Annotated in this window: 108 protein-coding genes and 3 other annotated features (1 of these 111 running past the window's edge); of the genes, 24 read left to right on the forward strand and 84 right to left on the reverse strand. The window is 40.5% G+C overall.

Going from position 1 to position 115343, the window contains the following annotated elements; translation table 11 throughout:
• Positions 1 to 163: 163 nt before the first annotated feature.
• From IEW76_RS12515 to IEW76_RS12645, 27 genes are all read right to left on the reverse strand, one after another.
• Complete coding sequence (locus tag IEW76_RS12515; RefSeq protein ID WP_188654320.1) at positions 164 to 736, reverse strand: TVP38/TMEM64 family protein; 573 nt, start codon at positions 734 to 736, stop codon at positions 164 to 166.
• Between the two features lie 91 nt (positions 737 to 827).
• A complete protein-coding gene (locus tag IEW76_RS12520; protein WP_188654322.1) occupies positions 828 to 1097 on the reverse strand; it encodes a DUF1294 domain-containing protein in 270 nt (89 codons plus the stop codon).
• A 100-nt stretch (positions 1098 to 1197) separates the two neighbouring features.
• Positions 1198 to 1554 (reverse strand): 50S ribosomal protein L20, encoded by a 357-nt coding sequence (gene rplT / locus IEW76_RS12525; RefSeq protein ID WP_036784486.1) that lies wholly within the window; start codon positions 1552 to 1554, stop codon positions 1198 to 1200.
• A 41-nt stretch (positions 1555 to 1595) separates the two neighbouring features.
• Complete coding sequence (gene rpmI, locus IEW76_RS12530) at positions 1596 to 1793, reverse strand: 50S ribosomal protein L35 (RefSeq protein ID WP_188654324.1); 198 nt, start codon at positions 1791 to 1793, stop codon at positions 1596 to 1598.
• Positions 1794 to 1831: 38 nt separating this feature from the next.
• Entirely contained in the window at positions 1832 to 2338 is a 507-nt protein-coding gene (infC, locus tag IEW76_RS12535; protein WP_036784481.1) for a translation initiation factor IF-3, read from the reverse strand.
• Between the two features lie 98 nt (positions 2339 to 2436).
• Positions 2437 to 2563: a sequence feature (ribosomal protein L20 leader region), on the reverse strand.
• 242 nt (positions 2564 to 2805) lie between these two features.
• The gene (locus tag IEW76_RS12540; protein WP_188654326.1) at positions 2806 to 3321 is read right to left on the reverse strand and encodes a hypothetical protein; all 516 of its coding nucleotides are present in this window, start codon (positions 3319 to 3321) and stop codon (positions 2806 to 2808) included.
• Positions 3322 to 3496: 175 nt separating this feature from the next.
• Positions 3497 to 5434 carry a threonine--tRNA ligase gene (thrS, locus tag IEW76_RS12545; RefSeq protein ID WP_188654328.1) on the reverse strand — a complete coding sequence of 646 codons (1938 nt, stop codon included), beginning with the start codon at positions 5432 to 5434 and terminating at the stop codon, positions 3497 to 3499.
• 94 nt (positions 5435 to 5528) lie between these two features.
• Positions 5529 to 5755, reverse strand: a binding site (T-box leader).
• A gap of 64 nt (positions 5756 to 5819) precedes the next feature.
• On the reverse strand, positions 5820 to 6668 hold the full coding sequence (gene ytxC / locus IEW76_RS12550) for a sporulation protein YtxC (RefSeq protein WP_188654329.1): 849 nt from the start codon (positions 6666 to 6668) through the stop codon (positions 5820 to 5822).
• A 694-nt stretch (positions 6669 to 7362) separates the two neighbouring features.
• Positions 7363 to 8289 (reverse strand): primosomal protein DnaI, encoded by a 927-nt coding sequence (gene dnaI / locus IEW76_RS12555; RefSeq protein ID WP_188654330.1) that lies wholly within the window; start codon positions 8287 to 8289, stop codon positions 7363 to 7365.
• A gap of 34 nt (positions 8290 to 8323) precedes the next feature.
• A complete protein-coding gene (locus IEW76_RS12560) occupies positions 8324 to 9751 on the reverse strand; it encodes a replication initiation and membrane attachment family protein (RefSeq protein WP_188654331.1) in 1428 nt (475 codons plus the stop codon).
• 148 nt (positions 9752 to 9899) lie between these two features.
• A complete protein-coding gene (nrdR, locus tag IEW76_RS12565; RefSeq protein ID WP_036784465.1) occupies positions 9900 to 10364 on the reverse strand; it encodes a transcriptional regulator NrdR in 465 nt (154 codons plus the stop codon).
• 23 nt (positions 10365 to 10387) lie between these two features.
• On the reverse strand, positions 10388 to 10789 hold the full coding sequence (locus IEW76_RS12570) for a cytosolic protein (protein WP_188654332.1): 402 nt from the start codon (positions 10787 to 10789) through the stop codon (positions 10388 to 10390).
• A gap of 271 nt (positions 10790 to 11060) precedes the next feature.
• The gene (gene speD / locus IEW76_RS12575) at positions 11061 to 11438 is read right to left on the reverse strand and encodes an adenosylmethionine decarboxylase (RefSeq protein ID WP_036784461.1); all 378 of its coding nucleotides are present in this window, start codon (positions 11436 to 11438) and stop codon (positions 11061 to 11063) included.
• A 269-nt stretch (positions 11439 to 11707) separates the two neighbouring features.
• A complete protein-coding gene (locus IEW76_RS12580; RefSeq protein ID WP_188654333.1) occupies positions 11708 to 12739 on the reverse strand; it encodes a glyceraldehyde-3-phosphate dehydrogenase in 1032 nt (343 codons plus the stop codon).
• Between the two features lie 716 nt (positions 12740 to 13455).
• Complete coding sequence (coaE, locus tag IEW76_RS12585) at positions 13456 to 14058, reverse strand: dephospho-CoA kinase (protein ID WP_036784458.1); 603 nt, start codon at positions 14056 to 14058, stop codon at positions 13456 to 13458.
• Between the two features lie 13 nt (positions 14059 to 14071).
• Positions 14072 to 14767 (reverse strand): sporulation membrane protein YtaF, encoded by a 696-nt coding sequence (gene ytaF / locus IEW76_RS12590; protein ID WP_268235065.1) that lies wholly within the window; start codon positions 14765 to 14767, stop codon positions 14072 to 14074.
• Between the two features lie 21 nt (positions 14768 to 14788).
• Positions 14789 to 15616, reverse strand: coding sequence for a DNA-formamidopyrimidine glycosylase (gene mutM / locus IEW76_RS12595; protein ID WP_188654337.1), 828 nt, complete (start codon positions 15614 to 15616; stop codon positions 14789 to 14791).
• A gap of 14 nt (positions 15617 to 15630) precedes the next feature.
• Positions 15631 to 18267: a DNA polymerase I gene (gene polA / locus IEW76_RS12600; RefSeq protein ID WP_188654339.1), complete on the reverse strand. Its 2637-nt coding sequence runs from the start codon at positions 18265 to 18267 to the stop codon at positions 15631 to 15633.
• A 105-nt stretch (positions 18268 to 18372) separates the two neighbouring features.
• On the reverse strand, positions 18373 to 19305 hold the full coding sequence (hflC, locus tag IEW76_RS12605; protein ID WP_188654341.1) for a protease modulator HflC: 933 nt from the start codon (positions 19303 to 19305) through the stop codon (positions 18373 to 18375).
• Positions 19298 to 20251 carry an FtsH protease activity modulator HflK gene (gene hflK, locus IEW76_RS12610; protein ID WP_188654343.1) on the reverse strand — a complete coding sequence of 318 codons (954 nt, stop codon included), beginning with the start codon at positions 20249 to 20251 and terminating at the stop codon, positions 19298 to 19300. The genes hflC and hflK overlap by 8 nt, the downstream gene beginning before the upstream one ends.
• 216 nt (positions 20252 to 20467) lie before the next feature.
• Positions 20468 to 22219, reverse strand: coding sequence for a two-component system histidine kinase PnpS (pnpS, locus tag IEW76_RS12615; protein WP_188654345.1), 1752 nt, complete (start codon positions 22217 to 22219; stop codon positions 20468 to 20470).
• Positions 22212 to 22919 (reverse strand): response regulator transcription factor, encoded by a 708-nt coding sequence (locus IEW76_RS12620; RefSeq protein WP_036784441.1) that lies wholly within the window; start codon positions 22917 to 22919, stop codon positions 22212 to 22214. Before IEW76_RS12620 ends, pnpS begins: the two co-directional genes overlap by 8 nt.
• Positions 22920 to 23482: 563 nt before the next feature.
• Positions 23483 to 23968 (reverse strand): MaoC/PaaZ C-terminal domain-containing protein, encoded by a 486-nt coding sequence (locus IEW76_RS12625; protein ID WP_308422073.1) that lies wholly within the window; start codon positions 23966 to 23968, stop codon positions 23483 to 23485.
• A gap of 78 nt (positions 23969 to 24046) precedes the next feature.
• Positions 24047 to 24985: a malate dehydrogenase gene (gene mdh / locus IEW76_RS12630; RefSeq protein ID WP_188654349.1), complete on the reverse strand. Its 939-nt coding sequence runs from the start codon at positions 24983 to 24985 to the stop codon at positions 24047 to 24049.
• A gap of 24 nt (positions 24986 to 25009) precedes the next feature.
• Entirely contained in the window at positions 25010 to 26281 is a 1272-nt protein-coding gene (gene icd, locus IEW76_RS12635) for an NADP-dependent isocitrate dehydrogenase (RefSeq protein ID WP_188654351.1), read from the reverse strand.
• Positions 26282 to 26424: 143 nt separating this feature from the next.
• The gene (gene citZ / locus IEW76_RS12640) at positions 26425 to 27540 is read right to left on the reverse strand and encodes a citrate synthase (RefSeq protein ID WP_188654353.1); all 1116 of its coding nucleotides are present in this window, start codon (positions 27538 to 27540) and stop codon (positions 26425 to 26427) included.
• A 344-nt stretch (positions 27541 to 27884) separates the two neighbouring features.
• The gene (locus IEW76_RS12645; RefSeq protein ID WP_188654355.1) at positions 27885 to 28358 is read right to left on the reverse strand and encodes a DUF441 domain-containing protein; all 474 of its coding nucleotides are present in this window, start codon (positions 28356 to 28358) and stop codon (positions 27885 to 27887) included.
• A gap of 134 nt (positions 28359 to 28492) precedes the next feature.
• Between IEW76_RS12645 and ytvI the strand changes: the two genes are divergently transcribed.
• Positions 28493 to 29626 carry a sporulation integral membrane protein YtvI gene (ytvI, locus tag IEW76_RS12650; protein ID WP_188654357.1) on the forward strand — a complete coding sequence of 378 codons (1134 nt, stop codon included), beginning with the start codon at positions 28493 to 28495 and terminating at the stop codon, positions 29624 to 29626.
• An 80-nt stretch (positions 29627 to 29706) separates the two neighbouring features.
• Here ytvI and IEW76_RS12655 read toward each other — a convergent pair whose 3' ends face one another.
• The 8 genes from IEW76_RS12655 to dnaE all read right to left on the reverse strand — a co-directional run bounded on the left by IEW76_RS12655 (position 29707) and on the right by dnaE (position 41417).
• Positions 29707 to 30099: an FxsA family protein gene (locus IEW76_RS12655; protein ID WP_188654359.1), complete on the reverse strand. Its 393-nt coding sequence runs from the start codon at positions 30097 to 30099 to the stop codon at positions 29707 to 29709.
• A 173-nt stretch (positions 30100 to 30272) separates the two neighbouring features.
• Positions 30273 to 32039, reverse strand: coding sequence for a pyruvate kinase (gene pyk, locus IEW76_RS12660; protein WP_188654361.1), 1767 nt, complete (start codon positions 32037 to 32039; stop codon positions 30273 to 30275).
• Between the two features lie 74 nt (positions 32040 to 32113).
• Positions 32114 to 33073 (reverse strand): 6-phosphofructokinase, encoded by a 960-nt coding sequence (gene pfkA, locus IEW76_RS12665; protein ID WP_188654363.1) that lies wholly within the window; start codon positions 33071 to 33073, stop codon positions 32114 to 32116.
• A 470-nt stretch (positions 33074 to 33543) separates the two neighbouring features.
• Entirely contained in the window at positions 33544 to 34500 is a 957-nt protein-coding gene (accA, locus tag IEW76_RS12670) for an acetyl-CoA carboxylase carboxyl transferase subunit alpha (RefSeq protein ID WP_188654365.1), read from the reverse strand.
• A complete protein-coding gene (gene accD, locus IEW76_RS12675) occupies positions 34497 to 35357 on the reverse strand; it encodes an acetyl-CoA carboxylase, carboxyltransferase subunit beta (RefSeq protein ID WP_188654368.1) in 861 nt (286 codons plus the stop codon). Before accD ends, accA begins: the two co-directional genes overlap by 4 nt.
• Before the next feature lie 88 nt (positions 35358 to 35445).
• Positions 35446 to 36075, reverse strand: a complete 630-nt coding sequence (locus IEW76_RS12680; RefSeq protein ID WP_188654370.1) for a FadR/GntR family transcriptional regulator — start codon at positions 36073 to 36075, stop codon at positions 35446 to 35448.
• A gap of 55 nt (positions 36076 to 36130) precedes the next feature.
• Positions 36131 to 37375, reverse strand: a complete 1245-nt coding sequence (gene ystJ / locus IEW76_RS12685; protein ID WP_188654373.1) for an NADP-dependent malic enzyme — start codon at positions 37373 to 37375, stop codon at positions 36131 to 36133.
• A 709-nt stretch (positions 37376 to 38084) separates the two neighbouring features.
• A complete protein-coding gene (gene dnaE / locus IEW76_RS12690; RefSeq protein ID WP_188654375.1) occupies positions 38085 to 41417 on the reverse strand; it encodes a DNA polymerase III subunit alpha in 3333 nt (1110 codons plus the stop codon).
• A gap of 140 nt (positions 41418 to 41557) precedes the next feature.
• Between dnaE and ytrH the strand changes: the two genes are divergently transcribed.
• The 3 genes from ytrH to IEW76_RS12705 all read left to right on the forward strand — a co-directional run bounded on the left by ytrH (position 41558) and on the right by IEW76_RS12705 (position 42730).
• Entirely contained in the window at positions 41558 to 41890 is a 333-nt protein-coding gene (gene ytrH / locus IEW76_RS12695) for a sporulation membrane protein YtrH (protein WP_188654377.1), read from the forward strand.
• Positions 41890 to 42408, forward strand: coding sequence for a sporulation membrane protein YtrI (ytrI, locus tag IEW76_RS12700; RefSeq protein WP_188654379.1), 519 nt, complete (start codon positions 41890 to 41892; stop codon positions 42406 to 42408). The genes ytrH and ytrI overlap by 1 nt, the downstream gene beginning before the upstream one ends.
• Before the next feature lie 100 nt (positions 42409 to 42508).
• Positions 42509 to 42730 (forward strand): YtzJ family protein, encoded by a 222-nt coding sequence (locus IEW76_RS12705; protein WP_188654381.1) that lies wholly within the window; start codon positions 42509 to 42511, stop codon positions 42728 to 42730.
• A gap of 205 nt (positions 42731 to 42935) precedes the next feature.
• Here IEW76_RS12705 and IEW76_RS12710 read toward each other — a convergent pair whose 3' ends face one another.
• The gene (locus IEW76_RS12710; protein ID WP_188654383.1) at positions 42936 to 43889 is read right to left on the reverse strand and encodes a DHH family phosphoesterase; all 954 of its coding nucleotides are present in this window, start codon (positions 43887 to 43889) and stop codon (positions 42936 to 42938) included.
• Positions 43890 to 44017: 128 nt separating this feature from the next.
• On the opposite strand from IEW76_RS12710, the gene IEW76_RS12715 reads away from it, so the two are divergent.
• Positions 44018 to 44311, forward strand: coding sequence for a YtpI family protein (locus IEW76_RS12715; RefSeq protein WP_188654385.1), 294 nt, complete (start codon positions 44018 to 44020; stop codon positions 44309 to 44311).
• A 50-nt stretch (positions 44312 to 44361) separates the two neighbouring features.
• Here IEW76_RS12715 and IEW76_RS12720 read toward each other — a convergent pair whose 3' ends face one another.
• The 10 genes from IEW76_RS12720 to IEW76_RS12765 form a co-directional block, all read right to left on the reverse strand.
• On the reverse strand, positions 44362 to 45675 hold the full coding sequence (locus tag IEW76_RS12720; protein WP_188654387.1) for a DRTGG domain-containing protein: 1314 nt from the start codon (positions 45673 to 45675) through the stop codon (positions 44362 to 44364).
• An 86-nt stretch (positions 45676 to 45761) separates the two neighbouring features.
• On the reverse strand, positions 45762 to 45998 hold the full coding sequence (locus tag IEW76_RS12725; protein ID WP_188654389.1) for a hypothetical protein: 237 nt from the start codon (positions 45996 to 45998) through the stop codon (positions 45762 to 45764).
• Positions 45999 to 46136: 138 nt separating this feature from the next.
• Positions 46137 to 46817, reverse strand: a complete 681-nt coding sequence (locus IEW76_RS12730; protein ID WP_188654391.1) for a metal-dependent hydrolase — start codon at positions 46815 to 46817, stop codon at positions 46137 to 46139.
• Between the two features lie 55 nt (positions 46818 to 46872).
• Positions 46873 to 48408 carry a polyamine aminopropyltransferase gene (locus IEW76_RS12735; RefSeq protein WP_188654393.1) on the reverse strand — a complete coding sequence of 512 codons (1536 nt, stop codon included), beginning with the start codon at positions 48406 to 48408 and terminating at the stop codon, positions 46873 to 46875.
• A gap of 525 nt (positions 48409 to 48933) precedes the next feature.
• On the reverse strand, positions 48934 to 49329 hold the full coding sequence (locus IEW76_RS12740; RefSeq protein ID WP_188654395.1) for a DUF350 domain-containing protein: 396 nt from the start codon (positions 49327 to 49329) through the stop codon (positions 48934 to 48936).
• 19 nt (positions 49330 to 49348) lie between these two features.
• Positions 49349 to 50023, reverse strand: coding sequence for a DUF4247 domain-containing protein (locus tag IEW76_RS12745; protein ID WP_188654397.1), 675 nt, complete (start codon positions 50021 to 50023; stop codon positions 49349 to 49351).
• An 81-nt stretch (positions 50024 to 50104) separates the two neighbouring features.
• Positions 50105 to 50773, reverse strand: coding sequence for a PspA/IM30 family protein (locus tag IEW76_RS12750; RefSeq protein ID WP_188654399.1), 669 nt, complete (start codon positions 50771 to 50773; stop codon positions 50105 to 50107).
• Between the two features lie 19 nt (positions 50774 to 50792).
• The gene (locus tag IEW76_RS12755; RefSeq protein WP_188654401.1) at positions 50793 to 51302 is read right to left on the reverse strand and encodes a DUF4178 domain-containing protein; all 510 of its coding nucleotides are present in this window, start codon (positions 51300 to 51302) and stop codon (positions 50793 to 50795) included.
• Positions 51303 to 51464: 162 nt separating this feature from the next.
• Positions 51465 to 52583, reverse strand: coding sequence for an alanine dehydrogenase (gene ald, locus IEW76_RS12760; protein ID WP_188654403.1), 1119 nt, complete (start codon positions 52581 to 52583; stop codon positions 51465 to 51467).
• A gap of 160 nt (positions 52584 to 52743) precedes the next feature.
• Entirely contained in the window at positions 52744 to 53511 is a 768-nt protein-coding gene (locus IEW76_RS12765; protein ID WP_188654405.1) for an SDR family oxidoreductase, read from the reverse strand.
• A gap of 77 nt (positions 53512 to 53588) precedes the next feature.
• Here IEW76_RS12765 and IEW76_RS12770 point away from each other — a divergent pair, with 77 nt between their 5' ends.
• Positions 53589 to 54923 (forward strand): purine-cytosine permease family protein, encoded by a 1335-nt coding sequence (locus IEW76_RS12770; protein ID WP_188654407.1) that lies wholly within the window; start codon positions 53589 to 53591, stop codon positions 54921 to 54923.
• 20 nt (positions 54924 to 54943) lie between these two features.
• On the opposite strand, the gene IEW76_RS12775 is transcribed toward IEW76_RS12770, so the two are convergent.
• A complete protein-coding gene (locus IEW76_RS12775) occupies positions 54944 to 55102 on the reverse strand; it encodes a hypothetical protein (protein ID WP_188654415.1) in 159 nt (52 codons plus the stop codon).
• 115 nt (positions 55103 to 55217) lie between these two features.
• Between IEW76_RS12775 and IEW76_RS12780 the strand changes: the two genes are divergently transcribed.
• Complete coding sequence (locus IEW76_RS12780) at positions 55218 to 55664, forward strand: universal stress protein (protein WP_188654416.1); 447 nt, start codon at positions 55218 to 55220, stop codon at positions 55662 to 55664.
• Between the two features lie 62 nt (positions 55665 to 55726).
• Here the strand turns inward: IEW76_RS12780 and IEW76_RS12785 are convergent, their stop codons facing one another.
• The 6 genes from IEW76_RS12785 to IEW76_RS12810 form a co-directional block, all read right to left on the reverse strand.
• A complete protein-coding gene (locus tag IEW76_RS12785) occupies positions 55727 to 56557 on the reverse strand; it encodes an EcsC family protein (protein ID WP_188654417.1) in 831 nt (276 codons plus the stop codon).
• Between the two features lie 224 nt (positions 56558 to 56781).
• The gene (locus IEW76_RS12790; protein ID WP_188654419.1) at positions 56782 to 57972 is read right to left on the reverse strand and encodes an acetate kinase; all 1191 of its coding nucleotides are present in this window, start codon (positions 57970 to 57972) and stop codon (positions 56782 to 56784) included.
• 127 nt (positions 57973 to 58099) lie between these two features.
• Positions 58100 to 59086: a class I SAM-dependent methyltransferase gene (locus IEW76_RS12795; RefSeq protein ID WP_188654421.1), complete on the reverse strand. Its 987-nt coding sequence runs from the start codon at positions 59084 to 59086 to the stop codon at positions 58100 to 58102.
• A 230-nt stretch (positions 59087 to 59316) separates the two neighbouring features.
• Positions 59317 to 59814, reverse strand: coding sequence for a thiol peroxidase (gene tpx, locus IEW76_RS12800; protein ID WP_188654423.1), 498 nt, complete (start codon positions 59812 to 59814; stop codon positions 59317 to 59319).
• A 122-nt stretch (positions 59815 to 59936) separates the two neighbouring features.
• Positions 59937 to 60488 (reverse strand): GerW family sporulation protein, encoded by a 552-nt coding sequence (ytfJ, locus tag IEW76_RS12805; protein WP_188654431.1) that lies wholly within the window; start codon positions 60486 to 60488, stop codon positions 59937 to 59939.
• Between the two features lie 21 nt (positions 60489 to 60509).
• Entirely contained in the window at positions 60510 to 61163 is a 654-nt protein-coding gene (locus IEW76_RS12810; protein WP_188654433.1) for a DUF2953 domain-containing protein, read from the reverse strand.
• A 160-nt stretch (positions 61164 to 61323) separates the two neighbouring features.
• On the opposite strand from IEW76_RS12810, the gene IEW76_RS12815 reads away from it, so the two are divergent.
• A complete protein-coding gene (locus tag IEW76_RS12815) occupies positions 61324 to 62127 on the forward strand; it encodes an NAD kinase (RefSeq protein WP_188654557.1) in 804 nt (267 codons plus the stop codon).
• Positions 62128 to 62185: 58 nt separating this feature from the next.
• Here the strand turns inward: IEW76_RS12815 and IEW76_RS12820 are convergent, their stop codons facing one another.
• The 6 genes from IEW76_RS12820 to ezrA form a co-directional block, all read right to left on the reverse strand.
• Positions 62186 to 63772, reverse strand: a complete 1587-nt coding sequence (locus IEW76_RS12820) for an amidohydrolase (protein WP_188654435.1) — start codon at positions 63770 to 63772, stop codon at positions 62186 to 62188.
• Positions 63773 to 64624: 852 nt separating this feature from the next.
• Complete coding sequence (locus tag IEW76_RS12825; RefSeq protein ID WP_036786461.1) at positions 64625 to 64828, reverse strand: alpha/beta-type small acid-soluble spore protein; 204 nt, start codon at positions 64826 to 64828, stop codon at positions 64625 to 64627.
• An 88-nt stretch (positions 64829 to 64916) separates the two neighbouring features.
• Positions 64917 to 66122 (reverse strand): tRNA uracil 4-sulfurtransferase ThiI, encoded by a 1206-nt coding sequence (gene thiI / locus IEW76_RS12830; protein WP_188654437.1) that lies wholly within the window; start codon positions 66120 to 66122, stop codon positions 64917 to 64919.
• Between the two features lie 5 nt (positions 66123 to 66127).
• A complete protein-coding gene (locus IEW76_RS12835) occupies positions 66128 to 67261 on the reverse strand; it encodes a cysteine desulfurase family protein (protein WP_188654439.1) in 1134 nt (377 codons plus the stop codon).
• Between the two features lie 742 nt (positions 67262 to 68003).
• Positions 68004 to 68324, reverse strand: coding sequence for a hypothetical protein (locus tag IEW76_RS12840; RefSeq protein ID WP_188654440.1), 321 nt, complete (start codon positions 68322 to 68324; stop codon positions 68004 to 68006).
• Positions 68325 to 68333: 9 nt separating this feature from the next.
• Positions 68334 to 70031, reverse strand: coding sequence for a septation ring formation regulator EzrA (gene ezrA, locus IEW76_RS12845; RefSeq protein WP_188654443.1), 1698 nt, complete (start codon positions 70029 to 70031; stop codon positions 68334 to 68336).
• A 166-nt stretch (positions 70032 to 70197) separates the two neighbouring features.
• Here ezrA and hisJ point away from each other — a divergent pair, with 166 nt between their 5' ends.
• Complete coding sequence (hisJ, locus tag IEW76_RS12850) at positions 70198 to 71007, forward strand: histidinol-phosphatase HisJ (RefSeq protein ID WP_188654445.1); 810 nt, start codon at positions 70198 to 70200, stop codon at positions 71005 to 71007.
• Between the two features lie 134 nt (positions 71008 to 71141).
• Here hisJ and refZ read toward each other — a convergent pair whose 3' ends face one another.
• Positions 71142 to 71780, reverse strand: a complete 639-nt coding sequence (refZ, locus tag IEW76_RS12855) for a forespore capture DNA-binding protein RefZ (protein ID WP_188654447.1) — start codon at positions 71778 to 71780, stop codon at positions 71142 to 71144.
• Between the two features lie 118 nt (positions 71781 to 71898).
• On the opposite strand from refZ, the gene msrC reads away from it, so the two are divergent.
• The gene (gene msrC, locus IEW76_RS12860; RefSeq protein WP_188654449.1) at positions 71899 to 72378 is read left to right on the forward strand and encodes a free L-methionine (R)-S-oxide reductase MsrC; all 480 of its coding nucleotides are present in this window, start codon (positions 71899 to 71901) and stop codon (positions 72376 to 72378) included.
• A gap of 153 nt (positions 72379 to 72531) precedes the next feature.
• Here msrC and IEW76_RS12865 read toward each other — a convergent pair whose 3' ends face one another.
• Positions 72532 to 74418: a sensor domain-containing diguanylate cyclase gene (locus IEW76_RS12865; RefSeq protein WP_188654456.1), complete on the reverse strand. Its 1887-nt coding sequence runs from the start codon at positions 74416 to 74418 to the stop codon at positions 72532 to 72534.
• 99 nt (positions 74419 to 74517) lie between these two features.
• The gene (locus IEW76_RS12870) at positions 74518 to 75132 is read right to left on the reverse strand and encodes a hypothetical protein (protein WP_188654458.1); all 615 of its coding nucleotides are present in this window, start codon (positions 75130 to 75132) and stop codon (positions 74518 to 74520) included.
• Between the two features lie 315 nt (positions 75133 to 75447).
• Here IEW76_RS12870 and rpsD point away from each other — a divergent pair, with 315 nt between their 5' ends.
• From rpsD to IEW76_RS12885, 3 genes are all read left to right on the forward strand, one after another.
• The gene (rpsD, locus tag IEW76_RS12875; protein ID WP_188654460.1) at positions 75448 to 76050 is read left to right on the forward strand and encodes a 30S ribosomal protein S4; all 603 of its coding nucleotides are present in this window, start codon (positions 75448 to 75450) and stop codon (positions 76048 to 76050) included.
• A 110-nt stretch (positions 76051 to 76160) separates the two neighbouring features.
• On the forward strand, positions 76161 to 76403 hold the full coding sequence (locus IEW76_RS12880; RefSeq protein WP_188654462.1) for a hypothetical protein: 243 nt from the start codon (positions 76161 to 76163) through the stop codon (positions 76401 to 76403).
• A gap of 120 nt (positions 76404 to 76523) precedes the next feature.
• Positions 76524 to 78878: an ATP-dependent DNA helicase gene (locus IEW76_RS12885; RefSeq protein ID WP_373285989.1), complete on the forward strand. Its 2355-nt coding sequence runs from the start codon at positions 76524 to 76526 to the stop codon at positions 78876 to 78878.
• A 123-nt stretch (positions 78879 to 79001) separates the two neighbouring features.
• Here the strand turns inward: IEW76_RS12885 and tyrS are convergent, their stop codons facing one another.
• On the reverse strand, positions 79002 to 80273 hold the full coding sequence (gene tyrS / locus IEW76_RS12890) for a tyrosine--tRNA ligase (protein WP_188654466.1): 1272 nt from the start codon (positions 80271 to 80273) through the stop codon (positions 79002 to 79004).
• A gap of 128 nt (positions 80274 to 80401) precedes the next feature.
• Positions 80402 to 80614 (reverse strand) — a binding site (T-box leader).
• Between the two features lie 136 nt (positions 80615 to 80750).
• Between tyrS and IEW76_RS12895 the strand changes: the two genes are divergently transcribed.
• From IEW76_RS12895 to IEW76_RS12910, 4 genes are all read left to right on the forward strand, one after another.
• Entirely contained in the window at positions 80751 to 83873 is a 3123-nt protein-coding gene (locus IEW76_RS12895) for a transglycosylase domain-containing protein (RefSeq protein ID WP_188654468.1), read from the forward strand.
• 565 nt (positions 83874 to 84438) lie between these two features.
• Positions 84439 to 85092 (forward strand): GNAT family N-acetyltransferase, encoded by a 654-nt coding sequence (locus tag IEW76_RS12900; protein ID WP_188654470.1) that lies wholly within the window; start codon positions 84439 to 84441, stop codon positions 85090 to 85092.
• Complete coding sequence (locus IEW76_RS12905; protein WP_188654472.1) at positions 85093 to 85740, forward strand: acetoin utilization AcuB family protein; 648 nt, start codon at positions 85093 to 85095, stop codon at positions 85738 to 85740. It abuts the gene before it with no gap.
• Positions 85737 to 86906: an acetoin utilization protein AcuC gene (locus IEW76_RS12910; protein WP_188654559.1), complete on the forward strand. Its 1170-nt coding sequence runs from the start codon at positions 85737 to 85739 to the stop codon at positions 86904 to 86906. The genes IEW76_RS12905 and IEW76_RS12910 overlap by 4 nt, the downstream gene beginning before the upstream one ends.
• A 94-nt stretch (positions 86907 to 87000) precedes the next feature.
• Here IEW76_RS12910 and motS read toward each other — a convergent pair whose 3' ends face one another.
• The 4 genes from motS to IEW76_RS12930 all read right to left on the reverse strand — a co-directional run bounded on the left by motS (position 87001) and on the right by IEW76_RS12930 (position 91005).
• Positions 87001 to 87798: a flagellar motor protein MotS gene (gene motS / locus IEW76_RS12915; RefSeq protein WP_188654475.1), complete on the reverse strand. Its 798-nt coding sequence runs from the start codon at positions 87796 to 87798 to the stop codon at positions 87001 to 87003.
• The gene (motP, locus tag IEW76_RS12920; protein WP_188654477.1) at positions 87788 to 88615 is read right to left on the reverse strand and encodes a flagellar motor protein MotP; all 828 of its coding nucleotides are present in this window, start codon (positions 88613 to 88615) and stop codon (positions 87788 to 87790) included. Before motP ends, motS begins: the two co-directional genes overlap by 11 nt.
• Before the next feature lie 52 nt (positions 88616 to 88667).
• The gene (gene ccpA, locus IEW76_RS12925) at positions 88668 to 89666 is read right to left on the reverse strand and encodes a catabolite control protein A (protein WP_188654479.1); all 999 of its coding nucleotides are present in this window, start codon (positions 89664 to 89666) and stop codon (positions 88668 to 88670) included.
• Positions 89667 to 89949: 283 nt separating this feature from the next.
• The gene (locus IEW76_RS12930) at positions 89950 to 91005 is read right to left on the reverse strand and encodes a bifunctional 3-deoxy-7-phosphoheptulonate synthase/chorismate mutase (RefSeq protein WP_188654482.1); all 1056 of its coding nucleotides are present in this window, start codon (positions 91003 to 91005) and stop codon (positions 89950 to 89952) included.
• A 143-nt stretch (positions 91006 to 91148) separates the two neighbouring features.
• Between IEW76_RS12930 and IEW76_RS12935 the strand changes: the two genes are divergently transcribed.
• A complete protein-coding gene (locus IEW76_RS12935) occupies positions 91149 to 93293 on the forward strand; it encodes a cell division protein FtsA (RefSeq protein ID WP_188654484.1) in 2145 nt (714 codons plus the stop codon).
• Between the two features lie 82 nt (positions 93294 to 93375).
• Here the strand turns inward: IEW76_RS12935 and ytxJ are convergent, their stop codons facing one another.
• The 3 genes from ytxJ to IEW76_RS12950 all read right to left on the reverse strand — a co-directional run bounded on the left by ytxJ (position 93376) and on the right by IEW76_RS12950 (position 94726).
• Complete coding sequence (gene ytxJ / locus IEW76_RS12940) at positions 93376 to 93699, reverse strand: bacillithiol system redox-active protein YtxJ (protein ID WP_188654486.1); 324 nt, start codon at positions 93697 to 93699, stop codon at positions 93376 to 93378.
• Between the two features lie 125 nt (positions 93700 to 93824).
• On the reverse strand, positions 93825 to 94265 hold the full coding sequence (locus tag IEW76_RS12945) for a YtxH domain-containing protein (protein WP_036786509.1): 441 nt from the start codon (positions 94263 to 94265) through the stop codon (positions 93825 to 93827).
• A 26-nt stretch (positions 94266 to 94291) separates the two neighbouring features.
• A complete protein-coding gene (locus tag IEW76_RS12950) occupies positions 94292 to 94726 on the reverse strand; it encodes a DUF948 domain-containing protein (protein WP_036786511.1) in 435 nt (144 codons plus the stop codon).
• A 193-nt stretch (positions 94727 to 94919) separates the two neighbouring features.
• Between IEW76_RS12950 and IEW76_RS12955 the strand changes: the two genes are divergently transcribed.
• The gene (locus tag IEW76_RS12955; protein ID WP_188654488.1) at positions 94920 to 96038 is read left to right on the forward strand and encodes an aminopeptidase; all 1119 of its coding nucleotides are present in this window, start codon (positions 94920 to 94922) and stop codon (positions 96036 to 96038) included.
• Between the two features lie 165 nt (positions 96039 to 96203).
• Here IEW76_RS12955 and murC read toward each other — a convergent pair whose 3' ends face one another.
• The 8 genes from murC to IEW76_RS12995 all read right to left on the reverse strand — a co-directional run bounded on the left by murC (position 96204) and on the right by IEW76_RS12995 (position 107077).
• On the reverse strand, positions 96204 to 97493 hold the full coding sequence (gene murC / locus IEW76_RS12960) for a UDP-N-acetylmuramate--L-alanine ligase (RefSeq protein ID WP_188654491.1): 1290 nt from the start codon (positions 97491 to 97493) through the stop codon (positions 96204 to 96206).
• A 629-nt stretch (positions 97494 to 98122) separates the two neighbouring features.
• On the reverse strand, positions 98123 to 99238 hold the full coding sequence (locus tag IEW76_RS12965) for a nicotinate phosphoribosyltransferase (protein WP_188654493.1): 1116 nt from the start codon (positions 99236 to 99238) through the stop codon (positions 98123 to 98125).
• Positions 99239 to 99340: 102 nt separating this feature from the next.
• The gene (locus tag IEW76_RS12970) at positions 99341 to 102430 is read right to left on the reverse strand and encodes a DNA translocase FtsK (RefSeq protein ID WP_229721229.1); all 3090 of its coding nucleotides are present in this window, start codon (positions 102428 to 102430) and stop codon (positions 99341 to 99343) included.
• 303 nt (positions 102431 to 102733) lie between these two features.
• Complete coding sequence (gene ytpR / locus IEW76_RS12975; RefSeq protein ID WP_188654495.1) at positions 102734 to 103342, reverse strand: YtpR family tRNA-binding protein; 609 nt, start codon at positions 103340 to 103342, stop codon at positions 102734 to 102736.
• Between the two features lie 25 nt (positions 103343 to 103367).
• Positions 103368 to 104174: a DUF1444 domain-containing protein gene (locus tag IEW76_RS12980; protein ID WP_188654497.1), complete on the reverse strand. Its 807-nt coding sequence runs from the start codon at positions 104172 to 104174 to the stop codon at positions 103368 to 103370.
• A gap of 159 nt (positions 104175 to 104333) precedes the next feature.
• Positions 104334 to 104651 (reverse strand): thioredoxin family protein, encoded by a 318-nt coding sequence (locus IEW76_RS12985; protein WP_188654498.1) that lies wholly within the window; start codon positions 104649 to 104651, stop codon positions 104334 to 104336.
• Between the two features lie 13 nt (positions 104652 to 104664).
• On the reverse strand, positions 104665 to 105699 hold the full coding sequence (locus IEW76_RS12990; protein ID WP_229721230.1) for a PTS sugar transporter subunit IIC: 1035 nt from the start codon (positions 105697 to 105699) through the stop codon (positions 104665 to 104667).
• A gap of 838 nt (positions 105700 to 106537) precedes the next feature.
• Positions 106538 to 107077 carry a hypothetical protein gene (locus tag IEW76_RS12995; protein ID WP_188654500.1) on the reverse strand — a complete coding sequence of 180 codons (540 nt, stop codon included), beginning with the start codon at positions 107075 to 107077 and terminating at the stop codon, positions 106538 to 106540.
• Positions 107078 to 107264: 187 nt separating this feature from the next.
• On the opposite strand from IEW76_RS12995, the gene IEW76_RS13000 reads away from it, so the two are divergent.
• A complete protein-coding gene (locus IEW76_RS13000; protein WP_188654502.1) occupies positions 107265 to 107705 on the forward strand; it encodes a YtoQ family protein in 441 nt (146 codons plus the stop codon).
• Between the two features lie 308 nt (positions 107706 to 108013).
• On the opposite strand, the gene IEW76_RS13005 is transcribed toward IEW76_RS13000, so the two are convergent.
• Together IEW76_RS13005 and IEW76_RS13010 are read right to left on the reverse strand one after the other, a co-directional pair.
• A complete protein-coding gene (locus tag IEW76_RS13005) occupies positions 108014 to 108532 on the reverse strand; it encodes a DUF84 family protein (RefSeq protein WP_188654504.1) in 519 nt (172 codons plus the stop codon).
• An 87-nt stretch (positions 108533 to 108619) separates the two neighbouring features.
• Positions 108620 to 109687 carry a M42 family metallopeptidase gene (locus IEW76_RS13010; protein ID WP_188654506.1) on the reverse strand — a complete coding sequence of 356 codons (1068 nt, stop codon included), beginning with the start codon at positions 109685 to 109687 and terminating at the stop codon, positions 108620 to 108622.
• 152 nt (positions 109688 to 109839) lie between these two features.
• Here IEW76_RS13010 and IEW76_RS13015 point away from each other — a divergent pair, with 152 nt between their 5' ends.
• Positions 109840 to 110154 carry a PepSY domain-containing protein gene (locus IEW76_RS13015; RefSeq protein WP_036786534.1) on the forward strand — a complete coding sequence of 105 codons (315 nt, stop codon included), beginning with the start codon at positions 109840 to 109842 and terminating at the stop codon, positions 110152 to 110154.
• Between the two features lie 48 nt (positions 110155 to 110202).
• On the opposite strand, the gene IEW76_RS13020 is transcribed toward IEW76_RS13015, so the two are convergent.
• Positions 110203 to 111045: a YtnP family quorum-quenching lactonase gene (locus tag IEW76_RS13020; protein WP_188654508.1), complete on the reverse strand. Its 843-nt coding sequence runs from the start codon at positions 111043 to 111045 to the stop codon at positions 110203 to 110205.
• 58 nt (positions 111046 to 111103) lie between these two features.
• Complete coding sequence (gene trmB, locus IEW76_RS13025; protein WP_188654511.1) at positions 111104 to 111757, reverse strand: tRNA (guanosine(46)-N7)-methyltransferase TrmB; 654 nt, start codon at positions 111755 to 111757, stop codon at positions 111104 to 111106.
• A 256-nt stretch (positions 111758 to 112013) separates the two neighbouring features.
• Here trmB and IEW76_RS13030 point away from each other — a divergent pair, with 256 nt between their 5' ends.
• Positions 112014 to 112175: a hypothetical protein gene (locus tag IEW76_RS13030; RefSeq protein WP_188654513.1), complete on the forward strand. Its 162-nt coding sequence runs from the start codon at positions 112014 to 112016 to the stop codon at positions 112173 to 112175.
• Between the two features lie 186 nt (positions 112176 to 112361).
• A complete protein-coding gene (locus IEW76_RS13035) occupies positions 112362 to 112646 on the forward strand; it encodes a YtzH-like family protein (protein WP_188654515.1) in 285 nt (94 codons plus the stop codon).
• On the opposite strand, the gene IEW76_RS13040 is transcribed toward IEW76_RS13035, so the two are convergent.
• A complete protein-coding gene (locus tag IEW76_RS13040; RefSeq protein WP_188654565.1) occupies positions 112636 to 113439 on the reverse strand; it encodes a phosphotransferase family protein in 804 nt (267 codons plus the stop codon). The genes IEW76_RS13035 and IEW76_RS13040 overlap by 11 nt on opposite strands.
• A 191-nt stretch (positions 113440 to 113630) precedes the next feature.
• Positions 113631 to 114569: a diacylglycerol/lipid kinase family protein gene (locus IEW76_RS13045; RefSeq protein WP_188654517.1), complete on the reverse strand. Its 939-nt coding sequence runs from the start codon at positions 114567 to 114569 to the stop codon at positions 113631 to 113633.
• A gap of 77 nt (positions 114570 to 114646) precedes the next feature.
• On the opposite strand from IEW76_RS13045, the gene IEW76_RS13050 reads away from it, so the two are divergent.
• Positions 114647 to 115343: the 5' portion of an EAL domain-containing protein gene (locus IEW76_RS13050; protein ID WP_229721231.1), read on the forward strand. 332 nt of this gene lie beyond the right edge of the window; only the first 697 of its 1029 coding nucleotides appear in the window; it begins with the start codon at positions 114647 to 114649; its stop codon lies beyond the right edge, outside the window.

Raw genomic sequence — 115343 nt, forward strand, 5'->3', positions numbered from 1 at the left:
GAAATTTGCCTCCGGCTTCCTTCAGATTCCGGGTCACCCCGGACACCCTTGCCCTTGGCTAACGGCTACAACGACCTTCACCGTTCGGGACTCTAACCCTAAAGCTTGCGCCCATGTCGGGCACACACCACAAAGGCCCGCTCGAATATTCGAGCGGGCCTTTTTATGCACCTGCTTGGAAAAAGTCATCCCATTTGATTACGATTTCCTTTCTCCTTAATAAATAAATGAAGGTTAAAAGCATTAGTAAAAAGCCTGCCATGACAAAGGGTGATAACTTCGATATCCACTGTCCAACAGAGGTATACACGACTGCTAAAGGGATATTTGAATAAAAGGATGTTTTCATGTAATCTTTAAAACCTTGTGACATTTCTATAATGCAAAGAGATATTAAATGAAAATGAATAAAGGGCACTAACCGAAGTAATGCAATTTGAGAGGTGGAAAAGCTAGAGTGCTTCCCAAATAACTTATGCTTTAATTTCACAAGCTTTTGAAGTGTCTTTGGCATCCATTGACTCATTTTATAAAATAATAAGCTAGATAAAGTCACACCAATCACACTATAAATAGAACCTGTAATAGCGCCAAACAAAATCCCGCCGGAAATACAAATAAATGCAACAGGCAAAAATAAAAGTGGACGTAGCAGGTGAAAACTTATGAAGAGTAGCGGTGCAAAAAAGCCACTTGCCTCCAAGACGGTCATAGCGACTGTCCCAAACTGATTCATGATGAACACACCCCTTCCGCCCAAGCGGTATAGTACATACTTATGACAGAAGACGAGCGGTTATGACAATAAGTCTATAACAGTTATGTCGCTATGATCTCATCGTTAGGAACACTACCATAATACAATGAGCAATCAACGCACATGGTACCCCTATTACAAAAGCAGTGTGCTTGGTTTTGTGACGAAACCACTTCATACCTAAATAGGTGCCGAGCGACCCTCCTATAAGGGTAACAATCCACAACTGTTTTTCAGAAATTCTCCACTCTTCTTTAACGGCTCTTGATTTATCCTGTTGCATTTGAATCAACGCAACGACGTTCACAGCAACAAAATACCAAATGAGTATGACTCCCATCTATAGCTCTCCTCTTCCTTCCGTTAGTTTATAACCACTATATTTAAGAAAAAAAGCCATTTTCCTATACGGTAGGAAAATGGCTTTCGTCTGATTCTGCTTATTTAAGAGCGGCTTTAGCTTGTTCAGCTAGTGCAGCGAACCCTTTTTCGTCAGTAACAGCAAGATCAGCTAGCATTTTGCGGTTAACTTCAACGCCAGCTAATTTAAGTCCGTGCATTAGACGGCTGTAAGAAATGTCGTTCATACGTGCCGCAGCATTAATACGTGCGATCCATAGTTTACGGAAATCACGTTTTTTCTGACGACGGTCACGGTATGCATACTGACCTGATTTCATTACCTGTTGTTTTGCTGTTTTGAAAAGAGCATGTTTTGAACCATAATAACCTTTAGCAAGCTTTAAGACGCGCTTACGACGTTGGCGAGTGACTGTTCCACCTTTAACACGTGCCATAATAGTTCCCTCCTGTATTTCAACTTAATAGTTAAATTCGATTATTTCTTAGGAAGCATAGCTTCGATACGCTTTAAGTCGCCACTAGATACTAGTGTGTCTTTACGTAGTTTACGCTTTTGCTTTTGAGATTTGTTAGCGAACAAGTGACTAGTGAATGCGTGAGAACGTTTAACTTTGCCACTACCTGTACGACGAAAGCGTTTCTGAGAACCTTTGTGAGTCTTCATTTTTGACATGAGTAATTCCTCCCTTTAGAAATATGTTAGAATCACGTTTATTGCTTCTCGTTTACTGGAGCGAGCATCATAAACATGTTACGACCTTCCATTTTCGGTTTTGTTTCAACCGTAGAAAGATCTTTACATTCTTCAGCCAAGCGATCAAGCACTTTTTGGCCTAATTCTTTGTGAGTGATTGCACGTCCGCGGAAACGAACAGCTGCTTTCACTTTATCACCCTTCGATAAGAACTTACGCGCATTGCGTAGCTTCGTATTGAAGTCATGTTCTTCGATACCAGGGCTAAGGCGAACTTCCTTCACGTTAATGACTTTTTGCTTCTTACGCGCTTCTTTATCTTTCTTCTGTTGCTCAAAGCGATATTTACCATAGTCCATGATACGACATACTGGCGGTTTCGCATTTGGAGCTACCATTACAAGATCAAGATTTGCATTAGCTGCAATATCTAAAGCCTCGTTTTTGGATTTAACGCCTAATTGGTCTCCGTTTGAATCAATGAGACGAACTTCGCGAGCACGAATCTTTTCATTGACGATCATATCTTTGCTAATAACCAGCCACCTCCAAGGTTTATTAAAAAGGTTTATATACGTCTGTTTATAGACAAGTGTATCTCAATCATGGTTGTAATTTCAGACAATCAAAAAAAGTGTCGGTACACATACTGCACCCACACGTTTCCCAATTACGTTTAGAAAATCATACCTGGTAACTACTCATCAGAGTGTCAATCAGGTGAGAAGCGGGTGCTTCTACTTGTCTCAGACAATATTAAGTTTACCTTATTGAGAATAGCACGTTTAAAAAACAATGTCAAACGTAAACCAATCTTTTTTGCTGCACATCTTCTGTGCATGACTTTTTAAGGATATATGATATAGATCATATTTGCAACCTAAATTTTTAACTTGTTCCTAGTAATTCGCGTCACAGTTACGTATTGATTTCTAATAAAGCCGAGCATCCTACAAAGATTTGAAACATTCGTTCCTTGTCTTTGTTACCTCTACTTAGGTACACTTTGTCCATTCCCAAAGTAGGTGTACCCCCACTCTTTATTATCGCTTGTGGGACCATTGATATTGTAATCAAGGTCATGCAAGATACGATGAACAATTTTTAATTCTTTGGTACCTCGTTCGAAACGGGCTGCCTGCAAGTAATAAAGTGCGTTCTCGAGATCTTTCTTTATCAATTCGTCTTCAGTCTTATCAAGCAGACTCTCTAGTTGTTTGACCGTATCCTTAAGTCCGTTAAAGTCTTGTTGATTAAGACTTTCGTATTTCCCATGACCGAGGGCATCATTAAACTTATAATGCACAGTTTCGACCTTTTTTCCAATTCCATCAAAGTGTGTCTCTTCTTCAACAGCATTTTCTACATTAGAACCACCTGCTGTCTCGGCAACCCCTTCATCCCCTGCCTCGTGTGTACCTTGAGTAATAATCACTGCAAAAAGAATGCCGATTGTCAAAATGGACGCCACCATCACAGATAAAGATACCTTTGTAACCTTAGACAATATACACCTCTCCCTTATAATTACTACTTGCTAAAACATAATAAATATCCATATTCTCACTAGACCCATAATAACACAAAACATGGAATATTATGTATTTAACGGTACGTTGATCAGAAATGAAACACTTGTAATAAAAATCCCCAAAGCTTTTAAGCTTTGGGGATTAAAGTATTTATTTCTTTCCACTTATTTCTTGTTTGATCTGAGCTACGAAGTCTTGAAGGGATTTTGTTTCAGAGTCTTTCTCTCCATAACGACGAATGTTCACACCGCTTGCTTCAATCTCATTATCTCCTACAACAAGTTGATAAGGGACTTTTTGCATTTGAGCTTCACGGATCTTATAACCAATCTTCTCATCGCGCTCATCTACTTCAACACGCACGCCTGCATACTTCAGCTCATCTTCTACTTTCTTCGCATAATCTAAGTGAACATCAGCAGATACAGGAATGATCTTCGCTTGAACAGGTGCTAACCATGTTGGGAATGCTCCTTTGTACTCTTCTATTAAGAAGGCAACGAAACGTTCCATAGTTGAAACGACACCTCGGTGGATAACAACAGGGCGATGGTGGGCCCCATCTTCACCAATGTAGGTTAAGTCAAAACGTTCTGGTAAGTGGAAGTCCAGCTGTACAGTTGAAAGCGTTTCGTCCTTACCAAGCGCTGTTTTCACTTGTACATCTAATTTCGGTCCGTAGAACGCTGCTTCGCCTTCTGCTTCTACATACTCTACTTCTAGGTCTTCCATCGTTTCCTTGAGAAGAGCTTGCGCTTTATCCCACATCTCGTCATTATCTACATACTTCTCTTTATCTTCTTTATCACGATAGGACAAACGGAAGTAGTAATTTTCAAGACCAAAGTCTTTGTATACTTCTTGAATCATACGAACAACCCGAATGAATTCTTCTTTCAGCTGATCCGGACGAGCAAAGATGTGAGCGTCATTCAACGTCATAGCACGCACACGTTGAAGTCCTGCTAGTGCACCGGACATTTCATAACGGTGCATGGTACCTAATTCCGCGATACGTACCGGTAAATTACGGTAACTGTGTAACTGATTTTTATACACCATCATATGGTGAGGACAGTTCATCGGGCGGAGAACTAAATCTTCATTATCCATCTCCATTGTAGGGAACATGTCATCCTGATAATGATCCCAGTGTCCACTTGTTTTATATAAATCAACGGACCCAAGCACTGGTGTATACACGTGGTCATAGCCAAGACGTTCCTCTAAATCAACAATATAACGTTCGATTGTACGACGAATGGTAGCACCCTTTGGCAGCCATAAAGGAAGGCCTTGCCCTACCTTTTGCGAAACTGTGAAGATATCTAGCTCTTTCCCTAGTTTACGGTGATCACGCTCTTTAGCCTCTTCACGCATTTTTAGGTACTCTTCTAAATGATCTTTCTTTTCAAAAGCTGTACCATAGATGCGTTGAAGCATTTTATTATCGCTATCTCCACGCCAGTATGCGCCAGAAACGCTTAATAGTTTGAAGACTTTAATCTTGTTTGTAGAAGGGACGTGAGGTCCACGACAAAGATCAAAGAACTCTCCTTGCTTGTAAATGGTTACCGATTCACCTTCTGGAATGTCGTCAATCAGTTCAAGTTTTAACTCATCACCAATTTCACGGTACATCTCTTTAGCTTCTTCACGGGAAACCTCTAGACGTTCAACCTCTAAGTTTTCACTTGTGATTTTTTGCATTTCTTTTTCGATCTTCTTCAGGTCTTCAGGCGTGATAGACGTGTCAAGATCCATATCGTAATAGAACCCATTTTCAATAACAGGGCCTACTCCTAGGTTAACTTCCCCATAAATGCGTTTTACAGCCTGAGCCATTAGGTGTGCTGTTGAGTGACGAAGAACCTCTACGCCTTCTTCATCTCGAATTGTTACGATTTCTATAGAACCATCACCAGGAATAGGACGGCGAAGGTCAATCAGTTGACCATTATGTTTCCCTGCCAACGCTTGCTTCTTTAAGCCTGAGCTAATGGAAGCAGCTACATCCTCTGTTGTCGTTCCTTGCGAGAACTCCTTAACCGCACCATCTGGAAATGTTAATTGAATAGCTTCCGACATGTGTATGTCACTCCTTTTATAATAAATCGATCTGCTTTGTCTTAGTATAGATAAACAAAGCCAAAATAAAAAACGCCCATCCCTTGCACAATAGCGAAGGGACGAGCGTTATACCCGTGGTTCCACCCAAATTCCCACAGTCATAACTGTGGCTTCATTAGCACATCCGTAACGAGGACGAATCGCTGTTTACTACTATATTGTTCGTAAACAGAGTTCAGAGGTGGTAAACAAGTGTCGTACTTAGGAAGCTTCCAGCCTATGACTTCCCTCTCTGAGTAAGCCGATGCAACTCATTCTTATCCTCATCATCACTGATATAAATTCAATTTAAACTTTATAGAAGTTAGTATAATGGGAATAAATGCGAAAAGCAAGCCCATTTTTAGAACGGAGACAATCTTTTAAATGGAAATTTATTTAACGGAAGAAATTCAGCACGCTCTTGGAAGATGTTCATCACGGTTAGCGTTTTAGGATCACTAGGATCATTTCCGTAAATCTTAATCCGATCTGGAGCCAAAGCCATTATAGGAGTCAAGTCTAGCTCGTCTGTTCCAAGACCAAACAAATATAAAGGATAATCCTTTGTCAATTTCTTAATTTCTTCAGATGTATAACGACGCCCTTTATGAGAATAGAAAATAAAAGGTTGGCTTTGCACAATAGATAACCTCTCTACTTTAGAAGGGTTAGCTTGCAGGTATTCCCTTAGATGTTGAATATATGTCTGATAATCCTGCTCTCTTTTATATTCATCTATTGCTTCTCCAACGACCTCAATCAACTCATCATAAAATCGCTGAAAGCGAAATGTGATGATCGAATCAAATGCAAACCCTTCCCCTTTCTCGAGTGCCTCTTTAAAAACCTCTCTCAACCGCTCTAATTGTTGACTGTGGCGATAAGAAGAAGGGTGATCTTCACCCCACTGATCTGGCTCGTCCCTAAAAGAACAACACAATTCATATATGTGAGCTACTTCATCATCGTCACTGAAGTAGTAGCAATTCCGTATGATGTCTATTAACCAGGATCGCTCTCTATGTACGACATAGACATGGATTAGTCCGCGTACGACCCGTTCCTCTTTCTCCTGATTTTCGTTAACAAGAACAACATGCCCCCATTTCTTGTGATAATGCCACTGCACGCTCATTTCATCTTTCTGAGCAAATAGAAAATCACAAAATGATAAGGCTTCTTCTTTATTAGAAAAATAGATCTCGGCCAACGTCTTCCCTCCCTCCACGAATGCTACAAGAAACTGTTACAGTATATGGGAAGAAAACGCGAAAAATGATTATTCTCATTAAAAAAACTTCAATACCTCTCTCTGGCACAACTTTTGGATAGGGAGTTATTCAATATCAATGGCATTAACTTTGAAGACTGGAACCCAAGAAACTTTATTGTGCTTGTGGGTCCGGTACCTTTATAGGGAGCTAGGGAGCTGGAGAACAACGTCCCCCAGTCCCTCTTGTCTTGTAAGTACAATCACCCCGCTGCTCGGGCGTTGTTGAAGCCTTACTGAATCTACATCTCGCTTGTTTCCGTATCTCTCAATACGGGGAAGGTGGGGCTGGAAACTGCGAGACTCCCGTGGGCAGAAGAGCCAGTCTAGTTTCGGCGTGGAGGACCTAGCGTGATAAGTCATCTTTTTTACAAAGGCTAGTCGCCTTTTCCAAAAAGCTGTCTTATCCGTACGGTCCTAGGCACCACGCCTGCACCTTTCAATCTAGGTGAGACCCCGGAGCCCGGCTTTGCCGGGTGAGGAGGCTCACCAGCTCCCCACAGGAAAGCGAGTGGTTTCCAGGCCCACCTTACACTCTACTAAAGCAAAGGAAACATCCTCTTATGCGGAGAAAAAAGCAGCTCTGCCAGAGGGATGACCCTCCGGCAGAGCTGCTAACGGTACACTTATTGTTTTAGCTACGTCGATTCTGTCCAATTACTTCTACCGGGTTACTTACTTGTTTAATACGTTCAATAATTCTCCCAGCTTTCAATTGCTCAACATCTCCACGGTTGTTCGTCATAAGATGCTTTTCCAATTCCTCTAAATTGTAATTAGAAGTAAAGAAAACAGGTAAACGTTCCATCATACGATACTGTAGGATTGAGCCTAATATTTCATCACGGAACCAAGATGACATGGATTCAGCTCCAATATCATCAAGCATCAAAACCGGTACCGTTTTGAACTTTTCAACTTTCTCTTTTAGCGTGTTGTCCCCTAATGAAGACTTCATTTCACGAACTAGTTCAGGCATGTAAATAAGGTAAGAGGCAATTCGTTTATTCGCTAATTTATTGGCAATAGCTCCTAAAAGGTGTGTTTTTCCAACACCAAACGGTCCATGAAAATATAGACCTTTATTCCCTTTTTCCGTTTCGGCATTTTCTGTGTAGTTCATCGCTTGACGGATCGCTTCGTAACGATCATCCGGATCTAAGTCCTTAAACTTAGCTTCAACAATATCTTTTGGCATATACAAACTGTTAATGAATGAACGCTTTTCTTCCTGTTGTTGAGATTGTCTTTTACGAGGACACATCTCATACGTCAGCCTAATCTCTTTCCCCTGAACATGAAGATTCGGAGAGTAACCTGAGACCAAATTCTGACAATTTTCCAGAGAAGGGCATCCTTCACAGCGCTTAGATTGAGATTGATACTCATATAATTTCATTAAGTGGCGTTCTACATCATGACGAGAGAGGTTCGAGTGCTCCTGCAAAATTTGTTGAATATCAGGATCTTTCAAGATTGCCTCACGCATACTTTGGTAATGCTCTTGAAAGTTCTTACTTTCCCTCATCCATTTCTTCAAAGCTGTTTGGATCGGTTCCATTTCACTCATCCTTAAATCAAATTATTCGTAAACGTTAATCATCCATGTTCTTCAAAGCTTCTGCTAACTCTTGCTTTTCACGTTCAATATCAGAGGCAGATTTCCCATCTTTGCGTTTTGGAGCCTGATCTTCACTTGACTGACCTTTTTGATCTTTTTGACCTTTTTGATCTTTAAACCAATCAGGAAGGACGTCTTGCTTTTGATTTTTGTTATAAGAACGGTTCCCTCCGCTTTTACGGTTATTTGCCCATTGCTGATACTTTTTATTTTCTGTCTTCGCAACTCGCATTGCATGGCGAACGGTTTTTACCTGAAGTCTTGTCCAATGCCCTGCGATCGTTTCCATGTAATTCTTTGATAACTTCATATCTGTTTTTAGTAATACATAATAAATTAACACATTCATCACACCAGGTGTTAATCCTTGTTGAGTCATAATATCACGAATCATACGTAAATCCTTCTCAGGAGGTTCCGCTCCTCCCGAGAGATCTAACAACAGTTCTCTAGGAGAGATATGTTCTAAGCGTTTAATTAGTGCTTCTTCTTTGTTATCTGGTTGCTCTTTTGAAGCATCTTGGTCATTAGAGACAGATAATGAATCACGTTGATGAGTGACATGAAGATTTTCACTTTGACCACCTTTGCTTTGGTAAAGGTCGTGACAAGCCTCTTTTAACTCAGAAAGGTCTAATTGATTCTCATCATTAAGAGCCCACAAAATCGCTTTTTCAACATCATTAGTAGTTAAATTATATAACAAAGAAAGTTGAGTTAGCACCTTTTGGTTCCGATTGGAAAGTATACTCTGCACAGGTAACATTCTCTGGTCAAGTGATTGTTTTATATAAGAAAAGTCAATTCTGCTCTCTTGTATGTTGGCACCTTGACTCTCGACTAATTCTTGGTCTTGCTCATTAAAGTGAGTGGGTGGTGGTTCAGTGGTTACTCCACCCATTGAAAATACGTCCTCAAAGGTAGACGTGACTTCTTCACCTTTTCGTGATGAGGATGAACCACCCGAAAACGTACGTTGTAATCGTTCGTACTTTTGTTGACCAAGATGATGATATAGTAACAAGGATAGCATCTCGTCCGCAAAGAATTCACTCGGGGTGAATGGACGAAGTAGTACATACGTATAAACCGTTTGATCCTCAGATTGATCAACAAAAGTTCGAAGAAGCCCTATGGCTTCTAATCGTTTCCTTGCTTCGTAAATATGATTTAAAGGGAGATTGAGGTAACTCATCAATAAGTGGTGTGTATTTACACCTCCCACCTCATCTTGCAGATCATACTCTGACAATAACGTTTGGTATAAACTAATGGATTCATTCCCGATTAAAGGTTGATATAAATGAGTCAGGGACGTTGTGAAATCCATGGGCATGCTCCGAGCGACTGTTAACCGAAACCCATCTACCGGTAAAAGCTTCCCAATTGATGTATGGTTCATTAAACTCCCTCCTTCCTCATATTCTTGGTGTAATGGCTCTATTCTATTACGAAGGAAATAGATAAACCTGCTTCTTTTCTGTGATTTTCTTCTAAGTATACATTGATCTTGCTTCTAAAAAAGAAAAGAGCCACTCGGCCCTATTCTATTACCCCTCTGGATCTTGTTTAATCAAATCTTTTAATTCATCAAGAAATACATTTATATCCTTAAACTGCCTATAAACTGAGGCAAAGCGGACATATGCAACTTCATCAATATGCGCAAGTCTGTCCATTACCATTTCTCCAATTTCCTTACTATTAACTTCAGAGACACCACGATTTCTTAATTCCCGTTCAATTTCCATGGCAATTGTCTCAAGTTCATCAACAGCAACAGGTCGTTTCTCACATGCTCGAATTAGACCTCTCATCAACTTCTCTCGACTAAATTCTTCACGAGTCCCCTCTTTTTTGACAACAATCAGTGGGACTTCTTCAATTCTTTCAAACGTTGTAAAACGAAAGTGGCACTCTTCGCATTCCCGTCTGCGTCGAATCGATTTACCCTCTTCGACCGGACGCGAATCCAACACCCTAGTGCTCTTATAATTACAATTAGGACATTTCACAGATAAATCAACTCCACATTTTTCTACATTTTATGAGCCATAGCCGTTTCCAAAAACGGAAGGAGTTCCCTAATTTCTTCATGTTGCTTTTGAATTAACTTATGGCTATTCCCGAAGTCAAACGGTAAGGCAGATTCCGTGGTAACAGAATAGTCAATCGCAGTTCTATACGGTTGAACCATTACTATACTAACGACGATAAATGCTTTCTTCCCTTTCACCGTTTGCAAGCTCATCTCACCATGTTCAATAGAAGATGAGACCAATTTATATTTACTTGAATTGTTATAATAATCCTCTAGCTGAGTAAATGCTTTATCTTTTGTTGTTTTAAAATAATGCGTTCGAAGAGCTTCATTCCAGTGTTCTTCACTTGTTTCGGCATGATTCGTAAAATATGTTGAAAACCATTGTTTAATATTCATATGCGTCCACCTCTAATCTATTATATCAAAAATTAGAAAAGGTTAAATACACACTTCTGTCAAGAATTTCACTTTTTCTGCATTCATACCTAAATAATTCCGTTAAAAAGGGGTTTACCCTCGTTTTCACCTATTAAGAAATCTGAAATATTTTGTAGAAATGGTTTTATATTAGATATGTAACTAGGGATATAAAGTCCTTTTCGGACTTTTAAAGCGCCATAAAAAAGAAAGTACTCTTCATAAGAGTACTTTCTTTCGAACATTTATATTAGAGTACGTTGAATTTCTTTACTTCGACAGGCCCCATACCTCTTGGGACTTCAACTGTTTCTTGTGTTTTAGCTTCTAGTGATTGTGCAATATATTGGGCTGCTACATTAGGGTCTATCCGATCCCCGCACGTGTATACATCAATACTTGCATATCCATGTTCTGGAAAACTGTGAATGGTTAAGTGAGATTCAGAAATAATAACGACGCCACTAACGCCGTGTGGTGCAAATTTGTGAAAAGCAACTTCTCGAACTTCCGCACCTGCTTTTAAAGCAGCATCTACGAAAATTTGTTCAATCATTGTCATATCGTTCAGCTTTTCTGTATTACAATCCCAAAGTTCTGCAATTACGTGTCTACCCATTGTGTCCATCGGTAGTCCCCCTTTAAAACCAAAAAAGTTTACTTCTAAACGTCAAGCTTATGCACTACCACGGGGGCAAGTTAGTCCTAAGAGGTCCTAACCCTTTAAGCAGTCATAGGTTCGTCGGTATTTCGAAGTTCAAAAGTTAGTATATAGTGTTTCCCTATATTTTGCAATAAGTTTTTTTATCACATATAAACGGACGTGGTCGTTTAAGCTTTGTTAGTAGTATAAAACATCAAAGGGGGATTATCCAATTATTTTATTTCTCTAGACTTTCAAGAAACACGGGCTTCTTCACGTGCAGCTAAGTGAGTTCCTACAAATTTCACAAGATCCAACACACGTTTTGAATAGCCCCACTCATTGTCGTACCAAGCCAAAACTTTCACTTTGCGGTCATCCATCACGATTGTAGAAAGACCGTCAATAATAGAGGAGTATTCAGATGTCGTGTAATCAACAGATACGAGCGGTTCATCAGAGTAATGAAGAATTCCTTTCAAATCATTCTTAGAAGCATGTAGGAAGGCTTGATTGATTTGATCTGCAGATACGTTCCGCTTAACGTCCACCACCAAGTCTACGAGAGAAACGTTTGGTGTAGGTACTCTTAACGCCATACCATGCATTTTTCCATTTAAATGAGGAATCACTTCACCTAACGCCTTAGCAGCGCCTGTTGAAGTTGGAATAATAGATTGTGTACAACCTCTCGCACGTCTCAAGTCTTTATGTGGATTATCTAAGTTCTGCTGATCGTTCGTAAAGGCATGAACCGTTGTCATTAATCCGTTCTCAATACCAAACTGTTCATCTAATACTTTTACTACCGGAGCTAAACAATTGGTCGTACAAGAAGCATTAGAGATCACATCATGCTCTTCATCGATGTAAACGCTCTCATTTACGCCCATAACAATGGTTGCATCCACTTCTTTCCCTGGAGCTGTAATAACGACTTTTTTTGCGCCCGCTTCGATATGCTGTCCCGCTGTTTCTTTGGTCTTAAACTTCCCTGTAGCTTCGATAACAATATCCACTTCATGTTCTTTCCAAGGAAGTTGTTTAGGGTCTCTTGAAGCAAACAAATGAACCTTTTTTCCATCTATTTCAATTCCATCTTCAAGCGCTTTCACTTCTCCTTGAAAATGACCATGCACACTATCATACTTGATTAAATGAGCTAGCGTTTCAGGAGGGTAGCTGGCATTAATAGCAACAACCTCTACCTGCTTATCTAAAATCGCTTGGCGAAACACCATTCGACCAATTCGACCAAAACCATTAATAGCAACGCGTGACTTCATTCTGCATACCCCTCTCATTTATGATACACTTTATTGATATTTCGCATGATTAGTATAACACAATAAAGGAATCCTAGGGAGTAGATTGTGGTTTTTTTCCAAACTTTATTGTAATATATGCATCTATCCCTCAGTAAATGAAAGCTAATGTGCTGTTTATAGATTACTAGCTAGCTTGAAAACTCGAAGCTGAGGATGTTTCCGTTTGCTTTAGTTGAGTGTAAGGTGGGCCTGGAAACCACTCGCTTTCCTGTGGGGAGCTGGTGAGCCTCCTCACCCGGCAAGCCGGGCTCCGGGGTCTCACCTAAGCTCTTCTGCCCACGGGAGTCTCGCAGTTTCCAGGCCCACCTTTGTCATATTAGGGGAACGAAAACATGCCATATAGGGGGATATCAGATCTCATGATGTTAAATTGTGGGGCCGTTCACCTATTTAAAGCCAGGGCTTGCTCGGGGACTGCGAGACTCCCGCGGGAAAAGGAGCCTAGGGGAGACCCCACAGAGAGCGAAAGCGAACGAGGAGGCTTCCCAGCTCCCCGCAGGAAAGCGAGTTGTCCCCGAGCAAGCCCAACCACTCATCAAACGTAACGGCCCACCCCTGCTAAAATATCTCATCTTCGGGTCTTCCACATAAGCGGGCGATTGGGACGATTGTGGAATACCAAGTTACTCCAATAAAAATAAGGCTGCTCTTGTTATAAGAGCAGCCACTTTCTATTACGGGAGGATTTCCCACTTGCGCAGTATAGCATCAAGTTGATCATAGGTTTCTTTCTTTGATCCGTTGTTATCGATTACTTCATCAGCCATTCTGGACTTTTCTGTAATTGAGATCTGAGAGCGAATGCGACTAAGTGCTTCTTCTTTTGTGCTTCCATCCCGTTCCATTAAGCGCTTGAGTTGAACCTCTTCGTCTACGGCAACAACGAGCGTTTTATCTACGTAATCCGTTAACTGGCTCTCAAATAATAATGGGATATCTAATACAACCGCCTTGTCCCCTTGCATTAAATATTGATCACGTTCCCGGACCATCTCCGAACGCACAGCAGGGTGTACGATTTCATTGAGCTGCTTTCTCTTTTCGTCATTATTAAAAACAATTTCTCCAAGTGCTTTTCGATCTAGTGTGTGATCTTCTCTTAAAATCCCTTCACCAAAAACGCTTACAATTTGATTATAAGCATCGCGGCCTGGTTTCACGACCTCGCGAGATAATTTATCCGCATCCACTACAGGAATCCCATAATCATCAAACATTAATGATACAGTACTTTTCCCTGTTGCAATGCTACCTGTTAATCCTATAACGACACCCATTAAAAGCCTCCTACTACGTAAATTTCAACATTCCTATAACGATTAATAAGAGTCCTGGTAAAAATGTCAACCGTTGAATCCACTTAAAGTAAGATAACCAGTAACCGCTTTTTAATCCAATCCAAAGAAAGAAACTGCTCATGAACGCAATAAGTAAAGCTGTTGTCAGTGGAGAGAAACCAAACATGGCTGCGCCAATTCCGGCACCAAAAGCATCAAGAGAAAGGGCTATCCCTAAAAGAAATGCTTCAAAACCATTAATGGAACCCGACTGATCTATATCAGCGCTCATCGGTTTTCGTAAAATTTGAATGACGATCCCAAGAGATTTAATCTCCAAATTAAATAGATAAGAAGAGGGATCTTTTGTTTCTGTAGGTTTTTCCGTTCTAAAAAACTGATAAAGCACCCATATTCCAATAGCGATCAATATCCCCCCGCCAAACATTTCGGTAATGTGAGGAGAGAGAAAATGGGCAATCATGTTCCCAATCATCATAGACAGAAAGAATGAAACAGCTGAAACCATCGCAATAACTCCAATGGCTCGTAAAGAAAGCCCCATCTTCCTTAGTCCATAAGTAAATCCAACCGTGAAACTATCTAAACTTACTGCAAAAGCAAGTAGGATGAGGGTAGTGAATGGTGCCATAGCCGGTAAGCTCCTTCTCTCATATTTACGCATAGTATATGAAAGGAGCCTACCCACTGTTACTGTCAGACAAAGCGTTTACTCAGGCTGACATTGGCTGCAGAAATGAGTTCCTCTCCCACCGACTTTTGTTTTTGAAATAACTGTCCCACACCGTTCACATGCTTCGTCTTGTCGCCCATAAACTTTCAGACGCTGTTGAAACATTCCAATTTGCCCTTGGGTATTCACATAAGAGCGAATTGTGGTACCTCCCTGTTCCACTGCTTCTTGAAGCGTGGAAACAATTTCACCATGTAGACGAACGGCATCTGACTTTGTGATATCCTTCCCCTTTCTTTCAGGGTGGATGGAAGAACGATGCAAAGCTTCATCTACATATATATTCCCAAGACCTGTTACAATCATTTGATCTAATAGGGCGGTTTTTACATGCCGGGACGTTTTCTTTAGCTTATTGTATAAGTGATCTGGAGTGAATAATGGATCAAAGGGTTCAGGTCCAAGCTGGTCTAAAGGAGCTCCTTTGAATTCTTCTCCAATTGGATAGATGTGCATGGTCCCAAACTTCCTTACATCTTGATATCGAAGTTCAGTTCCATCTGTAAAACGAAAAATAACATGTGTATGTTTTGCAATCTCATCGCCACTTTGAAAAACCCCATACTTTCCTTCCATTCTTAAGTGAGAAATCATCACGTGTGTATCCAAATAAAACAACAAAAACTTCCCGCGACGTTTTAACTCATGGATGGTTTGTCCTTTTAAAAGCATTTTAAATTCTTCAGGGTCTTTCGGGCGCTGGATGATATTCCCCCAAAACACATCTGTCTCTTTTATGGTTTTCTCAGTTACAAGATGCTGTAATGTTTTCTTGATTGTTTCGACCTCTGGTAACTCAGGCAACACGTTTCACCCCTTTATTTAGCATCATACCAAGTTGATCCTTTGGCAGAATCAACCAGAAGTGGCACATCTAGATTGACGGTATTTTGCATCACCTCTGCAACAATTCTTTCAAGCTTTTCTAACTCTTCCCAAGGAGCCTCCAGTATCAATTCATCATGCACTTGCAAAAGAACCGTAGCTTCTAAATCTTCTTCGGCTAAGCGATGATGTAAATCAACCATTGCTTTCTTAATAATATCAGCTGCAGAACCTTGAATTGGCGTATTCATCGCCGTTCGTTCAGCGAAGCTTCTACTATTGAAATTACGACTAGTTATATCAGGTAAATAGCGTCTACGGTTCATGAGGGTTGAAACATACCCTTTTTGTTTTGCCTCCTGTACAACTTCATCCATATATTCCTTCACACCAGGATAACTATCTAAATAACGCTCAATGAATTGCTTTGCTTCTTTCCGACTAATCCCAAGACTTTGAGACAACCCATATTCACTAATCCCATATACAATACCGAAGTTAACCGCTTTGGCTTGTCTTCTCATTTGATCCGTTACTTCATCTTTTTCCACATGGAATACATCCATAGCCGTTTGAGTGTGAATGTCCTCATTCTCATTGAAAGCTTTGATTAGTTTTTCATCTGCAGCAATGTGAGCCAATACACGCAGTTCAATTTGAGAGTAGTCTGCCGCAAAAATATACCATCCTTCTTTCGATGGGATGAACGCTTGTCTGATCTTTCTGCCCTCTTCAAGACGGATCGGAATGTTTTGCAAGTTGGGTTCTGTTGAACTTAAGCGACCTGTTTGAGTTAGAGCTTGATTAAAGCGCGTATGAATCATGTCATCTTCATGAACGACCTTTAATAGTCCTTCAATGTAAGTAGAATTCAACTTACCTAATTGACGGTACAATAAGAGCTTAGGAATGATCTCATGTTGATCACTCAGTTGCTCTAGAACATCAGCTGAAGTTGAGTAACCTGTTTTCGTTTTTTTAATGACAGGAAGTTCTAATTTCTCAAACAGTATGGGCCCAAGTTGCTTAGGAGAATTCAAATTGAAGGATTCACCAGCCAGTTCGTGAATTTCAGATTCAAGCTGATTAAGTCGTTCCTCAAGCTCTGTACCCATTTCTTTCAGACGGTCCACGTCAACTTTAACTCCCGTATGTTCCATTTCGCCTAGTATTAGAGCAAGTGGCATCTCTAACTCATCATACAACTCCCATTGCTGATTTTCTTTTAATTGTTCTTCCATCTCTGGCTTCAACTCAAATAACATGTTCGCTTTGCGGGCTACATGACTTGCTAAATCATTCACTTCTTCTGGAACTTTCATCTTTGCACCTTTACCATACACTTCTTCATCAAACGCAATTCCTTTATACCCCATGCGATGACTTATAGACGGTATATCATGATGGTTTTCACTTGGGTTTGTTAAGTAAGATGCAAGCAACATATCAAAGTCAATCCCACTAACTTCTATGCCATGGCGTTTAAGAGCTACAAATGTTTTCTTCGCGTCAAAAACAGCTTTTTTATTTTGACGATCTTCAGCCCATGCTTTAAACACACTCGACCCTAATGCTACTTCTTTAGGTATAAAGTAAGTACCTTTTTCATGTACTAAGCCAATCCCTTCGATATCGGCTGTGTGATAATTATCTCCAAGCATTTCTACTACGAGAGCTGACGAGTTGTTCACATGCTCTTCCGTAACCTCATCAAGCACCTCGACCTTTAATTCTGGAAGGGCAACTTGTACTTGTTCAGCCTCCTCTTCTCCTCCGATGCGGCTAATAAGAGATTGGAATCCAAGGTCACGGAAAAACGCGCTAACCTTTGGATATTCGTACCCTTTATAAACCACGTCTTCAAGACCAATCTCTACAGGCGTTTCAACGTTAATGGTAACTAATTGCTGACTCATGAAGGCATTGTCTTTATTAGTTTCAAGCTTTTCCTTTAGCTTTTTCCCGCTCACGTCTTCGATACCTTCATAGACGTTTGACAATGTCTCAAACTGCTTTAGTAATTTTACAGCGGTCTTCTCACCGACGCCTGGAACCCCCGGGATATTATCTGAACTATCTCCCATCAACGCTTTTAGATCTATGATCTGATCAGCGCGAACCTCCATTTTCTCTTCTAAGAAAGAAGGAGTATAGGTTTCTACATTTGTAATGCCTTTCTTCGTTAACGCGACAGAGACTTGATCTGAAACTAACTGCAGTAAATCTCGGTCACCGCTAATGACTTTAACTTCAAAGTTCTCTTGCTCACCTTTTCTGGCAAAAGTTCCGATAATATCATCCGCTTCATATTGATTAAGCTCGTAATGTTTAATCTGGAAGTTATCTAACAACTCTCTTAAAAGGGAGAACTGCTCTGAAAGCTCAGGAGGAGTCTTTTGGCGACCTCCTTTGTATTCTTCATATGTCTTATGACGAAAGGTCGTTTTCCCTGCATCAAATGCCACAAGCATATGAGATGGGTTCTCTTCTTCTAAGATCTTCAATAACATCGTAGTAAATCCGTATACGGCGTTTGTATGTACACCTTTATCATTATTTAATAACGGCAGAGCAAAAAAAGCTCGGTACGCTATACTGTTTCCATCAATAAGAACCAGTTTATTTGTCATGTTTTCCACTCCTTCGTTCATTAGCATACCTTTTCCATGAGAAAAGGCGACTTGTTTCCTTTATTCTATCATGTTCCATAATAGAAGGAAAAAGTCGCCTTTTTATTAATCAAAATAGCCAGTTAAACTTCGTGCATACGGAGAATCTTGTGGAAGAATGATCGTTGTTTCTCCATCAATCGTTTTCTTATAGGATTCTAATGTACGATACAATTGATAAAAGGACTCATCCTTTGAAAATGATTCATTGTATACTTTAGCCGCTTCTTGTTCTCCTTCAGCTCGAATAGAGGCCGCTTCAGCTTCAGCTTTTGAAAGCATTTCTGTTACTTCTCTATCTGTTTGAGCTATAATACGATTTTTCGCAGCTTCCCCTTTAGATAAGTATTCCTGAGCTTTTGACTCTCGTTCTGAAATCATGTTACGAAAAACCGTTTTTTCGTTCTCATCCGGTAAATCCGTTCTCTTAATGCGCACATCATCCACCCGAATACCGAACTCATCACGTGCTAGCAGTTGATTCACTCTCTCAGTAATTCGTTTGTGCAAATCTCCTCTAGATGACTGCTCATCGTTTATTATTTCTTCATAGTTCATTTGACCAAGCTCTGTACGGATGACTGAAAAGATAAATTCCCCCATCCGAGCTTCAGCCCCTATCATCGTTCTTGCATTGTTGATCATCTTATCCGGATCAACAATATGCCAGATCGCGTAGTTGTCAATAATCATTCTCTTTTTATCAAGCGTGTTGATCTCCTTCTCATTAACATCATAAACCATCTTCTTTTTTGGAAGGGTACTCGCGTTTTGAATAAGCGGAACTTTAAATTTCAGACCTGGCTCTTTTTCAATTCTTACAATCTCACCGAATTGACGAACAACTTTATACTCCCCTTCTTTAACAATCATCACACTACTTATAAATACAACTAGCAACAAGACTAGTATCAGTAAGCTTAAGCCTATTTTAATCATACGCTTTATATAGTTAGAGTTTGTTTCGTTCCCTGTCTCTATTACGTTCTCATCACTCATCGTCGTTTGAACCTCCTTGTGTCGGAGCAGGCTGAGGTGCTTGTTGTTGTCCGATTGGTAAGTACTTAAGCGTATTTCCATCATCATTCATGATATAAATATTAGCCTTTGGCAGGACATCTTCTAACGTTTCAATAACTAATCGCTCTCTCGTAATATCAGGAGATTTACTATAAGCTTCATATAAAGCATTGAACTTTGCTACATCCCCTTTGGCTTGCTCAATCCGAGCAACTTTATCCCCTTCTGCACGCGTTATAATCGCATCTTTTTCACCCAGAGCTTCTTCGTATTTTTCATTTCTATATTTCTCTGCTTCATTACGCTTCGTATTACTAGTTTCGCGGGCATCAGTTACCTTTGTGAAAGCTGTCCGCACTTCTGCATCTGGAAGATCTACTTCCTGAAGCTTCACATCACTGACGGATATCCCGATATTATAATTTTCAACTAACCCTATTAGCATTTCACGCACTTCATTTTCTATTTCTGCTTTACCTGATGTTAGCGCTTCATCAATTTCTGAAGTTCCAATTACACTTCTTAAGGATGCAGAAGTAGCGTTATTTAACGCTAGTTCAGGATCTTGAGATTGGTACAAATATTTGGCTGGGTCTACAATCTTCCACTGAACTACTAGATCAGCTAGAACAATGTTTTCATCCCCTGTAATCATTTGCACTTGTTTTTTATTGCTTTTATCATCTTGTGAGTACCCAAAGTTCAAACTAAATGTTTCTTTTGAGAGCTTCTCTACTTCTTGTACTGGCCAAGGCATTTTAAAATGCAGCCCAGGCTCTGTTATGCTCTCGTCAGCGTTACCAAACGTAAGGATAACTGCTTGTTCTGATTCGTCGACTGTATACCAACTTGTAATCCCGACTACAACTAGAATGATTGCCGCTACCCCTATAGCAATCCAAGTATAAATTTGTTTTAGAGTCACCCGTATCTCTCCCCCTATTTCATTTTCTTTACAAATTATTTACGACTAAATAGCTAAAAAGTTTCAAATAAATGGATTCCAAAGGAGGGTGAGATAAAAAAAGGCATAAAAAAAGACGGAGGCGGGTTGACCTCCGTCAAGTAAGAAAACACCTTGGATGAAAGGGTTTCATAGAGAACTATATCAAGGAATTATTTGCATTTAATTAACTTAATGTTAACGTTTCGTAAATTTTTTAGGCAATGTAATATGAAAGGCTGTTCCTTTCTGATATTCACTTTCTACTTCAATGTTTCCATCATGTGCTTCTACGATGTGTTTGACAATAGCTAAACCAAGCCCTGTCCCACCTGAGTTGCGGCTTCGAGCTTTGTCAACACGATAGAAACGTTCAAATATTCGAGGGACATCTTCTTTTGGAATGCCAATTCCACTATCCGTAACAGAGATCATAAAGGAGTCCTGTTGGTTCTTTAAATCGAGCTTTATAGTGCCGCCATTTGGGGTGTAATTGATAGCGTTCGTTACTAAATTAATCACTACTTGCTTTAAACGGGCAGAATCTCCATCAATATAACCTTCAGTATCAATTGTTTGCTCTAGCTCAATACCCTTTTGATTTGCTTGTTGCTCAACAATCGGAATGATATCTTTTACTAAAGATGGAACCGAAATGTGTTCGATATTTAAAGTAAACTCTTCCTTCTCTAACTTCGATAGTTCTAAAAGATCGTGGATTAGAGATTGAAGTCTCTCACTTTCATTTAGAATGATTGTTATAAACTGTTCGCGTAGCCCCTCATCTGACATCGCCCCATCTAGAAGAGTTTCTGAGAACCCTCTAATTGATGTAATTGGTGTTTTCAATTCATGAGACACATTCGCCACAAAGTCTTTACGCATTTGCTCTAAATTCTTTAACTCTGTTATATCATGAAAAACAAGTACTACGCCTTTCCACTGATTAGCTTCATTGAAGATTGGTGCGCCCAATACCTCAAGGAATCTTCTCTCAATTTGAAGGGGTAAGATAAACGAATGCCTTACTTTGTCTTCTGTCATAAATACTTCTTTTACAGATTTATGAATCTCAACCTCAGCTACGGCTTCATAATACACACGACCTAAATATTGCTGTTCCTGACCTCCAAAATGTTCTAAAAAGGCACGGTTAACGAGATTAACGTATCCTTTCTCGTCAATTAACATCAGCCCATTTCCCATGTTGTTAATAACCGCTTCTAATCGATCTTTTTGCATCTCTTGATGCATGGTCATCTCTTGAAGGTTACGTGCTAACACATTAATAGAAGAGGTTAATATAGCCGCCTCTCCGTAATTCCCTTCATAGGTCCTAGCCCTGTAATTGCCTCTGGCTAATTCATCGGCTACATTTGAAGCTGAACGTATTGGTTTAATATATTTCTCAAAGATATTACGTCCAAGGGTTGCCATGATGAGAATTCCAACAAACAAGGTAATCCCTATAAGCACCCATATGTTGCTCGTTATGTGAGTTAACGAATCAATACGAAGCACAAGCACAAGTTGTCCACTCAAAGCGCTGTTATCCGCCTCAAAGGGATAAAAGAACATATGCTCCTCTAAAAAGCCTTTGTGAGTAGTACTGAAACCTTCTTGATGAGTGTTCATATAAGAATTTACAGTTTCCGCTTCCCCTGGGGTTAATTGAAGAACCTGTTGCGTGGTATTTAAGAGTGTTTGCTTTTCTGATAGATAGATTAATCCAATATCTAACTGCTTGCTAAGGTCTTCAAGAGTACTTAAATCGGAAGCATCTTCAACAAACTCTGTTAAGTATACGGCTTCATTCTCAACTCGTTCTTCTATTACATCAACGAAGAAATTTTTTGTTAATTGGGCCAAAACCAATCCAAGACCTAGCATTAGAAGAATTGCTAGTATGGAATAGGTTAAAAATGGCCTTGAACCATATTTGTTACGCATCTCTAGAAGGGTCCTCCATCTTGTAACCAAGACCTCTTATTGTTTTAATATATACCGGTTTCTTCGTATCAGGTTCAATTTTCTCCCTTAAGTGACTGATATGAACATCAACAATACGTGTATCTCCAACAAAATCATAATTCCAAACGGCACTAAGCAGTTGGTCACGAGAGAGGACACGACCTTTATTTTTGGTCAAATAAAGTAAAAGCTCAAATTCCTTTGGGGTCAGAACAAGAGATTCACCCTTAATTGTTGCCTCATATTGCTCTGGGAACACTCTTAAATCGGCAATTTGAATAAGATCTCCTTCAAGGTCAACAGACTCTCGAATAGTGGATCGTCTTAAAATTGCTTTAATTCGTGCTACAACTTCTCTAGGACTAAAAGGCTTCGTTAAATAGTCATCAGCCCCTAATTCGAGACCAAGAACTTTATCAAACTCATCATCTTTAGCGGTTAACATAAGTATCGGCGTCTGTACTTGTTTCTGTCTGAGTTGCTTACAAACTTCCATTCCATCCATTTCAGGAAGCATGACATCTAGAACAATAAGGTCAAAGAACTGTTCATTAGCTTTTTCAAGTGCATCTGCACCAGTATAAGCTACTTCTGTTTCAAATCCAGATTGTTCAATGTTGTATTTTAATAACGTTACAATGGATTCTTCATCATCCACAATTAATATATTTTGAGCCATCTCGTATCCACCTCTGCATCTTTTTCTATCTTCATCATACAATGAACGGCAGTTTTAATAAAAGAATATTTGTAAGGTTCACGGGTTTCTTTACAAGAACTTAACAATTACTTTACCCTACTTCCATTAAATTTACATCTCTTCTACCGAATAGTCATTGTTATCCATTTATACTTACGCTATTTTATTCCATATAATCCAGATTATATGGAATATTCGAAGTTGAGAGGATGTTTCCGTTTGCTTTAATTGAGTGTAAGGTGGGCCTGGAAACCACTCGCTTTCCTGTGGGGAGCTGGTGAGCCTCCTCACCTATGCTCTTCTGCCCACGGGAGTCTCGCAGTTTCCAGGCCCACCTTTTCTATATTGAGAGATACGGAAACAAGAGACATGTAGATTCAATTAGGCATGAGCAAACGCCCAAGCAACGTGGCCGTTCGTACATTACATAGCAAGGGGTGTCTGGGGAACGGGGGGACTCCTGCAGGAGAAAGAGGTCGACGAGACCACGGAGCGAACTAAAAAGCCCCTTCTTGTTAGGAAGGGGCTTGTTGAGAATGATATCAATAGAAATTTTCTAATGAGCGAGCTGTCATGGATTCTGGTTCGTATGCTGGTGTGACTTGAACCGTTCCAGTGATGACTTCTTCTCCCGCTTCATTCATTCCATTTACAGAAAGACTTATATGATGTTGAGCATTGTTCACTTCTAAAACCTTGATCGTAAGGGTGACTTCTGAGTAGTGGTGTAAAGGCGTTGGGTATTGGAGCACTTGCTCTGTAATATGACTTCCTGGTCCAGGTAAGTGAGAGGAAACAAGAGAAGACACCATACCGTATAGCATAACTGATGGAACTAGAGGGCGCTTATAAGGAGTCTGAGAAGCATAATCATGTTGAATATACAAAGGATTGGCGTCATTTGTTAAACCCAAGTAAAGTAGAATATCTTTATCTTCAATCGACATCGTTTTTGAATACTCTTCTCCTACCGTTACATCTCCTATTTTTTTACCTAGCTTTCTTCGTTTACCAAGCAATATTTCCACCTCCAAAATGTAAGCGTTTTCTTATATGTTTATAGAAAAGCTGCCCTTTAATGAGGGCAGCTTTTCGTAATGCTTCTTTTATTGTACTACTTCCATGACTTTTTTAACAGAGTCAGCAGATTGGTCTAACTGAGCTTTTTCATCATCTGTTAAGTCAAGTTCAATAATCTCTTCGATCCCATCCCCACCAAGGATTGTTGGCACACCAAGATAGATATCTTTGTAGCCGTATTCTCCTTCAAGATAGGCAATGGCAGGTAATACACGGCGCTGGTCTTTCAGAATGGCTTCTGCCATTTCTGTCAGGGAAGCTGCAGGTGCATAATAAGCACTTCCATTCCCTAATAGCCCAACGATTTCTCCGCCACCTTTGCGGGTACGTTCCACAATTTCTTCAAGACGGTCTGACGAAATTAACTTCTCTAAGGGAATACCACCTGCATAGGAATAGCGGATCAGTGGTACCATATCATCTCCGTGTCCGCCGAGCACAAAGCCTGTAATATCTTTTACTGATAAATTTAGCTCTTGTGCAATGAATGTACGGAAACGCGCTGTATCTAAAACACCACTCTGTCCAATGACACGGTGTTTAGGGAAACCGGACTCTTTAAAGACAGAATACGTCATGGCATCGACTGGGTTTGTTAACACGAGAATCGTCGTTTCAGGAGAATGGTGTACAATTTCTTTCGTTACACTCTTCATGATTTTTGAGTTAGTAGCTACTAAATCATCACGGCTCATCCCTGGTTTACGAGCAATTCCAGCAGTGATAATAACAAGATCTGAACCAGCAGTATCTTCATAGTTAGAAGTCCCTTTAATATCAGCATCAAAGCCTTGTACAGGGCTAGCCTCTAGCATATCCAACGCTTTTCCTTGAGTTGGTTTTTCCATATCAGGCACATCTACAAGCACTACATCTGCCAGCTCTTTCTGCGCGATCATAAGGGCTGTTGTTGCTCCAGTGAAGCCAGCACCAATAACGGATACTTTCCTTCTTTGAATGGCCATATTAATCCCCTTCCAATACTTAGATTAGTCCATGTTTTTGATAAGTGCATCACCGAATTCAGAACACTTCACTTCAGTAGCACCATCCATCATACGAGCAAAGTCGTATGTCACTGTTTTATTACCAATTGTTTTATCCATGGATTTGGTAATTAAATCTGCCGCTTCTCTCCACTCAAGGTGTTCAAGCATAAGTACACCAGAAAGGATAACAGAAGATGGATTAACTTTATCCATGCCTGCATACTTTGGAGCCGTTCCGTGTGTAGCTTCAAAGATTGCATGTCCTGTTTCAAAGTTAATGTTCGCACCTGGAGCAATTCCAATTCCACCTACTTGTGCAGCAAGCGCATCAGAAACGTAATCACCATTAAGATTCATTGTTGCTACAACATCAAACTCTTTTGGACGAGTTAAAATTTGCTGTAAGAAGATATCAGCAATCGCATCTTTTACAATGATTTTGCCTTCAGCCTCAGCCGCATCTTGTACCTTGTTAGCAGCTTCTTTGCCTTCTTTCTCAACAATCTCATCATATTGTCTCCAAGTGAAGACTTTATCGCCAAATTCTTGTTCAGCGACTTCATAGCCCCATGCTTTAAATGCGCCTTCTGTAAACTTCATTATGTTCCCTTTGTGAACAAGCGTTACATTACGACGACCTTCGCGAAGAGCATACTCAATCGCAGAACGTACTAGACGCTTAGTTCCTTCTTCAGAAACTGGTTTAACGCCAATTCCAGACGTTTCAGGGAAACGAATATTATGTACGCCCATTTCATTCTGTAGAAAATCAATTACTTTTTTCGCTTCAGGCGTTCCTTTTTGCCACTCAATACCTGCATAAATATCCTCCGTATTTTCACGGAAAATAGCCATATCCGTATCTTGTGGACGCTTAACAGGGGATGGTACACCTTCAAACCAACGTACAGGGCGAAGACAAGTAAACAAGTCTAACTCCTGACGAAGAGCAACGTTTAAGGAACGAATTCCTCCACCAATTGGTGTTGTAAGAGGACCTTTAATCGCAATTTTGTAATCACGGATCGTATCAAGCGTTTCTTTAGGAAGCCATTCGCCAGTCTTGTCATAAGCTTTTTGACCTGCGTAAACTTCTTTCCATTCGATTGATTTGCTGTCGCCATATGCTTTTTGAACAGCTGCTTCAATTACCTTACTCGCAGCAGCCCAAATGTCTGGACCGATTCCATCACCTTCAATGTATGGAATGATTGCATGGTTTGGTACGTTCATTTCGCCATTTTCTACTGTAATTTTTTCAGCTTGTGTCACTGATAACCCCTCCTAAATCTTTGCAAATATTCTCACTATAATCATATCACAGGAATTCTATAATCAAAGAATAAAAAATTCAAAAGGGTAGACTTAAATGAGTACAACCTCTCTAAGCCCGCCCTTAATGCTAATTTCATAGATTAGCGATTTTCAATTGCTGTATACGTTTGCCCAGTTGGACCTGTGTAATCAGCACGTGGACGAATCAGGCGATTGTCTTCATACTGCTCTAAAATGTGTGCCAACCAACCTGACGTACGACTCACAGCAAATAGTGGCGTGAACAGGTCATGATCAATTCCAAGACTATGATAGACAGACGCTGAATAGAAATCTACGTTTGCCGGAAGCCCTTTGTTCTCTTTAATATAATCTTCGATTTTCACAGACATGTTATACCACTTAGAATTACCTGTAAGTTCAGTAAGTTCGCGGGACATTTCTTTTAGGTGTTTCGCACGTGGATCCCCATTCTCATACACGCGGTGCCCCATACCCATAATCTTTTCTTTATTTTCAAGTTTCTCTTTAATAGCATCGATTGCACGATCTTCGTCGCCAATCTCTGTTAACATTTTCATCACGCGTTCATTCGCTCCACCGTGTAGCGGGCCTTTTAAAGCACCAATCGCTGCTGTCATACCGCTATAAATATCTGAAAGTGTCGCTACACATACACGAGCTGTAAAGGTAGAAGCGTTTAACTCATGGTCAGCATGAAGTACAAGTGCTTTATTGATCGCTTCAATTTCCAAATCTTTTGGCTCTTCACCATTTAGCATGTACAAGAAGTTCGCCGCAAAGCTTAAGCCTTCTTTAGGCTGCACAGGCTCTTGTCCTCTTCTGATGCGAGCAAAAGCGGTGACGACTGCTGGCATTTTAGCCTGTATGCGGATCGCTTTACGCTTATTCGCGTTCTCTTCCATCACATCTGACTCTTCATCATTTAAACCTAAAATAGAAACAGCTGTGCGCAATGCTGCCATAGGATGAACCGATTTCAGGTCATATGATTTCAAATGGTCGATTACGGATTGAGGAATCGCCATCTCTCTATTTAACTCACCCTTAAACTGATCTAGCTCACTCTTAGTCGGTAACTGCTTATTCCAAAGAAGATAAATAACCTCTTCGAAACTAGAGTTTTGAGCTAAATCATCAATGTTATACCCCACATAGGTAAGCTGATCATCAATAATTGAACTAATAGAGGATTCCGTTGCAATAATCCCTTCTAAACCTTTAGTAGCTGCCATTGATACTCTCTCCTTTTTCCCTAATTTTTCCCCGTATACGTTCTCTATGTAAACCCGAGAAAACGCTTAACATATTTATTAAAAAATTTTCAGGATATCATCCCCATAAACAATTATAAACAAATATCAGATTTTTGTGAAATGAAACCGTTTAATTTTCTGAAAAAATCTACAACGGATATGGTAACAATTCCTCTATATCAGATGGTTAAAACATCTATTTTCCTTATATTTCTACTTTTTTAATCGTGTGAAACAAAAAATCCTAACAAAGCATTACAACGTCATTTAACTTAAAAAAGGAAGTTCTTGGTGTACAAGAACTTCCTGAATGATGCTATTTATTAGAATAATTTAACAATGCTATCAACCAATTTCATAGCCATATAGGCTATACCGGCACCGATGAGTGGTCCCACAGCCACACCATTGAAGAAAACGACAGCAAGAATCGTTCCGATAATTAACGCGGTAGTTAATTGCGGGTCACTAGCGAGTAAACTTAAACCATCACGGGCTACAAAAGCGACAAACATACCTGCCCCTAAACAGATCCACGCATAATAGGACTTTACACTCTCAGCAAGCTCTTTAAATCCGATTTCTCCTGTGGCAATAGGGATTAAAACAGAAATGGTAATAATCGTAACCCCGATGCTCATTCCTTTTGATTCAAAGAATGGGAATACTTTTTCATCTAATTTAAACAGCTTCAACCCAGCTAATACATATACCGCAATCATTATAGATTGATTTTTTCCAATGAGTCCTAATAAGAATAATATAAGTAAGAAAATAGTAGACTGTGATATAACCATTTGTTCCCCTCCAAAATTACTTTTCAGCAAAAACCAAATGTAATCTTACCACACCCCTATTGAATTGAACAAAGAGTCCCGTTTGTAAATAAACAGTCAGATGTAATTTACTTTAAAGGAGGCAAGTGAAAGAAATGGACAAGGACCATGCTTGGCTTTTACTATCACGTATTATAAGAAGTATGCTAGTTGGGATTATAGTGGCCGCAAGTGTTTTTACAACAATATTATTATGGACGTATCTCTACCCTTTTATTATTGCTTTGACCATTGCCTATTTGATTAATCCTTTAGTTAATATTTTAGAGAACAAAACCCATGCTCCTAGAAGCTTAGCAGTCTTTATTGCTATCATGCTTTTGTTAGGAGCGATCATTGGTGTCATAACACTTCTTGTCGTTGAACTTATTGATGGTTTTACTTATTTAGGAATGCAACTTCCAGAACATTTCAGAACTTTAATTTCATATCTTGAAAATCTTCTGACTTACAAGATTGTTCCGTTATACGAAAGAATAACTTCTATCATGAATACATTAGACGCATCCCAACAACAAGAGATCATCCTACAAATCCAAAACGTCGGAGCCAACATCGCTCAAAGTGGGGCAGAATTGCTTGGTGATGTATTAAATGCAATTCCATCTTACCTAAAAAAACTACCTAACTTTGCTACTGTATTAATTTTTTCTTTGCTCGGAACTTTCTTTATCAGCAAGGACTGGTATAAGCTTTCCATACGAATTAAAAAACTCACACCTTCTAAAGTAGCAGAATCAAGCGCTAGTGTCTTTAGCGGCCTCCAAAAAGCTCTATTGGGCTTTATTAAAGCTCAATTCACACTCATATCTATTACAGCCTTCATCGTGCTCATCGGCCTTCTTATTCTACGCGTAGAATATGCGGTAACAATAGCCATATTAACGGGCGCGGTTGATCTGTTACCTTATTTGGGTACAGGTTTTGTATTTGTTCCATGGATCGTATATATGTTCTTCACTGGTAATTACTTCTTAACCATCGGTTTATCTATCTTATACACCATTGTCATTGTACAGCGACAAATGATGGAGCCAAAAGTTTTATCTACAAATATCGGCTTAGATCCCCTAGCAACATTGATGGCTTTATTTGTAGGTTTTCAACTTTTTGGATTCTTAGGATTGATTATAGGTCCTGTCTCACTTGTCATGTTAAACACCTTGCATCAAAGCGGGGTTTTTAAGGAAATATGGGCTTATATAATCGGGAAAACGACCTCTTCCTAGTTTGAAGTATATAGAATGACAAAAAGTCCAGAGTCAGCCCCTGGACTTTTTAACATATCTATTAAATTCTCATTCATTCTTTATCTTCTGAAGATTGTAATCGTCCCATTCTCCATCATGCGCTTCACAGCTTTTTGCAATGAGCGTTTCAATGGTGTACGAGTGATTGGGAGAAGGAGAGTAAAGCCTACTGCATCCGTTATAAAACCTGGAGTAAATAACACAACAGCACCAATTAATATACAGATTCCATCAAAGATCTCTTCCTGTGGAACTATACCTCTTTGAACGTTATCTCTTGCTCGATTGAGCGTTTCCATCCCTTGCTTTTTGGCTAGGAACGCACCAAGTATGCCTGTAGCAATAATAAGAAGGATGACCCACCAAGGCCCAACAAGATTGCCAGCCCAGACCAGGACACCAATCTCAAGTGCAGGTACAACTAATATAAATAGTAAAAGCCATCGAAACACAAAAATCTCCCTTTCACCTAGAACTTAAACTTTATCTTTATTATACATGAAAACCTATTGTATTCCTAACATCCTCATTCTTCATATCGATCTTAGAAGCCGATATCCAATAATAATAGTTGGTACAATCACAAAAAAGAGACCCAGGAAACCCGGGTCTCTATAGTTCAATCTTATAGTACGCTAGCATGACCTTGATAGATGTCGCCGCGCGCAGAATCAATTGTAATTTCATCTCCATCGCTTACAATCGTAGTCGCATCTGAAACTCCAACGATAACTGGAATTCCTAGGCTTAAGCCTACTACAGCTGCGTGAGAAGTAAGTCCGCCTTCTTGAGTAACAAGACCGCTTGCTTTTTCAATTGCAGGCATCATTTCTTTGTCTGTACCGATTGTAACAAGAATGTCTCCTTCTTCCACTTTGCTGTTTGCTTCTTCTGCTGTTTTCGCAACAACTACTTTACCGAAAGCAGATTTCTTTCCAATTCCTTGACCTTTTGTTACAACATCACCTACTACGTGAACTTTCATAAGGTTTGTTGTACCACTTTCGCCAACTGGTACACCTGCTGTAATAATTACGCGGTCACCACGGTTGAACGCCCCAGTCTTAAGACCGTTATCGATTGCTTTAGTAAGCATGTCGTCTGTAGACTCAGAACGGTCGCCTAATACAGCATGAACTCCCCACACAAGAGAAAGCATGCGCTGTACGCGCTCATCAGAAGTAACAGCTACAAGCGGAGCTTTTGGACGATATTTAGAGATCATTTTAGCCGTGTAGCCACTTTCTGTTGGAGTTAGAATGGCCGCCACATTTAAGTTCATTGCTGTATGAGTAACAGATTGACTAATAGCGTCAGTAATAGTCATATCGCTTGTACGAGACAGATTACTTAAGATCATTTGATGATCAATTGCAGATTCAGCACGTAACGCAATATTATTCATTGTCGTTACAGCTTCTACTGGGTAGCTACCTGCAGCTGTTTCGCCACTAAGCATGATTGCATCTGTGCCATCAAAAATCGCGTTAGCTACGTCACTTGCTTCTGCGCGTGTAGGACGTGGATTACGTTGCATAGAATCAAGCATTTGTGTAGCAGTGATTACTGGCTTACCAGCTGTATTACATTGACGGATTAGTTCTTTCTGAACAAGAGGTACCTCTTCTGCAGGAATTTCTACACCTAGGTCACCACGTGCAACCATCAGGCCGTCACTGACTTCTAGAATTTCTTTGATATTGTCTACGCCTTCTTGGTTTTCAATCTTTGGTATGATTTGAATGTGATTAGCGTCATGTTTTTCTAGTAGTTCACGGATTTCAAGAACATCTGATGCACGACGAACGAAAGATGCCGCGATAAAGTCTACGCCCTGTTCGATACCAAAGATAATGTCAGCTGCGTCTTTATCTGTAATACCAGGCAAGCTTACACTAACGTTTGGAACGTTTACGCCTTTTTTGTTCTTAAGTGGGCCAGAGTTTAGGATACGAGTACGAATCTCATTTTGCTCTTTTAATACTTCAAGTACTTCTAATTCAACTAATCCATCATCTAGAAGAATTTTTCCTCCAACGTGAACATCGTCGATTAGTCCAGGGTACGTTACAGCAAAACGATTTTCGTCACCTTCAAGCTCTTCATCCATTGATACATTGATTTCAGAACCTTTCTCAAGGTGGATCTCGCCCTCTTTAAGTTTGCCAGTACGGATTTCCGGTCCTTTTGTATCTAAAAGAATGGCTACCGTATTTCCTGTTTGCTTTGCAGCTTCACGGATGCTTTTTATACGAGCTCCGTGCTCATCGAAATCTCCGTGAGAGAAGTTAAGACGTGCCACGTTCATTCCTGAATTCATAAGCTCTGTTAATTGTTCAACGCTCTCAGACGCTGGTCCAATTGTACATACAATTTTTGTTTTCTTTTTCATTGCAATGGTCCTCCTCAAAAGTCTTCATTTTATCGTTCAAACTGAGATCGTTCCCACAGCCCTCGAGGATATTTCTATATTGATAATTCCTGAGATAGCTTATACATGTCTAAATCAAGTTCATGTTTCGTGTTTAGAGCTTCGATGATGTCATGATCAACTAGCTTATTGTTCTGAATCCCAACCATTCGTCCAGCTTTTCCTTCAATAAGAAGATCAACAGCTTTAGCTCCTAAACGACTTGCTAACACACGATCATACGCTGTTGGTGATCCACCGCGTTGAGTGTGTCCAAGAACCGTAACTCGTGTTTCAAGATCAGTTGCATCTTTGATGCGTTGACCATAATCAAAGCCTGATCCAACACCTTCAGCTACTAAGATAATACTGTGTTTCTTGCCACGTTCATGGCCACGTTTTAAACGTTCGACAATATCTTCAAAGTTATCATCCACTTCAGGGATAATAATACTTTCAGCTCCATCTGCTAATCCAGCCCAAAGAGCAATGTCACCAGCGTCTCTTCCCATTACTTCAATAACATAAGTACGCTCATGTGATGTAGCAGTGTCACGAATTTTATCAATGGCCTCAATTACAGTATTTAGAGCTGTATCAAAACCAATTGTAAAATCAGTAGCAGGAATATCGTTGTCAATTGTACCAGGCACACCAATACATGGGTAACCTGCTTCTGTAAGTTTCTTAGCACCCATAAATGAGCCGTCACCGCCAATGACAACTAACCCTTCAATACCGTGTTTCTTTAACTGGTCAATACCTTTTTGACGGCCTTCTGGTGTTTTGAAGTCATCACAACGAGCGGTATAAAGCATCGTACCACCCCGTTGAATAATATCACCAACTGAACCTAATTCCATTTTTTCGATATTACCGTCAATTAGCCCTTGATATCCATAGTAAATTCCATAAACTTCGATACCATGGTAGATACTTTTACGAACAACTGAACGTATCGCAGCGTTCATTCCGGGAGCATCTCCCCCACTAGTTAACACACCTATTTTTTTCATTGTAATCACCTCGTATAACGATCAATGTTTTAATAGCACTGAATGTAGTAAGTATGATTCATATATTGTCGAAACGTGTGTAGCTTTCTCCCTATTCAAAGATACTGCTAAACCGCTCGTTTGACAACCATAAACCTACCTTGAATAAAAGTTTCAACATCAGGAATCTTCTGAAAATAGTATTCCCATATGTATCATATATCTAAAACCCTTTTTACGTAAAGAAGGGCATAAAAACTAAATTTAGTTCAAAATATTGAGGAATATTCCACCTCACCACTTATACAATAAGCGAATAGCCATGTGTATAAGTCAGTAGACAAGAACTTACTTTACCATGCTTCATGAAATTTGTCGATCATGGCCAAAAGAGAAGCTTTTGGAATATGAAAAGGGGTGCCTTTCCAGTTAAGACTGTAACGTTACCTAAGAAGTTACGCCTCATCAGACACCCCCATCCTACAGAAAGACTACAACGTTGAGTAGTCTCCAATCTGCTTATATTTTTCCCATCTCTTCTCAAGTAATTCCTCTTTCGGTAAATCATAAAGCTCTTGTAAAGACTGATTCAGAACATGATCAATCTCTGTTGCTTGAAGAGCTACATCACGATGGGCTCCACCTTTAAGTTCAGGGATAATATCGTCAATCACTTGGAGCTTCTTTAGATCATAAGACGTAATCATCATCGTTTCTGCAGCTTTTTGAGCTAAGCCCGAGTCTTTCCAAAGAAGAGCAGCGGCGCCTTCTGGAGAGATCACTGAGTAAGTTGAGTTTTCAAGCATATGAATCCGATCGCCAACTCCTAGCGCAAGGGCTCCGCCACTTCCGCCCTCGCCAATAACGATACAAATAATCGGTACTCTTAAGCCGGCCATTTCCATCAAATTTCGCGCGATGGCTTCGCTTTGCCCTCTCTCTTCAGCTGCTTTACCAGGGTAAGCGCCCTTCGTGTCAATAAAACAAATGATTGGACGATTAAACTTCTCTGCTTGCTTCATATGACGCAAAGCTTTCCGGTACCCTTCTGGATGCGGCATACCGAAATTACGTCTGATGTTTTCTTTTGTATCTTTTCCGCGTTGGTGTCCAATTACTGTGACAGGTTTGCCCTTATACTTTGCCACACCAGATACAATTGCTTCATCATCACCATATAAACGATCGCCATGAAATTCCAAGAAATGAGTAAACAATTCTTTCACATAGTCTAATGTCGTCGGACGCTCTGCGTGCCGAGCCATTTGTACGCGATCCCAGGGCTTCATGTTTCCATAAACGTCTTCTTCTAGCTTCACTAAACGTTGTTCTAAGGTTTCAATTTCAGAAGTTAAATCCATGTCGCTTTCTGCTGTGAATTTTTTTAATTCTGCAATCTTTTCCCTCAGTTCCATAACTGGTTTCTCAAACTCTAAAACCTGTTTCACGATGGCTGGGCACCTCCTTCATGAATGTCCAATAGAGTAGTTAGAACTTCTTTCATATCTTGACGCTCAATCACCTGGTCCAGATGACCATGCTTTAAAAGAAATTCTGCTGTTTGAAAGTCTTCAGGAAGTTCCTCCCGAATCGTTTGTTCAATAATTCTACGGCCCGCAAACCCAATTAAAGCGCCAGGTTCTGCAAAGTTATAATCTCCAATTGAAGCAAAGCTTGCTGAAACACCACCTGTTGTAGGATGGGTCATTACAGAGATCATTAGACCTCCCGCTTCACTGAATCGTTTAATAGCTATAGAGGTTTTCGTCATTTGCATCAGGCTTAAAACACCTTCTTGCATCCGAGCACCACCACTGGCTGTAAATATAATAAATGGAATCTTTTGCTCTTTCGCTTTTTCAATCGCTCGAGCGATTTTTTCCCCCACAACAGACCCCATACTTCCCATACGAAAGCGAGAGTCCATGACAGCAAAAGCCGTTTCAAATCCCTGCATTTTACCTTTACCCGTCACTACAGCTTCGTTCAGACCTGTTTTCTCACGGTCTTTCTCTACCTTCTCTAGGTAATCCGGGAAGCCTAGTGGGTTTTCGGTTATGATATTTTGATCCCATTCTTCGAAAGTATGTTCATCAAACAAACTATCAATTCGTTCTCTCGCTGTCATTTGATGATGGAAAGAACAATTTGGGCAGACATTCAAATTCTTTTTTAATTCTTTACGGTAAAAGATTTTATGACAATTAGGACATTTTTGCATCAATCCTTCGGGGATCTCTTGCTTTGCTTCTTCCCGAGGTATGGATGCGTACTTTTTCTTCTTGCTAAAAAAATCTTTAAGCAAGGTGATTCCTCCTTTAGGACATATAAAGCCTGTCTACCTTTTCACTTTAACGAAAATTTTTAAAAAGTGTTGTAGAATTTTGTCTTGATCATTTCGACATTTTCTCCTGATAGAGTTGTGCACAGAGTATTTCTATCCGTTTGTCGTCCTTGGCTTGAAGGGCATCAATAAGTGCTTTATATAAATCTATATCGTAAACGGGTTTGTGGAATGTACGCGAAAACTCTTCCATTAAGCGCCATATTTTAAGTAATAGTTGGTTTTCCCCAACGTCAAATATCGTATAAAAAAAGTCATAATGAAACGTTTCAGAGCCAGATTCAAATAGCCGTACATGCTCTTCTAATGTTTGAAAATCCTGGTCACTTAAATGGTGCATAGCAATTTTAGAAGCTTCTTTCTCAATTAATTGTTTCGTCGACTTTAAATTCTCTTTCGTTTTCGCTTCTTGAAGTATAAAAGCAGACAAGATCTCAACCATATGATAAGGGCGATAAGAACTTAAGAATGTCCCCTCTCCCCTTCTCGTTTCAATTAAACCTAAAAGCTCCATCGCACGGAGAGCCTCTCGAACAGAAGAGCGTCCAGCGCCCAACTGTTCTGAGAGTTCTCGTTCTGATGGAAGCTTATCTCCTGGTGAGAGTTTATTTAGATCGATTAAGCGTCTGATTTCCTTCAATACCTCTTCGTACACTTTAGATTTAGATGGTATTGTCACGGATCAGGCTCACTCCTTTGATCATAATCCTATAAGAGATTGCGTACTTCGAAACCTATTCATTATCTTCATCAATTAAAGCAAGCTGACGCGTTTTCTCTGCGACTTCTTCAGGGTCAACCTGATGACGAGCTACACCCGACTCCATAGCAGCTTTAGCTACAGCCGCTGCTACAGCAGGGGCTACTCTTGTATCGAATGGAGCAGGAATAACGTAGTCTGCGTGTAGTTCTTCTTCACTTACTAAAGAAGCAATTGCTTCCGCTGCAGCAATCTTCATTTTCTCATTAATTCTAGTAGCTCGTACATCAAGAGCTCCACGGAAGATACCAGGGAATGCTAAAACATTGTTTACCTGATTCGGGAAATCAGAGCGGCCTGTCCCAATAACGCTTGCCCCAGCATTCTTTGCATCTTCTGGCATAATTTCAGGTTCTGGATTTGCCATGGCGAATATAATTGGGTCATCATTCATATTCTCAACCATTTCCTTAGAAAGTAACCCTCCTACAGATACCCCTACGAAAACATCTGCTCCTTGCATAACATCAGAAAGCTCGCCTTCTATGCGATCTTTATTTGTCATCTTAGCAATCTCATCTTTAACATCGTTCATCCCATAACTGCGTCCTTCAAAAATGGCCCCTTTTGAATCACACATGATAATATCACGAACACCGAAATGGTAAAGGAGCTTAATAATCGCAATACCAGCAGCACCAGCACCGTTTGCCACTACTTTAATATCAGACCATTTCTTGCCTGATAGCTTCAATGCGTTCATTAATCCAGCAACAGTCACAATCGCTGTACCATGTTGATCATCGTGAAAAATAGGAATATTCGTTTCCTTCTTTAAACGTTCTTCTATAATGAAACAGTTCGGAGCAGCAATATCTTCAAGATTCACTCCGCCAAAGGTTGGTTCCATTAATTTAACAGTCTGTACAATTTGATCCACATCATTCGTTCCCAGGCAAATTGGGAACGCATCAACACCTGCGAAACTCTTAAATAACGCCGCTTTTCCTTCCATAACTGGCAAAGAAGCTTCTGCTCCAATATTGCCCAAACCAAGCACAGCAGAACCGTCACTAACAACAGCTACCATATTCCCTTTCATCGTATAATCATAGACCGCTTCCTTCTGGTCATAGATCTCCTTACAAGGCTCAGCCACCCCTGGAGAGTAAGCTAAACTTAAATCATTTTTATTTTTAACAGGAACCTTAGAATGCGTCGCAAGCTTCCCTTTATGAACTCGGTGCATATGAAGTGCCTCTTCACGTAAATTCGTCACCAAAACCCGCTCCTTCTTTGTAAAAAAACGTATTGTAAAAACCTTCACAAAGTGGTCTGACCACTAACCTACTTCATTATAACAAATGGCTATGTTGTGTAAAGAGGAAAAGCGCAGGCGGGTCGACCAAGGGCGTACGGATAAGCAAACTGCCGGAAGTGGCGATTAGCCACTGCAGGTAGGTTGCTTATCTCGCTAGCCCTTACCCGCCGGAGCTAGACACGAAAAGCACAAGCGGCTTGCAAACAATAGAGGAAGTTCGACTAAGACCGTCACATCCTGTGACAACGTCGAACGACCCCACGTCGTGTGGGGCCGGATAAGCAAGCTATCGGAAGTGGCGATTAGCCACTGCAGATAGATTGCTTATCTCGCTAGGCCCTAGCCCCTGGAGCTAGACACGAAAAGCACAGGCGGGTCGAATAGAGGAAGCTCGACTAAGACCGTCACATCCTGTGACAACTTCGAACGACCCCACGTCGTGTGGGGCCGGATAAGCAAACTGCCGGAAGTGGCGATTAGCCACTGCAGGTAGGTTGCTTATCTCGCTAGCCCTTACCCGCCGGAGCTAGACAAGAAAAGCACAGGCGACTGTTCAGTCCCGTACGCATAAGCAAGCTAACAAAAGTGGCAGAAGGCCACTGGAGTTAGATTGCTTATGACGCTAGGGGCTAGGAGCCGGAGCTAGACACGAAAAGCGCAAAAGGCGCTATTTCAACACAACATTTGCCCTACCTAATTCTTCCTCTAAAAGTTTGATAGCTTCTCGTTTTGGTTCGATGGCATACGAGACCCCTAACTGATAGGTCTCTTTTCGAACCGGGTAATGAACAATGATCGGAACTTTCCCTGGATACTGAGTCGCAATCTCCTTGACCTTTTTTAGGGTTGAATCTTTCTCATCTTGAATTTTCACGAACAACCTTCGGCTATCTGCTGAAGATTCCACCAATTCTTCTTCCTTGAAAGGCCCAATTTGCTCCAGGATCCACTGAAGTTTTCCATTCCTTTCTTCCATCCTCCCTACTATAAAAACGATAAGCTCCTCATCAAGCCACTGACGCACTTCTCTAAATAGATCTGGGAACACGACCGCTTCCATCTCCGTTTGCTCATCCCCTAGCGTTAAAAAGGCCATGGGATCGCCTCGTTTTGTGCGAATCACTTTTAATTCTTGTATGACTACACTTGCTTTCAGTTGCTTTTTACGAGCTGCTTTACTCGCTTCACGAAGCGATAAGAAACCGTTCTCCCTCAATTGCTCCCGATAGGAAGCTAAAGGATGGGAAGAAATATACATGCCTAACACTTCTCGTTCCATCCCCAGCTGCTTCATTTTTGAGAAAGGTTCTACTTCAATATAGGAAGGTCCAAGTTCAATTTCCTCCATAAAAAAGGATTCCTGTTCATTCGTTTCGCTGAATAGTTCACCTTGTTCCATAGCATGGTCAACGCTAGCTAACAAAGAGGCTCGGTTACTATTTGTATCATCAAAACAACCTGCCAGAATAAGAGACTCAATTACGGGACGATTGACGACTGTCAGTGACACCCGTCTGCAGAAGTCGAATAAATGTTTGAAGGGCTTCTCTTTACGAGCCTGGATAATCTCCTTTAAAACATTTCTCCCTACTCCTTTAATACTACCAAGACCAATACGTATTGATCCGTATTCAACTGTATACTTCCCAAAGCTTCTATTAACAGAAGGAGATAGAATCGGCACAGACAGCTCTCTTGCCTCATTGACATAAGATTGAATTCGATCACTAGAAACAGAGCTCATCAACTCTGCCATGAAATAGGCTGGATAATGAGCTTTCAAAAATGCCAGCTGATAGGATATTACACTATACGCTACGGCATGACTGCGGTTAAAGCCGTAGTTTGAGAAGCTAATGATCCATTGAAACATCTCTTCTGCTACATCTGTTGTATACCCATTGGACGTACATCCTTTAATAAAAGCATTCTTTTGTTCTAAAATGGCTTGTTCTTTCTTTTTGCTAACAGCACGTCGTAGAATGTCCGCTTGCCCCAAAGAGAAACCTGCCATCTTATGAGCAATCTGCATAATTTGCTCTTGATAAACTAGAACTCCATAGGTCTTATGCAGAATCGGTTGTAAATCTGGATGAGGGTACGTCACCTCTTCTTTTCCATGCTTCCGGTTAATATAGGTCTGAATAAATTCCATTGGGCCTGGCCGATAAAGGGCGTTTACAGCTACAATATCCTCGAAATGGGAAGGCTGTAATCGCTCTAGAACATCACGCATTCCTTTTGATTCTAGCTGAAAAACACCCGTTGTTTTTCCGTTTCGAAGGAGAGAGAATGTAGCCGGGTCTGAATAGGAATCAAACGTTACACTGATTGACTCCTTCTTCTTAATCGATTCAGTCATTCGTTCAATGAGACTTAAGTTTCTAAGACCAAGGAAGTCCATTTTTAATAACCCGATTGCTTCTAATTCATTCATAGCAAACTGTGTAAGAGGGACACCATCGTGACCACTTGTCAAAGGTACATTCTTCATAAGAGGCTTCTGACTAATCACTACACCTGCTGCGTGGGTCGATGCATGACGAGGGAGCCCTTCAAGCCTTGTTGCAATTCTAAATAGCCGCTTCAACTTATCTGACCCTTGAATATATTCTTTTAATTCTTTAGAATCCTGAACAATCTCAACGACAGAACCTGAAGATTGTTGAGGGATGAACTTCATTAAATAGGCGGCTTCTTGTTGATCGATCCCCATAGTTTTAATAAGTTCTCTAATAACAGAGCGAGGTCCAAATGTCCCGAACGTTATAATTTGAGCAACATGTTCTGCCCCGTATTTCTCGGCTACATATTGGATGACTTCATCCCGTCTTACATCAGAGAAGTCGATATCAATATCTGGCATAGTGACACGATCAGGGTTTAAGAAACGTTCGAATAACAAATCATATTTAATTGGGTCGACATCTGTTATATATAATAAATAAGCCACTAGAGAACCAGCTGCTGAACCCCTTCCTGGTCCTGTCATGATTTTTTCTTTGCGTGCATATGCCATAAAGTCCCAAACAATTAAAAAGTAATCACTAAACTGCATCGACTCAATTACACTCAGTTCATAATCCAGTCGTTTCCTGACTTCTTTTGAAGGGTCACCATATCGGTGTCCCAGCCCTTGTTCACAAAGAGATCTTAAATACTGATCAGATGTCTCCTCTGTCGGAACAGGGTAGCTTGGAAGCATCATTCGATCAAACGATAACGAAATATTGCAGCGGTCGGCTATGTTCTTCGTTTGGGTAAGGAGTTCAGGCTTCCACTCACCAAAAAGGTTGTGCATCTCTTTAGAAGACCTAAAGTGATGATGCTTTTGATCAGATGAGGGCTCTCCATCCCATTTGGTATTTGAACGAATAGATTGTAAACAGTCATAGGCATACACATCTTCCTCATTTAAATACCACACATCTTGTAACGCAACCATCGGAACTCCTTCTGGCATCACTTCTTCTAGAGCTACGTGAAGGTGGCGTTCTTCTTCTAAGCCATGATCCTCTACTCCTATGTAGAAATCGCCATCTTTAAAGTCCTTCTTCCAATTATGCAAAGATTCACTTAACCGATGCCCTTCATTTTGAAGAATGAATGGATGGAGGGAAGATTCATATAAAGGTAATATTCCAATACAGTCTCCTGTATAAGCATTTATCTCGCTTCGGTCTAAACCACCTTGTTCACTCATTTGAAGGTAGCTGCTCAACGCTACTAATTTTTCATACCCTCGATTTGATTTAGCTAGCAATACAAGTTTTTCTGTACCACCTTCGTAAAATACAGGGACGGTCAAACCTATAATGGGTTTAATCCCATATCTGATACACGTTTGGTAAAAGGATACCGCTCCGTACATGACCCCCTCATCTGTAAGAGCTAAAGATGTGAAGCCTTGCTCCTTTGCTGTTGCCACTAACTTTTCTATTGTATTTGTGCTTCTCATCAGACTATATCCACTACGTACTTGTAGATGAACAAAATCCATATTAACTACCGCCTCATGGTCAAATTCTTTTATTCATTATAGCGCAACATCCCTCTTAAACGAAACGATGGCATACTGCGTCTTTTTTCTCCATACATTTACTATAAGGCAGGTTGTACCATCCTAGAGGGGAGGATTGTATGGAAGAACGTTTCTTTGCAGCCATTTTTCAGTACTATTTCATTGCACTCGGGGTTATGATCGGTGGCACTTTAATCGGGACGATTGGAGCTTTCGCTGCCGGGGAAGCCCCCTTCACTTATATGGCAAGACTGGCTAAAAGCCTTCGTATATGGGCAATAGTAGCAGCCATTGGAGGTACTTTCGATGCCATTACAAACTTTGAAAAAGGATTTTATGATGGATCTACGATTGATATATTTAAACAAATCCTGCTGATTTTATCGGCAATGGGTGGGGTTCAAACAGCCTTACTGATTATTGAGTGGCTTATTCAAGAGGAGGTATCTTAATGCATATACCTCCTTATTATAAGAAGACAAGTTGGCAGAGATTTTTTGCAGGAGTTTTTATAGGTGCCATATTAGCCTTTCCCGTTTTCTTATTCATGTATGGAACTCTAATGGAACAACGAATTGAAGAAAACGTACGATTACAAAGTGAGCTAACTACACTAGAGGATAATTATGAGATTTTAAATAAAGATAAAGAGGAATTAAACGAACAGCAAAAGAAATCAATTACCGTTCAAAGTATCGAAATTAATTTTATAAATGAAAAAAAATTACTTTCTGAGCACAAACTAGACCGTCTCAGCGTATATAAATTAAGGGATATGGTAAGAAAGCAACTACCTGACACGATCGGGCAAAACATTTCATCTTTATCAGAGAACACTAGTTTAATCTACTCATCCATAGAAAACAGAAGCTACCAAGTGGACGATTCAACATATGAAGTTAAGGTTGAACGGTTGGTAATCGCTCCGACTTTTAAAGTGAGTTTAAAGATTGATTTGGTCAAAAACTAATGAACAATTTGTGAAAAATTCTGAAATCTATAGTGTTATTACCCTAATTTTAATACAATAAAGATAGAAACACATCACGACAAAAAAAGGGGTGAGGAACATGTTAATCATGAACCGAAAGCGTATGGTAGAAGATAAGTTAGATCGTCTTACGAAAGGTCAAACAGCCTACGCTGAGTCTAGAGAACTCATTCGATTAGTAAAACGTGAAATACAAAACCGTCAAATCCCAGTTTTAATGGATGAAACAGATAGCGGTTGTTGGTTTATCCCTCAGAAGAATACTACTACGCCCTCTGATGAACAATTAGCACAAATGTAACCTAGTCCTCAAACAAACAAAATGTCCACATAGAATACAAACTTCCAGTTTTGTAGGCTTATAATTTAAACGAAATAAACCAAAGCGATCAGCACCCCAAACTGGAATGGGCGTGCTTTTTTGTTTTGGCTGAGTTACATTCCAATCATAATGAACAAAACCATTCAAAAAGTCTGGAGATGATCATCTCCAGACTTTCATTAGATTACTGGGGGTTGTTGTATTGAATACAAACTTCATTTAAATCGGCAGCAACGTTATCGGTGTCGGCCCATGTCTTAACAGATGCGCCTGAAGCCATAGGGTGACCTCCACCATTATATTTAGCTGCAATTTCATTTACGACTGGACCTTTCGAGCGTAATCGTACGCGAATCTGATCCTCTTCTTCAACAAAGATTGCCCAGGCTAATACGCCTTCAATATCACCGAGCGTACCAACCAATGCAGATGTCTGTAATGGAGTCACATTATATTCATCTAAAATATCCCTAGTGATTTTAACCGTACTGAGTCCTGTATCAGCTACAGTAAAGTTTTGGAGGATATACCCTTTTAACCTGGCAATCGCATGTTCTGTAGTATATAACTGATCATATAAAGCAGGTCTGTTAAAGTTATACATGACAAGTTCAGCAGCATAGCTGAACGTTTTACCTGTTGCGCTCGGGAATAAGAACCTCCCAGTATCGCCGACGATTCCCGCATAAATTAAGCGAGCTGCTTCATCTGTCATTTTTAAACCGTTCTCTTTAAAAGTGGTGTAAAATTCATAGATCAATTCAGAAGTTGAGCTTGCGTCAGTATCAACAAGGCGCACGTCCCCATAAGGGTCAACATTTGGATGATGATCAATTTTTATAATCTTGTCCCCTTTTGTATAGCGTTGGTCATCCACTCGAGCCTGATTTGCTGTATCGCATACAATGACTAGAGCACCTTCGAATGCATCATCTTCAATAGAATCCATTTCAGCCAAGAAGGTAAGGGATGGATCCTCATCTCCAACAAGATAAACAGTTTTCTCAGGGAAAGAAGCCCGAATGATTTCGGCTAAGCCACCTTGAGAACCAAGAGCGTCAGGATCCGGACGCACGTGTCGATGTATAATAATAGTTTGATACTCTTGAATCAATTGAAATACTTCGGCTTTACTCATGAACAGAACTCCTTCTTAAATACTTTTATGTACTATTTAACCATACCGCTTTAAAAAGCGGTAGCATAACTTTACCAATATCGTTACAATAATAATAGTCTTACATTTTTGGTGAAAGGTCGATTCATATGGTGATTATCCCGATTATTATCGTACTTTCTTTAGCGATGTATCTACTCTACAAAGTGCAGATTCTACGCTTAGGCGAAGACCCATTAAAACAAGTCTATACCAATTCGAAAGCACGAATTGCTCTTGGATTATTTATGGTGTCCGTTTCCATGAACGTTTATATCGTTTATCAAACGAAATTAGCCCTTTATATTACCATTGTATTTATCATCTTAGGTGGCGCTCAATTCATCTATGGATATAAAACAACCCGATTTTATGGGAAACAACTAAAAGAACGGAATAGTTAATAAAAAGTACCCGCTGTCCTTATGTAACCGATAGGAGACCGGGTACTTTTTTAGCGATCAATTAGTTGAGCCATAAGCATCGCTTTCCCTACTAGCACTTTCTCATTGAAGACTTCTACATCAACCTTAGCAAACTTCCTCCCCACTTCTAAAACACGTGGTTTAATTTCAAGTGAACTATCAAGCTGAACAGGTTTTATAAAGTAAATCGATATATTCTCTACTACAAGATCTCCTTTTTTATAATGGTGTAATAACCGGCTACCTGCGTCTACAACAAGAGAGGTAAATACTCCATAAGACAAGGTCCCTAATTGATTAGTCATTTGCGGGGTTACGCGAGTTTCATAAATGGTTTGTTCAAACAGATCTGACGTCTCTTGAAGTTGGCTTGTAACTAAATCATCAATGGTTTCTCCAACTTGTGGTTGGCGTTGTAATTGTTGTAACGCCTTTAACACGTCTTGTCTTGAGATAATCCCTTTGAATTTATGGTACGCATCAACTACTGGCATGATCTCAATACCTTCCCATACCATCATATGAGCAGCGTTAGCAAGAGAGGTCTTCGTTTGCACCGTCATGGGTTGCTTTGTCATCACTTTATCGATTGCAAGGGTAGGTTCTTTACCTATCACGTCTTTTGACGTCACCATTCCCACTACTCGCAAGTGTTGATCAATTACAGGGTAACGGCTATGCATCGTTTCTTCGTTAAATTCATGCCACCTACTCACAGGATCGTCTGGATGAAGATAAAAAGAGTTTTCAAAAGGGGTGTAAATATCATCGACGAGAACAATTTCTTTCTTAATCAACTGATCATAAATGGCCCGATTAATCATAGTAGCTACTGTGAATGAATCATAGCTTGTTGAAATGATGGGGAGTTGCTTCTCATCTGCAAGACGTTTCACGTGTTCTTCTGTATCAAATCCACCTGTGATCAGAACGGCAGCTCCTTCTTTCAAAGCTAATTCATGCGCGTTCGTTCGATTCCCAACGATCAACAAGGAACCAGCCTCTGTATAACGCATCATAGCTTCTAACTTCATCGCTCCAATAACGAATTTATTTAGAGTCTTATACAACCCTTCTCTTCCACCAAGCACTTGACCGTCCACGATGTTGATAATCTCAGCAAATGTGAGACGTTCGATGTTTTCTTTCTTTTTCCTTTCAATCCGTATGGTCCCTACTCGTTCGATCGTGCTTACTAGACCTTGGTTTTCAGCTTCTTTAATCGCCCTATATGCCGTCCCTTCACTTACTTCTAAGGCTTTCGCAATGCCTCGAACAGAAATCTTGGTTCCAATTGATAGGGAGTCTATATGGTTTAATATTTGCTCATGCTTTGTTGCCAATCTAATTCACCATGCTTTCCGAACTATACAAACTGTACTAGTCATAATCCTTCTTAGTGTTATTATACAGATGAACAATCATGGCTTCAATTTTTACCAAGAGAAAACTGTTTTTCTTCCTTCACTTCTTCTTGTCTATACACAAGCTGAACCCGCAAATTTAATAGAATCGCCAGGTTTGCCCCTATTGCCATAAACAAAAAAACAAGCCAAGCCATCCAAAAATAGGATCCAGCCGCACTCCCCTGTACCTGTACGGAAGGCCAAGCTACATAAAACAGAAAGCACGCTAACAATAATCTCAATAATGCATGTTGTCTCATTTTGTTCCCCTCCTCCGTGTTCTTGTCCTAATTATATGAACCAATGAGACTGAACATGATGCAGGAAAGAAGAGATTCACAAAACAATAAGAGCCTATGTTATTTAATAACATAGGCTCTTAATTAACATCCTTGTTTCTAAAGAGTTAGTGATTCACCAACTTGCATGACTTTTCCAGCTCCACCTTTTATCCCTTCAGCAAACGCTTCACCGTCTTGCTCGATGAGCGGGAACGTATTGTAATGAACAGGCACAACGTGTTTAGCCTGAAGCCACTCTGCAGCTAATGTTGCATCCTCTGGCCCCATTGTAAAATTATCACCAATTGGCAAGAAAGCTAAATCAATATTATTTCGTTCGCCAATCAGCTTCATATCGCTAAACAAGCCGGTATCACCTGCGTGATAAATCGTTTTCCCTTCGTAGGTGAATAGGATTCCTGTTGGCATACCTGTGTAAACAATTGTTCCGTCTTCTTCTGTGTACGAAGAACCATGAAAAGCTTGTGTAAACTTAACCGTACCAAAATCAAACGTATGCGCTCCTCCAATATACATTGGGTGAGTGTTTAATCCTTTATTCCCCAAATAAGTAGCGAGTTCAAATGGAGCAACAACAAAAGAATCATTTCGTTTAGCAATATCCACCGTGTCTCCAACGTGATCGTTATGACCATGAGTTAATAAGATAACGTCCGCTTCAATTGTACTAGCATCAAGGTCGCAGTTTCCCTGCTCCGAAATGTAAGGGTCAATTAAAATCGTATGTTCGTTTGTTTCAATTTTTACAACAGAATGTCCGTGGTAAGATACCTTCACAGAAAACCTCTCCTTTATATCGATTAATCGTACCTTCACTTATGTCTTTACCCGTTTAGTAGTTCTTCCATGCTTGTTCATACTTTTCAATTAAATGAGGATCAATTAATGTATTTGGCTTTAGTTCAACACCCTCAATATCCTTGTCTTCATCTTTCCCAAAAACAGTAAGTGCTTCAAGCATGTCTTGAGTTAGGTAACGAGTTGGAGCTTTAATAGCAAGCTGCTCCATACTTGTAGGTGTACGGCTCGCAAGAACGTATCCCCAGTTCCCAAAACTCGGAACATCAATGTGGAGATTCTTTGTATGTAAACCCGTTGAAGCAATAGTCTCAGAAATGGTCCAGTAAACGGCTCTTGCAAAAACAGGGCTCGTTGCCTGGACCATGATGGCACCTTCACTCTTGAGATGATTGCGAATGAGGGAATAGAATTCCCATGTATATAACTTGTTTAAGCTTTCATTATTAGGATCAGGGAGATCCACAATCACAACATCATACATCTCATCTGTTTGCTCTAAATACTTAAAGGCATCTCGATTTAAGATGTTCACCCGCTCATCGCTTAAAGCATCTTCATTTAATTGCAATAAATGAAAATTGGTCTGGGCTAGTTCCGTCATTCTGGGATCAAGGTCTACTACCGTAACCGACTCTACCTCCTTATACTTTAGTATTTCTCGAACCGCTAGCCCATCTCCTCCTCCAAGAAGTAACACATTCTCAGTAGAAGAAGCTTTAGCCATCGCAGGATGAACAAGCGTTTCATGATAGCGATATTCATCTGATGAACTAAACTGTAAGGCCCCATTGAGGTATAATCTTGTATCCCCTTGTTCTTTCGTCAAAACTATACGTTGGTATGCAGTGTCTTCCATATGTATGATCGGATCTTTATAAAGTTTTTGTTCAAAGGAAAAAGCCATTTCTTCCCCAAATAAAACACCTGCTATAAGCAGGAGCCCTATTAGAACCCCTGACACCATATGTATCTTTAAGTAAGAAATCTCTTTGCGAAACAACCAAAGGATCAATAGAGCAACAGAAAGGTTAATTACCCCAACAATAAACGCACTTTTCACCATCCCCATTTGAGGGCGTAAATAAAAAGCAAACAGCAATCCACCAATTAATCCACCAGCATAATCTGAAAACAACACACGAGCTGTGGAACGATTAAGTTCTACACCGATCTCATTCGCCTTACGTATTAGAATAGGTAGCTCCACGCCAGTTAAGGCACCAATACTAAACGTAACTGTATACAAGAACAGGGCTTCAGAACCCTCGGGAGCAAAAGCAGTGATCCCGAACATAAGAAAGCTTGAAAACCCTCCAATTAAGGCCACGGCAAACTCTACACGAACAAAAGCCGTAATTAAATTTTTCATAATCCGTTCACTAATTGAGGCCCCAATTCCCATTCCAGTCAGAAAGAGAGAAATCGTTAGCGTATATTGTTTCACACCATCTCCTAGTATGTACGATCCAAGCGCTCCGAATAATACTTCAAAAATAATGCCGCAGATTGATACAATCCCCGACGCCCAATAAATGAGCTTACTCTGCCTCACCGCCTTAGCTTCCACACATATCCCCCCTAACAGCTTAATAGTAGAATGGCCAAACCGACTCTGTGCCTCAGTATCCGTTACGATAAAAGTGCTTGGGCTGGCTGGCGGACCACTCGCTTTCCTGCGGGGGAGCTGGGAAGCCTCCTCGTTCGCTATCGCTCTCTGCGGGGTCTCCCCTAGGCTCCTCTCCCCGCGGGAGTCTCGCAGTCCGCCAGCCAGCCCTGCTTGTGAATGGGGTGAACGGACACACACATGAAGGAGGGAGTGGCCCTCTCTGAAAGCATGTTTCCGTTCCTTCTATATATAGCAAGGTGGTTCGGGAAATTGCGAGACTCCTGCGGCAGTACGAGCCTAGGGGAGACCCCGGAGGGAGCAAAGCGACTGAGGAGGCTCCCCAGCTCGCCGCGGAAAGCGAGTGATTTCCCGAACCACCTTACGCTCAATTAAAGCAAACGGTCACGTTGTCTCAGTTTCAAGTAATCAACAATTCTCCCCAATAGAAAAATCCTTCACCCCAGAGGGAGCGAAGGGTTTGTAGTTCTAGGTTATCGAAGCTCCTATTACGAAAGCAAGCCCAATGGAAACTCCCATCGTAACAATCCCAACAGCTATGTTATTTTCTTTAAGCTGGTCCTCAACTGAGAAACGACGGGTAATGAATTCGAATAATAGATAAGCGATCATTTGTAAGAAGACCCCATACGCTCCCCAAATTAATGTATCCATTAGCTGTAACGAGTGATAAATAGCAAATGATAAAATGATACAGATCCCTATTATTTTACCAGCAATGGATAGAGCAATTGCTGTGTTTCCATTTTTAATTTCTTCCCAATCCTTGTATTGTTTCGTTATCTTCTCAAATATGAAAAGTCCGACAAAAACCACTACGATCGCTACTACAAAATAGTAAAATGTCCATAAAAATGGCTCCATAATGATCACCCTTCTTTGGTTATTTTCCTGTTCCTGGTCCGCCGCCTCGACCACTAGATCCACGTAAACTTCCTGCCTGACCCGGGCGGTATTTACTGCTGGAATAACCTCCATAGCACCCGCTACTAGCACAAATTCTTTTTCGCTTCTTCCCCCAGTCATCGACGTCAAGAACTTCGTCTAATACCCATAAAGCAAAGAAACCGTTAAAATAATTTGGTGAATAATTGTCTCTCACAAATCGGTCACTTGCCAACTCAATTAACACAGCATCTTCGTCTTGTTCACTCTCTTTTAAGGTAATAAAGTGTTCAGGGTAAATGAAGATCTGCTTTCCATTCTTAACCTCACTCTTTTCATCAGGAGGAAAGGCGTCGGTTAAAGACGTTGCTAATTCTTGTATAGTAAACTGCTGTGTAACGTAAATACGAGCTTCTTGATTCGAAGAAGACCCTTCTACCACATCCAAAAGCGGAAATACTGAACTCACTAGTTCCTCAGGAGAAGTCTTCTTCTTGTCACTTAATTGTTCTAGCATCTCTTCTTTAGGAGGTTCTTCAGGAAACGTGTATGTACGAGAACCAGACATCCCACTGTTTGAATCACCAACACCTTCATCAAACGGTTGCAATCCCTGGCTACATCCAGATAAAGCAACCAAGGAAAGAATCATAAGAATAAAAACGCCCCTCATTATTTATTCACCTCCATCAATTGCTATTTCCTCACAAAGGAAGGGCCAGCTTCCTTAGAAGCAGGCCATTAAAGCATCTTTTTATTCTTTCCCTAATTTTTTCTTTAACTCCGCTAATTCATCATCGACGCCATCCTTTTCTAATTCTTCAAATTCATCATCCAAAGAACGTGATTCACTCGACAAATCTTCGCTTGTTTCCGCCTCAGCTTCATACTTCATAACCTTCTCTTCCATACGCTCGAATCCTCGCTTAGACTCATCGCTAGAAATGCCTGACATCGTACGATTCATTTTTGTGCGTGTCTTAGCCGATTCAGCTCTTGCCTTCAAGGAGTCTTTCTTTAACTTCATTTCCTGATATTCTTTCTTCATCTCATCTAACTTTTGTCTTAACGATTCAGAGTCCGTTCTCGCTCTTTCCCATGATTCCTTCAAAGATTCAGATTGCTCTTGCTGATTTTTCTTATCTTGTAAAGCGCGTTTGGCTAAGTCTTCATTACCAGCTTCAATGGCCTTCTCTGCTTGATCCTGACGCTTATCCACTAGCGCTTGTGCATCGTCATACTTTCTTTTCAACATCTTTTCATTGGCAATTTGTTTAGCGACTGCGCTTTCTGCTTCACGTATATCCTTTTCCATGTCCCTCATAAATTGGTCTAACATTTTTACTGGATCCTCTGCCTTATCAAGCATCGCATTTAATTCAGAGTTAACCACTGTGCCTACACGTTTAAACAGTTTAAACATAAGAAATTCCTCCTTTTAATTATGAACCCGCAAGTATTTTAATCTCATATTCTTCAACGGAAGTCCCAAGGCTTACTTCTGTTTCTGTTCCCCATGTTTCTACACTTAAGTATTGCTCACCATCTCCATCACTATAATCTCCATAATGGGTTACACGGCCATCAATATTCTCACTACGTCCTTCTCCCATGACATTGGCCTTACCTTCCTCTTCTAAGTGGTAGGTTTTACCCTCAAATTCAAGCTGCTGAGGAAATGGTTCCTTAACCGACAAGGATACAGTTTTATAAATACCTAATTCTAATTCATCGTCCATTTCAACAGAAAGCCAGATCGTATTCCTTCCTTCTAAAAGTTGGTATGAAAACCATTTATAAGAACCATCCTTGTAAGTGATTTTTCCTACCACTTCATAATCCATTAAGTCATAAGTAACAATATCCCCAACTTGAATCGTCAGGGGCGTCCTAGCTTTCACATCATTTTCCTTAGGCTTTGATTTCTGAAACCACTTTGAAAATAACCCCAAGCTCCATCACCTCATCTATTGGATAGGTTCTATAACCTCTTATACGGATGTAAAAAGAATACGTTTCATTTTATATGGAAAAACATGACTTTTATAGGATTCATACATCGCCCTCATGCATATACGATAGGACAGACCTTTTAGCCTGTCCCTTTCATTCCTCTATTCATTTAAAAGTTCAAAAACATCACAATACTCAAGCTCATGGGCTTCAGCTACTGCTTTATACGTCACAAATCCCCCAAGAGTATTGATGCCTTTCAACAAGGCTTCGTTATCGAGGCTCGCTTTCTTATACCCTTTATTAGCTAGTTGCAACGCATACGGTACGGTTACGTTTGTTAACCCAATCGTAGAGGTTCGCGGAACTGCACCCGGCATGTTCGCGACTGCGTAATGTAAAACACCATATTTCTCATAAGTTGGATGATCATGGGTGGTAATTCGATCTGTTGTCTCAAATATTCCACCCTGGTCAATGGCTACATCTACAATCACCGACCCATCCATCATATCTTTCACCATGTCCTCCGTAACAAGCTTAGGTGCTTTAGCACCGGGGATGAGAACAGCTCCAATGACCAAGTCAGATGTTCGCAACTCCCTTGCTATATTTAACGGGTTCGACATTATCGTATTAATTGAAGAACCAAATATGTCATCAAGTTCCCTGAGTCGCCCAGGACTTAAGTCTATAATTGTGACATCGGCTCCAAGACCCATAGCAATCTTTGCAGCGTTTGTTCCAACTACGCCACCACCAATAATGGTCACTTTCCCTCTTTTAACACCTGGAATTCCTCCTAAAAGAATCCCCATGCCACCTTTTGACTTTTCCAAGAATTGAGCCCCTATTTGAGAAGCCATCCGCCCAGCTACCTCACTCATCGGAGTAAGAAGAGGCAATGTGCCATCAGCTGCTTGTACTGTTTCGTATGCAATAGCGACTACTTTATAATCTATTAAAGCCTTTGTTAATTCAGGTTCAGGAGCTAAGTGTAAATATGTAAATAGGATTAGACCTTCATGGAAATGTGTAAACTCTTCCTCCAGAGGCTCTTTGACCTTCATAACCATCTCTTGCGACCATGCTTCTGAAGCCGTTTTAACAAGTGTAGCTCCCGCGTCTTCGTATTCTTTATCGAAAAAACCAGACCCAATTCCTGCACCTACTTCGACAACAACCTCATGACCCGCGCTCATTAGCGACATAACCCCAGCCGGTGTCATGGCTACACGATTTTCATTATTTTTTATTTCCTTAGGTACGCCAATTTTCATTCCTAACCCTCCTATTGAGCTCTTATATGAAACCCAGCCCCACTAAACAGCATTATTTTGTAAGCCTTTTCATTGTAACAAAATTACACTAGTTAGCTCTACCTTTTAAAAATGCTCCTTCCAACAACAATCAGGATACTCTAGTTGTTATAAGAATAGATTATTTAAATTGACGGTTCTTATGAATTACATCTACCCCACCCGTTACTTCCATAATCGTACCTGTTATCATATCTGCATTCTCATCACTTAAAAACAGGATTGACCGTGCTATATCTCCTCCTGTTCCAGGGCGACCAACAGGGGTTTTTGGATCAACCATCTCTTTCCCTTTCTCAATAGGAGCTTCTTTTAAATCCCCTTCAATTTTCCCAGGACACACCATGTTAGAAGTAATTCCATACTCAGCCTCTTCAAAAGCGATAGACTTAGTCAGAGAAACTAGTCCTGTTTTCGCTGCAGCAAATGCCGCTCTATAAACCCATCCAGGGGCGTTGCTCGCGTCTTGAAACCCATAATTAATAATACGACCATAGTGTTGCTGTCTCATAATGGGAACAACAGCCTTTAATAAATAGAATACTGCGTCTAAATTTCCACGAATCATTGTATTCCATTCATCTTCTGTGTAATCCATTAATTTCTTACGCTCGAAAATGTATGGCCCTGCATTGTTAACGAGAACATCAACACGACCGTATTTATTCACTGCCTCATTCACTGTGTGGTCAATGTCTGCCTTACTGGTTACGTCTGCTTGCACAGCATGAATCCGTTCTTTTATAGAAGCATGCTCATTTAACAGCTCCTCTACCTTCTCATAATTACTTCGATATGTAAGGGTAACGGAGAAACCAGCTTCTAAAAATTCTTCTGTTACTCTTCTCCCTAATCCTTTCGCTCCTGCTGTAATAATAGCGTGTCGCATGCACTGTACCTCCTTTTATATTTACAATTTGTTCTCTGTATATGTACAATTGATGTGCTAAGAGAGGAAGTGACGTTATGGATCAAGCAGCTTCAGCTAAGCAATCTTTTGTAGAAAGGATTGGCTTAGATGCGGTACCTGCTTCTGAAAGAACAACACCATGGTATCAATATGCCATTATTCAAATCGCCATATCCGCTAACGCTGGTAATTTTCTAATTCCTGCATTGGCTGTAATAAAAGGAAATTTATCTTTCCTCGCAGCTATAATAGCTACAAGCATTGGTGCAATTGTAGGATTTATTTTCGTTTCTCTATTATCTTATCCTGGTTCTATATATGGAATCCCGTCTCAATACGCAATTCGAACGATACTCGGAGGGAAAGGTGCCAGGTACATCTCTTCTCCTATTCGTAGTATAACATCGCTCTATTGGTTCAGCGTGCAAACCATCGGCGGAACATATGTCCTTCAACAATTAATTGTACGTATGACAGGGCATGAATATCCATTTTTAATGTTCTCGCTGCCTCTCTCCATCCTTATGGTACTTTTAGCTATTGTAGGATTTGGAGCTGTCAAAAAAGCCACCTCTTACTTCCTACCACTATTGCTGGCAGGTGAAGGTGTAATGCTTTACTTATACTTTACTACAAATAAAGCCTCTAGTTCACTTGTTACGCTTTCCCCTGAACAAGGCCATGGCAGTATAAGCATGATGATCTTTTTCGCAAGTTTAGCTTTCGTTCAATACGTTTCAGGAGTTAGCGCTTCAGCCGATATGGCACGGTACGCAAAAACTCCAAAACAAGGGGCGATAGGCTTATGGATCGGTAATAGTGTAGGTTTCCTTATTACTGCCACGATCGGCTGCAGTTCAGCCATCCTATTTGACGAATTAAACCCTTATGTTTCAGCAAGTAATGCTACAAACTCACCTTGGTTTCTCGGAATCATCACGCTTACTGCGATGGTCTCTATGATATCGATAAATATCAGTAATGCTTATACAGGCGGGTATAGTTTATTGAATACTTTCTCAAAGTTATCTAGAGTGACAAGCGCAGTGATCTTTGGAGCTCTAGGAGTATTATTAAGTTCTTATCCCCCCCTCGTTAGTGAGGCAGAACAATTTATATCCTTACTAGGCGGTCTTATTATTCCTATATCAGCTGTTATTGTTGTAGATTTTGTAGTGATAAAAAAAGGTAAACTACCATTCGAATCCCTACAAAATGTTAAGAAAGATCAAGCAATCTACAAGCTCCCCTTTGGAGTTATCATTTTAGGCAGCATCCTTTACTTCCTTTTACCAAATGCCTTTTCACCTGGCTTTATTACATTCGTAGTGGTTGGAATTAGTTACTGGATCGTCGCAAGCATTAAAAAACCTCATCCTGAGTTCGTGTAAGACTCAGGATGAGGCATTTTTTATCGATGTTTAATACCTTTTAATTGTTCACGCTCGCGTTGAGCATTCTCATCAATATAGCCACTTTGATAACTGTCACGTAGCTGACTCGCTACCATGTTTTCCCCTTCTGAATCATAAGTTAAACCTAATTTGTTCTTCTTATCTTTGTTTTGCATCTCAAACACCTCCACACCTATAGTATGTCACAGTTTCGTCTAATTCCTCCCCACACCTTTTACCAATTGAATGCGCTTCCATGATATAATAAAGGAAAGAAGGGAGAGATGTGTTATGTCTTTTGAATACAAACGAATTGTCGTAGCTGTTGATGGCTCCGAGGCATCAGAATTTGCTTTTGAAAAAGCCGTTGAAATCGCTAAACGAAATGATGCTACATTATACCTTTCTCACGTCGTAGATACACGGGCTTTCGCCACCGTTGAAGCATATGACCGCTCACTTGCGATTAGGGCAGAAGAGTATGCAACAGAAATCTTGACCAAATACGAAAATCACGCAAAAGGCCAGGGTGTACAATCAGTTGTTGTAGACGTTGAATACGGATCTCCTAAAATAAAGATCGCTAAAGAAGTTGCACCAAAATTTAAAGCAGATTTAATCATTTGCGGAGCTACTGGGTTAAACGCAGTAGAGCGCTTCTTTATTGGAAGTGTTTCCGAACATATCACACGATATGCAAGCTGCGATGTTCTTGTTGTACGTCCTGATAAGACTTAATGAATACTATTACCAACAAACATTAACGATAAAAAAGAAGCTCAGACATGACGTCTGGGCTTTTATGATGAAAAATCCCCGTATTCTTTAATATGGCGATATTGGTAAAAACGAAGCGCAAAGGAAGTGACCTGCTTGGTCAGTTGGTAGTTGGCATTTGCTCCGATAACCATACTGACAAGCGGGAGCCCCTGTATAATTTTCTTTCGAAACATAAGAATAAATAAAGATTTCATTCCTTGCTTCATTGGCTGTTCTAACCACGTTTCATTAGTCAGCTTCTCATCTCCTTCGTAGATAAATGGAGATGTATGATTGGAGAGCTCTACTTTCAATTCCTCCCACGCTTCTTTCTGTAATCGCTTCGGAAGTGTAGCTGCGTGAAACACCTTTAAGGATAGCATCATTTCATAAGGGTGATTAATTTCATACCCAAATGTAAGTCCAATTAATTGAACAGCCCTTACGTTCATAATCATCATAAGAGGGAAATCAATTCCTAAGAGTAACCAACCGCCCGTCCCCGTCAGTCCTCCTTGCGCAAAAGAATATAGCTTACCTTTTGCAATTTGTTGATGAGCTAAATACGTTAGCTGATCAATAGGAAGTTTTCGCATATCTTCTAAGTACTCAATGTCAGACCGGAAAATCCGACCGCTTGTTAAGATACGCTGCCTGGCTTCCGTTTGAAAAGCGGACCCTTGAATATAGGCATGTGTGTGAAACAACCATTGATCAAATTGATTGAAAAAAGTTTGCTTCGCTTTAGGGTTCACATTGCGAAAGGACCGCTTCATCCATTGATCGTAAAGGACAGTGAAATCCGTCGACTGATAATCTTCCCATTGTTTCTCCCAAGCTTGGATATCCTTCATAACACGCTCATTACTCATTACCCCACCCCTTATCCGTAGCATTCCTTCATCTTTATTTTAGCTTTATCCACTTAAAATTGCGAGCGTTTACAAAAAGGGGAAGAGATAATACCCCCTCCTCTGATATAACTAGCGTATTCAGGAACAATATCCCAAAGTCATCTTTAATCCATAAAATGAAATCAAAAAAATAACCTTCCCATCTAGAAACCAGATAGGAAGGTTATTTAAGAAATGCAATTCTATTGAGTTAAACGAACCGTGTCACGTGCAATGACAACTTCTTCGTTCGTTGGAATCACCATTACTTTAACTGGGGAATGAGGGTAGCTAATGAACGCTTCGTCTCCTTGAATTCCTTTGTTTAATGTTGGATCCCAGTATACGCCCATGAACTCTAATCCTTGAAGGACACGTTCACGAACAGGGGAAGAGTTTTCACCAACGCCAGCAGTGAATACAATCGCATCTACGCCGTGCATACGAGCTGCGTAAGAACCAATGTACTTGTGGATACGTGCTGCGAATACTTCAAGAGCTAATTCCGCACGTTCGTCGCCTTGGTCTGCTTTCTCAATGATATCGCGGATATCACTAGATGAACCAGAAAGTGCAAGCATTCCACTTTCTTTGTTAAGAACGCGGATTACTTCTTCTGCTGTTTTACCTGTTTTGTCCATGATGTATGGGATTAGTGCAGGGTCAATGTTACCTGAACGAGTTCCCATAGTAACACCAGCAAGTGGTGTGAAGCCCATGGATGTATCTACAGATTTGCCACCTTCAATTGCAGCGATCGATGCACCGTTACCAATATGGCAAGAAAGGATGCGTAGCTGTTCAATTGGACGGTTTAACATTTCAGCAGCACGCTCTGAAACGAACTTGTGAGATGTACCGTGGAAACCATACTTACGAATGCCATACTCTTCATAGTACTCGTAAGGCAGGCTATAAAGATAAGACTGCTCCGGCATGGACTGGTGGAATGCAGTATCAAATACGACAACCGCAGGTACATTTGGAAGCACTTCTTGGAATGCACGAATTCCTGTAAGGTTCGCTGGGTTATGAAGAGGAGCTAATTCAGAAACCGTTTCAATTTCTTGAATGACTTCTTCCGTAACGACAGCAGAATCAGCGAAGCGTTCTCCACCATGTACAACACGGTGACCAATTCCGTCAATTTCATCTAGAGATTGGATTACACCTGTTGATGTTAGCTTGTCTACTAACAACTGTACAGCTACTTCGTGATTTGGAATATCTGTAACGGTTTTCTCTTTCTCACCATTTACTTCAATTGCGAATACAGCATTATCTAAACCAATACGTTCAACAAGACCTTTTGTAACTACTTCTTCAGCAGGCATCTCGATTAATTGAAACTTTAGAGAAGAACTACCCGCATTAATTGATAAGATTTTTGACATTTATTTCATCCCCTTAATACTCTAGGTTCATGATTACCATTTCCCATTTAACCACCCGCCATCAAGCTTTTCAAGACAATTCAGGAATTGGAAACGGTTTCTCCTTGAAATCTTTATTTTCAAAAAATTACGACGTTCTTTCCGACTTGAACCAATCATTAATTTGGTTAACCATATCATTCATTGCCTTAGCATTTTGGAAAGAAGGAAGCTTAGCCATCAGAGCCTGCTGAGGCGCTTTGGTATCTTGCCCTTTCTTCTGTACGATGAAGATACTCTTACCAAATTTCTCATTCTTGAACATGGATTCTGGTAGTTGCAGGACACCTACAATATGAACATTCTCCTGTAAAAATGCGTGCAGTTGTTCTGATTGATCACTATCAAATAGGAAGTTCGGAATTAAAAATAAAGAGTAGCCGCCTTCTTTAACATAGTGTAATGTTTGTTCAATAAACAAGTGATGAGCATATGAATGACCTTCATCTGCCTTTAGTTTGTAATTAGCTGCTTGTAGATCATCCGGGTAATACCCGACAGGAAGGTCCGCCACTGCAACATCTACTGGTTCGAGTAATAAAGGACGGAGACTATCCTGGTGGAAAAACTCAACTTCCGATTTTTGTAAATTAGCGTTTAATAATCCGAGTTGAATTAGGGTTGGATCGACTTCACTTCCATACACTTCAACAGATTGTTCCATTTGATTTATAATTGCAGTTAGTAAATTAGCTGTCCCTGTTGCAGGATCAAATAATCTAACCGTTTCTTGTTCACCGAGCACTTTCTGTATTAAATAACCCATAAAAATAGCAACAGAATCAGGGGTGATCAAATGCTGTTGCTGAGTTGATCCCTTCATCCCTTTTAAGATAGCAAGTTGCAATCCTTTACGAATTTCTTCTTTTTTGAAGTTTTCAATTTGAATCCCTTTAATCTTATCTGACAGTTTACCTTGAAGACTTTCACTGTAATCTGTAGATGGTGAACCTTCAAGAAGTAATTCACCCGCTAAGGGTAGCAATTCTAAATATGAAAGGTCGATTTCCTCACCGATTAATTCAGCTGTTTCATCGAGCCATGTATATAACAATTCAACATGAGACTGATCCATGCTTATTCCTCCTATTATCACGTTCAACTTTACTAGTTTAGCAAATGCATCGTAAGAATACCAAATTAGAGGCTACATCTTATTTAAGACTATGTAAAGGGTCAAGCTTATACAATAGTCCTTCTATTAAACAAAAAGGCTAGGCATCTTGCTACCTCTAAGTTGCATACAGCTTTGTATACAAAGAAAGAAGAAACGAAGATGCCTAGCCCTTTTCGCGCGTTTTAATATTATTGAGCGTCTTTTGCTGCAGTGATTGCTGCTTCGTAATCAGGATGATTTGTTGCTTCTGATACATATTCAGCATGCACAACTTCATTTTGGCTGTTCACTACAAATACAGCGCGTGCAAGAAGGCGCATTTCTTTAATTAGAACGCCAAATGCTTCCCCAAAGTAAGCATCGCGATGGTCAGAAAGCGTGTCTACGTTTTCAATACCATTTGAACCACACCAGCGACGTTGTGCAAAGGGTAAGTCCATGCTAATCGTTAGAACATTTACATTGTCTAACTGAGCAGCTTCTTCGTTGAAACGACGCGTCTGGGCGTCACATACTCCTGTGTCAATTGATGGAATCACACTAATTAATTTAACCCCATCATATTGTTCTAAAGAAACTTCTGATAGATCATTAGCAAGGACGGTAAAGTTCGGAGCTTTGTCCCCTACTTTAACTTCGTCGCCAACTAGTGTAACGGGATTATCTTTGAATGTAATAGATGCCATGATGCATTCCTCCTCTAATATCTGTATAAAAGCTCTTTAGGATCCCTTTTTATGTATGAAATAAGGAAAGAGCCTGACCCATACTATTATGAGGGCAGTTTCTTTCCTTGTCTAATCATTTCCTACCAGGAATAGTTCTGTCCATCTGAACCACCTTGGTTTTGTCCTTGACTTTGGCCCTGATTCTGGCCGCCATTTTGTCCCTGGCTCTGCCCTCTGTTACCAGAAGATTGTCCATTTTGTTTATCACCATTTTTACTAAGTATGTCTTGTATTTTCTGCACGGCCTGTGGTGCCAAATCAATCATACGCTCATATAAATGAGTGCTTTCATCCAAGTGAATCATTTTCACTCCTGATGTTTTGTTTACGATCAAAAAAGCAATTGGTGTGATGGAGACTCCACCACCGCTTCCTCCACCAAAAGGAAGTTCTTCACCATTAGATCCAGGGCTAGAACCATTTCCTTGTTGCCCGTTCTTACTATTACCGCTGTCTTGCTTGAACTGACTTCCTCCTGCCGCAAAGCCAAATCCTACTTTTGATACAGTCAAGATTAATGTACTACCATCTGGCGTTTCAACAGGATCACCAATGATTGTGTTTACATCAATCATATCTTTCAAGCTTTCCATAGCAGTGGTCATCAGACCTTGAATTGGATGTTCTGACATGATTGTACCTCCTCATATGAATTACGCGGGTTTCTTCCGCCACTTCGGTATGTTTCCACGAGAGTACCGAACGACTTGTAATACTGCGAATATAGCTTGCCCAAAACGAAACGAAATCATACACTCCAAACGAGTTTGAGAATGCTTTTGTTGAAAATAGGGAGTTACATATATTTCAGGTGTTCCTTGTAGTTTCATACAGTTGGAGACCACACCAACTAATGTCCCTTTTAAAGACCAAATTCCACCACACACCATGCCAGTTATGCTGGCGTTTGATGTGCCCACTTGAGTATCCCAAAGTAATGTATGAACATGAACTTTCCTCAAAAACCGCCTTATTATTTTATGTAACCCAATCACCCTTGTAACAAGATCTTGAATACTTTGAATACGATTAAAGACTTCTTCAGGAGTATATGATTTTTCTTGTTCTCCTTCATTTTTATTTCCAACCTCTGTTTTCTCTTTTGTCTTTAGAGAAAGATCTTCCTTATCTAAAGCCATCATAGGGACTTCCTTTTTTATTCTGATCCATTTCCATATGCGTAATTCCATTTTTAAAAAATCTTGATCAGAAGAGTGCAGATAGGTCAGCGTGATGTAGAGTCTCGAGAACCACACGAAAATAATATTAACAACAAAGAAGATAACAATCCCCAACACCCAGACCATTCTTTCATCCCTCCTTTTCTATCTAGTTTCATCCCCTTTCATAAAATTTAAACAATCTGACATTAATTTGTTTAGAAAACGCTTTCGTTTTTGATATGATGTGAATATAGGAACATCTAATAAAGATGATATCGCCATTCGAAGAGGAGTGTTGAAGATGATGATGAATCGCAATAAGTTATTCTTTTACTACCAACATAAGGACGAGCTCATAGAAAAGCTCAATCCCTTATTTGATTTAGCCAAACAGAATGGATTTGAGATTGTTCAAGATCATAAAGACGCCAATATTATTATTAGCGTTGGCGGGGACGGGATGTTTCTTCAATCTGTAAGGAAAACGGGTTTCCGTGAAGATTGCTTATACACAGGAATTACAACTTCTGAAAATGAATCAGGTCTTTACTGCGACTTTAACTTAGATCATTTTGATGAAATGGTTCATTCTATGATGCACGAAGCTTTAGAGGTAAGGCGTTTCCCAGTAATTGAGGCAAATATCAATAATGAATCTTCATTTTATTGCTTAAATGAACTAAGCATGCGCTCAACACTTATTAAGACGATTGAAATTGATGTTTTCATCGACGACATTCCTTTCGAATCGTTTCGAGGTGATGGACTCATCGTGGCGACTCCTACAGGAAGCACAGGATATAACAAATCATCAAAAGGTGCAGTCGTCGATCCTAAACTTCCATGCTTCCAGGTATCTGAGCTCGCTTCTATAAATAGTAACCGTTACCGGACGCTAGGCTCTTCTTTCATCTTAAGTGGTGATCGCACGCTAAATTTACAATTAGTACAGGATGGGAATGACTATCCGATCTTAGGAATTGATAATGAAGCACTTCCTATACGAAATATCCGAAATGTAAAAGTTAATTTAAGCGACAAAGTGATTAAGACGATAAAATTAAAAGATAACTCTTATTGGGAACGAGTCAAGCGCACGTTTCTATAAAAAAACCGTCTAGAGGATTACTCCTCTAGACGGTTTTTGTAAAACAGTACTTACTAGTTTATCGCTGATAGACAACTGTACCATCCACAATCGTTCTTGTAACATTTGCTTCTAGATGGCGATCAGGATGTAAAGCAAAGAGATCTCGATCAAAAATAGTAAAATCAGCATCATAGCCTACAATGATCTGCCCCCTCTTGTTTTCCTCATGAATGGCATATGCGCTTCCCTTTGTATAAAGAGAAATAGCTTCGTACATCGTTAGACACTGCTCTCTACCATACACCTTTTGGTCATGAACAGATTTTCGTGTCACCGCTGCTTGAATGGCTAATAGTGGATTAATCTCCTCAATCGGTGCGTCTGAACCGCCAGCACAAGGTATACCGCTTTGTAACAGACTCTTCCAGGGATAAGCATTCTTTAAACGATGTTCACCAATTCTATCTAGCACCCATGGGAAATCAGAGGAAACAAATGTAGGCTGAATATCCACAATGGAGTTCGTCGTCTTCACCTGGTCATAAAGTTCATCTTGCATAAACTGTGCATGAATAATACGGTCACGATAAGGAGCATCAGGCACCCCATTTAAGATGCGTGTAATCATAGCAACAGCTTCATCCCCAATGGCATGAACGGCTACAGGTAGATTATGCTTTCTTGCTTTTTTAACAAGCTGAGCTAAATGCTCTTCTTTATGAATAGCCATACCTCTATTCCCTTTATCATCTTCATAGCCTTCAGATAAAAGAGCCGTACGGCCACCAATAGCCCCATCAGAAAAAATCTTTACAGCACCCAGCTCAACGAAATCTGAGCCACTCTTGTAACTCAATCCTTCTGTTAACATGTCATCTAAAACCTCATGATGAACAAGCAGATGGGCCCGGAATTTCGATTGATGAGCTCCTATACTGTTTTGAAAAGCCTCATATGTCTTTCCGAAACCACCGTAGTAATTAAGATCTTCACTATGACCACCAACGATCCCATTCCTCGTAAGGTCCTCTACAGCTACAGATACAGCCTTTTCAAGATATGCTTGACTATAATCGGGCATGGCCGCCTTAATGGGATCTTGAGCAGCATCCAAAAAATACCCAGTCGTTTCCCCTTGATGATCTCTTACAATCTTTCCCCCTTGAGGGTCTTTACTTTCTTCTGTAACACCAGCAAGCTCCATTGCCTTTGAGTTAGCCAATAGTGCATGTCGACAAACTCGAGTTAGCATAATAGGATGCTCGGTTGAGATCTCATCTAACTCTGATTTATGTATAATACGGGGGTCTGCCCACTGATTCTCATTCCACCCCTCACCAATGAGCCACTCTCCTGGTGGAAGTTGCGAGGCATGTGAAGCAACTGCTTCTTTCACCTCCTCAGGAGACTTCATGAACGATAGATCCAAACGCAGTAACCTCTCCCCGTGACCAATAATATGCAGGTGACTATCTACAAATCCCGGATACATGACCTGACCTTGGAGATGATGCTCCTTATCAATCGAACCCTTCCACTTCTTCATCACATCTTCAAGAGCACCTGTCATTTCAATACGGCCATTCTTCGTAACCACAGCCTCCACCTGCTCTCCCTCTTGGCTCATCGTATAAATCGTTCCACCATACCATAACTCTGCCATATGTACCTACTCCCTTGTTTTTTATGTAACATATCATATTTCCTGATGAAGTCACAACTTCCTGACCTTCTCTATTGTCTCTTCGTTATTAGGGAAACGAAAACATCTTAGGTCCGTTGCTAGAAGAGTGGTTGGGCAGGCTTGGGGACCACTCGCTTTCCTGCGGGGAGCTTGGGAAGCCTCCTCAATCGCTACGCGCCTTCCAGGGTCTCCCCTAGGTTTAAAGTGCAGGAGTGGTGCCTTTATATATAAGGAAGTTCGACTAAGATCGTCACATCCTGTGACAACGTCGAACGACCCCACGTCGTGTGGGGCCGGATAAGACAGCTTTTTGGAAAAGGCGATCAGCCTTTGTAAAAAAGATGACTTATCTCGCTAGGTCCTCCACTCCGAAACTGGATAGGCTCCTTTTCCCGCGGGAGTCTCGCAGTCCCCAAGCCTGCCCTGACGTTTTAATTAGGTGAACGGACCCGCTTATTATAATTGCTCTCAAGCCCCATACCAACCAAAAGTGGCGCGTTTCCGTCTCTCAACATTTGGCAAAGGTGGGCCTGGAAATTGCGAGACTCCTGCGGGAGAAAGAGGTAGACGAGACCCCGCAGGGTGCATTTCCCGAGGAGGCTCGACAGCTCGCCCGCGGAAAGCGAGTAATTTCCAGGCCCACCTTACGCTCTATTCAAGCTGACGGAAACGCCTCTACCTATTGCATAACAGAACTATCTCGGATTCAAGTCTCACACATAAGCGGGCTTTTATGGAACAACAAAACATCATAAGCTCTAGAAGTTTCTACTTTTCACCCCATAGGAAAAGGACAGTGTTACCACTGCCCTTTTAAACCACATTATTTAATTATTGTTGTTGCCCACCGCTGTACTGTTGTTCAGCCATTTGAACTAGACGCTTAGTGATCTCCCCACCTACAGAACCGTTTTGACGGGATGTAGAGTCAGGACCAAGTTGTACGCCAAATTCTTGAGCGATTTCATATTTCATTTGGTCTAGAGCTTGTTGTACACCAGGTACTACAAGTTCGTTTGAGTTGTTATATGCCATGTGTGTTTCACCTCCTTGTACTACTAGCATGCGCCACAAGGAGGATCTCATTCTGAACAGTTTTTGGCAGTTCAACTAAGTTTATCTATTAAAGCAAATCAGAAAATTCGTCTTTTTCTTGCGTATGATTCTCTTCAAATTCGACTGTTTCAATACCTGCAACAGTTTCTTCAATTTCATCAGTGAAGTCAACTCGCTCTTCATATTGAAGAACCTTTTCACGAGTAGGTCTTGTCTTCGGTGCACTTGGCACGAATACAGTACAACAGTCCTCAAAAGGACGAATCGAAATGTCATACATATCAATACGCTTAGAAATATCAATTATTTCTAATTTATCCATGGATACAAGAGGACGAATAATTGGATAATTCGTTACTTCGTTAATTGTATTCATGCTTTCCATTGTTTGGCTAGCAACTTGTCCAAGGCTTTCCCCAGTTGTAAAGGAAAGAATACCTCTCTCTTCAGCTACGCGCTCACTAACTTGAAGCATAACGCGACGCATGACAGTCATACCATAGCCTTCAGGGATCTCACGATGAATGGTCTGCTGCAATTTTGTAAACGGAACAATATGAACTTTAATCTTATGCCCGTATCGAGTTAATTGCTTGGCTAAATCAAGGACTTTCTGCTTTGCGCGCTCACTTGTATAAGGAGGTGAATGGAAGTGAATCGCTTCGATTTCTACTCCGCGCTTCATTGATAAATAGCCTGCTACAGGACTATCAATTCCTCCAGAGAGAAGAAGAAGGCTTTTGCCAGTTGTACCTACCGGAAGTCCACCAGCACCAAGAATTTTCTCTGAAGTGATATAGGTTCCATCTTTTCGAATTTCAACATTAATCTCTACATCAGGATTGTGTACATCGACTGTATATCCTTCTGTATTCGTCAGAGCATACCCACCAAGAACTCGGTTCATAGCTTGTGAATCAATAGGGAAGTCTTTATCAACACGACGAGTGGTAATCTTGAACGTCTTCGTGTTCTTAGCATGTGTTAATGCATACAAAACGGCTTCTTTCATTTGTTCTTCTTCATTCTCTACTTTAATTGCCAAGCTAAATGACTGAATTCCAAAGACATCTTTACATCTTTCCAGAATGGGTTGAGGATCCTCACCATTCAATAGGATATACATACGATTTCTGTTTCGCTTAATTTTAATATCTTCGTAATCGTGCAATTTGGCTTTTACGTTTTCATACAACTTAGCTACAAAGTGTTTTAAGTTTTTACCCTTTAACGACATTTCTCCGTAGCGGATTAATATATGATCATAATGCATGTTATCTACCCCATTACTTCTTTTAATTCGGTTAATACATTTTGAAGCACGTAAATAAATCGCGCTCCTTCTTCCATCGTATTATCATACGTAATACTAACACGAAGCCCTGCAGAAGACCGTTCACGTGAATGGCCACAAGCGTTAAGGACAGCACTCTCATCAGCATGTTTAGAGGAGCATGCTGACTTTGTGGAAATATAGATCCCTTCTTCACCAAGAGCATGAATGACCACTTCAGGCTTATATCCCGGCACGGAGAAGTTCACGATGTGTGGTGCACTGTCAGAAGGTGTGTTCATGACAACTTCATCTATTTCAGAAATCTTTTCACGCAAATAGTGATGTAATTCCTTTAGATGTTTTCTTTTGTGTTTTTGACTTTCCTTCGTCATGCGAAGTGCTTTAACCATTGCAACGATTCCAGGGAGATTTTCGGTTCCAGCCCGATAAGAAGCTTCTTGACTTCCTCCATGCAACAATGGAAACAACGACGTATTACGCTTCACATAAAGGATACCAGTTCCCTTCAAACCATGTATTTTATGGCTCGACATTGTACACAAATCAATCAGGGACAGATCCAGGTCTGTCTTCCCTAAGCCTTGCACATGGTCGACATGGAAATAAAGTTTAGGGTACTGACGAGCAAGCGTAGCGATCTCTTCTATAGGCTGAATGGTTCCCAATTCATTGTTGACATGCATAACACTAATTAAAATAGTGTCTTCGCGAATTGCTTCCTGTACATCTTTTACACTAACACGTCCATGTTCGTTTACAGAGAGATAGGTAACCTCGAACCCAAGCGACTCTAATGAACGACATGCCTCCAACACGGAAGGGTGCTCTATGGAAGTAGTAATAATATGCTTCCCTCTATTTTGGTGTTGTAAAGCAATCCCTTTTACAGCTAAATTGTTCCCTTCAGTTCCTCCAGAAGTAAAGACGATTTCATCTGATTGTATACCCAGCAATTGAGCTGCCTGCTTTTTGGACTGCTGAAGCAGTCTTTCTGCTTCACTTCCAAAAGCGTGTATAGATGAAGGATTCCCATAATATCGCTCTGATACTTGCTGAAAGCTTTTTAGCACTTCGGGATATGGTTTTGTCGTGGCACTATTGTCAAAGTAAATCATGGCACCGATCCCCTTTTCTCTTATTGCAATCAATTCTATTATCATACGTTTCTTCTGACTGATCTGTCAATCGCTCTTATATGTCAACATTACTATAACATGATTAAGAAGGAGTTTCAGACCCCTCCCTTATGAAAGGGTTCGTCGTTCAATATTATGGCAGGATTGTTGAAGACTCGAAGCTGAGATATGTTAGTGTAAAATGGGGCCGTTATTTTGTTGAGAGCTTGGGGTGTCTGGGGAACGACTCGCTTTCCGCGGGCGAGCTGTCGAGCTTCCTCGGGAAAACCACCCTGCGGGATCTCGCCTACCTCTTTCTCCCGCAGGAGTCTCCCCGTTCCCCAGCCACCCCCTTATCAGAAGTTGTAGAACGGCCCCGCAGCTCTAGCTCGGGCGAGGGCTCTACATTAATCCTGCTTCTTTATACAGTATGCTTCCGTTCCTTCCTTATATGGCAAAGGTGGTTCGAGAAATTGCGAGACTCCTGCGGTAGTTGGAGCCTCATTAGTAAAAGAGGAAGTTCGACTAAGACCGTCACGTCAATAGCCAACGTCGAACTACCCCACGTCGTGTGGGGCCGAGGAAAGCGAGTGATTTCCCGAACCACCTTATTCTCAATTTGAGCAAACGGAAGCATTCTCTCAACTTTAATTCTTCCATACAAGGAGGCTTATGAAAGACTTGAAATCACAATAAACATTAACAAAACCTAAAAAAAGTCCTTTCCATACGGGAAAGGACTTTACTTAATGTCTAGTTTTGTTAATAGGTCATCAATGGCAAACGTGCCATCTTCACTCCATTCGTTAGCCCAAGAGCGGGTTAAGCCTTTTTCTTCCCATTTTCTCTCGTACTTTTCATTTACTTCTTCAATATTGAGAGCTTCATAATAAGAGACCAAACTAGGTAGCTCATCAGAAGACTTCATTTGGAGAGCAGAGGGAACACGTTCGCTGTGTTGTCCTATAGCACTTTCTTCTGAAGGAAACATTAGAAGTAAGATGACAACAATCCAAATACCGATTGATAAAAAGGAGAGACCCATAATTAAGCGATTCTTCATGCTTACCTCCTATCCTACCGTCGAACTTACCCCTATATATTCACCCAAGCGATCACGCGCCCCGGGTTCAACTTCTTCTAGTGCATCCGTTGCTAACTCTAACGCTTGATCGTACTCATAATTCCTAAACGAGCGCTCTGCTTCAGATAACTTTGCTGCTGTAAAAGGATACTGGCTACGATAACGATTACCATATTGAATCATTGTCTCAACTAAGGCTGCTTGATCTAAGAGAAGTTCTGTTTGCTCAGATGCACTCTCCGTTTCCTTTGTAGCATTGTCAAGCGACTCCCTAACCTTGATCATGTCAAGCGGTTGTTCATCTAATAAATCGTGCACACGATACAGAGAATGGGCAGCTGCTTCAATCGCATTTTGCAAATACAAAGGCACCCCTGGGATGTTGCTTTTTTGCAACTTGCGATTTACGGCAATTAGCTTTTGCTTCATTACTGTGATCTGTTCTTTTGCTTCTCGTTCGCCAGCACGGACTTCATGTAAACGTTCCTTAAACTGTTGATGTTGTTCGATAAGCTCTTGAAGTTGAACTTCCCATCGCTCTAGTTCCTCTCTTATAGAGGAATGAGGCAGACCTTCTTCTAGTTCATCCATAATGTCGTTATATTGCTTTAATAGCAGATTAACCCATTTCTCAAGACTTGTATGAATTTCCAAATCTTTATCTTCAAATTGGTATGTATGCTGCAATACTTCGATTTCTTCTTTACTCAAACGGATATCTTCACGAATCGATTGAAGTTGAGATAACAAGTTTGGTTGATGCTTCTCTACATAACTCTTTGCAATAGCTTCCGTCTCTAATTGGGCAAACATTTCATTTACACGTTCTTCAATCTCAATTGCCCCAGAACGAGCTTCTTCCATGTCTGCCTTGTCCAATTGTTCGGAATATCGATTAAGCTGTTCCTGAAAGCCAGCAAGCTCTTCCTCAAAGTTATACGCTTCAACTCGATACCCATCGTCACTCATTTGCTTCAATCCGTTTACTAAGTCCTCAATTTGTGAAGGGAGTTCTTGTTTACACATCTTATAAAGTGAAGGAAATTCTTCAATTTGGACAGTTAGTTGATCAATCTCGTCTTTCATGGTTTGAACAAGCTCATTCGCTTCGAAATAGTTACCTTGTTCGACAAGCTGATAATAACTCTGCAATTTCTCTTCAGCAGCATCGATCATGACTTCAAAACGAACCTCAGCACTCCCGTATCGGTGGCGTTGTTGCAATAATTTTTTGCGAAGTTGTTTTGTTTGTGGATGGAGTGTTTCAATATCTTTCCGACTGTTTTCTTCGGAATGAAGTAACGTTTCTAATTCTTCAAACATCTTATCTATTGAAGACTCGATCGTTTTCAAATGTTCTTCAATGGCTTTTATGACCTTTTTTGCAGAACCGAATCGGTATTTATCGGCATAATCCTCCGCCTCAAAAAGTTGCTCTTCAAGATGAGGAAGTTGCTTGGATAATATATCGTCCCATTCAGAGCGCCAGGACTCAAACCTTTCTTGCGTTTCACCAGACAGATTTAACGATTTCACCTTGGAAAGCTCTTCTGTCACTTCACGATTCATAATATCCATCTTCCATCCTTCAAGCCGGTCAACTTCATCATAAATCTGCTTTCTAAAAATCAACCCCACAATAACTCCAACAATCACTGCTAGTATCGCACCGATGCCATACGCCATATAAAGCCTCCTAACTGTCAATAGTTCATCTATGTCATACCAGGTAAAAATATGTATATAGTAATGTTTTTATGATACCATGTAAACGGTCATTTTGGCTAAATTTTTTCAAATTTATTAACCTTTTTACATTTTTTTCTACACCTTTTTTGGAGGAGGTCAGCTTATGATTATTGATGGACATGTACACACCCCATTCTGCCCCCATGGATCAAGGGATACCCTAAAACAGTACATTGAAAACGCCATTTCACAAACTTATTCATCTATTAGTTTTACTGAACACGCACCACTACCCCCATCCTTCATAGATCCTGTACCAACTAAGGATAGTGGTATGGAATTAAAATTGATGGAAGATTATATTTCCACATTACAAGAATTGAAAATAAACTATGAGAAAGACATCACAATTCATATCGGTTTAGAAGTGGATTACATTGAGGGGTATGAAAAAGAAATTAAAGAATTTCTGAATACATATGGAGATTCTTTAACAGATGGCATATTATCTGTCCACTTTCTCCCAACGCCGTCTGGATATGTATGCATGGATTACAGTCCTAACTCTTTCAAGAAACTTGTTGATGCTCATGGAGGAGTTAACGGGGTCCACCGACTATATTACCAAACACTACTCCGCTCTATAGAAGCAGATTTAGGGCGTTATAAACCAACAAGAATTGGTCATATGACACTCTCCCATAAGTTTCAAAATCTATTTCCAACAGAGCAGTTCTTTACAGAAGAGACAGATGCTGTATTAGCAAGCATAAAAGAAAGAAACTATTCATTAGATATGAATAGCGCCGGCTTGAGGAAACCTTATTGCCAAGCAACATACCCTCATCCATCCATTCTAGAAAAAGCTATTCGTAAAGGAATTCCATTAGTGTACGGTTCAGATGCTCATAAATCTGAAGATCTCGGAGCTGGTTACTCTCAGCTAAAGCAATACGTTTCGAAGGGCTATTAAAAAGAAGACTCTTAGCCTTTGAAATAAACGGAAAAGGTTGGCCTGGAAAATGTGAAAAATGCGCTAAGATCCTAATGGGCTCTTAGCGCATTCTGTTTGCTGATCTACTTATATAAAATATTAGAAACTGTTTTCTACATAATGCTTTCTTTTTTTGGAGGAAGGCCACCTGACTGATACACATGTTCAAGCCAATGCATAATGGTTTCTGTATATTGCTTCACGAAAAATTCTGGTGATTGATCCCACAATACATGTTCTCTCATCTCATAAGGCATTAAGAAAGGCATCATTAACATCCCTTTGAACTGAAGAAACAAATGTTGTAATTGCATTTGTTTTACGCGTGTATGCTTCAAGGATTCTTTAAAAAGTTTAAATAAAATATACTTTTCTTTAGCCAAGTAGGTAACCATCATTTCACGGACAAGTACATTATCTAGCGTTAACTCCCTGTGGATGAAGCATGTAAATTGATGGTGCTGTTTCTTATACTGTATAATTACTTCTATCATTTTACGGAGTCTTTCTTGAGAAGAAAATCGTTGATCCATATTTTGTTGTTCCTCTAATAATTCTATATAGGGCTCAAAATATTGGACCATAAGATGTTCAAGTAGGCCTTGTTTATTTGTAAAATGGTAACTAATAAGCGAAACATTCACTTTAGCTTTTGCGGCGATATCGCGAACAGAGGTTCCAGTGTAGCCTTTCGTATAAAACAACAAACACGCTGCATCCATCACTTTTTGTCTTGTTGACGATTTTGTCATAGCGCATGACCTCCTTATTCGAAAAGATTCGTTGAATAGGGTAATAATCCTGCATGAATCGCTCGTCAACTTTCGCCCCGCACTATTAGGAATTTTGCCAAAATAGGAGGAATATTTGATGTTTAATGTCGAACATTACAATGGAACGAAAGAACAAAATTATGACTTATTGTTAAAGCAACTAAAAGCTTTGATTGAAGATGAACCCGACCAGGTTGCAAACCTTGCCAATGCTTCATCTCTATTAAACCAGTTTCTTGATAAGGTGAACTGGGTTGGCTTTTATATCTGGAAACAAGATCAACTTGTGCTAGGACCTTTCCAAGGACTTCCAGCATGCGTTAGGATCCCAAGTGGCAAAGGGGTATGTGGAACTGCAATTGCTGAAGGTAAAACTCAACGCGTAGCTGATGTCCATGAATTCCCAGGCCACATCGCATGTGATGCTGCCAGCCAGTCCGAAATTGTGGTGCCAATGTATAAAGACGGAAATATATTTGGCGTTTTAGACATTGATAGTCCTGTTAAAGAGCGCTTTGATGAAACCGATGAGAAGTATATCGAGCAATTCGCTAGACTTGTTGAACAATACATTTAACACTTCTTCCTAAATGGAAGTAAGAAAACGCAGAGATAAACATCTCTGCGTTTTCGTATGTGTTCAATTATTAATCTACATTTAGTTCGACCATTCCTACTTAAACTTAAGGGGGAGATGTTGTGTAGCTCTCCCACACTCCCCTCTATTTAACTATTTACCCATCATTTGGTCATGCTTTATACAATCTTTCCCCGATTCTTTAGCTTCATATAAAGCTCGATCTGCGCGCCGAAATAAATCAACAACCTCCCCTTCGCTTGAAGCATCCCAATAAGATACCCCACACGAAATGGTAACGCGAGGATTGGTGTAGTCTCTTACTTTCCTAACTAACTCTTCCCCAATTTTATAAGCTTCATTTACATCCACTTCAGGAAGATAAATTGCTAACTCTTCACCGCCCCACCGAGCTGTTATTCCCTTATTACCTATTTCTTGTCGTAACAAGTTTGAGACTTCAACAATGATACGATCTCCTTCTTGGTGACCATATGTATCATTTACTTGTTTAAAGTTATCAATATCGACAATGATAAACGATCCATCTTGATCTTGATCATAATGTTTATGAACGGCTTCATCTAAATGCTTTCTAGAGTATAGCTTTGTTAAATAGTCTGTACTGACTAACCTCTCTAGTTCCTCTCTAAGCATAGAATTTGCAAAGGCAAGCGTGGAATGATGAACAAGCGATTGCAAAAGTTTAAACGTTTCAAATGAGAAGAAATATGGCATTGTATGCATTACAATGACGACCCCTTTTAACGATTCTGACTGAATCATTGGGATGGCCATAATCGATTGGTAAGGACTATAAAAAGAAGGGTTCTTTACTGAGAAGTCTCCAATAAATAACGCATCTCTTTGCTCACCGATTGAGGCTGTAATGTATTGCACCAACCTCTCAGAACCTGCTTGAGAGAAGAAGGGTGAGCTTTCTTGCAGAACTTGAAAATCTTCAACATTTCCATCTTGAAAGAGAAGTACGCCTACTTCTTCTGCTTGAAAAGAGTGAAGAATTTGATTAGAGAGGAAAGAAATAGTGTCTGATAATCTCAAATTAGAATTTAACTTATGCGTCGTTTCATTAATTAACTGCAAGTCTGTAATTAATCGTTTTGATTGTTGATATAGTCGCGCATTCTCTAGTGCATTACCCGCAGTATTAGCCAGAAGTGTTATAAAGTTAATATCCTCATCTACAAACTGAACGGTATTAGGAGCCACAACTTGTAATACCCCGTAAACACCTTGCTTTCCTTTAAGTGGAGCATAAAAACATGACTGTCGATCATTCCAAGATTCTTCAAACTGAATTTCTCCCGTTAAATAAGCTTGAGCACTAGATTTGTTACCACCATCACTATCATAAACAAGCTCCCTGATCGGGAGTTCGTGAGCACTTGAATAATCATGAGAGAGTAATAGGTAATAATCAAACACCGGATATAACTGGCGTAAAGTGTCAATGATCTCAGCAAGGACATCGTCCATATTCATTGATGAATGAAATTTTGCGGTAACCTTAAACAAACGTTCATGACGCTTCTCGTCATCTAAGGATTGGAAATAGGTCCTCATCTTTATATAAACGTTAGACACTTCTTCCCCTATGATTTCCAAATCACTGAGCACCACGTTTTCTTCTAAACTATGGGAAATGCTTATGTACCCATAAGTTTCATCATGATTCCACAGCGGAATTAAGTAGCGATCATTTTGATTTGAGTGCTCACACGCAATGACAGAAGTCCCCATGACCATTTGGTTCTCACATAGCCACAACCAATCTTGGTAAGTAAGTATTTCTTGTTCTAAAGGATTCTTATTCCACGTGTAGGAGATTGGAATAAATGAATCTTCAGCTTTGTTGTATATGTATATGCAGGCCTTTTTGGCTTGGGCTGAATCCGTGATTATAGACTCAATACCTTCCACGAATCGTGACCAACCGCCTTGTTCATCCGTTGTCATTAAGTCAAAAAAACGCGCTTTTAACTGAGTACGGAATTGACTATTTACTTTATTTGAAATCATCTGTACATCACCTTATTTCAGTGGAGTTCTCTATAATAAGATTCTTTCTATCATTATACTTCTTATAGTCTTTTTTTCCTATTACTTTCCGGAATTTTTTCAATTTTTAACAATTTCAACAACAAACCCATCCAAAAGAACTACCCAAACGTCTCCCTGAGGGGCTAACCTCTCGACTTCAAGAGGACGTTTTAGAAAGGTATTTGACCATTCGCTTCCATTACTATCTTGAATTGTAGTTTGAAATGTATCACCGACTTGGATGACTTCTTTGATGGAAGGAGAAGTTTCATTGTGTCTTGGCGGCTCGGTTGTTGAAGTCCTTAATGGTTTCAAATCTTCATCCAGGAGAATCCATTCCGAATCACGCTTTATCCACAATTCCCCACCTTGTGAATACCTAATCTCTTGAATCGGTTCATTAAGTTTCTTATAGGTATTTGCAGTGAAGGAATATGTTTGAGGATCTACACTATATTCGACTAAATAGGGTTGCTCTTCTTTCACAGTTGTTAAGGTAACTTCCACTCCATTCCCTCCTTCTCGGACAGCTAAGAGCGGAGACTGAGTTCGTAATGATTCACTTGTTTGTTTCATCCAATTACTTTGTACCATTAGAGCAATCCCAACAGCGACTATCAATATGCAAATAAGCACATAGCGAACCGATTGAGATTGCTTCTTATGTAGTTTATAATCCTTATTAGACTTCATCTATAAAAAACCTCACGTAAAATTTTGCCCCATTATATCATAGCCATATTTATAAAGACTGTATTTACTGCTCACATTCTTATTGTACGTGCTTGACTTCTAACAGAATAAATTCTATAATAGCGTTTGTGTAAAATAAAAGGCAGCTTAGGTGAACCACTGTCGTTATCATTTTGTTCCTCTTATACTAAGAGGTGTATCGCGTAACTCTCGGCTGCTGGAGCGATGGTGCATGAAAACAAAATGAGCTTCAAGAACGGGGCACTCCTGTTTTTATTTTATACAAAATAAAAATAGAAAAGGAGAGATCATCCAATGGCACGTTACACAGATTCCACTTGGAAAAAATCTCGTCGTTTAGGTATTTCTTTATCCGGTACTGGTAAAGAGTTAGAAAAACGCCCTTACGCTCCTGGCCAACACGGTCCTAACCAGCGTAAAAAGCTTTCAGAATATGGTACACAGCTTCAAGAGAAGCAAAAACTTCGTTTCATTTTCGGAGTTAACGAACGTCAATTCCGTCGTTTATTCGAAGAAGCAGGTAACATGAAAGGGATCCACGGTGAAAACTTCTTAACACTTCTTGAGTCTCGCCTGGACAACATCGTTTACCGCTTAGGTCTTGCACGCACTCGCGCGCAAGCTCGTCAACTAGTTAACCATGGCCACATTCTTGTAGATGGTGGACGCGTAAACATCCCATCTTACCGTGTGAAGCCTGGTCAAACAATCGCAGTTCGCGAAAAATCTGCTAACCTTGATGTAATCAAGGATGCAATCGAAGCAAACAACTTCGTACCTGAGTACGTATCATTCGATGCAGAAAAGCTTGAAGGTTCTTACGTTCGCTTCCCTGAGCGTTCTGAAATGCCTTCTGAAATTAACGAAGCGCTTATCGTTGAGTTCTACTCTCGTTAATAGCTTCTACGAAACACCCATCCCTAGCGATGGGTGTTTTTTTATGATTCTATTATCATCTATTTCCAATTCCTGATACACTAAGAATAGAAGCATAAAGGAGGGATCACGTGTATACCTTATATATCGCCATTGTCATTGGGATTTGCGTCCTAGCCTTTATTGGAACTCTGTTAGTGGGTAAGAATGTAAATAAGTCTATTGAACAACGAGAAGTGGAAGGCGAGTCTCCGGCTGCAGAACTTCAGAGGTCCCATAAATATGAAAAGAATTCAAGCATCAAGGTTCTCTCTATTATTTATTTGATCACCTTTATTCTGACAGCCATTGTTTCAGCGATCTTTATCTTCTAACAGATGGCTCTCATTAGAGTCATCTTTTTTAGTCCCCCATATGTCTATATCCTTCGATTATTCAATGTTACAATACGTTCGCTACCATATAAGAACTAGCATCAAATATAAATACCTCATATTCATTCACTCCACGCTACAACGGAGCGAATTAGAACTGATAAAAATGAAAAAGAATCTGGTGATAACATGAAAGAGTTAAGAACATCTATAAGGAGTCTAGTTGAATATGTTTACCGATCCGGAAGCCTTGATCGACGCTTTAAAACGACAACAGCCCTTACCGAAGGGACAAGAGCACACCAAATGGTACAAAGCGAGTACAGTGAACACGATCAAAAGGAAGTGCATCTTGCCTACACTCATATAGCTGAATCTATACATATTCACATAGAAGGACGTTGTGATGGATTACTTCAAGAAGAGGATAAAATCACCATTGATGAAATTAAATCGACATCTTCGTCAATCTATGACATTGAGGAAGACTCTCATCCCGTCCACTGGGCCCAGGCTAAATGCTATGCATATATTTACGTAAATCAACAAGAACTCGATGAAATTGATGTGCAACTTACGTACGTTCATTTGCCATCATCTGAACGAAAACAGTTTGTTAAATCGTTTAGTTCTGTTGAGTTAAGAGAATGGTTTCATACTATGATCGAACAGTATATTCCTTATGCTAAACTAATGACTGAACACAGGCATAGTCGACAGGAAAGCATACAACAGCTCTCTTTCCCTTACCCTACTTTTCGAACTGGACAGCGAAAGTTTGCAGGAGCAGTTTATAAGACCATCACGGATCATAAAACCCTTTTCGCTCACGCTCCAACCGGAACAGGAAAAACCATCTCCACTCTATTTCCTACTATTAAAGCAATCGGGGAAGGAAAAGCAGAACAATTTTTTTACTTAACAGCTAAAACAATTACCAGGCAAGCAGCGGAAGAAGCGCTCTCACTTATGGAAGAGAAAGGATTGCACTTCCATACCGTTACGGTAACCGCTAAAGACAAAATGTGTTTCACAAATGAAGGGTGTCAGGTGGATTATTGCCCATTTGCAGATGGATACTATGACCGCATTAATGAAGCTTTGCTAGATTTGCTATCAAATGAAACGATGATAGCAAGAGACGTGATTGAACATTACGCACGGAAGCATCAAGTCTGTCCTTTTGAGTTTTCAATCGATGCCGCCTACCATGCCGACGCCATCATATGCGATTACAATTATGTATTTGATCCAAGAGTATCTTTCAAACGTTTATGGAATGAAACAAAGAAAAAGACAACATTGCTCGTTGATGAAGCTCATAATCTTGTCGACAGGTCGCAGTCTATGTATTCAGCTCTAATAACGAAATCATCTTTCTTACAACTTAAGCGTGAATACAAGTCTAAAAACCCACATTTATACGAAGCTGTTCACCGTATCGATCAGTCTTTGTTAGCGCTAAAAAAATCGATGGATGAGGACCAATACATGACAACGATGGCGGAAATTCCTGATGGGATTGTTGAAAGTATCGAGCACTTTATTGATCTGGCTGAACTAGAGATCCCATATATTGAGGATTCCGAATCTCTATTAATCGAAACGTATTTTATGGCTTTAAGTTTTGTGCGGATTTCAAAACTCTATGATAAATCGTATGTCACCTACATTAGACGTTATAAAAGCGAGGTAGAGCTTAAACTTTTCTGCGTAGATCCCTCTTCTTTGCTACACAAAACAACTAAGGGATATGGAGCAACGGTCTTCTTCTCTGCGACGTTCGCTCCATTTGATTACTATAAAGACATGCTCGGTTGGACAGAGGGGGACTACACTTTTTCTATCCCATCACCATTTGATAGGAACAATGTGGACATGTACATTCAACCAACCTCCACACGCTTTCATGACCGTGTTCAATCTACTGATTCAATCGTTGGTACAGTACTTGAATTAATAAGAGAGAAACCAGGGAACTATCTTGTTTTCTTCCCCTCTTATGTATATATGGAGCAGGTTTTTGAGAAGATTCAAGAACTCGATCATCCAGCTTCCGTTCTGCTCCAAACGCCACAAATGACCGAACAAGATCGAGAACAGTATCTAGCTGAATTCCGTGAAGAACGCAAAGATTCCTTAATTGGATTTGCAGTATTAGGAGGTATCTTTTCTGAAGGTGTCGATTTAAGAGGAGACCGTTTGAACGGGGTTCTAGTAGTTAGTGTAGGTTTACCAAGATTAAATGATGAACAAGACATTATGAAACGTTATTTCGATGAACGAGGTAAGAATGGTTTTGACTATGCTTACATGTACCCCGGAATGAATAAAGTCTTACAAGCTGCAGGAAGGCTAATTCGAACAGAGACTGATTCGGGAACGATTGTACTTATTGATGACCGTTTTATTCAGCAAAGATATAAAAGTTTACTTCCTTACCACCTCCAGCATTTTCGTATCAAAAGAGACTGATGGAACAGAGACGATTCCCTCATCCTCTTCCCTATCCAGTCTATTTTGACTTCTTTGTTCAAAAAAGGCCACTTAAAGTTACTGACACTCTAAGTGGCCTTTCATTTCATCTACATGAATGTATTACCCTTCAAAGCGTACCAAGAAGTATTTCTTCTTACCACGACGAATAATTGTAAACTTGCCATCGATGCGATCTTCAGCGTCCACTGTGTATTTCATATCTTGTTCACGCTCACCATTAATGTAAATCGCACCATTCTGAATATCTTCACGAGCTTGACGTTTTGAAGAAGAGATCTTTGCTTCAACTAACAGATCGATTAATCCTTTTTCTTCTTCCACTAAGTTGTAAGTAGGAACGTCTTTAAAGCCTTGTTCAATTTCATCACCTGTTAGTTGCTTTAGGTCGCCGCTAAAGAGCGCTTCAGAAATCTTCTCAGCCTGTTCCAGAGCTTTCTCATCGTGAACCATCTTCGTCATTTCTTCTGCTAACCTACGCTGAGCCACACGTTTTTCAGGTTGCATTTCTACTTCCTTAGCCAACTCACCAATTTCGTCTAAGCTTAAGAATGTAAAGTAATGAAGGAAATTCACAACATCACGATCATCTGTATTAATCCAGAACTGGTAAAATTCGTATGGCGTAGTCTTTGCAGGGTCTAACCAAATTGCACCACCAGCTGTTTTACCAAACTTACTGCCATCTGCTTTTGTAATCAATGGAACAGTTAGACCAAATGCTTTCGCTTCTTCTCCTTCAGTCGCATTCTTACGAATCAGCTCAAGCCCAGCCGTAATATTCCCCCACTGGTCGCTTCCACCAATTTGCAACGTACAATTCTCTTTACGGAATAGGTTCAAGAAATCATAAGATTGTAGAATCATGTAACTGAACTCTGTAAAGGAAATTCCATTTTCAATACGAGACTCCACAGAATCTTTCGCTAACATGTAGTTAATACCAAAGTGTTTTCCTACATCTCGCAAGAATTCAATCATTGTCATTTGGTTTAGCCAGTCTAAGTTGTTACGCGCTACAGCTGCATTCTCCCCTTCATCAAAGTTTAAGATCTTAGCAAGTTGACCTGCTAGCTGTTCACTGTAGTGACGAACTGTGTTCTCATCGTTAAGCTGACGCTCGGTAGAACGACCACTCGGATCACCAATCATACCAGTCCCACCGCCAACTAAAGCGATTGGACGGTGCCCTGCTTGCTGAAATCTCTTAAGAATTAATACAGGTAGCAAGTGACCTATATGAAGACTATCCCCTGTAGGGTCAAAACCACAGTAAAGGGTAACCTGTTCTGAAGCTAAATGCTTCTTTAGACCTTCTTCATCCGTCATTTGATTAATTAATCCTCTTGCTTGTAAGTCTTGTAAAATATCCACTCTATCCACTCCTAATCTCCTCATATTAAGTAACGACATAAACGTAATGAAAGTACTGAAGGCGCCCTTTTCAGGTTATACTACGAACCAGATTCAACTTTTGAATAACACAAAAAACCCCGCCCCTAAAAAGGGACGAGGCTCGCTCGCGGTACCACCCTTGTTGTAACCAGACAACTGATTACCACTCAAGGAATTTATAACGGATTCACCCGTCTTCTGAACTGATCAGAAGAAAACTCCAGGACGTAATTCGTAAATTGCTCTGTACTGACTCACAGCGGCCGTCAGCTTTCTGGAACAGGGAACAACTTACTACTTCAACCCTTCTCTGTTTAGTATTCATTATCGTTCGTGACTGTGACATAATTTATAGCATATATTTTTTTAAAAAGCAACTCACATTTCATGTTGAACCATGTCTCCTTATGGTGCAATATGGTATAATATTGCGTGTATGAAATAGGAGGTCGTTATATGAGCCAGAACCATTCAAATGGTCCAGATAGATCCCCGCTTCGTAAATGGTGGGAAGACGGAAAGATCCAAAAATATTTCCGCATCTCTTATGATGTAATCTGGAACATCGTTTTATTCTTCCTCATTGTAGGTGTGATTGGCGTGTTCTTTGCTGCCGGGCTAGGTGCCGGTTATTTCGCCTCGCTCGTCAAAGACGAACCAATCCGTGCTAAAGCCGAAATGCAAAAAGACATTTACAATTATGAAGAAACGTCAGAATTGTATTTTGCCGGAAACACATACTTAGGAAAGATCCAATCTGATTTATATCGTGAAGAAGTCTCCCTAGACCAAGTATCCGATCATGTGGTCAATGCTGTAATCGCCACTGAAGACGAGAACTTCGAGACACATAATGGTGTTGTACCAAAAGCTATAATGCGTGCAATCTTCCAAGAAATCACGAACGCAAACGTTAAAACAGGGGGTAGTACACTTACCCAACAGTTAATAAAGAATCAGGTTTTAACAGACACCGTTTCATTCGAACGTAAAGCAAAGGAAATTTTACTAGCCTTACGCTTAGAGCGATTCTTCGAAAAAGAAGAGATCTTAGAAGCATATCTAAATGTTGTTCCATTCGGCCGAAACGCCGGTGGACGAAACGTTGCAGGAATTGAAACTGCTGCTCAAGGTATATTTGGAGTGAGCGCCAAAGAATTAAACCTTCCTCAAGCAGCCTATATTGCAGGTATGCCACAAAGCCCTTACATGTATACCCCTTTTACAAATACAGGGGAAGTTAAATCTGAAGCAGGGCTCGCCCCAGGCATCGAGCGAATGAGAACGGTACTAGAACGTATGCTAGAAGCCGAAATGATTACACAAGCTGAATACGATAAAGCAATCAATTACGACATTGCATCGAACTTTACAAAGCCAGAACCTTCACCAGTGCAATCATATCCATATATCGCATTCGAAGTAGAAGAGAGAGCCACAGATATTCTTCAAGGTATCCTAGCTGAACAAGACGGATATACAAAAGAAGACTTGGCTAACAGTGAATCACTAAGACAAGAATATGCTACTCTAGCAGATCGAACATTAGTGCAAAATGGCTTGAAAGTTCATACAACAATTGATAAACCGATTTACGACAAGATGCAGGAATTACACAAGAACTATGAACATTACGGCCCTGTTCGATCTTGGAAAGTAACAGACGAGGAAACAGGCGAGGAGAAAACGATCAAAGAGCCCGTTCAAGTTGGCGGAATGTTAATTGAAAATAAAACTGGGAAAATCATTAGCTTTATCGGCGGACGTGATTTTGACCTGGAAAATCTTAACCACGCGACTGATGCGAAGCGTTCTAACGGAAGTACAATGAAGCCATTGCTTGTATATGCTCCAGCTATTGACTTAGGACAAGCAAACCCAGGTTCTGTAGTAGCAGATATAGAAACAGTTTTTGCAGGAGGATATACTCCTGGTAACTATGGAGGAAGGTTCCATGGCCTTACCTCTATCAGACGAGCACTAGCTATGTCATATAACGTGCCAGCTGTTAAAACATATGCTGATATTAGGAATCAAAACCCAGCATCTTATTTAGACAAAATGGGCTTCACGACACTATTAGAAGAAGATAAGACTAACTTATCCACTTCACTTGGCAGTCTTCTTGAGGGTGTAACTGTAGAAGAAAATACAAACGCCTTCGCCACTTTCGCCAATAACGGTAAGTTTGTAGATGCTTACATGATAGATAAAATTGAAACAAAAGACGGAGAAGTACTTTATGAACATAAATCTGAATCTGTTGATGTATTTAGTGAACAGGCATCTTATTTAACCGTAGACATGATGAGAGATGTTTTAGATTATGGAACAGCCCAATACGCAGGAGATCGGTTAAAGTATCCAGGAGTTGACTGGGCCGGAAAAACAGGTACTTCTCAAGATGTACACGACACTTGGTTTGTTGCGACAAACCCAAACGTTACCATGGGGATGTGGATGGGCTATGACACACCTTACACATTAAGAAACTGTGGCAACTGCAGTCTGGGATACAGCAACCGCAACGTAAAACTATGGACAGATATTGTAAACGCAGCCTCTGATCTGAATCCAGACTTAATGGTTCCAAAAGAAGGTTTCAAACAACCATCTGGTATTGTCAGACAGTCCTACTGTGCTGCTTCAGGCTTGCTTCCATCTCAGCTTTGTTCTGAAATGGGACTTGTCAGCAGTGACATTTATTACGCTAAATACGCTCCAACCAAACGTGACGATAGCTTAATCGCGACTGGTTATGTTGAAATTGGAGATAAAGCCTATGTAGCAGGTGATTCTACACCACCTGAATTTACAAACGAAGGCGTCTTCTTTAACCCAGAGTACATTGAACGTAACAACTATGACCGACTATCAAGTTTAGATCAGCTTGTACCAAACAATAGCCAGTGGGCCAGCGTACGAGTTCCTTCCACAGACAAGGTCCCTAATGATGGCCAGGCTCCAGCTGCTCCAGGTGCTGTATCAGCTAGCGGTGGCGTCTTAAATTGGTTACCTTCTGGAAGCAGAGATGTTGTTGGTTATCGCATCTATCGTGCCGCGACACCAGGAGCAAGCTACCAACTAGTTGGAAGTTCAGCAAGCAACAGTCTCGGTATTGCAGGTAAAGGTGTTTATGTCGTAAGAGCAGTGGATTACTTCGGAATGGAATCTGCAGCATCACAAGCTTATGAATACGGAGATTTCACTCCAGACCCACCACCAAGCGACCAAGACCAGGAATCTGGCAACAATAATAATAATGGCAACAACAACAACAATAACGGAAATAACAATAACGACGGCAACAACAATAATAATGGAAATAACAATAACGATGGCAATAACGATAACGGCAACAATGATAACAATAATGGTTCAGACGATAACAACTCGGACAACGGCAACCCGGACGACGATTCCAACGATGACAATTCATCTGGCGGAACTGAAAACGATGGCTCATCAGGCGATGATAACTCCGGTTCAACCGGTGAATCCGGTTCCGGAGGATCTGGAGACACAGATAACTCTGGCGGTGACTCATCAACCGATGACGAATCCTCTTCAGAAGGATAATTTCTATAAGGCTATCCCAAGAGTCTTCCCAGACTCTTGGGATAGCCTTTTTATATAAGCGCCCTTATCCGTAAAACTATAACCAGCTATATAACCGGAATGGTCCGTTATGGTAAAAGGCGATAAGGCTTGCTCGGGGACAACTCGCTTTCCTGCGGGGAGCTGGGAAGCCTCCTCGTTCGCTAGCGCTCTCTGCGGGGTCTTCCCTAGCTTAAAAGTGCAGGCGTGGTGCCTAGAACCGTATGGACAAGACAGCTTTTTGGAAAAGGCGTTAAGCCTTTGTAAAAAAGATGACTTGTCTCGCTAGGTTCTCCACGCCGGAACTAGATAGGCTCCTTTCCCGCGGGAGGCTCGCAGTCCCCGAGCAAGCCTTTGCGTTAAGTAGCTAAACGGACCACCTTTCGTTCTATCATGGCAAACGGAAACATTCCCTCATTCTCAATCCTCCCACCTTCTGTCCTCCCCTTGAATACTTAGATTCAACATATTACTGCTCAGGGATTTTTTTCAGTGAGATTTACTGTATAATAGATAACAAATATAGGTAACTTTAGGTGGTGGAGGCATGAAGCATACAAAAGAATATCATTCCAAAGAGATCGAAACGAAAAGCGGAACGATTACCGTTGAAGGGCCTCTTTCTTCACAAGAACTAGCAAACTATCATTTTCACGAAGGGCTTAAAGCCTTCAGACCGGCCCCGAAACAATTTGAAGCTGTTAAGAAGATTGCTGATTTTGAAGAAGGCAGAATTCTAATTGCCAGAACCTCAGATACCATTGTGGGTTATGTTACGTACCTTTATCCTGATCCATTAGAAAGATGGTCAAAGTTCGAAATGGAGGATCTCCTTGAACTGGGTGCTATAGAAGTCATTCAGGATTATAGGGGATATGGTATCGGTTCATGGCTATTAAAGGTGTCTATGATGGACGATGAGATGGAAGATTTTATTGTCATTTCAACAGAATATTACTGGCACTGGGATCTTTCTGGAACAGGGTTAAACATTTGGAATTATCGAAATGTCATGGAGCGAATGATGGGTGCTGGTGGCTTAACCCCCTATCCTACAGATGATCCAGAAATCGTTTCACACCCAGCTAACTGTTTAATGGCTCGCATTGGGAATCGTGTACCTCAAGCTTCGATCGATCGCTTTGAGGAATTGAGATTCTTAACGAGAAGAAGTTATCGCGCGAATCGAGGAGGTCTATAAATGCTAGTAGAAGAGGTTATGAAAACAGAAGTTATATCGCTGAAAGCTGATGAAACTATTGAAACCGCTTTAAAACTATTGAATGACCACCATATCCGCCACATCCCTATTGTGGATGAACATAACCACGTTATCGGGATTGTGTCTGATCGGGATGTACGGGACGCTAGTCCGTCCGTTTTTCAAATCGAACAAGATAAAGAGGCTCTGCAGAACAAGTTAGAATCTATTATGAGTTCTCCAGTCATAACCGCTCACCCTTTAGATTTTGTTGAGGAAATTGCGAGTATCTTTTATGAGCATGAAATTGCTTGTGTTCCTGTCACAAAAGCGAACAAACTTGTTGGAATTATTACAGAGAAAGATATGTTATATACGATGATTCAACTTACAGGAGTAAACGTTCAGAGCTCTCAAATTGAAATTAAGGTAATTGATAAACCAGGAATCTTCCCCGAGGTGACGGCAGTGCTAGGAAGACGTAAGACAAATATAACGTCTGTTCTCATCTATCCATATCAGCCAGATTCAACATATAAAGTTCTTGTGTTCCGTCTTCAGACAATGAATCCTATGCCTGTAATTGAAGATTTAAAGCTTGCAGGATATGAGGTACTATGGCCAAATATGCCGGGGATGGAACAATGACTTGCAAAGCAGCCTTTGTCTATTCAGAAGAATTTAGGACCTACCGCTTTAGAGATGATCACCCCTTCAACCAATTAAGAGTCACCCTAGCTTATGAACTACTTCAAAGCATTGGGAGTATCACAGAGCAGGATCTCATCCCCCCAAGGATGGCGACAGAGGAAGAACTCCTTTTGGTACATGAGAAGCCATACGTTGATGCCATCAAAAAAGCGAGCTCAGGAAGTCTTAGTGAAGAGGAGGGGTATGAATTTGGAGTAGGTACTGAAGATACACCAATGTTTAACGGAATGCACGAAGCGTCTTCCCTCCTAGTTGGGGGGACATTGTCAGCAGTTGATGCGGTGCTTCAGGATAAAGTTGATCATGCCCTAAACCTTGGCGGAGGGTTACATCATGGATTCCAGAGGAAGGCATCTGGTTTTTGTATTTATAATGATGGTGCAGTAGCCATCCAGTATATTCGAGAGCATTACCAAGCTAAAGTTTTATATATTGATACGGATGCTCACCACGGTGATGGTGTGCAATGGGCATTTTACGATGATCCAAATGTATGCACGTTATCCGTACATGAGACAGGCCGATATCTCTTCCCTGGGACTGGCAACGTAAACGAGCGTGGCATTAAAGAAGGCTATGGATACAGTTTTAACATACCCGTAGATGCCTTTACAGAAGACGAATCTTTTATGCACGTTTATGAAACCGCATTCAGAAAAGTGACTGAATATTTTAAGCCTGATGTTATTATTACGCAAAACGGTGCGGACGCCCATGTATTAGATCCATTAACTCACCTATGTTGTACATCGAAACTTTACGAATTTATACCGAAGCTAGCTCATAATCTAGCGCACGAGTACTGTGATGGAAAGTGGATTGCTTTAGGCGGGGGAGGATATGATATTTGGAGAGTGGTTCCTCGGGCCTGGGCCCAGATCTGGAATATAATGGCTCACGATAAGCCTGCTGAAGGGGACATACCTAAGGATTGGCTGGACAAATGGCAACCTAAAGCACCTGTACAACTTCCTTCTTCATGGCACGATCACCAAGGACTTTATAAGGAGATACCTAGAAAAGCCGAAATTACAGAGAAAAATGAAAAAGTTTTGGAAAAAGCAATGCAGTTTATTCAGCTTAAGCACAATCTCCCAAAATAAAACAGATACACTTCTTGGAAACACCGATTACCAAAAAAAAGAGTGTTACAATGCCGCTCCAGTCATTGTAACACTCTTCTTTATGTATAGATGATCAAGGAGATGTAACTCCTTCTTGCGCTTTGTAGCTTGGGTCTAGAATGACAATTTCTACACGTCGATTTTTCTGCCAATTTTCTTCGGAAGTATTTGGAACAAGCGGACGAGTATCACCGTACCCCACTGCAGTGAAACGACCTGCATCTACGGCTGTTTCCTGAGCTAAATAACGAATAACACCACTTGCTCGCGCTGCAGATAGCTCCCAATTCGAAGGAAAGCGATAGTTAGATATAGGGCGGTCATCCGTATGTCCTTCCACTTTCACATAGTTAGGAATATTATTTAAGAGTTGACCGACTTTTTTGAGGAAAGGCTGACCCGTTGAAATGATCTCAGCTTCAGCGGTATTAAACAATACCTGTTCTTGTAGTGTAAGTACCACACCTCGATCCGTTCGATTGGCTGTAATCTTTTCCGTCAAATCATTGTTTTCAAGAAATGTTTCTACCTCTGTTACAAGCTGGTTTAACGAATCCTTTGTATCTGTAGAGCCAGTTTCCTTATCCTTATTCACATCTTCGCCTTCCTCTGATTCAAACTCACTTATATCTTGTTGGTTATCATCCTTTTTATCAGCAGGGTGCTCTAACTCAACAACAGATGGGTTAAAATCAAAGATGGCTCGACTTCGGAACGACTCTGCTACAGCTTCAAATTTTTCTTTATCAATTTGCGACATGGAAAAAAGCAAAATGAAGAAAACCAGAATCAACGTCATCAAATCAGAGAAGGTGACCATCCACTTTGGAGCGCCTTTTTCTTGTACGCTGTCTTTCCGTTTAAGCTTCATTCGGCGCTCCCTCCATTACGTCTTCTTCAGTTGGCTCTTCCTCCTGACGTTGACGCTCATCTCCAGAAAGGAAAGCACTTAGCTTTTCTTCTAGGATTTTTGGATTCTGCCCTGATTGAACTCCGATGACACCTTCTATGGTAACTTGTTTGATAAAGATTTCTTGATCTGTTTTATTCGCTAATTTCCCGGCCATAGGTGAAAACACAAGGTTAGCAAGGACTGATCCGTAAAAAGTCGTTAACAAGGCAATCGCCATATTTGGTCCTAGCGTCGTTGGGTCTGTTAGATTCTTAAGCATAAGAACTAATCCAATTAAAGTTCCAATCATCCCCCAAGCTGGTGCATATTCTGCAGCCTTTTCGATGATTGCACGACCCCGCCTGTGCCTTTCTTCAATAGCTGATACTTCAGCATTCATAATATCGTTTATGACTTCTGGTTCAATACCGTCCACAGCAAGAAGGATTCCCTTTTTAATAAAAGGGTCTTCTACTTCATCTAATTCTGATTCTAATGCCAAAAGGCCTTCACGACGCGCCCTTTCTGATAGACGTACGAACAGATCAATTAGCCCTGACAAATTCTGATCATTTGTTTGGAAAGATTCTTTTAATACCTTTCCTGTCAGCTTGATCTCGTCCAACGTAAAGTTAATCAGGAGCGCAGCCGCAAGGCCACCAAGCACGATAATCATTGAGGATATCTGAATAAAGGACACAACGTCCCCCACTCCCCCAGTGGTAAAGATTCCTACAAAAATCATCGTAATTCCTATAAATATGCCAATTGGAGTTAATAAATCATTTCGTTTCATTGTCTCTCTCCCTAATATAAAACCTAATGATCTATTTTTTATATCGACATATTTATGATTTTGTTGAGTTTCTTTCAATATTTCGGTGTGGAAGAATTACATTTTGTTCTTCGACTTTTTCGTTATTCATGTATTTCGTCAGTAGACGCATTGACACAGCACCAATATCATACATCGGTTGTACAACGGTAGACAATGTCGGACGTACCATTGTCGCTAAACGTGTATTATCAAAGCCAAAGACTTCTACATCCTCAGGCACACGAAGACCTTTATCTTGAGCACCATGAATGACACCAAGAGCCATTTCATCTGATGCTACAAACACGGCACTTGGGCGCTCTTCCATATTAATCAGTTGATCAAGAGCTTCAATACCACTATCATACGTGTAATCGCCGCGGATCACATAACGGTCTCCATAAGATTTACCTTGTTCTTCAATTGCACGGTAGTAACCTGACAATTTCTGATCATTAATATTCGTTTCAAGCGGTCCTGAGATGAAAGCTACATGCTCATTACCTTTATCGAATAACGTTTTTGTTGCTTCATAAGAAGCTTCTTCATAATTAATGTTAACAGATGGAACAGAATTCGTTTCATCTACCGTAGCTGCTAGTACCACTGGGACGGACGCATTCTGGAACTCTCTTACGTGATCTTCTGTAATCTTTCCACCCATGAAGACAAGTCCATCTACTTGCTTTCCTAACATTGAGTTAATAAGGTGAATTTCTTTCTCTTTATTCTGATCTGAGTTGCTTAAGATGATGTTATAGTTATACATTGTCGCAATATCCTCAATACCTCGAGCTAATTCTGCAAAGAAAATACTTGAGATATCTGGGATAATCACGCCTACTGTCGTTGTCTTTTTACTTGCTAAGCCTCGAGCCACCGCATTAGGACGGTATCCTAATCGCTCAATCGCATCTAAGACTTTCTTTCTTGTGGCAGGTTTCACATTTGGATTTCCATTGACAACACGGGAAACCGTAGCCATGGACACATTGGCTTCTCGTGCCACATCGTATATTGTTACATTCATTCCTTTTAACCTCCTCAAAGTTACGTCTCTATCTTTATTTTCCCTCATTCTCTCTCTTCATTATCATACGACACTGCTAAAGAGAGCGCAATAAATCGGACATATTCATGCTTTTATATGCAGTATTCACCATACATTCAGAAACAACTCATATGTAAAGAAAGTTGTAGTGAATAGTGGACGTCAGATACATATTTTCTTACAGAAAAAGAATACGCCAACAAATTGTTGGCGTACTTTTCCTCTTTAAAATATAGATTAAATTGTCTATTTATGCAAGAATCTATTTCAATTCTTTCATAAATTGATTAAATGTTTCAATATCCATTTGCTGTGCAGCGTCTGACAATGCTACCGCTGGGTCAGGGTGAACTTCTGCCATCACTCCATCTGCACCAACTGCAATCGCCGCTTTTGCTGTAGGAAGAAGAAGGTCGCGACGTCCTGTGGAGTGGGTTACGTCTACCATTACAGGCAAGTGAGTCTCTTGCTTCAAGATCGGTACAGCAGAAATATCAAGCGTGTTGCGCGTTGCTTTCTCGTACGTACGAATACCTCGTTCACATAGAATGATGTTTTCATTGCCTCGTGATATGATGTATTCAGCAGCGTTCACAAATTCTGAGATCGTTGCAGATAATCCACGTTTAAGTAGTACCGGCTTATCAACTGAACCTGCTGCTTTTAGTAATTCAAAGTTCTGCATGTTACGTGCTCCGATTTGAATGACATCAATGTAATCAACCGCCGTTTCAATATCGGCTGGATTAACAATCTCACTTACAACACCTAAGTCATATTCATCGGCAACTTGTTTTAATATTTTCAAACCTTCAAGCCCAAGTCCTTGGAAATCATATGGAGATGAACGCGGTTTGAAAGCTCCTCCGCGAAGTAGCTTCAACCCTTGCGCTTTTACTGCTTCTGCCACTTTAGCAACTTGCTCGTAGCTCTCAACAGCACAAGGTCCCATGATGAAGGAAGGATCGCCAATTCCGATTTCTTCACCTCGAACTGTAACAACCGTATCCTCAGGCTTCTTCTTACGTGAAACAAGAAGCGCTTTTCGATGATCATCTTCTTGAAGCTCAAGGCTTGCTTTAAAGATTTCTTTGAACAATTTCTCAACTGTAGAATGTTCGAAAGGACCTTCATTGTGGTCCGTAATCGTATCTAACATCGCGCGTTCACGCACGGGATCAAAACGATTCATTCCTTGCTTTTTCTTCACCTGTCCAATTTGATGCGCGATCTCGGCTCTTTTATTAATTAAATCTAGAATGTCTAAATTTAATGTGTCTAACTCTTGTCTTAACTGGTCTAATTCTTCATTACTCAACTCATACGCCTCCAATTTGTTTAGAAAGATGAAATTATGATAAATTCATAATAATTAGACATCATTATAGCTAATATTATTTTAATTGTCACGGGGATTTTCAACATTTTTAGTGAAGAATTTTATTAAAGGGGTCGAGAAAATTGAAAGAACGCGTCTTCGCGCTTGATATCGGCACAAGATCTGTCGTTGGGGTAATAGTAGAAAAAACAACTAATGACTATGAAGTAATCGATCATGTCTCAAAAGAACATGATGAACGAACAATGGTTGATGGTCAAATCCATGATGTACGTTCCGTCTCAGAAACGATCGCATCCGTTAAACATATATTAGAGGAAAAGCATGGCCCCCTACATAAAGTATGCGTAGCTGCAGCAGGTAGAGCTTTAAAAACGAAACGGACAAGTATTAATCAGTCTGTAAGTGGACAGCCCCTTATGGATGATGAAGATGTGACGCATCTAGAATTAAGCGCTGTGCAACAGGCTCAATATGAATTAGCAAAAGAAGAAACCGAAATGCAAAGTACTCATTACTATTGTGTAGGGTACTCTGTCTTACGCTATCATCTAGATGGCCAAGAGTTAGGTTCTCTAATTGATCAGCAAGGTGAACAAGTAACCGTAGAGGTTATTGCAACATTTTTACCTAAAGTTGTTGTCGAATCGTTAATTGCTGCCTTACATAGAGCAAATTTGGAAATGGAGGCCCTCACACTAGAGCCGATAGCGGCTATTAATGTACTCATCCCTCCTTCAATGAGGCGTTTAAATGTGGCGCTTGTAGACATTGGTGCTGGAACGAGTGATATTGCGATTACTGACTCAGGAACCGTGACAGCATACGGAATGGTTCCTGTAGCGGGGGATGAAATTACAGAAGCAATTAGTGACCATTACCTACTTGATTTTCCATTAGCTGAAAAAGCCAAACGAGAGATTAGCACCCGACAAGAAGCAACCGTCACCGATATACTTGGATTTGAAACCACTGTTACCTATCACGGTGTAACAGAAGCCATCGATTCTGCAATCGAAAAGCTAAGTATAGCGATACGAGATGAAATTCTTCTCTTAAATCAAAAAGCTCCGAAAGCTGTGATGTTAGTTGGTGGAGGTAGCTTAACACCCGATTTATCCAAAAGGCTCGCTCGCATACTCGATCTCCCTGACAACCGTGTAGCGGTAAGAGGAATTGATGCCATTCAGTCCTTAAAGAAAACGGACAATTTACCGACAGGACCGGCTTACGTTACGCCTATTGGAATAGCGATTGCATCTAACCAAAATCCTGTCCAATACATTAGTGTCACCGTTAATGATCGAACGATCCGCCTCTTTGACATCAAAGCACTAACAATAGGGGATTGCCTTCTAGCAGCCGGAATTGAGATTAAGAAACTATTCGGCCGTCCTGGTATGGCCAAATTCATTTATTTAAACGGAAATCAACTCACCTTAAAAGGAGAACATGGTACAGCGCCTATTCTATTGAAAAATCAACAAGCTTGCTCTCTGAGTGACACGATTCAAAACGGGGATATACTGAGCGTTACTAAAGGGGAAGATGGTACCTCTCCAGATGTAACATTAAAAGATCTATTAGGAGAACTCCCCCGTTCTACAATATCTATGAATGGGCATCATCACCAAGTCCAATCTGCTCCCCGTGTAAACGGGAAGAAGCAATCGCTAGCCTACATCGTCCAAGATCGTGACCAAGTCGTATCAGAATCAACCCATACTGTAAGGTCTTTCCTCCAATTTATTGGCCAAGAGTGGATCCTTGAAGAAACAAAACCGTTTGATATCACAGTTAATGCAACAGAACATAGAGTCGCTTCTCACAGAATTACCATTCTAAAAAACAAGAAAAAGGTTCATTCAGAATCTACTCTACAAGATGGAGACCAACTGACAACAAACAAGCACTACCCAATAGAAGCACAAGCGCTTTTACAGCAACTAGGCGCACCAACAAACCAATCCATAGAGGTTCTCTTTAACAATAGAAAGCTGACCCTCTACAAACCCATAAGCAAGCTCACTAAAAACGACATGCACTTAGACCCCGAGGAGCTTATCTACCCGGGGCAAAGTATAGAATTAAAAGAATCCAATTCTTGGGCCTTTATCTTTCAAGATGTATTTCGCTACGTGGATATTGATTTAACGAACGGAAAAAACTTTAAAATCTATCGCAATGAACAAGAAGCTACCTTTGTTGAACCCATCCACTCTGGTGATCGACTCGAATTACAGTGGCTTACGGAAGGTGAGAATTGAAAAAACAAGGATGAAACCTTTCTGGCTTCATCCTTGTTTTTATAGGAAAAGACTTTATACTATCAGCCTTTTTCCTTTTCATTTATTGATCAGCTTCAGCCAACGATTCTTCTTTAATATGCCAATGAGAAGTATTCCACGTTACTTCGCCTCCGTTAAATACCAATACCTGTGGAGACTCATGTTTTACACCAAATGCTTCTGCAACTTGATTGGAGAACTCTCTTGTTTCTTGTATATTTAAGATAAACATAGGAGTTTCCGTTTCTGAAGAATAGCTTTCGTATGCTTGTTTTGCCCCTGAACTAATAGGACAAGTCAAACTATGCTTTAACAACATCACTCGTTCGTATTCGGTTAATTTCTCTTTTAACTCATCGTAGTTCTGTAAAAGCGTTACAGCCAACGTCAATCAACCTCCTCTAATTAAGACCCACCTTCATAAGGGTCTTCATGACAACAAAAAAGTTGCTAGTATTAATGTAGCATACTAGCAACTTTTCCCCAAAATTATTCGTTTAACCACATCATTTAGTAAGTGGTGGTAGTCGTCGTTGTTTCTTGTTGTCTTTCAAGCTCTTCCGCCGCCTCTTCGATGGCTTCTGCTACTTCCTCAGCAGCTTGTTCAGCTTCATCATTCGTGTTGCGGAATTCGCCAACTTTCGTCTTCACTCGAGAACTAAGGTCCTGAGACTTCTCAGAAACATTTTGAGACCACTGAGAAGATGTTTCTACAGCACGGTCCTTCCATTCAGTTCCCTTTTGGTAAGCAACATCTTTCCACTCGCCAGCACGTTCACGAACGTATCCTGACTTTTGGTTTAGGTCATCTCTTACTTCTCTTCCTGACTTAGGAGCAAATAAAAGGGCTGCAGAAGCTCCTACGATGCCACCAATTAGTGTGCCTATCATAAAGTCTTTACTGTTAATGTTTTCGTTTTGATTTTTGTTCTGGTTCTGATCTTGTGCCATACTCTATTCCTCCTAGTAAAATAAAATTATTGTACTGCTTTTTCGTCTTGTGGTTTTTCTTTTTTCCACTTTTTATAGAGATCAATACCGACCTGACCCCACTTCATGGCCTGAGCAGCATTGTCTTTATTCTGGTCAGCTGTATGCTTTAGGTTGTTCGACATCGTGTGTAGTGATTGATTAAACTCATGAACCGAGTCCCCAATTCCTTTGACACCGTCTACTAATGTATTTAATTTTTGAGTCTTTTCTCCAATATCCTCTGCTAGGTGATTGGTCTTCTGTAATAATGATGTTGTTTCAGTTGTAATGCCTTCCATTTGCTTCTCTAAGCCGCCCATTGTAGATGCTACGTTTTCTAGCGTTTTACGAGCTGACTTTAAAGTTTTGGATATGTAAATAACTAAAACAGCAAATGCAATAGCAAAGATGAGTGCTGCGATATATAGTATGATGATCATAATCCCCTGATTCACCCCTTTAAAATGTAGTATAGTTAATCGTCTTCCCTTTTACTAGTCCGTATAAACGTGTCGAATTACAGATTGGGATTATTTTATAGTATTCTCTTTTTTTGCAGAAACTCCTGCAACTCATTTCTTTTTTTTAGCTAGAAATTTCTGTATCATTATGAATAGAAAAGGAGGAATTGTTATGCGCGATCCAAGACTGCAACAACTAGCACAACAAATTATTCACTACTCTATCGATCTACAAAAAGGTGAAAAAGTACTTATAGAAAATACAGGTCTTCAACAAGAGTTGGTTTCCGCTCTTATTGAAGAAGTATATAAAGCAGAAGGTCAACCCTTCGTGAATGTGAAAGACCCAAAAGTGCAGCGATCTTTATTAAAGAATGCGTCTGAAGAACAGCTCCACTTACAAGCAGAACAAGAGGCTTCCCTAATGAGCAAAATGGATGCTTATGTAGCCATTCGCTCTGGCGAGAACATCTCTGAGCTGTCCGATGTACCTGCTGAGAATATGAAGATCTACAACCAAACAGTTGGACAGAAAGTACATAGAGAAATCCGTGTTCCAAAGACGAAGTGGTGTGTGCTCCGCTACCCGAACGCTTCTATGGCTCAACTAGCAAACATGAGCACAGAGCAATTTGAAGACTTTTACTTCAATGTCTGTACTCTTGATTATAAAAAGATGGACCAGGCTATGGACTCACTAGTAAAACGTATGGAGGAAACAGACAGGGTTCGAATTACAGGGCCAAACACAGACTTGCAGTTCTCTATTAAAGGCATACCGAATGTTAAATGTGCCGGTCACTTAAACTTACCCGATGGAGAAGTATACACAGCACCAGTGAAAGACTCCGTTAATGGAACCCTTCACTATAATACGCCTTCTCCGTACAATGGTTTCACTTTCGAAGATGTCTTCCTTACATTCAAAGATGGAAAGATCGTTGATGCAACAGCAAATGATACAGAACGAATCACCGAAGTCTTCAATACAGACGAAGGCGCTCGCTATATCGGAGAGTTCGCAATTGGTGTGAATCCTTATATTCTTCACCCAATGAAAGACATCCTGTTTGACGAGAAAATAGACGGCAGCTTCCACTTCACTCCAGGTCAGTGCTACGACGAAGCACCAAACGGTAACGACTCAGCCATTCACTGGGATATGGTTATGATCCAGCGCGCTGAATATGGTGGCGGAGAGATCTATTTTGATGATGTTCTAATCCGTAAAGATGGTCGCTTCGTTGTACCTGATTTAGAGGCTTTGAACCCAGAGAACTTAAAGGCGTAGTTACTTGACCTTCATTCGAAGTTATATAAATTTTCATGGGGTTAAGTTTTGCATTATCTCTGACTACTTAATTTATTTCACTAAAAAGCGCGTAGGAGTTTCTCCTACGCGCTTCACTAGTATTTACAAACCGCTCACTTATATAAGGAGCAAAATGAGTATAAATTATTCCTTCTCATAAGCCTCTTGGAACTTCTGAATATCCCCAGCGCCCATAAAGATAAGCACGCTATCCCCATGCTCTTTTAGGACAGCTGTTTCATCTAATTCCAGTAAACGTGAAGCTTCAATCTTCTCTTGAAGGTCGTTGATCGATAAATTACCTGACTCTTCGCGAGCAGATCCAAAGATATCACAAAGGTAAACGAAATCAGCTTCTTTTAAGCTATCTGCAAACTCTTGCAGGAACATTCGCGTCCTCGTGTACGTGTGAGGTTGGAAGATCGCGACAACATCCTTCTTCGGATATTTCTTCTTCGCTGATTCAATCGTTGCTAAGATCTCACGTGGGTGGTGAGCGTAATCATCAATTACTATTTGATCATTGTGCTTCTTCTCTGTGAAGCGACGCTTAACACCTTTAAATTCAGAAATATGCTTAATATCATCTGAAGGGATTCCTTCATATTGACACAAAGCAATAACAGAAAGTGCATTTAACACGTGGTGATTTCCGTAGCCAGGGATCGTATACGTGTTGTAATACGTGTTCCGAACAAAAACGTCAAATGTTGTACCGTTCTCGTCTTCTGATATATTAGATGCCTGAAAGTCATTACTATCATCTAAGCCATAGTAGACTACAGGTACTTTGGCCTGGATTTCTTGTAACTGATCATCATCTCCACATGCGATAATGCCCTTTTTGACTTGATAAGCCATTTCTTGAAAGGCATCAACGACATCTTCAAGGCTTGTAAAATAATCCGGATGATCAAAATCAATATTGGTCATAATTGCATAATCCGGCTCGTAAGCCAAGAAGTGCCTGCGGTATTCACAAGCTTCGAATACAAAGTACTCCCCATCTTCGTGACCCACTCCTGTTCCATCACCAATTAAGAACGACGTAGGCTTAATATTACTTAGTACGTGGGCAAGCAAACCCGTAGTCGAGGTCTTACCATGTGCGCCCGTTACAGCAATACTTGTGTAATTCTGTAGCCATTCTCCTAAAAATTCATGATAGCGGAATAAAGGCAAACCTAATTCTTCCGCTGCCTTTATTTCCTCATGATCATCCCCAAATGCATTTCCGGCAATGACCGTTAAGTTGTCTTTGATATTTTCTTTTGAAAAAGGCAGAATCGGAATGTTTTTCGCTTCAAGAACTTCTTGTGTGAAAAAACGCTTCTCAATATCAGAACCTTGTACAGTCTCTCCAGCATCATGAAGGATTTGTGCTAGTGCACTCATCCCGGTACCTTTAATACCAACAAAATGGTAAGTTGTCATATAGATAGAACCTCCACAATTATACAGTCATTTCTGTTTCATAGTATATGTATTCAAGCTCAACTTGCGCCTAATTTACTTTAACTTTTACGTCCTCATCTATTATAACAAAACAGTGTGTAGACGTGAATCAATTCGACAAAAACCGTTAGTAAACCCCACATCGTTTCCAAGTTTTTCTCTGCGCACAAATGAACCGCTTTCTTATATTCCCACCTTTAAGCCCCCACAAACCTAAACAGGGAAATAAACTTGAAGACTTGAAGTTGAGAGAATGTTTCCGTATGCGTTATTGGAGCGTAAGATGATTCGGGAAATTACTCGCTTTCCGCGGCGAGCTGGAGAGCCTCCTGCGGGAGAAAGAGGTCGACGAGACCCCGCAGGGTGGTCTTCCCGAGGAGGCTGTTAAAAGATAGAGGAAGTTCGACTAAGACCGTCACGTCAATAGCCAACGTCGAACGACCCCACCTCGTGTAGGGCCGCGGAAAGCGAGCCGTTCCCCAGACACCCCAAGCACTCATCAAACGTAACGGCCCTGTCTACACAAAAGTGTCTCAGTTTTGAGCATTCCATACAAGGAGGCTTATATGGAATAAAGAAATTCAAAGAAAAAGACTGACAACAGAGTGTCAGTCTTCAGGATTGTAGTATTCAACTTTTTCTAAGCGTGGGTTAGGACGATAGCGTCTTCCTTCTTTCGCTTCCGGCTTGCCATTGATCATGACATTATCACCCGTGAAGGATGTATTCATTTTCAATAAGCTACTGCCTACTCCGTAAATATCTACAGGAACTTTAAGCTTCTCGAAATCACGAATGCGCTCTTCAGTGAAACCACCACTTACTACAATTTTCACATGCTGGAATCCTTCTGCATCTAATGCCTTACGAAGGGCAAAGATCAACTCAGGATTTACGCCTCTTGGATCAAATGTACCCATAAGGTGTTGATTTCTCAGGAAATACTTATCGACAAGCGCTCGGGATGTATCGACTCGCACGCCTTTTAGTTCGTCTCCGAACTCTCTTGCGACTTTAAGAGAATCTGTAATGACGTCGTTGTTGTAGTCTACTAGTGCTGTAAGCTCATCATTAGGGAATTGCTTATGATACGCTTTAGCTGCTGCTACAATGTCGCCTTGGAACATTTGAATTAAGGCGTGAGGCATAGTTCCCATACCTTCTTTTCCCCACCATTCATTCATAGCGTGAGTCGCCTGAGCCGTTGAGCCTCCGATATAAGCTGCGTACCCATCTCCCGCCTGTTGGGTGTAGTGATCATCACGATCCCCCATAAAGATAACAGGCTTTTGCTTGCCTGAGGCACGCGCAGCTTTTACCACGTTATATACGTTCGTGGATACCGACGTTCGGCGAGAAAGAATTCCGTCAATGATGCCCTCTAGATACCCAAAATACTGATATGGACCAGTAATGGTTAAGACTGTTTCAAAAGGCTTCACACGGTCGCCATCCTTCAATGAATGAATCTCTAACTCTTCCGGGTGATCAGCAAATGTATGGATCAGCGCAATGGCTTCGTCTGTACCACATAGTACTGCGTCATCTTTTTGGAAAAACTGCATAGTGATATAGTTGTCTGGAAGTGTGCTTTCAACAATATCACGTGTTTTTAAAAAGTAAACAGCGGAGAACCAACCCTCTCGAATACGTTCATCAAACTTAAATGTTTGATTCGTGAGGCGCTTAATTTCGCCGTTCATCTTTTTTTCAATTTCTTTCATAACTTTGTAACCCCTCTTATGGTCATTCTCCTCGTAAATCATCCATCTTCTTATAGTATAAAATTCCTTGGATTTCGACAAGTTTTATATGTTATTGGGAAATTATTCATGATCGCGTCGTAACTCTTCAAACCCAGCATGATCCATATAAACGTCACGAGGTTTACTGCCTTTAGATTCAGAGATGATGCCTTTCTCCTCCATCGTATCAATTAGGCGTGCAGCACGATTATAACCTACTTTGAAACGTCTTTGTAGGAGAGAAGCACTTGCGCCATTTTGATCAATAACAAACTGAACCGCTTCTTCAAACAAATCATCTTCAGCTTCTTCAAAGTTAGGCTGTTGCATCAGCTCTTCTTGTTCAAATAAATAGTTTGGAGAGGCAATCTTCTTCACATGGTTGGTAATCCGCTCAATTTCCTCGTCTGATACAAATGCACCTTGAATTCGTTTTGTTTTTCCTGCACCGTTTTCTAAGAATAGCATATCTCCGCGACCTAACAGTTTTTCAGCACCAGCTGAATCAACGATCGTTCTTGAGTCGACCTGAGAGGATACGCTAAATGCAACACGTGTTGGAATGTTTGCTTTAATAAGTCCTGTGATGACATCTACTGACGGTCTTTGGGTAGCTAATAATAAGTGAATTCCACAAGCTCTTGCTTTTTGTGCGATTCGGCAAATAGCATCTTCTACGTCTTGTGGAGACATCATCATTAAATCGGCAAGCTCATCAATAACTATAACAAGATATGGCATTTTGTCATTTAGTCTTCCTTTAGCCTTTATCTTATCATTATAGCGATCGATATCGCGAACCCCTTCCTCCACAAAGCGTTCATACCGCTGCTCCATTTCTTTAACTGCCCATTTCAAAGCAGATGTTGCTGCTTTTACATCGGTAATAACAGGTGCTACTAAGTGTGGCAATTCATTATATGGAGCTAATTCTACCATCTTTGGATCGATTAACAGAAACTTTACATCTTCATGACTTGCTTTATATAACAGACTGAGCAATATTGTATTGATACATACACTCTTACCAGAACCCGTTGCACCTGCTATTAACCCGTGGGGCATTTTCTTTAAGTCTGTCACAATTGGTGATCCCTCAATATCAAGTCCTAATCCAACCGAAAGAGGTGAAGACTCCCCTTGAAAAGCCTCACTTTCAAGGATTTCCTGAAGCCCAACCGCTTCTGACTTCTGATTCGGAACTTCAATTCCAATCGCATTTTTACCAGGGATCGGAGCCTCCATTCTTATATCCTTTGCAGCTAAGCTCATTTTAATGTCATCAGAAAGGTTTGTTATCTTACTCACCTTCACACCGGGCTCGGGCTGTACTTCAAATCGCGTCACCGCCGGGCCTTTCATCGCATTAACGACTTTAGCCTTTACATGGAAATTATGAAGCGTTGTTTCAAGCAATTGCATTTGCTCTTCAATCCATTCATCTTCACTTTCCATACGCTTCGGTGGATCATTCAATAAGTGATAAGGAGGAATTGTCGACTTAGTAGGAGCTTTCTCTTGTAGCTCCTCCTTTTCTTCCACTACCTCTTCCTCTTTAGGAGGTTCTTCGACTTGTTTAGGTTGGGTCGGTGTTACCGCCTTTTGTTGATCACGGTGTCTCTTATCACGTGGCGTCATGATGACATTGAAAGGACGACTTCTACGTTTAGGGCGTTCTGGTTCTGCTTCCTTGCTTTCTACCTTTTCTTGGTCCGTCACCTGTGTGGCTGCTACCTCTTCTTCTGCTCCACTTTCACCCCTACTATCCGTAGTTTGTTCTTTTGTTTCAATCGTATCTACTTCTTCGGAGGATGGGTCTTGCATTTGGGGCAGAGCTTCTTCCTCAAGGGTTTGGTCAGTTGCCACATTCTCGGATTCATCCTTATTGGAGCTTTCATTTACCAGATGTTCTTCATTTGTTTCCAATGCCAAGTTTTCTACACCTTCTGGTTTCTCTTCTGACTCGTCCTTAAACCTCAATGTTTCATTTAAGGAATCCTCAACTTCATCCGTGTCAAAAGTTTCATCAACTGTATAAACCTCATCAAGATCTGAGCTATTTTCTAATTGTTCTTCCACTGTCGTTTCAGGCTCTTCCGAATAAGCATCGACCTCGGGTTTTCCTTCGTTCTCTTCTTTTTCCTCAGCGCTGCTAGTTGTCTCACCTATTTCAAAACCATTCACCGCTTCCTCAGTCGCATGCTCGTCCTGGTAAGAGAACTCTTCATCCACTACAGAAACTCCCTCTTCCTCATACGATTCATCCATTTCTAACATGGAGGGAGGAAGATAACCTTTTTCTGAATCGCTTGCGGTCTTATCTTTCACTGTTTCTTCTTCATTTTCTACTAATGGATCGTCCGCAACTTTTTCACTTGATAAGACCTCTTCATCCGAAGATTCTGATTCCGTATCACGAGATCCATACATGATAATAGTCGGTGGTACGTCTTCTTCTTCGTCTTCGTCTTCTTGATCTGAAAAATACTCTTCTTCATGCGAACTCTCATTTTCCTCGTGATCGAATAAGCCAATAACATTATCCTTTTCTGGCTCTTCTACTCCCTCAACGTCCTGGTCTTTTGAAAATGATGCCACCTCTTCCTCCTCTTCTTGCGTAGGAGGGGTCATAGACGTAGAAGGATGTGTTTCTGGCAACACTTTCGCTAATGTAGATTCATAGAGCCGATCGTCCTCATCTGCTTTCTTCATAATAGAAGGCAGATCATCTAACACCGTCTCACTGAAGTGCCCTTCCCTTTTACCATACCCATAGATAGGAGAAGGAACATTGCTTGGTGTGAATGGAGATCCCTGTTCGAAGGAGGATGGTTGGTATGTATCCTTTTTGCTCCATTCATTATTTTGTTTATTTGAAGAATATTTATATGAATCATAATTGGATCGTTGACTTTGAGTATGATTGGACTGCTCATTTTTAGAATCCGTGTTACGTTGACGTGGTTCACGTTTCTGTTGACTATCAGGAATCATAGGAAAGCGAAAATTACCTTGTTTCGGGTATTGATACACCATCTTCGTTTGAAAGTGCTGCTGACTTTGTTGACCTTGTTGTCTCTGATGTTTCGTTTCATCCTCTTGCGGAAATGGGGGCTGTTGATCTTCTGGAGATTGCTCTTCTTGTCGCATTTGCTGCAACCAATTTTTCATTCTATTCCACATGAAACCTCACTCTTTCTTTCAATTTTAGAATTAATCCTATTTTAACAGTTTTTCGTCTATTTGAGTGCGCCATAATGCCCGATTCTAAAATTCTTACTTTAGACGCACAAATCCTTACACTATTCGTATACCTATACTCTTTCAAGGGGGAGAAATGGCTTGCTTTTCATATGGAACCATTTTTTTCAGATGAAGATGAACAGCCTATTCACTTACCATGCGTAACAAATGAACAAAACGACCAGAGAATCGTCTCTGGTCGTTTTGTTTGTCTTTCTATTCATTTCAGCATTACGCTAAGCTGAAAGGTTGTCCTACTTCATACGAGTCCTCAAGGACAAGAATTCCTTTTTCTTTTGGTGCATCGGGAAGGCCAAGTTCTTTTGCAGAGCAAATCATACCGCTTGATGGCACACCACGAAGCTCAGCATCCTTAATTTCCATGCCACCTGGCATCACAGCGCCAACTTTCGCTACAACTACTTTTTGACCAGCGTCTACGTTTGGAGCTCCGCACACGATCTGAACCGTTTCGTCCCCTAAGTCTACTTGGCAAACGCTTAATTTATCAGCATTTTCATGTTGATCTTTCTCTTTCACATATCCAACTACAAATTTTGGAGAAAGATCTACGTTTAATTCTTCAGCTAGTTCGTTCTTTTGGAATATATCATGAATTGCTGTAAGCCATTCTTCTGTTAGTTGAATGGCTCCTTTTTCGTTAATATTCACGTAGGAAGACGCGTTAAAGATATTGTACCCTAATAGAGTTCCATTTGACTGATCAGTTATCTTCACAACATCGCCAAAGCGCTCTTGCTTCACCTCATTGCGATCTCCTTGTGCTACGGGGATAATTAATACATCTCCAATTCCATCTCGGTTATAAAATACTTGCATTCACTTGACTCCCTTTCTATTCCATTTAATCTGATTTCGGTTTATTTTGAGCTAAAACGAAGATCGGTTCAAGGTTTTTATCTTCATAAAGGAATGGCAACGACGTAATCGGTACACGACCTTCTGCAAAAAACTTCATATTCATCTGGGCTAAAATATCATAACCAGAAGCATTCTGGATGTCTGCGAAGATACACACATCCCCATGAGGAACAGCCACAGCTAGTTCACCCACACTTTGAGCTTTCATTTGCTCTAATAAAGCTTCATTTAAAATACGTGATGCATCATAGCCATCATTCGAGGATAAGAAGTAAAATGTGTTACCTGCGACTTCATCTTGTTTCATTCCTGTCTCTAAAGAACGAAGGTTAAAGCGCGCAATTTCTCTAATTCTTTCTTGATCTAATCCCTCTTCTTGTAACATAGCATGGTCGATTAAGCGATACGACTTCCCAAGATCTAAGGCATAATAGATACGTGTCTCTGCAGTATGTTCATCCGTAACAAGCTTTTCTCCTTCATTGGATTCGGTCGGGAAAGAAGCTGCTCGGACAACAGGATAAATACTCTTTTCTTTACCAGCTAACTGCTGTTTTTCATTCATAATGCGTAATGCTTCATGAATGTGTTCTTCTAGTTCATCAAGAGCTTGTTCTTTCTTTTGCTCATATTTAGAAATAATGCCTGGTAATGAGATTTCTATTCCTTGTTTCGTATCTGCCCATTCTACACGGAATGTATCTTTATCTCGGTTAAATTGAGTCTTCCATTCTGGATTCTGTAACCTAGACTCTAACAACTTCTTCATTTTAATACTCGTCATCTTCATTATTCTTCCTCCTTTATATGATGAAGGAAACATATACGTTTGTTATTTTAGCATGAATTCGATAGGGAAAAAAGTTTCTATGATAACCCATGTAATCCACTCTGTTCGAAAGAAAGAGCTGTCCTGAAAGTATTTCAGAACAGCCCCGTATTCCATTTATTAAGATAACCCTTGAATAAATGATTCAATTTCATCACGAGTCTTACGATCCTTACTTACAAATCTACCTGTTTCTTCCCCGTTTTTGAATGCTACAAAGCTTGGGATACCAAATACAGAAAGGTCTGCACATAGATCAATAAATTCATCACGGTCTACATAATAGAACTGAACATTTGTATACGTTTCTTCTAACTCTGGAAGGAACGGTTCAATAACACGACAATCCGGGCACCATGTTGCAGAAAACAGCAGTATGGTTTGTTGATCTCCTTGGATAATCTCTTTATATTGTTCAATTGACTCTAATTGTTTCATTTCGATCGACTCCTTATTCATACTCGATAGTTAGGTCACCATATTGGATCCAACCTTTTTTTCTAAACCACTCTGATAATAACAAAGTGATAAGGGCTGGACCAACAATATGCAACAACAAGATTTGAATCAGTATTTCAAAAGAAAATCCATATACTTGAAAAGTCATGATTTGCCCTACGAAGCCGCTAGTTCCCATACCTGCTCCAGGTGCATTGTTTTCTAATTGTAACCACACTGTAGCAATAGGCGCCAAAATGGCCCCTGCAATTGTAGGAGGAAGTATAAGAATCGGTTTCTTCAAAACATTCCCGACTTGAAGCATAGACGTTCCAATCCCTTGAGCCAGCCAACCGCCCATTCCGTTTTCTCTATAACTCATCGTCGCAAATCCAATCATCTGCGCCGCACATCCTACTGTCGCGGCGCCGGCTGCAATTCCGCTAATGTCTAACATAAGAGCTATCGCAAGGCTTGAAATGGGTGCAGTCAACGCCCATCCCATTAAAACGGCGACGATCATCCCCATAATAAAGGGACGCTGATCTGTTGACCACTGAATAACTTCACCAAAGCTAACCATAAATGTGTTTACTGGTGGCCCTATTACAGAAGCAACCCCATACCCTACGAAAATCGTAACAAGGGGTGTTAATATGATATCTAAACGTGTTGTTTTATTGATCAGCTTTCCAGCTTCAACAGACAAAAGTGTGGCTACATAGGCGCCTGCTGGCCCACCCAGACTTGCTCCAAAAGCTCCGCTAAATAGAGCCGTGAACATAACAAGGGGAGGTGCTTTCAGTCCATAGGCAATTGCGACGCCAATCGCTCCTCCCCATACTTTTGTATCCATGGCAAACGTCCCCATCTCCACAAGCATAGCAGAACCCGGAAGCGCAACTTGTTCACCAATTGTTTTAATAATAAGTCCTATAATTAAAGATGAGAACAAACCAAGTGCCATATAACTAAGGGCGGTAATAACATACTCTTTCCAAGAAAGGCTAACCCCTTTCTTGTGCAAAAATGCTTTGAGTTTATTCACTCCACATCAGCCTCTCAATAGTATCAATCGCTTACATCTTACCGAATCACAAAAACCAAAGCAACTAAAAACAAGACTCTGTTCATTTTATGCCCATTCCATATAGGCCTCCTTATACGGAACGCTCGACGTTGAGATATTTTAGCTGGGAGGGACCGTTATGCTTGATGAGTGGTTGGGCTTGCTCGGGGACAACTCGCTTTCCTGCGGGGAGCTGGGAAGCCTCCTCGTTCGCTTTCGCTCTCTGTGGGGTCTTCCCTAGGCTCCTTCCCCCGCGGGAGTCTCGCAGTCCCCGATCAAGCCCTTGCTTTAATGGGGGGGAACGGCCCAGCAGTTCGTATCAGGAGTCTGATATCACCCTATATTGCATGTTTTCGTTCACTCTTATATGGCAAAGGTGGGCCTGGAAACTGCGAGACTCCCGTGGGGTGAAGAGCCAGTCAAGTTCCGGCGTGGAGGACCTAGCGTGATAAGTCATCTTTTTTACAAAGGCTAGTCGCCTTTTCCAAAAAGCTGTCTTATCCGGCCCCACACGATGTGGGGTCGTTCGATGTTGTCACAGGATGTGACGATCCTAGTCGAACTTCCTTTTATTCCTAGGCACCACGCCTGCACTTTAAATTCTAGGTGAGACCCCGCAGGAAAGCGAGTGGTTTCCAGGCCCACCTTATACACTCCATTAAAGCAAACGGAAACATTCTCTCAGCTTGCAAACAAAAGCGGAAATGCGCGTTTAGCAACGTATAGACTGGACTGAACCACATAATAGTATTGCTTATTATAGACCGCGTTAAAAAAAGCTGACCAAATATGCTCGGTCAGCCTTTCCATACGTTTGTTAGTTTGATGTTGATAGAACAATCGAATGAACAACCTTCATCATTTTTCCGGCGTCTTCTTCCATTGCATTTAAATCAGTTTCGGTCGTCATTTTAACGCCGCCTGCTCCAACTTGTAATTCATAGGTATCATCATCAATAGATGAAACTTTCATGTAACCAAATACCTCATCACTCTCAAATGCTTCGACAACAAGAATATTTTGGTCTTCTTTTGCCGACTGATAGAACGTCTTACTCGTTTTCTTTTCAAAAGGGTTGTAAAAAAGAATAAACTGTCTCTCATCAGATTCTAAGAGGATGTTATTAGGAGAATTAGACACTACTTCCATAGAATCTGGCAAAAACATGGATACGTTCTCGAGCTCCGTATTTAACGGCAAGTCATCTACACTTAATGAAGATTCAGCAGCTTGTTTCGCTTCTTGAATGACAGCTTCTTCTGACTTAAAGAAACCTCCAACAAACAAACCTAGCAGAATAATAACAGCTATTCCAATCAAGAAAATTAATAGCCATTTAGGGTTGAAAGCTTTCACACACACTCTCTCCTTGAATAATCTCGTTACTTCCTTCAGCAACAGTTCCTATACATATCATACTATGGAATACAAATTTGACAAGTAAAGATTTCAGACTCGCTAACTGTCATATGAAAGCGTTTGTGCTACACTTTACAGTGGTATATTAAACCAATTTTATAAATAAACGAAAGGGGCAATTTTAATGAAACTAACCGTATATTTAGCAGGTCAGATTCACGATGATTGGAGAAAAGACTTAGAAAAGAAGGCCGAGGAAAAAGGTTTACCCGTTCAGTTTGTAAGTCCTCAAACGAACCATGACCGTTCCGATTCTATAGGAGAAGATATACTAGGCGAACAACCAGGAAACATTTACCGTGATGACGTAGCCTCAAGTGTTAACAACTTACGAACAAAAGTACTATTAAATAAATCCGACCTTGTTATCGCGCTTTTTGGAGAGAAATATAAACAGTGGAATACGGCAATGGACGCAGCTACAGCAATCAATCAAGATATTCCTACTATACTCATTCGCCCTGAATCCCTACACCATCCACTTAAAGAATTATCAAATAAAGCCAACGTAACCGTCGAAACCATCGACCAAGCCTTAGAAGTAATCGAGTACATTTTCGAATAGACCCAACCCTTCAATATGCATATGGCTTTAACCACCCTTGCCATATGGTGATTTATGAAGGCATACCATAATTGTACTTTGAATACTGTGTCTTCTCCGCCACCGCTTAAGGAGGGGCCGTTTGTTAAACTATGGTCAGGGGTGTCTGGGGAACGGGGAGACTCCTGCGGGAGAAAGAGGTCGACGAGACCCCGCAGGGTGATTTTCCCGAGGAGGCTCGACAGCTCGCCCGCGGAAAGCGAGTCGTTCCCCAGACACCCCTAGCACTCAATAAAAGTAACGGCCCCAGCCATACAAAAAAAGGGCGATTATACATCGCCCTTTTTACTATAATAAAACTCGTATTGACCTTTTAATAGTTGAACAATGTGAGCAAACATACCGGATCGATTCACAAGTTCGTTCGTGAACACACCGATCGCCCCTTCATTGTGACGAACATTCTCACCCTTGGCATAATCATCTATTACATCGCCAAGTTCTTTTCCTTTATTTAACTCATTTGCAATTGAATCGGGTAGAGGGATTCGGGCACCACCTGCAACAAACGTATTCTCCTCAGAGTCCACTAACGCCCCCCAGTTGCATAGGTACAAGTCATTCTCTAACTCCATTACGCCACCTTCAAGACCGATTCCTACAACACCTTTCTCAGTCTTGGCGCATTCTCTAGCACGATTAATCGCTCCTTCAAGTGTCTCTTCATCACAAAAAGGCTGAGAGGAAACCCTGGAGGAAACTTCAATCCCGTCCACTTGATCATTACCAAAGATTTGTTGCACGGCTTCAAGTTTTGCAGGGTTGGTAGAGCCAACGATTATTTTCATCGTTACATCCTTTCTTGGATCAAAAACCTACATATTAACGCATCAAAGGTTGTTCTATTTTTTATAAGAGAACAACCTTTGAACATGTTACCCGTTTTGTTTAATATGTTCAAGAGTATTTTGATCAGTTGTTCGTACTAGCTTCGTAATTAGTTCCTTGGCAGCTGCATAATCATCCACGTGGATCATTGAAGCGGAAGTATGAATATATCGTGAGCAAATGCCAACAACAGCGGATGGAACACCTTCATTTGAAGTATGAACGCGACCTGCATCTGTACCACCCTGTGATATAAAGTATTGATATGGGATATCATTGGATTCAGCTGTATCAAGAATAAAATCACGGATGCCTCGATGCGTTACCATCGTTCTATCAAAGATACGAAGCAATGCTCCTTTACCTAACTGACCGAACTCTTTCTTATCTCCAGACATATCATTTGCTGGAGAAGCATCAAGTGCATAGAAAATATCTGGTTGAATCATATTAGCAGCTACTTGCGCACCACGCAACCCTACTTCTTCCTGTACCGTAGCACCAGAATACAACTGATTTGGAAGCTTTTCATTTTGAAGTTCCTTCATAAGCTCCACAGCAAGCCCACAACCATATCGATTATCCCAAGCTTTAGCTAAAATTTTCTTTTCGTTCGCCATTGGAGTGAACGGACAAATCGGAACAATTTGTTGGCCTGGCTTAATGCCAATTTGTTTAGCATCATCGGCATCGTCTGCTCCGATGTCAATCATCATATTCTTAATTTCCATTGGTTTCTTGCGTTGTTCAGGAGTAAGGTTGTGTGGAGGGATAGAACCAATCACCCCTATGATAGGACCGTTGTCTGTCATAATTTGTACTCGTTGAGCTAATAGCACTTGGCTCCACCAGCCGCCTAGTGTTTGAAAGCGAATCATTCCGTTTGGAGTAATCTGAGACACCATAAAGCCAACCTCGTCCATATGGCCTGCAACCATAACTTTTGGTCCCTCACCATTTTTCACTCCGAACACGCCACCTAAACGGTCTTGAATAATCTCATCTGAGTATTTCTCAAGTTCCCCTTTCATAAAAGAACGGACAGCGTGTTCATTTCCTGGAGCTCCCTGTAGCTCAGTTAAATTCTTGAATAAATCCAGCGTTTCTTGATTCATATGTATTCATCTCCAATTTTTTATCACTTGATCTCTTCATCATTTTAACGAATGTTCTGAATTGTTTCCACCTATCTAACCCTATTATTTTCTATTTTGCTCATTTTCGTCTATACTATTAAGTATAAATCGTTAGTAGAGAGGTGTTAGGAATGAAATTGAAACGTTCATTGTTAGCTTTAGGTATCGGTACAGTAGTCGGTGTTGTTGCTTGGAAACAGATAAGCGATAAACAGCAACTATCTCCTGAGAAGGCTCTTAAGCTCGCAAAGGAATCCTTTAAACGTCAGGGTCCTATTAGCGGCTCTTGGATTCACATGAAGACCGAAGAATTCTCAAGTGACGATCTCCCTTACACAGTTTATCGTGGAGGAGTTTCACGCTCTCTTGATGGCCAGACAAAGCAATATGAATTCTATATGGATGCCGTTACAGGCACTATTTTAGATGTTAGCGTTGTAGCCTAAATCGTAGACAAAAGGTATCTCCGTATACAGGAGATACCTTTTTCATGTTTAACGATCCCTTTTTATTTGGTCTACGATCTCACCACTTGGGTTAAACTGTAAAGCTCTATAGTATGCATCATGATAAAACGTATACCAAGCTTTACGCTCACATCCATACTTCATCCAATCTTCCTTCTGATGAACAGATGTAACAGGATAATCATCATAAGCTAATACCCACAGCACGTTTTGATGAGCATGTGTGGGCATAATGTCAGCCATATGAATAAAAAGGTTTTCTTCTTCAGCAAACTTTATAACGCTATGTCCAGCACTATGTCCACCAGTGTGAATCATATATAACCCTTCTGCTATCTCTAAAGATTCATTAAATGGCTGAACTCGTGATTCAATTGGTTTCCAATTTTCTTCCCAATATGTATTTTTTGAACGAATATTAGGAGACCTCATTTCATTCCATTCAACAGAAGAAGTATAGATTACAGCATTTTCGAAAGCCGGAACCCACTTCCCTTCATTCCATTTGGTTAATCCACACGCATGATCAAAATGAAGATGCGTCATTAAAATCCCATCTATTTCACTCGTATGGTAACCTAATTCTTTAAGGGAATCCTCTACGGCAGACTGCTCGTCTACACCGAAATTCCTTAGTTGCTTCTCTGTCATCTTACCATTCCCAATTCCTGAATCAATTAAGAACTTCTTACCATCTAGTTCTAGCAGAATGGGATCTGTCCTAAGTTCTATTTGGTTTTTTTCATTGTGTGGATACTTCCGGCTCCATAGAGGTTTTGGAACAACTCCAAACATCGCTCCACCATCCAAGTGTGTCACGCCTCCATTTAACCAAGTCAACCTTGCACGTCCAACATGTAACGTTTCCATATCCATCCCCCCATACTTCAATAGTTTAACACAGAGGAAATGTTAAATGTAAACGTTATCAATCAGTTAGTTTTTCCGGAAAACGTACACGGCAACGATAAATAGGTTGTCCTTTATTTGAGAACTTCTCTTCATATTCCGTCATGACATTATAAGGATCTTCTAACGTATGAAGATCTAAGTTAACCTCTTCAATTTTACAACCATATTGCGAAAAACTCATAAGAGAGTATTCAAAGAGTTGTTGGTTGTCGGTTTTCATAACGATTTGACCATTAGGTTTTAATACTGCTTCATACTGTTCCAAAAAGGTATGGAACGTTAAGCGACGTTTCTCATGACGTGATTTAGGCCATGGATCAGAGAAGTTTAAATAAATTTGGTCTACTTCATTATCCCCAAACAAATCTCTCAGATCACTTGCGTCTACATTAAGAAGACGAACATTGGATACTTCTGCATCTAACACTTTACGAAGTGCACCTACAATTACACTCTTAACTCTCTCTATACCTATAAAATTAATTTCAGGATGTTGCTTACCCATTCCGGATATAAACGCACCTTTACCTGAACCAATTTCTAAATGAAGAGGCTGATCCTCTGTAAATTCATTTTTCCAATTTTCTTTTTTTGAAAAGGGCTCTTCTACAACAACATGGTTATTCTCTTGCATGAAGTCATCGGCCCACGGTTTGTTCCGAAGTCGCATCTTGCCTTCCTCCTTACCATAATCAATGTATACCTTATCACGAACAAATGAAAAGTGAAAGTTTTTGTCGATACGTAGCAATACCGTAGATCTAAGAGGAAATGAATGCTTTTTTAACTGTGAGTACCTGTTAAGATCCTATATCACTAAATAAGATGAAATTTCATCCTAAAAAAGGGGAAAATGATGTTGGGTTGGAAGCGCTTTCTATTTTATGATATAGAAAGTGTTCAAATACGGGAAATGGAGTGATCACATGTTAACTCTCTTATCTAAATGTACAGAAGCGTTCGTTTTGTTTATGCTAGGCATATCTTTTGTAGGTTACGCTGTTTTTGTTTATCCATTTGAAAAGCTTCATGAGAAAACAAATAGAGAAGTAAAAGCCAACCAGCTTAAATATGCACCTAATGTGTAACAAACTTCAGATGACACTAACTTACTGTGTAATAATAAATATAGCGTAAAAAAGACCTTTGGGTTAGAATACCCCAAAGGTCTTTTTTTACGCTATATGATGACGTTTAAGTTTTCACATGTTGATAATGGTGTACATATTCCCTCTAAATCCGTAAAAACTACGGATAGAAAGGGGATAGACAGTATGCCATTAACAGTAAAAGATCAAGTCAATGTACTTTATGATTTACTCAGTGAACATTCAGAAGACTGCTGCGGCAGCGTATCTGAGTGCCAGCAAATCCAAAGGTTAGTCCGCTCCATTCTTACTAAAAAAGAATTACAGGACGAAAATGTCCTACGTTCATTACCGGCCATTTATGATTATGGAAAAGCCGGAGAAGATTCAGGTGACTTAACTGGCCATATTACATCGAACCAGTCTCAATTAGAAGAATGGGTAACATCCATTGGAAATGTTAAATATTAATAATCCCAAGCTTCACCATAAGCCGCTTAAGGTCCTCAAGCCAACGAGCGGCTTCTGATTCTTCATGCCTGCTTTTATGCCACTGAATAAATGAAACGGTTTGGGCTACAATGTACCAATGCATGCGAACCAACAAGGGTTCATCTAACTCAATACCGTAAGTGTCTAACCAAACATCCCATTCCTCTTCAGGGATATACCAATGTAGAATCATTCCCAGATCCATAGCAGGATCAGCTACCATCGCATTGTCCCAATCAATTAAAAACAGTTGATCTGCATCTGTTAAAAGCCAGTTATTGTGGTTCATGTCACTATGACACACCACTTTCTTCTGATTTTGAACATGGGGAAGTTGCTTGTCAAGATAACGCAATGCTTGATGAATTTCTATTTGGGTATTTATGAAACTTGAACACTGCTCTTGTTTCCGTAAATCATTTAAATAATCGATAGGATCTAAAGGTTGTTTCCCTAATCGCATAAGCAGATCTAACAATTCGGAAGAATGATGAATTTTACTTAACAGTTGGGCTACTCGAGGGTGCTTGATCTCTTCAGGCTTAAGCTCTCTTCCTTCTAACCACTGTTGAGCGGTAATTACATCACCATTTTCCATTCGTTTCGTCCACACAAGCTTAGGGACGATTCCTTCCGCTGACAGCACAGCTAAAAAAGGTGAGGAATTTCGTTTAAGAAATAGGCGCTTTCCTTCACGGTGTGCATAGTAAGCTTCTCCTGTGGAGCCGCCTGCTGGGGTAATTGTCCAATCATTACCGAGTATTTGTTCCAACCAATTCACCTTCAATTCCTCAAATCTGTTCAGGTTTGTTTTCTTTATAATCGTAAGCATGTATAATTGTTATAAATATCGCACAGAGTCAGTACGTGCCTTATTAGTAATGCAATATTATCATGTTGTTTTTAAAGACACGACATCAATAGATTAACGCATTTCAACTATCGAATTCAAGTCTTATTCCGTTATTTCTTTCCTCCGAATACGTACCTAGGTATATTTACCTTTTGAATATGACAAGCTTGGCATGAACCAGACTCGCCGTCTACATGATAAGACAAGATTTCTTCACTCTTAACAGAGACATTAGATCCAGTCAGAACCTCTACTTCTTTAAATCGTACATGCCCTCCCCAAAAAACACTCACAAACATGACAAGCACTTTCCATTTAGAAATATTATGAAGAACGAGTAGCGCCAATTGGTTTGATTGCATGCGAGCGTTTGGTAATATTCGCATCCCCCCACCGTAGTAACCGTGGATTCCTATTGTGACCATCCATACGTTTTCGAGTGTTCGCGTTTCCCCATCTACTGTTAACTCTATTGCTTTCGGTTGAAAGGATCCTAACGTTTTTATTAGAGCCAAACAATAGATAAGAAAACCAATATGGTAGTGATTTAACCATTTCTTTAAGATTGAATGATTTGCTGCCTTTACAATTTCTCCATCAAAGCCAAATCCAATACTATTCGCAAAAAGCCTTGTGTTCTTTGCTTTACGATAATCCGTTCGATAGGTTCCTACACGATAGTCTAAATAGTTTTTCTCGCTTCCTATGATACCTTCAAATATTTCAATAGGACCTTTCTTCAAAAGGGTAGCCTTGCCAAAGTCATTACCAGATCCACCAGGGATAAAAGCAAGAGGAACAGAAGGGTAATATTTAAGTCCATTCAAGACTTCATGAACTGTACCATCTCCCCCTATAACAACCATACAAATAATTCTATCTTTGTATATTTCTGTAACTTGTTGAGCCAGCGCTTCTGCATGTCCTTCATGTTGAGTTATAAAAGCACGACATTCCACCTTCTTATATGCAGGAGATTGTCGTATTTGCTCAAAGACTTTCATGGCCTTGCCGCTCCCGGCAAAAGGGTTCACAATAACAATGTACATATTAAAATTCCCCTTTTCCAAACCTTATTACTTCAGAAAATAGTCCTACTTCTATTATACTAGTATAAAAAGGAGTGATGATTATCTCTATCGATTGCCAATGGTGCGGAACTTCTGTATCACTGCCGTCTAGTGGATACATGACAGTACGAACAAAAACCAAACAACAAACGTGGAAACATTCTATTCAGCTACCAATTAGCCAGCAGGAAGAAAGCTTTCTTATGTATGAATTTAATTCCCATTACGAATTACTACAAGGTTTACAAACCTTGATGGACCACGAGATGCAGCAAGAGTGGGTTCATTTATCTCAAATACATGGAAACAAGTCTTTCCCTATGCAGATTGAACATTTATTTGAGCGACTCTCCCATCCTGAACTTGTAACAATTATTGAAGAAGGACGTTTCACATCTTACCTTCAACCAATTGTGCACATGGATACAGGGGAGGTCTATGGATACGAAGCCCTCTTACGATCAACAGAGAGAAACGTTTCTCCAGGAGACCTATTTTCTTTCGCCAAACGAGCGGGACTTCACTCCATGTTAGATCAGAAAGCTCGAGAAGAAGCAGTAAAAGCAAAAGCTACACATCTTTATGATGGTCAGAAGTGCTTTATTAACTTTCTTCCATCAACTATCTATGTTCCCGAACATTGTCTTAGCCATACCTTTAACATTGTTAAAAAGTACAACGTAGACCCGGGAGATCTTGTTTTTGAAGTTGTCGAAACGGAAAGAATTCACAGCATTGATCACTTACATAATA

The organism is Pontibacillus salipaludis (assembly GCF_014642405.1).
GTDB classification, from domain to species: domain Bacteria; phylum Bacillota; class Bacilli; order Bacillales; family BH030062; genus Pontibacillus; species Pontibacillus salipaludis.

Bases quoted from the DNA above. Each gene is read 5' to 3' on its own strand.
- IEW76_RS12515 (WP_188654320.1), bottom strand. From the start codon at position 736: ATGAATCAGTTTGGGACAGTCGCTATGACCGTCTTGGAGGCAAGTGGC.
- IEW76_RS12520 (WP_188654322.1), bottom strand. From the start codon at position 1,097: ATGGGAGTCATACTCATTTGGTATTTTGTTGCTGTGAACGTCGTTGCG.
- rplT (WP_036784486.1), bottom strand. From the start codon at position 1,554: ATGGCACGTGTTAAAGGTGGAACAGTCACTCGCCAACGTCGTAAGCGC.
- rpmI (WP_188654324.1), bottom strand. From the start codon at position 1,793: ATGTCAAAAATGAAGACTCACAAAGGTTCTCAGAAACGCTTTCGTCGT.
- infC (WP_036784481.1), bottom strand. From the start codon at position 2,338: ATGATCGTCAATGAAAAGATTCGTGCTCGCGAAGTTCGTCTCATTGAT.
- thrS (WP_188654328.1), bottom strand. From the start codon at position 5,434: ATGTCGGAAGCTATTCAATTAACATTTCCAGATGGTGCGGTTAAGGAG.
- dnaI (WP_188654330.1), bottom strand. From the start codon at position 8,289: ATGGAACCGATCCAAACAGCTTTGAAGAAATGGATGAGGGAAAGTAAG.
- IEW76_RS12560 (WP_188654331.1), bottom strand. From the start codon at position 9,751: ATGAACCATACATCAATTGGGAAGCTTTTACCGGTAGATGGGTTTCGG.
- IEW76_RS12570 (WP_188654332.1), bottom strand. From the start codon at position 10,789: ATGAATATTAAACAATGGTTTTCAACATATTTTACGAATCATGCCGAA.
- speD (WP_036784461.1), bottom strand. From the start codon at position 11,438: ATGGACACAATGGGTAGACACGTAATTGCAGAACTTTGGGATTGTAAT.
- IEW76_RS12580 (WP_188654333.1), bottom strand. From the start codon at position 12,739: ATGAAGTCACGCGTTGCTATTAATGGTTTTGGTCGAATTGGTCGAATG.
- coaE (WP_036784458.1), bottom strand. From the start codon at position 14,058: ATGGGTGTCGTTATAGGATTAACAGGTAGCATTGCAACAGGGAAAAGT.
- polA (WP_188654339.1), bottom strand. From the start codon at position 18,267: ATGACAAATAAACTGGTTCTTATTGATGGAAACAGTATAGCGTACCGA.
- hflC (WP_188654341.1), bottom strand. From the start codon at position 19,305: ATGAGTGATGAGAACGTAATAGAGACAGGGAACGAAACAAACTCTAAC.
- pnpS (WP_188654345.1), bottom strand. From the start codon at position 22,219: ATGCGTAACAAATATGGTTCAAGGCCATTTTTAACCTATTCCATACTA.
- IEW76_RS12620 (WP_036784441.1), bottom strand. From the start codon at position 22,919: ATGGCTCAAAATATATTAATTGTGGATGATGAAGAATCCATTGTAACG.
- mdh (WP_188654349.1), bottom strand. From the start codon at position 24,985: ATGGCCATTCAAAGAAGGAAAGTATCCGTTATTGGTGCTGGCTTCACT.
- citZ (WP_188654353.1), bottom strand. From the start codon at position 27,540: ATGGCAGCTACTAAAGGTTTAGAAGGGATTATTGCAACGGAATCCTCT.
- IEW76_RS12645 (WP_188654355.1), bottom strand. From the start codon at position 28,358: ATGGTTATATCACAGTCTACTATTTTCTTACTTATATTATTCTTATTA.
- ytvI (WP_188654357.1), top strand. From the start codon at position 28,493: ATGGACAAGGACCATGCTTGGCTTTTACTATCACGTATTATAAGAAGT.
- pyk (WP_188654361.1), bottom strand. From the start codon at position 32,039: ATGAAAAAGAAAACAAAAATTGTATGTACAATTGGACCAGCGTCTGAG.
- pfkA (WP_188654363.1), bottom strand. From the start codon at position 33,073: ATGAAAAAAATAGGTGTGTTAACTAGTGGGGGAGATGCTCCCGGAATG.
- dnaE (WP_188654375.1), bottom strand. From the start codon at position 41,417: ATGGATTTTGTTCATCTACAAGTACGTAGTGGATATAGTCTGATGAGA.
- ytrH (WP_188654377.1), top strand. From the start codon at position 41,558: ATGGAAGAACGTTTCTTTGCAGCCATTTTTCAGTACTATTTCATTGCA.
- ytrI (WP_188654379.1), top strand. From the start codon at position 41,890: ATGCATATACCTCCTTATTATAAGAAGACAAGTTGGCAGAGATTTTTT.
- IEW76_RS12705 (WP_188654381.1), top strand. From the start codon at position 42,509: ATGTTAATCATGAACCGAAAGCGTATGGTAGAAGATAAGTTAGATCGT.
- IEW76_RS12710 (WP_188654383.1), bottom strand. From the start codon at position 43,889: ATGAGTAAAGCCGAAGTATTTCAATTGATTCAAGAGTATCAAACTATT.
- IEW76_RS12715 (WP_188654385.1), top strand. From the start codon at position 44,018: ATGGTGATTATCCCGATTATTATCGTACTTTCTTTAGCGATGTATCTA.
- IEW76_RS12725 (WP_188654389.1), bottom strand. From the start codon at position 45,998: ATGAGACAACATGCATTATTGAGATTATTGTTAGCGTGCTTTCTGTTT.
- IEW76_RS12740 (WP_188654395.1), bottom strand. From the start codon at position 49,329: ATGGAGCCATTTTTATGGACATTTTACTATTTTGTAGTAGCGATCGTA.
- IEW76_RS12745 (WP_188654397.1), bottom strand. From the start codon at position 50,023: ATGAGGGGCGTTTTTATTCTTATGATTCTTTCCTTGGTTGCTTTATCT.
- IEW76_RS12750 (WP_188654399.1), bottom strand. From the start codon at position 50,773: ATGTTTAAACTGTTTAAACGTGTAGGCACAGTGGTTAACTCTGAATTA.
- ald (WP_188654403.1), bottom strand. From the start codon at position 52,583: ATGAAAATTGGCGTACCTAAGGAAATAAAAAATAATGAAAATCGTGTA.
- IEW76_RS12765 (WP_188654405.1), bottom strand. From the start codon at position 53,511: ATGCGACACGCTATTATTACAGCAGGAGCGAAAGGATTAGGGAGAAGA.
- IEW76_RS12770 (WP_188654407.1), top strand. From the start codon at position 53,589: ATGGATCAAGCAGCTTCAGCTAAGCAATCTTTTGTAGAAAGGATTGGC.
- IEW76_RS12775 (WP_188654415.1), bottom strand. From the start codon at position 55,102: ATGCAAAACAAAGATAAGAAGAACAAATTAGGTTTAACTTATGATTCA.
- IEW76_RS12780 (WP_188654416.1), top strand. From the start codon at position 55,218: ATGTCTTTTGAATACAAACGAATTGTCGTAGCTGTTGATGGCTCCGAG.
- IEW76_RS12785 (WP_188654417.1), bottom strand. From the start codon at position 56,557: ATGAGTAATGAGCGTGTTATGAAGGATATCCAAGCTTGGGAGAAACAA.
- IEW76_RS12790 (WP_188654419.1), bottom strand. From the start codon at position 57,972: ATGTCAAAAATCTTATCAATTAATGCGGGTAGTTCTTCTCTAAAGTTT.
- IEW76_RS12795 (WP_188654421.1), bottom strand. From the start codon at position 59,086: ATGGATCAGTCTCATGTTGAATTGTTATATACATGGCTCGATGAAACA.
- tpx (WP_188654423.1), bottom strand. From the start codon at position 59,814: ATGGCATCTATTACATTCAAAGATAATCCCGTTACACTAGTTGGCGAC.
- ytfJ (WP_188654431.1), bottom strand. From the start codon at position 60,488: ATGTCAGAACATCCAATTCAAGGTCTGATGACCACTGCTATGGAAAGC.
- IEW76_RS12810 (WP_188654433.1), bottom strand. From the start codon at position 61,163: ATGGTCTGGGTGTTGGGGATTGTTATCTTCTTTGTTGTTAATATTATT.
- IEW76_RS12815 (WP_188654557.1), top strand. From the start codon at position 61,324: ATGATGAATCGCAATAAGTTATTCTTTTACTACCAACATAAGGACGAG.
- IEW76_RS12820 (WP_188654435.1), bottom strand. From the start codon at position 63,772: ATGGCAGAGTTATGGTATGGTGGAACGATTTATACGATGAGCCAAGAG.
- IEW76_RS12825 (WP_036786461.1), bottom strand. From the start codon at position 64,828: ATGGCATATAACAACTCAAACGAACTTGTAGTACCTGGTGTACAACAA.
- thiI (WP_188654437.1), bottom strand. From the start codon at position 66,122: ATGCATTATGATCATATATTAATCCGCTACGGAGAAATGTCGTTAAAG.
- IEW76_RS12835 (WP_188654439.1), bottom strand. From the start codon at position 67,261: ATGATTTACTTTGACAATAGTGCCACGACAAAACCATATCCCGAAGTG.
- IEW76_RS12840 (WP_188654440.1), bottom strand. From the start codon at position 68,324: ATGAAGAATCGCTTAATTATGGGTCTCTCCTTTTTATCAATCGGTATT.
- ezrA (WP_188654443.1), bottom strand. From the start codon at position 70,031: ATGGCGTATGGCATCGGTGCGATACTAGCAGTGATTGTTGGAGTTATT.
- hisJ (WP_188654445.1), top strand. From the start codon at position 70,198: ATGATTATTGATGGACATGTACACACCCCATTCTGCCCCCATGGATCA.
- refZ (WP_188654447.1), bottom strand. From the start codon at position 71,780: ATGACAAAATCGTCAACAAGACAAAAAGTGATGGATGCAGCGTGTTTG.
- msrC (WP_188654449.1), top strand. From the start codon at position 71,899: ATGTTTAATGTCGAACATTACAATGGAACGAAAGAACAAAATTATGAC.
- IEW76_RS12865 (WP_188654456.1), bottom strand. From the start codon at position 74,418: ATGATTTCAAATAAAGTAAATAGTCAATTCCGTACTCAGTTAAAAGCG.
- IEW76_RS12870 (WP_188654458.1), bottom strand. From the start codon at position 75,132: ATGAAGTCTAATAAGGATTATAAACTACATAAGAAGCAATCTCAATCG.
- rpsD (WP_188654460.1), top strand. From the start codon at position 75,448: ATGGCACGTTACACAGATTCCACTTGGAAAAAATCTCGTCGTTTAGGT.
- IEW76_RS12895 (WP_188654468.1), top strand. From the start codon at position 80,751: ATGAGCCAGAACCATTCAAATGGTCCAGATAGATCCCCGCTTCGTAAA.
- IEW76_RS12900 (WP_188654470.1), top strand. From the start codon at position 84,439: ATGAAGCATACAAAAGAATATCATTCCAAAGAGATCGAAACGAAAAGC.
- IEW76_RS12905 (WP_188654472.1), top strand. From the start codon at position 85,093: ATGCTAGTAGAAGAGGTTATGAAAACAGAAGTTATATCGCTGAAAGCT.
- IEW76_RS12910 (WP_188654559.1), top strand. From the start codon at position 85,737: ATGACTTGCAAAGCAGCCTTTGTCTATTCAGAAGAATTTAGGACCTAC.
- motS (WP_188654475.1), bottom strand. From the start codon at position 87,798: ATGAAGCTTAAACGGAAAGACAGCGTACAAGAAAAAGGCGCTCCAAAG.
- motP (WP_188654477.1), bottom strand. From the start codon at position 88,615: ATGAAACGAAATGATTTATTAACTCCAATTGGCATATTTATAGGAATT.
- ccpA (WP_188654479.1), bottom strand. From the start codon at position 89,666: ATGAATGTAACAATATACGATGTGGCACGAGAAGCCAATGTGTCCATG.
- IEW76_RS12945 (WP_036786509.1), bottom strand. From the start codon at position 94,265: ATGGCACAAGATCAGAACCAGAACAAAAATCAAAACGAAAACATTAAC.
- IEW76_RS12950 (WP_036786511.1), bottom strand. From the start codon at position 94,726: ATGATCATCATACTATATATCGCAGCACTCATCTTTGCTATTGCATTT.
- IEW76_RS12955 (WP_188654488.1), top strand. From the start codon at position 94,920: ATGCGCGATCCAAGACTGCAACAACTAGCACAACAAATTATTCACTAC.
- murC (WP_188654491.1), bottom strand. From the start codon at position 97,493: ATGACAACTTACCATTTTGTTGGTATTAAAGGTACCGGGATGAGTGCA.
- IEW76_RS12965 (WP_188654493.1), bottom strand. From the start codon at position 99,238: ATGAAAGAAATTGAAAAAAAGATGAACGGCGAAATTAAGCGCCTCACG.
- IEW76_RS12970 (WP_229721229.1), bottom strand. From the start codon at position 102,430: ATGAAAAATTGGTTGCAGCAAATGCGACAAGAAGAGCAATCTCCAGAA.
- ytpR (WP_188654495.1), bottom strand. From the start codon at position 103,342: ATGCAAGTATTTTATAACCGAGATGGAATTGGAGATGTATTAATTATC.
- IEW76_RS12980 (WP_188654497.1), bottom strand. From the start codon at position 104,174: ATGAAGATGACGAGTATTAAAATGAAGAAGTTGTTAGAGTCTAGGTTA.
- IEW76_RS12985 (WP_188654498.1), bottom strand. From the start codon at position 104,651: ATGAAACAATTAGAGTCAATTGAACAATATAAAGAGATTATCCAAGGA.
- IEW76_RS13000 (WP_188654502.1), top strand. From the start codon at position 107,265: ATGAAACTAACCGTATATTTAGCAGGTCAGATTCACGATGATTGGAGA.
- IEW76_RS13005 (WP_188654504.1), bottom strand. From the start codon at position 108,532: ATGAAAATAATCGTTGGCTCTACCAACCCTGCAAAACTTGAAGCCGTG.
- IEW76_RS13010 (WP_188654506.1), bottom strand. From the start codon at position 109,687: ATGAATCAAGAAACGCTGGATTTATTCAAGAATTTAACTGAGCTACAG.
- IEW76_RS13015 (WP_036786534.1), top strand. From the start codon at position 109,840: ATGAAATTGAAACGTTCATTGTTAGCTTTAGGTATCGGTACAGTAGTC.
- IEW76_RS13020 (WP_188654508.1), bottom strand. From the start codon at position 111,045: ATGGAAACGTTACATGTTGGACGTGCAAGGTTGACTTGGTTAAATGGA.
- trmB (WP_188654511.1), bottom strand. From the start codon at position 111,757: ATGCGACTTCGGAACAAACCGTGGGCCGATGACTTCATGCAAGAGAAT.
- IEW76_RS13030 (WP_188654513.1), top strand. From the start codon at position 112,014: ATGTTAACTCTCTTATCTAAATGTACAGAAGCGTTCGTTTTGTTTATG.
- IEW76_RS13035 (WP_188654515.1), top strand. From the start codon at position 112,362: ATGCCATTAACAGTAAAAGATCAAGTCAATGTACTTTATGATTTACTC.
- IEW76_RS13045 (WP_188654517.1), bottom strand. From the start codon at position 114,569: ATGTACATTGTTATTGTGAACCCTTTTGCCGGGAGCGGCAAGGCCATG.